Annotated in this window: 115 protein-coding genes and 2 tRNA genes (1 of these 117 cut by a window edge); 59 read left to right on the top strand and 58 right to left on the bottom strand. The window is 68.8% G+C overall.

What is annotated here, in order from left to right; genetic code table 11:
- Window positions 1–113, top strand: the final stretch of a protein-coding gene (locus ED92_RS08315) for a TetR/AcrR family transcriptional regulator (RefSeq protein WP_037334894.1). Its footprint begins 577 nt before the window's first position; only the last 113 of its 690 coding nucleotides appear in the window; its start codon lies beyond the left edge, outside the window; it ends in the stop codon at window positions 111–113.
- Here the strand turns inward: ED92_RS08315 and ED92_RS08310 are convergent.
- Window positions 97–720: a TetR/AcrR family transcriptional regulator gene (locus tag ED92_RS08310; protein WP_016337958.1), complete on the bottom strand. Its 624-nt coding sequence runs from the start codon at window positions 718–720 to the stop codon at window positions 97–99. The two genes, ED92_RS08315 and ED92_RS08310, sit on opposite strands and share 17 nt — an antisense overlap.
- 9 nt (window positions 721–729) lie before the next feature.
- Window positions 730–924 carry a hypothetical protein gene (locus ED92_RS08305; protein ID WP_037334891.1) on the bottom strand — a complete coding sequence of 65 codons (195 nt, stop codon included), beginning with the start codon at window positions 922–924 and terminating at the stop codon, window positions 730–732.
- Window positions 925–1,093: 169 nt separating this feature from the next.
- Between ED92_RS08305 and ED92_RS08300 the strand changes: the two genes are divergently transcribed.
- Window positions 1,094–2,617, top strand: a complete 1,524-nt coding sequence (locus ED92_RS08300) for a 3-hydroxyacyl-CoA dehydrogenase (protein ID WP_037334888.1) — start codon at window positions 1,094–1,096, stop codon at window positions 2,615–2,617.
- Between the two features lie 64 nt (window positions 2,618–2,681).
- On the opposite strand, the gene ED92_RS08295 is transcribed toward ED92_RS08300, so the two are convergent.
- From ED92_RS08295 to ED92_RS08275, 5 genes are all read right to left on the bottom strand, one after another.
- Window positions 2,682–5,504, bottom strand: coding sequence for a PQQ-dependent sugar dehydrogenase (locus tag ED92_RS08295; RefSeq protein WP_037334883.1), 2,823 nt, complete (start codon window positions 5,502–5,504; stop codon window positions 2,682–2,684).
- Window positions 5,505–5,591: 87 nt separating this feature from the next.
- Window positions 5,592–8,402 carry a PQQ-dependent sugar dehydrogenase gene (locus ED92_RS08290; RefSeq protein WP_037334880.1) on the bottom strand — a complete coding sequence of 937 codons (2,811 nt, stop codon included), beginning with the start codon at window positions 8,400–8,402 and terminating at the stop codon, window positions 5,592–5,594.
- Between the two features lie 497 nt (window positions 8,403–8,899).
- Complete coding sequence (locus ED92_RS08285; protein WP_037334877.1) at window positions 8,900–9,550, bottom strand: L,D-transpeptidase; 651 nt, start codon at window positions 9,548–9,550, stop codon at window positions 8,900–8,902.
- A gap of 94 nt (window positions 9,551–9,644) precedes the next feature.
- Complete coding sequence (locus ED92_RS08280; RefSeq protein WP_037334875.1) at window positions 9,645–10,529, bottom strand: serine/threonine-protein kinase; 885 nt, start codon at window positions 10,527–10,529, stop codon at window positions 9,645–9,647.
- A complete protein-coding gene (locus ED92_RS08275; protein WP_037334872.1) occupies window positions 10,529–12,169 on the bottom strand; it encodes an N-6 DNA methylase in 1,641 nt (546 codons plus the stop codon). The genes ED92_RS08280 and ED92_RS08275 overlap by 1 nt, the downstream gene beginning before the upstream one ends.
- Window positions 12,170–12,246: 77 nt before the next feature.
- Here ED92_RS08275 and ED92_RS08270 point away from each other — a divergent pair, with 77 nt between their 5' ends.
- From ED92_RS08270 to ED92_RS08245, 6 genes are all read left to right on the top strand, one after another.
- Window positions 12,247–12,993, top strand: coding sequence for a PP2C family serine/threonine-protein phosphatase (locus tag ED92_RS08270; RefSeq protein ID WP_081975724.1), 747 nt, complete (start codon window positions 12,247–12,249; stop codon window positions 12,991–12,993).
- A gap of 72 nt (window positions 12,994–13,065) precedes the next feature.
- Window positions 13,066–13,150: transfer RNA gene (locus tag ED92_RS08265), tRNA-Ser, on the top strand.
- Between the two features lie 140 nt (window positions 13,151–13,290).
- The gene (locus ED92_RS08260; protein ID WP_005167132.1) at window positions 13,291–13,551 is read left to right on the top strand and encodes a hypothetical protein; all 261 of its coding nucleotides are present in this window, start codon (window positions 13,291–13,293) and stop codon (window positions 13,549–13,551) included.
- Between the two features lies 1 nt (window position 13,552).
- Window positions 13,553–13,798: a hypothetical protein gene (locus ED92_RS08255; protein WP_037334866.1), complete on the top strand. Its 246-nt coding sequence runs from the start codon at window positions 13,553–13,555 to the stop codon at window positions 13,796–13,798.
- Window positions 13,799–13,813: 15 nt separating this feature from the next.
- The gene (locus ED92_RS08250) at window positions 13,814–16,555 is read left to right on the top strand and encodes an FtsK/SpoIIIE domain-containing protein (RefSeq protein ID WP_037334864.1); all 2,742 of its coding nucleotides are present in this window, start codon (window positions 13,814–13,816) and stop codon (window positions 16,553–16,555) included.
- Window positions 16,548–16,919 (top strand): hypothetical protein, encoded by a 372-nt coding sequence (locus ED92_RS08245; protein WP_037334861.1) that lies wholly within the window; start codon window positions 16,548–16,550, stop codon window positions 16,917–16,919. The genes ED92_RS08250 and ED92_RS08245 overlap by 8 nt, the downstream gene beginning before the upstream one ends.
- 73 nt (window positions 16,920–16,992) lie before the next feature.
- Here ED92_RS08245 and ED92_RS08240 read toward each other — a convergent pair whose 3' ends face one another.
- Window positions 16,993–19,458: an endonuclease/exonuclease/phosphatase family protein gene (locus ED92_RS08240; protein WP_037334859.1), complete on the bottom strand. Its 2,466-nt coding sequence runs from the start codon at window positions 19,456–19,458 to the stop codon at window positions 16,993–16,995.
- Between the two features lie 159 nt (window positions 19,459–19,617).
- Here ED92_RS08240 and ED92_RS08235 point away from each other — a divergent pair, with 159 nt between their 5' ends.
- From ED92_RS08235 to ED92_RS08220, 4 genes are all read left to right on the top strand, one after another.
- Window positions 19,618–20,949, top strand: coding sequence for a BNR-4 repeat-containing protein (locus ED92_RS08235; RefSeq protein WP_037334856.1), 1,332 nt, complete (start codon window positions 19,618–19,620; stop codon window positions 20,947–20,949).
- Between the two features lie 124 nt (window positions 20,950–21,073).
- Window positions 21,074–21,256, top strand: coding sequence for a hypothetical protein (locus ED92_RS08230; RefSeq protein ID WP_037334852.1), 183 nt, complete (start codon window positions 21,074–21,076; stop codon window positions 21,254–21,256).
- Window positions 21,257–21,489: 233 nt separating this feature from the next.
- Window positions 21,490–22,035: a DUF305 domain-containing protein gene (locus tag ED92_RS08225; protein WP_037334849.1), complete on the top strand. Its 546-nt coding sequence runs from the start codon at window positions 21,490–21,492 to the stop codon at window positions 22,033–22,035.
- A gap of 42 nt (window positions 22,036–22,077) precedes the next feature.
- Window positions 22,078–22,168: transfer RNA gene (locus tag ED92_RS08220), tRNA-Ser, on the top strand.
- Window positions 22,169–22,786: 618 nt separating this feature from the next.
- Here ED92_RS08220 and ED92_RS08215 read toward each other — a convergent pair.
- The 6 genes from ED92_RS08215 to ED92_RS08190 form a co-directional block, all read right to left on the bottom strand.
- On the bottom strand, window positions 22,787–23,410 hold the full coding sequence (locus tag ED92_RS08215) for an LppA family lipoprotein (RefSeq protein WP_081975723.1): 624 nt from the start codon (window positions 23,408–23,410) through the stop codon (window positions 22,787–22,789).
- 13 nt (window positions 23,411–23,423) lie between these two features.
- The gene (locus ED92_RS08210) at window positions 23,424–25,160 is read right to left on the bottom strand and encodes an alpha/beta hydrolase (RefSeq protein ID WP_063777560.1); all 1,737 of its coding nucleotides are present in this window, start codon (window positions 25,158–25,160) and stop codon (window positions 23,424–23,426) included.
- Window positions 25,160–25,477: a hypothetical protein gene (locus tag ED92_RS08205; RefSeq protein WP_052120316.1), complete on the bottom strand. Its 318-nt coding sequence runs from the start codon at window positions 25,475–25,477 to the stop codon at window positions 25,160–25,162. Before ED92_RS08205 ends, ED92_RS08210 begins: the two co-directional genes overlap by 1 nt.
- A gap of 292 nt (window positions 25,478–25,769) precedes the next feature.
- A complete protein-coding gene (locus tag ED92_RS08200; RefSeq protein ID WP_037334843.1) occupies window positions 25,770–25,976 on the bottom strand; it encodes a CsbD family protein in 207 nt (68 codons plus the stop codon).
- Window positions 25,977–26,061: 85 nt separating this feature from the next.
- The gene (locus tag ED92_RS08195; RefSeq protein ID WP_228688266.1) at window positions 26,062–26,583 is read right to left on the bottom strand and encodes a nucleoside deaminase; all 522 of its coding nucleotides are present in this window, start codon (window positions 26,581–26,583) and stop codon (window positions 26,062–26,064) included.
- Window positions 26,538–27,020, bottom strand: a complete 483-nt coding sequence (locus ED92_RS08190; protein WP_197684721.1) for a tRNA adenosine deaminase-associated protein — start codon at window positions 27,018–27,020, stop codon at window positions 26,538–26,540. The genes ED92_RS08195 and ED92_RS08190 overlap by 46 nt, the downstream gene beginning before the upstream one ends.
- A 76-nt stretch (window positions 27,021–27,096) precedes the next feature.
- On the opposite strand from ED92_RS08190, the gene ED92_RS08185 reads away from it, so the two are divergent.
- Complete coding sequence (locus ED92_RS08185; RefSeq protein WP_037334840.1) at window positions 27,097–28,326, top strand: M20 family metallopeptidase; 1,230 nt, start codon at window positions 27,097–27,099, stop codon at window positions 28,324–28,326.
- Between the two features lie 33 nt (window positions 28,327–28,359).
- Window positions 28,360–28,830, top strand: coding sequence for a heme-degrading domain-containing protein (locus tag ED92_RS08180; RefSeq protein ID WP_037334837.1), 471 nt, complete (start codon window positions 28,360–28,362; stop codon window positions 28,828–28,830).
- Here the strand turns inward: ED92_RS08180 and ED92_RS08175 are convergent.
- Window positions 28,827–29,264, bottom strand: a complete 438-nt coding sequence (locus ED92_RS08175) for a hypothetical protein (protein ID WP_037334834.1) — start codon at window positions 29,262–29,264, stop codon at window positions 28,827–28,829. The genes ED92_RS08180 and ED92_RS08175 overlap by 4 nt on opposite strands.
- 71 nt (window positions 29,265–29,335) lie before the next feature.
- Between ED92_RS08175 and ED92_RS08170 the strand changes: the two genes are divergently transcribed.
- The 3 genes from ED92_RS08170 (at window position 29,336) to ED92_RS08160 (ending at window position 32,375) form a co-directional block, all read left to right on the top strand.
- A complete protein-coding gene (locus ED92_RS08170; RefSeq protein WP_037334832.1) occupies window positions 29,336–30,256 on the top strand; it encodes a dihydrodipicolinate synthase family protein in 921 nt (306 codons plus the stop codon).
- Window positions 30,257–30,368: 112 nt separating this feature from the next.
- Window positions 30,369–31,712, top strand: coding sequence for a diaminopimelate decarboxylase (gene lysA, locus ED92_RS08165; protein ID WP_037334829.1), 1,344 nt, complete (start codon window positions 30,369–30,371; stop codon window positions 31,710–31,712).
- A gap of 168 nt (window positions 31,713–31,880) precedes the next feature.
- Window positions 31,881–32,375, top strand: coding sequence for an Lrp/AsnC family transcriptional regulator (locus ED92_RS08160; protein WP_037334827.1), 495 nt, complete (start codon window positions 31,881–31,883; stop codon window positions 32,373–32,375).
- A 79-nt stretch (window positions 32,376–32,454) separates the two neighbouring features.
- On the opposite strand, the gene helR is transcribed toward ED92_RS08160, so the two are convergent.
- Window positions 32,455–34,659, bottom strand: coding sequence for an RNA polymerase recycling motor ATPase HelR (gene helR / locus ED92_RS08155; RefSeq protein WP_304413641.1), 2,205 nt, complete (start codon window positions 34,657–34,659; stop codon window positions 32,455–32,457).
- A 180-nt stretch (window positions 34,660–34,839) separates the two neighbouring features.
- On the bottom strand, window positions 34,840–36,651 hold the full coding sequence (locus ED92_RS08150; protein ID WP_037334821.1) for a LamG-like jellyroll fold domain-containing protein: 1,812 nt from the start codon (window positions 36,649–36,651) through the stop codon (window positions 34,840–34,842).
- 77 nt (window positions 36,652–36,728) lie between these two features.
- Between ED92_RS08150 and ED92_RS08145 the strand changes: the two genes are divergently transcribed.
- Entirely contained in the window at window positions 36,729–37,256 is a 528-nt protein-coding gene (locus ED92_RS08145; protein WP_037334818.1) for a hypothetical protein, read from the top strand.
- On the opposite strand, the gene ED92_RS08140 is transcribed toward ED92_RS08145, so the two are convergent.
- Window positions 37,257–37,721 (bottom strand): DUF6328 family protein, encoded by a 465-nt coding sequence (locus ED92_RS08140; RefSeq protein ID WP_037334815.1) that lies wholly within the window; start codon window positions 37,719–37,721, stop codon window positions 37,257–37,259. It lies immediately after the preceding gene.
- On the bottom strand, window positions 37,666–38,628 hold the full coding sequence (locus tag ED92_RS08135; protein WP_037334812.1) for a DMT family transporter: 963 nt from the start codon (window positions 38,626–38,628) through the stop codon (window positions 37,666–37,668). Before ED92_RS08135 ends, ED92_RS08140 begins: the two co-directional genes overlap by 56 nt.
- Before the next feature lie 83 nt (window positions 38,629–38,711).
- On the opposite strand from ED92_RS08135, the gene ED92_RS08130 reads away from it, so the two are divergent.
- Complete coding sequence (locus ED92_RS08130; protein WP_037334809.1) at window positions 38,712–39,263, top strand: superoxide dismutase family protein; 552 nt, start codon at window positions 38,712–38,714, stop codon at window positions 39,261–39,263.
- Window positions 39,264–39,272: 9 nt separating this feature from the next.
- On the opposite strand, the gene ED92_RS08125 is transcribed toward ED92_RS08130, so the two are convergent.
- Together ED92_RS08125 and ED92_RS08120 are read right to left on the bottom strand one after the other, a co-directional pair.
- Complete coding sequence (locus ED92_RS08125) at window positions 39,273–39,674, bottom strand: TIGR03667 family PPOX class F420-dependent oxidoreductase (protein WP_037334807.1); 402 nt, start codon at window positions 39,672–39,674, stop codon at window positions 39,273–39,275.
- A gap of 43 nt (window positions 39,675–39,717) precedes the next feature.
- On the bottom strand, window positions 39,718–41,415 hold the full coding sequence (locus tag ED92_RS08120; protein ID WP_235213216.1) for a DUF2339 domain-containing protein: 1,698 nt from the start codon (window positions 41,413–41,415) through the stop codon (window positions 39,718–39,720).
- On the opposite strand from ED92_RS08120, the gene ED92_RS43285 reads away from it, so the two are divergent.
- Complete coding sequence (locus tag ED92_RS43285; RefSeq protein WP_235213215.1) at window positions 41,380–41,745, top strand: hypothetical protein; 366 nt, start codon at window positions 41,380–41,382, stop codon at window positions 41,743–41,745. The two genes, ED92_RS08120 and ED92_RS43285, sit on opposite strands and share 36 nt — an antisense overlap.
- Before the next feature lie 63 nt (window positions 41,746–41,808).
- Here ED92_RS43285 and uppS read toward each other — a convergent pair whose 3' ends face one another.
- A complete protein-coding gene (uppS, locus tag ED92_RS08115; protein WP_037336216.1) occupies window positions 41,809–42,567 on the bottom strand; it encodes a polyprenyl diphosphate synthase in 759 nt (252 codons plus the stop codon).
- 148 nt (window positions 42,568–42,715) lie between these two features.
- Window positions 42,716–43,291 (bottom strand): DUF3800 domain-containing protein, encoded by a 576-nt coding sequence (locus ED92_RS08110; protein WP_037334800.1) that lies wholly within the window; start codon window positions 43,289–43,291, stop codon window positions 42,716–42,718.
- 200 nt (window positions 43,292–43,491) lie between these two features.
- On the opposite strand from ED92_RS08110, the gene ED92_RS08105 reads away from it, so the two are divergent.
- Together ED92_RS08105 and dusB are read left to right on the top strand one after the other, a co-directional pair.
- Window positions 43,492–43,884 (top strand): hypothetical protein, encoded by a 393-nt coding sequence (locus ED92_RS08105; protein WP_052120314.1) that lies wholly within the window; start codon window positions 43,492–43,494, stop codon window positions 43,882–43,884.
- Window positions 43,885–43,902: 18 nt separating this feature from the next.
- Complete coding sequence (dusB, locus tag ED92_RS08100) at window positions 43,903–45,048, top strand: tRNA dihydrouridine synthase DusB (protein ID WP_037334798.1); 1,146 nt, start codon at window positions 43,903–43,905, stop codon at window positions 45,046–45,048.
- A 46-nt stretch (window positions 45,049–45,094) separates the two neighbouring features.
- Here the strand turns inward: dusB and ED92_RS08095 are convergent, their stop codons facing one another.
- Entirely contained in the window at window positions 45,095–45,379 is a 285-nt protein-coding gene (locus tag ED92_RS08095; RefSeq protein WP_037334795.1) for a hypothetical protein, read from the bottom strand.
- Window positions 45,380–45,501: 122 nt separating this feature from the next.
- Between ED92_RS08095 and ED92_RS08090 the strand changes: the two genes are divergently transcribed.
- The 5 genes from ED92_RS08090 (at window position 45,502) to phoU (ending at window position 50,762) form a co-directional block, all read left to right on the top strand.
- Window positions 45,502–46,335 (top strand): alpha/beta fold hydrolase, encoded by an 834-nt coding sequence (locus tag ED92_RS08090; protein WP_037334792.1) that lies wholly within the window; start codon window positions 45,502–45,504, stop codon window positions 46,333–46,335.
- A 58-nt stretch (window positions 46,336–46,393) separates the two neighbouring features.
- The gene (idi, locus tag ED92_RS08085) at window positions 46,394–46,957 is read left to right on the top strand and encodes an isopentenyl-diphosphate Delta-isomerase (RefSeq protein WP_037334789.1); all 564 of its coding nucleotides are present in this window, start codon (window positions 46,394–46,396) and stop codon (window positions 46,955–46,957) included.
- Window positions 46,958–47,070: 113 nt separating this feature from the next.
- Window positions 47,071–47,799, top strand: coding sequence for a GGDEF domain-containing protein (locus ED92_RS08080; protein ID WP_037334786.1), 729 nt, complete (start codon window positions 47,071–47,073; stop codon window positions 47,797–47,799).
- 816 nt (window positions 47,800–48,615) lie between these two features.
- Window positions 48,616–50,019, top strand: a complete 1,404-nt coding sequence (locus ED92_RS08075) for an LCP family protein (protein ID WP_037334782.1) — start codon at window positions 48,616–48,618, stop codon at window positions 50,017–50,019.
- A gap of 80 nt (window positions 50,020–50,099) precedes the next feature.
- A complete protein-coding gene (phoU, locus tag ED92_RS08070) occupies window positions 50,100–50,762 on the top strand; it encodes a phosphate signaling complex protein PhoU (protein ID WP_016337999.1) in 663 nt (220 codons plus the stop codon).
- 241 nt (window positions 50,763–51,003) lie between these two features.
- Here phoU and pstB read toward each other — a convergent pair whose 3' ends face one another.
- The 6 genes from pstB to ED92_RS08040 form a co-directional block, all read right to left on the bottom strand.
- Window positions 51,004–51,780 carry a phosphate ABC transporter ATP-binding protein PstB gene (pstB, locus tag ED92_RS08065; RefSeq protein WP_016338000.1) on the bottom strand — a complete coding sequence of 259 codons (777 nt, stop codon included), beginning with the start codon at window positions 51,778–51,780 and terminating at the stop codon, window positions 51,004–51,006.
- A 10-nt stretch (window positions 51,781–51,790) separates the two neighbouring features.
- Window positions 51,791–52,708: a phosphate ABC transporter permease PstA gene (pstA, locus tag ED92_RS08060; RefSeq protein WP_037334778.1), complete on the bottom strand. Its 918-nt coding sequence runs from the start codon at window positions 52,706–52,708 to the stop codon at window positions 51,791–51,793.
- 2 nt (window positions 52,709–52,710) lie between these two features.
- A complete protein-coding gene (gene pstC, locus ED92_RS08055; RefSeq protein ID WP_016338002.1) occupies window positions 52,711–53,628 on the bottom strand; it encodes a phosphate ABC transporter permease subunit PstC in 918 nt (305 codons plus the stop codon).
- A 208-nt stretch (window positions 53,629–53,836) separates the two neighbouring features.
- Window positions 53,837–54,961, bottom strand: coding sequence for a phosphate ABC transporter substrate-binding protein PstS (gene pstS, locus ED92_RS08050; protein ID WP_037334774.1), 1,125 nt, complete (start codon window positions 54,959–54,961; stop codon window positions 53,837–53,839).
- A gap of 229 nt (window positions 54,962–55,190) precedes the next feature.
- Window positions 55,191–56,066 carry a mycothiol synthase gene (gene mshD, locus ED92_RS08045; protein WP_037334771.1) on the bottom strand — a complete coding sequence of 292 codons (876 nt, stop codon included), beginning with the start codon at window positions 56,064–56,066 and terminating at the stop codon, window positions 55,191–55,193.
- A gap of 63 nt (window positions 56,067–56,129) precedes the next feature.
- A complete protein-coding gene (locus ED92_RS08040) occupies window positions 56,130–56,876 on the bottom strand; it encodes a response regulator transcription factor (protein WP_037334769.1) in 747 nt (248 codons plus the stop codon).
- Between the two features lie 144 nt (window positions 56,877–57,020).
- On the opposite strand from ED92_RS08040, the gene ED92_RS08035 reads away from it, so the two are divergent.
- The 10 genes from ED92_RS08035 (at window position 57,021) to ED92_RS07990 (ending at window position 63,344) form a co-directional block, all read left to right on the top strand.
- A complete protein-coding gene (locus ED92_RS08035) occupies window positions 57,021–57,914 on the top strand; it encodes a DUF2993 domain-containing protein (protein WP_081975722.1) in 894 nt (297 codons plus the stop codon).
- A gap of 7 nt (window positions 57,915–57,921) precedes the next feature.
- On the top strand, window positions 57,922–58,341 hold the full coding sequence (locus tag ED92_RS08030; RefSeq protein WP_037336208.1) for a thioredoxin family protein: 420 nt from the start codon (window positions 57,922–57,924) through the stop codon (window positions 58,339–58,341).
- A gap of 226 nt (window positions 58,342–58,567) precedes the next feature.
- Window positions 58,568–59,002 (top strand): DUF4395 domain-containing protein, encoded by a 435-nt coding sequence (locus tag ED92_RS08025; RefSeq protein WP_037334767.1) that lies wholly within the window; start codon window positions 58,568–58,570, stop codon window positions 59,000–59,002.
- A 21-nt stretch (window positions 59,003–59,023) separates the two neighbouring features.
- Window positions 59,024–59,860 carry a sulfurtransferase gene (locus ED92_RS08020; protein ID WP_037334764.1) on the top strand — a complete coding sequence of 279 codons (837 nt, stop codon included), beginning with the start codon at window positions 59,024–59,026 and terminating at the stop codon, window positions 59,858–59,860.
- Window positions 59,860–60,168: a DUF1416 domain-containing protein gene (locus ED92_RS08015; protein WP_037334762.1), complete on the top strand. Its 309-nt coding sequence runs from the start codon at window positions 59,860–59,862 to the stop codon at window positions 60,166–60,168. The genes ED92_RS08020 and ED92_RS08015 overlap by 1 nt, the downstream gene beginning before the upstream one ends.
- A 228-nt stretch (window positions 60,169–60,396) precedes the next feature.
- Entirely contained in the window at window positions 60,397–61,020 is a 624-nt protein-coding gene (locus tag ED92_RS08010) for an FABP family protein (protein WP_037334760.1), read from the top strand.
- A gap of 11 nt (window positions 61,021–61,031) precedes the next feature.
- On the top strand, window positions 61,032–61,643 hold the full coding sequence (gene pxpB / locus ED92_RS08005; RefSeq protein WP_037334758.1) for a 5-oxoprolinase subunit PxpB: 612 nt from the start codon (window positions 61,032–61,034) through the stop codon (window positions 61,641–61,643).
- Window positions 61,640–62,512 (top strand): biotin-dependent carboxyltransferase family protein, encoded by an 873-nt coding sequence (locus ED92_RS08000; RefSeq protein WP_037334755.1) that lies wholly within the window; start codon window positions 61,640–61,642, stop codon window positions 62,510–62,512. The genes pxpB and ED92_RS08000 overlap by 4 nt, the downstream gene beginning before the upstream one ends.
- Complete coding sequence (locus ED92_RS07995; protein ID WP_037334753.1) at window positions 62,500–62,913, top strand: hypothetical protein; 414 nt, start codon at window positions 62,500–62,502, stop codon at window positions 62,911–62,913. Before ED92_RS08000 ends, ED92_RS07995 begins: the two co-directional genes overlap by 13 nt.
- On the top strand, window positions 62,913–63,344 hold the full coding sequence (locus ED92_RS07990) for a hypothetical protein (RefSeq protein ID WP_037334751.1): 432 nt from the start codon (window positions 62,913–62,915) through the stop codon (window positions 63,342–63,344). The genes ED92_RS07995 and ED92_RS07990 overlap by 1 nt, the downstream gene beginning before the upstream one ends.
- Here the strand turns inward: ED92_RS07990 and ED92_RS07985 are convergent.
- Window positions 63,337–64,191, bottom strand: a complete 855-nt coding sequence (locus ED92_RS07985) for an aminodeoxychorismate lyase (RefSeq protein WP_037334749.1) — start codon at window positions 64,189–64,191, stop codon at window positions 63,337–63,339. The genes ED92_RS07990 and ED92_RS07985 overlap by 8 nt on opposite strands.
- Window positions 64,192–64,221: 30 nt before the next feature.
- On the opposite strand from ED92_RS07985, the gene ED92_RS07980 reads away from it, so the two are divergent.
- From ED92_RS07980 to ED92_RS07970, 3 genes are all read left to right on the top strand, one after another.
- Entirely contained in the window at window positions 64,222–65,349 is a 1,128-nt protein-coding gene (locus ED92_RS07980; protein WP_037336205.1) for a folate-binding protein YgfZ, read from the top strand.
- A gap of 384 nt (window positions 65,350–65,733) precedes the next feature.
- The gene (locus tag ED92_RS07975; protein WP_007032564.1) at window positions 65,734–66,297 is read left to right on the top strand and encodes a hypothetical protein; all 564 of its coding nucleotides are present in this window, start codon (window positions 65,734–65,736) and stop codon (window positions 66,295–66,297) included.
- Window positions 66,294–67,241: an asparaginase gene (locus ED92_RS07970; protein WP_037334747.1), complete on the top strand. Its 948-nt coding sequence runs from the start codon at window positions 66,294–66,296 to the stop codon at window positions 67,239–67,241. Before ED92_RS07975 ends, ED92_RS07970 begins: the two co-directional genes overlap by 4 nt.
- On the opposite strand, the gene ED92_RS07965 is transcribed toward ED92_RS07970, so the two are convergent.
- Window positions 67,238–68,137 carry a hypothetical protein gene (locus ED92_RS07965; protein ID WP_037334744.1) on the bottom strand — a complete coding sequence of 300 codons (900 nt, stop codon included), beginning with the start codon at window positions 68,135–68,137 and terminating at the stop codon, window positions 67,238–67,240. The genes ED92_RS07970 and ED92_RS07965 overlap by 4 nt on opposite strands.
- Window positions 68,138–68,344: 207 nt before the next feature.
- Between ED92_RS07965 and ED92_RS07960 the strand changes: the two genes are divergently transcribed.
- The 5 genes from ED92_RS07960 to ED92_RS07940 all read left to right on the top strand — a co-directional run bounded on the left by ED92_RS07960 (window position 68,345) and on the right by ED92_RS07940 (window position 72,289).
- Window positions 68,345–68,530 (top strand): DUF3073 domain-containing protein, encoded by a 186-nt coding sequence (locus ED92_RS07960; protein ID WP_016338022.1) that lies wholly within the window; start codon window positions 68,345–68,347, stop codon window positions 68,528–68,530.
- Between the two features lie 88 nt (window positions 68,531–68,618).
- Window positions 68,619–69,479 carry a 3-hydroxybutyryl-CoA dehydrogenase gene (locus ED92_RS07955; RefSeq protein ID WP_081975721.1) on the top strand — a complete coding sequence of 287 codons (861 nt, stop codon included), beginning with the start codon at window positions 68,619–68,621 and terminating at the stop codon, window positions 69,477–69,479.
- A gap of 98 nt (window positions 69,480–69,577) precedes the next feature.
- A complete protein-coding gene (locus tag ED92_RS07950) occupies window positions 69,578–70,477 on the top strand; it encodes a Gfo/Idh/MocA family protein (protein ID WP_037334738.1) in 900 nt (299 codons plus the stop codon).
- Between the two features lie 222 nt (window positions 70,478–70,699).
- Complete coding sequence (locus ED92_RS07945) at window positions 70,700–71,353, top strand: VanZ family protein (protein ID WP_037334735.1); 654 nt, start codon at window positions 70,700–70,702, stop codon at window positions 71,351–71,353.
- A 177-nt stretch (window positions 71,354–71,530) separates the two neighbouring features.
- Window positions 71,531–72,289: a GNAT family N-acetyltransferase gene (locus tag ED92_RS07940; protein ID WP_081975720.1), complete on the top strand. Its 759-nt coding sequence runs from the start codon at window positions 71,531–71,533 to the stop codon at window positions 72,287–72,289.
- Here ED92_RS07940 and arfB read toward each other — a convergent pair.
- The 6 genes from arfB to ED92_RS07910 all read right to left on the bottom strand — a co-directional run bounded on the left by arfB (window position 72,278) and on the right by ED92_RS07910 (window position 77,376).
- Entirely contained in the window at window positions 72,278–72,709 is a 432-nt protein-coding gene (arfB, locus tag ED92_RS07935; RefSeq protein WP_016338029.1) for an alternative ribosome rescue aminoacyl-tRNA hydrolase ArfB, read from the bottom strand. The two genes, ED92_RS07940 and arfB, sit on opposite strands and share 12 nt — an antisense overlap.
- Window positions 72,710–72,744: 35 nt before the next feature.
- Window positions 72,745–73,815, bottom strand: a complete 1,071-nt coding sequence (purM, locus tag ED92_RS07930; protein ID WP_007032555.1) for a phosphoribosylformylglycinamidine cyclo-ligase — start codon at window positions 73,813–73,815, stop codon at window positions 72,745–72,747.
- A gap of 30 nt (window positions 73,816–73,845) precedes the next feature.
- On the bottom strand, window positions 73,846–75,384 hold the full coding sequence (gene purF / locus ED92_RS07925; protein ID WP_007032554.1) for an amidophosphoribosyltransferase: 1,539 nt from the start codon (window positions 75,382–75,384) through the stop codon (window positions 73,846–73,848).
- A gap of 204 nt (window positions 75,385–75,588) precedes the next feature.
- The gene (locus tag ED92_RS07920) at window positions 75,589–75,990 is read right to left on the bottom strand and encodes a hypothetical protein (protein ID WP_037334730.1); all 402 of its coding nucleotides are present in this window, start codon (window positions 75,988–75,990) and stop codon (window positions 75,589–75,591) included.
- Window positions 75,974–76,213 carry a DUF397 domain-containing protein gene (locus tag ED92_RS07915; protein ID WP_037334728.1) on the bottom strand — a complete coding sequence of 80 codons (240 nt, stop codon included), beginning with the start codon at window positions 76,211–76,213 and terminating at the stop codon, window positions 75,974–75,976. The genes ED92_RS07920 and ED92_RS07915 overlap by 17 nt, the downstream gene beginning before the upstream one ends.
- Window positions 76,214–76,497: 284 nt before the next feature.
- Complete coding sequence (locus ED92_RS07910; RefSeq protein ID WP_037334725.1) at window positions 76,498–77,376, bottom strand: helix-turn-helix transcriptional regulator; 879 nt, start codon at window positions 77,374–77,376, stop codon at window positions 76,498–76,500.
- 202 nt (window positions 77,377–77,578) lie between these two features.
- Between ED92_RS07910 and ED92_RS07905 the strand changes: the two genes are divergently transcribed.
- Window positions 77,579–78,376: an SAM-dependent methyltransferase gene (locus ED92_RS07905; protein ID WP_037334723.1), complete on the top strand. Its 798-nt coding sequence runs from the start codon at window positions 77,579–77,581 to the stop codon at window positions 78,374–78,376.
- 71 nt (window positions 78,377–78,447) lie between these two features.
- Here the strand turns inward: ED92_RS07905 and ED92_RS07900 are convergent, their stop codons facing one another.
- Window positions 78,448–78,828 carry a sterol carrier family protein gene (locus tag ED92_RS07900; protein WP_037334721.1) on the bottom strand — a complete coding sequence of 127 codons (381 nt, stop codon included), beginning with the start codon at window positions 78,826–78,828 and terminating at the stop codon, window positions 78,448–78,450.
- Window positions 78,829–78,881: 53 nt separating this feature from the next.
- Here ED92_RS07900 and ED92_RS07895 point away from each other — a divergent pair, with 53 nt between their 5' ends.
- The 6 genes from ED92_RS07895 (at window position 78,882) to ED92_RS07870 (ending at window position 84,363) form a co-directional block, all read left to right on the top strand.
- A complete protein-coding gene (locus ED92_RS07895) occupies window positions 78,882–79,499 on the top strand; it encodes a type VII secretion system-associated protein (RefSeq protein ID WP_037334719.1) in 618 nt (205 codons plus the stop codon).
- Between the two features lie 104 nt (window positions 79,500–79,603).
- Window positions 79,604–80,419 (top strand): lysozyme, encoded by an 816-nt coding sequence (locus ED92_RS07890; RefSeq protein ID WP_037334716.1) that lies wholly within the window; start codon window positions 79,604–79,606, stop codon window positions 80,417–80,419.
- A 192-nt stretch (window positions 80,420–80,611) separates the two neighbouring features.
- Window positions 80,612–81,457: a lysozyme gene (locus ED92_RS07885; RefSeq protein WP_037334714.1), complete on the top strand. Its 846-nt coding sequence runs from the start codon at window positions 80,612–80,614 to the stop codon at window positions 81,455–81,457.
- Between the two features lie 163 nt (window positions 81,458–81,620).
- Window positions 81,621–82,418, top strand: a complete 798-nt coding sequence (locus ED92_RS07880) for a hypothetical protein (RefSeq protein WP_037334711.1) — start codon at window positions 81,621–81,623, stop codon at window positions 82,416–82,418.
- A complete protein-coding gene (locus ED92_RS07875; protein ID WP_037334709.1) occupies window positions 82,415–83,524 on the top strand; it encodes a pentapeptide repeat-containing protein in 1,110 nt (369 codons plus the stop codon). The genes ED92_RS07880 and ED92_RS07875 overlap by 4 nt, the downstream gene beginning before the upstream one ends.
- Window positions 83,521–84,363 carry a hypothetical protein gene (locus tag ED92_RS07870; protein WP_037334706.1) on the top strand — a complete coding sequence of 281 codons (843 nt, stop codon included), beginning with the start codon at window positions 83,521–83,523 and terminating at the stop codon, window positions 84,361–84,363. Before ED92_RS07875 ends, ED92_RS07870 begins: the two co-directional genes overlap by 4 nt.
- Window positions 84,364–84,445: 82 nt before the next feature.
- Here ED92_RS07870 and purL read toward each other — a convergent pair whose 3' ends face one another.
- Window positions 84,446–86,728: a phosphoribosylformylglycinamidine synthase subunit PurL gene (purL, locus tag ED92_RS07865; protein WP_152610879.1), complete on the bottom strand. Its 2,283-nt coding sequence runs from the start codon at window positions 86,726–86,728 to the stop codon at window positions 84,446–84,448.
- A 119-nt stretch (window positions 86,729–86,847) separates the two neighbouring features.
- Between purL and ED92_RS07860 the strand changes: the two genes are divergently transcribed.
- Entirely contained in the window at window positions 86,848–88,473 is a 1,626-nt protein-coding gene (locus tag ED92_RS07860; RefSeq protein ID WP_037334701.1) for an ABC transporter ATP-binding protein, read from the top strand.
- Window positions 88,470–90,197, top strand: a complete 1,728-nt coding sequence (locus ED92_RS07855) for an ABC transporter ATP-binding protein (protein WP_037334699.1) — start codon at window positions 88,470–88,472, stop codon at window positions 90,195–90,197. The genes ED92_RS07860 and ED92_RS07855 overlap by 4 nt, the downstream gene beginning before the upstream one ends.
- A 54-nt stretch (window positions 90,198–90,251) precedes the next feature.
- Here the strand turns inward: ED92_RS07855 and purQ are convergent, their stop codons facing one another.
- Together purQ and purS are read right to left on the bottom strand one after the other, a co-directional pair.
- Window positions 90,252–90,929 carry a phosphoribosylformylglycinamidine synthase subunit PurQ gene (gene purQ, locus ED92_RS07850; RefSeq protein WP_037334697.1) on the bottom strand — a complete coding sequence of 226 codons (678 nt, stop codon included), beginning with the start codon at window positions 90,927–90,929 and terminating at the stop codon, window positions 90,252–90,254.
- Entirely contained in the window at window positions 90,926–91,165 is a 240-nt protein-coding gene (purS, locus tag ED92_RS07845; protein ID WP_005152565.1) for a phosphoribosylformylglycinamidine synthase subunit PurS, read from the bottom strand. The genes purQ and purS overlap by 4 nt, the downstream gene beginning before the upstream one ends.
- Window positions 91,166–91,231: 66 nt before the next feature.
- On the opposite strand from purS, the gene ED92_RS07840 reads away from it, so the two are divergent.
- Window positions 91,232–92,008 carry a hypothetical protein gene (locus ED92_RS07840; RefSeq protein WP_037334691.1) on the top strand — a complete coding sequence of 259 codons (777 nt, stop codon included), beginning with the start codon at window positions 91,232–91,234 and terminating at the stop codon, window positions 92,006–92,008.
- Between the two features lie 102 nt (window positions 92,009–92,110).
- Window positions 92,111–93,691 carry a GMC family oxidoreductase gene (locus ED92_RS07835; RefSeq protein WP_037334688.1) on the top strand — a complete coding sequence of 527 codons (1,581 nt, stop codon included), beginning with the start codon at window positions 92,111–92,113 and terminating at the stop codon, window positions 93,689–93,691.
- A 77-nt stretch (window positions 93,692–93,768) separates the two neighbouring features.
- Here the strand turns inward: ED92_RS07835 and ED92_RS07830 are convergent, their stop codons facing one another.
- The gene (locus ED92_RS07830; protein ID WP_037334686.1) at window positions 93,769–95,271 is read right to left on the bottom strand and encodes an aldehyde dehydrogenase family protein; all 1,503 of its coding nucleotides are present in this window, start codon (window positions 95,269–95,271) and stop codon (window positions 93,769–93,771) included.
- A 33-nt stretch (window positions 95,272–95,304) separates the two neighbouring features.
- The gene (locus ED92_RS07825) at window positions 95,305–96,447 is read right to left on the bottom strand and encodes an MFS transporter (protein WP_037334684.1); all 1,143 of its coding nucleotides are present in this window, start codon (window positions 96,445–96,447) and stop codon (window positions 95,305–95,307) included.
- A 62-nt stretch (window positions 96,448–96,509) separates the two neighbouring features.
- Between ED92_RS07825 and ED92_RS07820 the strand changes: the two genes are divergently transcribed.
- The gene (locus tag ED92_RS07820) at window positions 96,510–97,454 is read left to right on the top strand and encodes a DUF5937 family protein (protein WP_037334680.1); all 945 of its coding nucleotides are present in this window, start codon (window positions 96,510–96,512) and stop codon (window positions 97,452–97,454) included.
- A 33-nt stretch (window positions 97,455–97,487) separates the two neighbouring features.
- The gene (locus ED92_RS07815) at window positions 97,488–98,123 is read left to right on the top strand and encodes an MBL fold metallo-hydrolase (protein WP_037334677.1); all 636 of its coding nucleotides are present in this window, start codon (window positions 97,488–97,490) and stop codon (window positions 98,121–98,123) included.
- Here the strand turns inward: ED92_RS07815 and ED92_RS07810 are convergent.
- The 4 genes from ED92_RS07810 to ED92_RS07795 form a co-directional block, all read right to left on the bottom strand.
- Window positions 98,120–99,256 carry a DUF418 domain-containing protein gene (locus ED92_RS07810; protein WP_037334675.1) on the bottom strand — a complete coding sequence of 379 codons (1,137 nt, stop codon included), beginning with the start codon at window positions 99,254–99,256 and terminating at the stop codon, window positions 98,120–98,122. The genes ED92_RS07815 and ED92_RS07810 overlap by 4 nt on opposite strands.
- A 71-nt stretch (window positions 99,257–99,327) precedes the next feature.
- The gene (locus ED92_RS07805) at window positions 99,328–100,059 is read right to left on the bottom strand and encodes a TetR/AcrR family transcriptional regulator (protein ID WP_037334673.1); all 732 of its coding nucleotides are present in this window, start codon (window positions 100,057–100,059) and stop codon (window positions 99,328–99,330) included.
- Window positions 100,056–100,763, bottom strand: coding sequence for a DUF2334 domain-containing protein (locus tag ED92_RS07800; RefSeq protein WP_228694807.1), 708 nt, complete (start codon window positions 100,761–100,763; stop codon window positions 100,056–100,058). The genes ED92_RS07805 and ED92_RS07800 overlap by 4 nt, the downstream gene beginning before the upstream one ends.
- A 58-nt stretch (window positions 100,764–100,821) precedes the next feature.
- Window positions 100,822–101,703 carry a phosphoribosylaminoimidazolesuccinocarboxamide synthase gene (locus ED92_RS07795; RefSeq protein WP_037334671.1) on the bottom strand — a complete coding sequence of 294 codons (882 nt, stop codon included), beginning with the start codon at window positions 101,701–101,703 and terminating at the stop codon, window positions 100,822–100,824.
- Window positions 101,704–101,738: 35 nt separating this feature from the next.
- Here ED92_RS07795 and ED92_RS41805 point away from each other — a divergent pair, with 35 nt between their 5' ends.
- Entirely contained in the window at window positions 101,739–102,545 is an 807-nt protein-coding gene (locus tag ED92_RS41805; protein WP_081975718.1) for an S-adenosyl-l-methionine hydroxide adenosyltransferase family protein, read from the top strand.
- Here the strand turns inward: ED92_RS41805 and ED92_RS07785 are convergent.
- From ED92_RS07785 to ED92_RS41620, 10 genes are all read right to left on the bottom strand, one after another.
- Complete coding sequence (locus ED92_RS07785; protein ID WP_200882674.1) at window positions 102,428–103,315, bottom strand: MOSC domain-containing protein; 888 nt, start codon at window positions 103,313–103,315, stop codon at window positions 102,428–102,430. The genes ED92_RS41805 and ED92_RS07785 overlap by 118 nt on opposite strands.
- Window positions 103,316–103,414: 99 nt before the next feature.
- Complete coding sequence (locus ED92_RS07780) at window positions 103,415–104,155, bottom strand: amino acid ABC transporter ATP-binding protein (RefSeq protein ID WP_037334665.1); 741 nt, start codon at window positions 104,153–104,155, stop codon at window positions 103,415–103,417.
- Window positions 104,152–104,910 (bottom strand): amino acid ABC transporter permease, encoded by a 759-nt coding sequence (locus ED92_RS07775; protein WP_037334661.1) that lies wholly within the window; start codon window positions 104,908–104,910, stop codon window positions 104,152–104,154. The genes ED92_RS07780 and ED92_RS07775 overlap by 4 nt, the downstream gene beginning before the upstream one ends.
- Window positions 104,911–105,693 (bottom strand): ABC transporter substrate-binding protein, encoded by a 783-nt coding sequence (locus tag ED92_RS07770; protein WP_037334659.1) that lies wholly within the window; start codon window positions 105,691–105,693, stop codon window positions 104,911–104,913. It abuts the gene before it with no gap.
- Window positions 105,694–105,701: 8 nt separating this feature from the next.
- Entirely contained in the window at window positions 105,702–106,475 is a 774-nt protein-coding gene (locus tag ED92_RS07765) for an ABC transporter substrate-binding protein (protein ID WP_037334657.1), read from the bottom strand.
- A 5-nt stretch (window positions 106,476–106,480) separates the two neighbouring features.
- Window positions 106,481–107,308 (bottom strand): ABC transporter substrate-binding protein, encoded by an 828-nt coding sequence (locus ED92_RS07760; protein ID WP_081975717.1) that lies wholly within the window; start codon window positions 107,306–107,308, stop codon window positions 106,481–106,483.
- A 162-nt stretch (window positions 107,309–107,470) separates the two neighbouring features.
- Window positions 107,471–108,901, bottom strand: coding sequence for an adenylosuccinate lyase (gene purB / locus ED92_RS07755; protein WP_037334654.1), 1,431 nt, complete (start codon window positions 108,899–108,901; stop codon window positions 107,471–107,473).
- Between the two features lie 90 nt (window positions 108,902–108,991).
- Window positions 108,992–109,585, bottom strand: coding sequence for a TetR/AcrR family transcriptional regulator (locus tag ED92_RS07750; protein WP_037334651.1), 594 nt, complete (start codon window positions 109,583–109,585; stop codon window positions 108,992–108,994).
- A gap of 23 nt (window positions 109,586–109,608) precedes the next feature.
- Window positions 109,609–110,310, bottom strand: a complete 702-nt coding sequence (locus ED92_RS07745; RefSeq protein ID WP_037334649.1) for a hypothetical protein — start codon at window positions 110,308–110,310, stop codon at window positions 109,609–109,611.
- A partial coding sequence (locus ED92_RS41620) for an RNA polymerase sigma factor (protein WP_037334646.1) occupies window positions 110,297–110,568 on the bottom strand: 272 nt, incomplete at its 5' end. The genes ED92_RS07745 and ED92_RS41620, both read right to left, overlap by 14 nt.

Here is a 110,568-nt window from a genome sequence, read left to right as displayed (position 1 = left end):
TCAACTTCGAGCTGTTCGGCCAGTACGTCGGCTCCGTCGACCCGTCGGACGCCTTCTTCGCGCACGGGGTCCGTCAGATGGCCGAGTTCACCGGGATCAAGATGACCGGCTGAGCGCGGTCCACGAGCGCATCAGCAGCTGGACGGCGTCGACGACGTCCTCGTCGCCGGTTCCCTCCGGGCTGAGGAAGCGCTGCAACAGGAGACCGTCCTCGAGCGCGTGCACGATCAGCGCGAGGAAGGCCGGATCGGCGGGCGGTTCCGCGCCCCGCGCGGCGAGCTCGGTCCGGATCGACGTCTCCAGCAGTGCCCTTGTCGACTTCTCGCCTTCGCCGACGAGCGGGCGGGCGTCGGGATTCCGCAGCGCGTACAAGGCCAGCTCGGTGCGCAGCGTCAGCCAGCCGGCGAGGTGTTCGGCGCGCTCGACGTTCCACGCGCGCAGCCGGTCCATCATCTCGGCGAAGGAGCCGACGCCGTCACGCAACGCGGCGACCTCCTCGGCCTCGCGCTGGGTGCGGCGGCGCAGCAGTTCGACGACCAGCTCGTGTTTGCCGTCGAAGTTGCCGTAGAAGGCGCCGCGCGTGAAACCCGCCCGCTCGGCGATCTGCTCGACGGACGTGCCGTTGACCCCGCGTTCGGAGAACAGCTCGGCGGCCGCCGCGAGCAGGCGCTGCCTGGTCTGTTCGCGGCTTTCCTCCCGCGTCAAGCGTTTCGCCGTCACACGGCGATCTTAGAGTTCGGCCGCGGCCTTCCGGCCGGACAGCCACACCCCGCCCGCGAGGACGGCGGCGGCGACCACGACGGCCAGTGCGGTGAGCGACCACAACGCCTGACTCGCCAGGAACGCGGAGACCGCGCCGAAGAGAACGGCGACGAGGAGCAACGGCGTGGTCCGGACGGCTGCGGCGGCGGGGACGGTGGCCATGGGAGGTTTCCCTTCGGGGGTGGTGCGCGGAACACTCGGTTTTCGCGGAGGAGACCTCGCCGGCTCGGTGGCCTTACGCCGAGTGGCGCACGGATCACCCGTCCGGGCGAGATACCGGCGTGGCGGCTAGCGTCAGGACGGGACTACATCGACGGAAAGGCGGCTCGCGGTGGAGAAGTGGGCGGAGCAGGTCGGCAGGATCCGGGTCATCGGAACCGGGGTGATGGGCCGGGGCATCGTCCAGCTCGCCGTGACGGCGGGGCTCGAGGTCGAGCTCGCCGACGCCCGGCCCGAGGCGGTCGGCGAGGCCATCGACCACGTCGGCGCGATGCTGGGCAAGCTCGCCTCGAAGGGCAAGATCACCGATGAGGCCGCCGCGTCCGCGAAGGGCAGGCTGATCGCGGCCGAGGGCCCGCTGGCCCCCGCCGACGGAGTCGACCTCGTCGTCGAAGCGGTCCGCGAGGATCTGGAGATCAAACGCGCGCTGTTCGCCGAGCTGGAACGCGTCTGCGGTCCGGACACCGTGTTCGCCACCAACACCAGTTCGCTCTCGGTCACCGAGATCGGTGCCGCGCTGACCGATCCCGGCCGGTTGCTCGGGCTCCACTTCTTCAATCCGGTCCCGCTGATGCGGCTGGTCGAGGTCGTGCCCGGCGCGCGGACCGCCGCGTGGCTGCCGCCCGCCATGACCGAACTCGTCCGCGGCTGGGGACACGAACCGGTCCTCGCCCGCGACGCACCGGGTTTCCTGGTCAACCACGCCGGCCGCGGGCTCGGTACCGAGGCGCTGCAGATCCTCGCCGAAGGCATCGCGAGCCCGGCCGAAGTGGACCGCGTCGCCCGTGACGTGCTCGGCCTGAAACTCGGCCCGTTCGAACTGCTCGACCTCACCGGTCTCGACGTCTCGCACGCCGTGCTCGAAAGCATCTGGAGCGGCTTCCACAGCGAACCGCGGTTGCGGCCGTCGTGGCTGACGCGCCCCCGCGTCGCGGCCGGGCTCTTCGGCCGCAAGAACGGCGAAGGCTTCTACAGCTATGTCGACGGGCAGCAACAGGTCGAGCCGGAACCGGCCGCGCCGGAAGCCCCGGGCACCCCGGTATGGGTCGACGACGAACGCCTCGGCACGCTGCTCTCGGCGGCGGGTATCCAGGTCGTGCACTCCGCCTACCCCGACACGGTCCTGATCGTCAGCCCGATCGGGTCGTCCACTGTGGACACCGCACTCGCCGCGGGTCTGCCGCCGGAACGCGTCGTCGGCGTCGATCCCCTCGGCGGCTACGGGAAACGCCTGACACTCTCGGTCCACCCCGCGCTCGACCCGGCGGCCGGCCGCACCGCCTGGGGCGCGCTCGCCGCGACCGGTCTGCCGGTGACCGTGGTCCGCGACGGTCCCGCGCCGATCGCGCAGCGGCTCCTCGCGTCGATCGTCAACACCGCCTGTTTCATCGCCGGGCAACGGCTCGCGACGCCGGAGGACATCGACACCGCCGTCCGGCTCGGCCTCGGCTACCCGCGCGGGCCGCTGACCTGGGGTGACGAGGCGGGCGCGGAGCTCGTGCTGCGGGTCTTGCGTGGTCTCGTCGCGAGCACCGGCGACCAGCGCTACCGGCCGAGCGCCTGGCTCACCGAACGGGTCGCGCTCGGCCTGCCGCTGACGTCGGCGGGCACGTCACCGGCGGACCTCCTGCACTGAAGTACATGAAGGCCCCCTTCCTTGCGCCTGGCGCAAGGAAGGGGGCCTTCATGTACGTGACCGTTTACCAGCGGCGGTCGGTCACCGCACCGTTGGAGGCGTTCCAGAACACGTAACCGCCCTGGAAGTTGTTCTGCCGTCCGCCGGTGACGGCCATCTCGTCGGTGGTCGGATACCTCAGGTACCCGGCCTCCCAGCCGAGCGCTTCCCAACGCTGCCGGATGGCCCCGTAGACCCCGTGCGCGTCGGTCTGCATCGTCCAGTAGATCGAGCCGGCCTTGGTGAAGTGGACGTAGCGGCCGATACCGTCCGGCGTCTTCGCCTCTTCCATGGTCGGGTACCCCAGGGGTCCCGCCTCCCAGCCGAGCGCTTCCCACCTGACGCGGATCCGGCCCCAGATCGCGTGCGCGTCGGTCTGCACCGTGTAGTAGATGGACGCGTTCTTGCTGAAGTGGTTGTAGCGGCCGATCCGGTCGGGCGTGATGCTCTCGTCCGTGGTCGGGTAGCCGAGTTCACCGGCCTCCGCGCCCAGCGCCTTCCACTTCACGCGGATCCGGCCGAACACCGGATGCGCGCCCGTGTTCACCGTGTAGTAGATCGACGACTGCATCTTGCCGGGCCACATCGGGAAGTCGTTGTAGCGGCCGATGGTGTCCGGCGTGGTCATCTCGTCGGTCGCGGGCGGGCCGAATTCCTTGTGACCGCCCAGGGCGAGGTACTTCTTGAGGATCTCGCCCTCGATCTGCTTCACACCCGTGTCCTTCGACCAGTACAGCCGCCCGCGCTCGTAGGTGCGGAAGCGGACCGTGCCGTCGACGGCCTCGGGCGCGGTCGGCGCGCCGAGTCGTTGCGCCAGCGCGGGTTCGTCGCGGTAGCGCTTGTCGATCGGGGTGATGTAGTTCGCCGTGAGCGTCAGATCCGTGGTGCCCATGGTGATCTCGGTCAGCCGCCCGGTCGCGCCGTTCGACCAGCCGGTGAAGGTCGACGCGCCGTCCGAAGCGACCTCGGCCGCCTGGATCTCCACCTTCGCGCCTTCGACCACCATCGCCGACGAGGCCCCGCCTTCCGGCGTGATGCCCAGTGCCGCGGCGACGTTGCTGGTCAGCGTGAGCCGGTGCTCGCGAGGCTTCGCGATGTAGGTCTTCGAGACCTTGACGCCCGCGCTGTCGGTCGCCGTCGCGGTGAACTCCAGGTTGGAGTCAGTGTGATCGGTGAACGGCATGGCGAACTCGGGTCCGGTGCCGCTGTGGTCCGGATGCGCGTGGCAGACCGCGTTCTCGGGGCAGTGCCGGACCAGGGTGGTCCAGGTGACCGGGAGTGCGCCGTCCTCGGTGTCGGTCACGGTCGCGCCGACCTTGACCTCCTCGCCGACGGCGAACAGCCGCTCGCCGGGGTCGGTCATGGTCAGCTTCGGCGAGTGGTTCCCGGGCGCCACGGCGATGTCCGTGCTCCCGGACGCCTGCAGGCCGTCCTTCACCGTCAGCTTGGCGGTGAACTTCTCGGTGCCCGCCGGGTAGGCGTGGCTGACCTTCGCGCCGGCGCCGGTGGTGCCGTCACCGAAGTCCCACTCGTAGGTCAGCTGGTCGCCGTCGAAGTCGTAGGAACCGCTGCCGTCGAAGGTGACCGTGCGGGTTTCGGGGATCGTTTCGGAAGTGGCGACCGCGACCGGCGCCTTGTTCCCGGTGGTGTAGCTGAGCCGTCGCAGCAGACCGCTGTAGATGTCGGCGTAGACGATGTCGCCGTTGGCCGCGGCCAGGAACTTGACCGGGCCACCGATGCCGGTGAACTTCGGCGGCGTCTCCTGCGGGCGGACGACGCGGCCCTGCGTGTCGTACTTGGCCGTCCAGAGCTTCTGGGTGGCGTAGTCGCCGAAGAAGTACGCGCCCCGGTATTCCTCGGGGTACGACTCTCCATTGTAGACAATCCCGGCGGTGATGCTGTTGCCGTTGTCGACGCCCTGCCCGTGGCGGATCGCCAGCATCGGCGGCGTGTTCACGGCCGAAGCGCACTGCGGCATCGCGGAGAAACCGTCCGCGGGCTGGTTGCCCTCGAAGCAGGGCCAGCCGAGATTCGCGCCCTTCTGGACGAAGTTGATCTCTTCCCAGGTGCCCCAGCCGACGTCGCCGACCACCGGCAGGCCGGTGCTGGCGTCGAGGCTGAACCGGAACGGGCTGCGGAAGCCGCTCGCGAACACCTTGGAGCGCAAGGAGTTCGGGTTCGCCGCGGTGTAGTACGGGTTGTCGGGAACGCCCGCACCGTCCGCGGTGATGTGGAAGATCTTGCCGAAGATCTTGTCGAGGTCGTACACGTTGAGCGCGAACGGGTCGGCCGCGCCCTGGAACCGGGAGCTGTCGCCGGTCGAGACCCACACCGTGCCGTCGGGGGCGGCCACGACGCCGGTGATGCCGTGGATGTCGGTGTTGGCGGCACCCTCGATGAGCACCTTCTCGGCGGTCAGCCCGGTCGGCTCGGCGGTACCGGTGACCGTCCAGCGCGAGGCGCGCAGGGCGATCCCGCCGCCGGCGACGTCGACCGCGCGGGCCGTGTAGATCGTGCGGGAGGTGGCGAAGTCGGGCGCGATCGCGATTCCGACCAGCCCCAGGTCACCACTGCTGCGCACCGGCAGGGTGGCGATGCTCTTGGTCTGCCCGGTGGTGGACACCCAGGCGACGTTGCCCTGCTTCCCGGTGGTCAGCATCGAGCCGTCGGGCAGGTAGGCGAAGTCGGTCAGGTCGTACGGAGCCTGCCCGCTCTGCTGGTCACGCAGGACGAAGCCGGGCGGGAGCACCGGCGCCGCGGACGCGGATGTGGACGTCAGCGGCACCAGCAAGGTCACTATCAGCAACGTCACGAGGGCGTGACAGAGCGCACGGAATCTCGAAGGCATGCAAGGGCCCCTTTCCCCAGTCGAACGTCTCATCGAAGGGGCCTACGTGGACATTTCACACTTCCGAGTGGCTTTATCGAACTGTGATCACCACCGTCGGTCGATCACCTGCCCCGTGCTCCGGTTCCAGGTGATGTAGCCGCTCTGGAAGCTGCTCTGCCGCCCGATGGCGATGCCGAACTCGTCCGTCGCCGGGTAGCGCAGGTACGACCGCTCCCAGCCGAGCGCGGCCCACCGCTGCCGGATCGCGCCGTAGATCGCGTGCGAATCGGTGGCCATCGTCCAGTAGATCGAGCCCGCCTTGGTGAAGTGGTTGTAGCGGCCGGCGCCGTCCGGGGTGGCGGACTCGTCCGTCGTCGGGTAGCCGAGCGGGCCGGTCTCCCAGCCGAGCGCCTCCCACCGGACCCGGATGCGGCCCCAGATCGCGTGCGCGTCGGTCTGCACCGTGTAGTAGATGGACGCCTTCTTGCTGAAGTGGTTGAACCGGCCCGCCCCGTCGGGGGTCGGGAGCTCGTCGGTCGTGGGGTAGCCGAGCGGGCCCGCCTCCCAGCCCAGCGCCGCCCATTTGACCCGGATCCGCCCGTACACCGGATGCGCCCCGGTCGACGGTGTCCAGTAGATCGACGACTGCATCGTGCCGGGCCGGTTCGGGAAGTGGTTGTAGCGGCCGACGCCGTCGGGGGTGGCGGTCTCGTCGGTCGCGGGCGGCCCGAACTTCCGGTGCCCGCCCAGCGCGAGGTACTTCTTGAGGATCTCGCCCTCGATCTGCTTCACGCCGGTCTCGGCGCTCCAGTAGAGCCTGCCGTTCACGTACGGCCGGTAGCGCACGGTCCCGTCGGCGACCTCGGGCCCGACGGGTGCGCCGAGACGCTGCCGCAGGGCGGGTTCCGCCTGGTAGCGCTTGTCGATCGGGGTGAGGTAGTTCGCGATCAGGGTCACGTCGCTCGCCGGCACGGTGACGGTCACCGTGCGCGAAGTCCGCCCGTCGGACCAGTTCGAGAACGTCGAGACGCCGTCCGCGGCGATCTCCTCCGCCACGACCTCGAACGTGGCGCCTTCGGTCACCATCGCGGTGCTGACCCCGCCTTCGGCCGGGATGCTCAACGCCGCCGCCACGTTGCCGGTCAGCGTCAGCCGGTGCTCACGCGGCATGGCGACGTAGGTCCTGCTCGCCGTCACCCCCGCACTGTCGGTCACCGTCGCGGTGATTTCGACGCGGGAGTCCTGGTGTCCGGTGAAGGGCACGGTGAACGCCGGTCCGCTGCCCGGCGAGCCGGGGTGCGCGTGACACGTCGCCTCCTCCGGGCAGTGCCGGATGAGGGTGGTCCACGAGACCGGCAGCACGCCGTCCTCCGCGTCGGTCGCCGTCACCTCGACGACGACCGGTTCCCCGACCGCGAACGTCCGGGCGCCGGGATCCGTCATCACCGGTTCCGGCGAACGGTTTCCCGGCACCACGACGACGTCCGTACCGGCGGACGCGCCGAGACGGTCCGTGACGGTGAGCCGCGCTGTCGCTCTCGTGAGCCCGGTGCCGTAGGCGTGGGTCACGCGGACGCCGGTCTGGCTCGTGCCGTCACCGAAATCCCAGTGGTAGGTCAGCGGATCGCCGTCGAAATCGTAGGAACCGCCGCCGTCGAAGGTGACCGTGCGGGTTTCGGGGTTCGTTTCGGAAGTGGCGACCGCGACCGGTTCCGCGTTCGTCCCCGGATAGCTGAGGCGCCGCAGATTGCCGGTGTGGATGTCGGCGTACACGATGTCGCCGTTGGCCGCGGCCGCGAACTTCACCGGCCCGCCGATGCCGACGAACTCCGGCGGCCGCTCCGGCGCGCGCACGAGCCTGCCTTGGCTGTCGTACGTCATCGTCCAGATCTTCTGCGTGACGTAATCGCCGAAGAAGAAGGCGCCTTTGTATTCGTCCGGATAGGACGATCCACTGTAGACGATCCCGGCGGTGACGCTGTTGCCTTCGTCGACGCCGGAACCGTGGTGGTACGCGGCGATCGGCGGTGTGTTGACCACCCCGGCGCAGCCCGCCAGCCCGGAATACCCTGGCGTGGGAGCGTTTCCTTCCCAACAGGGCCAGGCGTGGTTCTCCCCCGGCCGCACGACGTCCACCTCTTCCCAGGTGTTCCAGCCGACGTCGCCCACGACCGGCAGACCGAGCCGCGGGTCGAGGGAGAACCGGAAGGGACTGCGGTAGCCACTGGAGAAGACCTTGGAACGATTGGCATCCGGGGCCGCGGCGGAGTAGTACGGATTGCCGGGAACGCCGGCGCCGTCCGAGGTGACGTGCAGGATCTTGCCGTAGAGCTGATCGAGGTCGAGCGAGCGCAACGCGCCCGGATCCATCCTGGTGAAGTCGGCGGCGTCGCCGATGGAGATCCACAACGTGCCGTCGGGCGCCGTGACGAGACCTGTGATGCCGTGGACGTCGTAGAACCCGGGAAGGTCGACGAGCACGCGTTCGTTCGCGAGCCCGGTGGGGATGTCCGTGCCGGTCACCGTCCAGCGCGCCACCCGCATGGTGAACGCGCCGCCGCCCGTGTCGAACGACCACGCGAGGTAGATCCGGTGTGACGTGGCGTAATCCGGTGCGATGGCGAGCCCGACGAGCCCGAGATCGCCGTCGTCATGGACGGGAAGGTTCGCGATCGTCCTGGCCGGACCGGTGACCGGCACCCAGGCGACCTTGCCGCTCTTGCCGATGCTGAGCACGGAACCGTCCGGCAGATAAGCGAAATCGGTCAGGTCGAAGGCGGCCTGACCGCTCGGCTGGTCGCGCAGGACGAAGCCGGACGGCAGAGTGGGCGCCCCGGTCGCTTCCGGAGCGCCCACCCATCCCGGGAGAAGCAGGATGGAAACCGACAGTGCGACGAGTAGGCGGCTCCAGATCATCGGCACTTCCCCATTTCCGGCGTGTCCTGGGCACGTCGCCGGGAGCGGGGAAGTCATTGCCACCGGGAGCTTTCATTTATCTCAAAGCAACCGAACCGCAATGATCGCCACGGATCGCGTTCGGTCACCTACCCAAGGCTGCGGTGAGGCCTGGGTCGCGTGGGTCGTTCCGGGTTTTCCTGCCCAGCGGACAAAGGCGGCCCTGAGTGTCCACAAGGGACATCTCGGGTCGATCAGCTGTCCGTTTGATGCCTATATATCCACTTTTACGCGGAGTCGTGAGTGAGAATGAGCGTTAGAACCACCCAAATCACTCACGACCCCCGCGCAAAGTCGACAAATCGGACGTCAGTCCCTCAAAAATGTCCCTTATGGACAGTCAAGGGCGTGCCAACGCCCTGTGGCGAGCATGCCTTCGCCGCCAACTCCATCGCGCCACAGGTGACTAACTTTCAGTAACCAAACCCGCCACTCACGACCACCGGTACCGAAGCGGCTCAGGCCACGACCTGCACCACATCGCCGTTCTGCAAGGTCGTGAAGTACTTCTGCGAAGCCGCCGCCGACAGGTGGATGCAGCCGTGCGAGTACACCGAGAGGCTGCCGGTGTGGAACGCGATACCCGGCAGGAAGAACACCGAGTTCGGCATCGGCGCGTCGAAGGCCTTCGAGTGGTAGTTCTTGACCTTGGCCGAAACGTGGAACACCCCGGTAGGCGTGGCGTGGCCCTTCTTGCCGGGCAGTTGCTTGACCGGCCCGTAGATGACCTTGCCGTCCTGCAGCAGCCACGTCTTGAGCGCCGAGAGATCCACGCAAGCGCTCACACCCGGTGAGGCCAGCGCTGCCTTGCAGGGCACGTCGGCGGCGTTCGCGGCGGGCTTAGGCGCCGGTTTCGGCGTGGGCTTCGGCTTGGGCTTCGAAGACGTCGGCTTCGGCGCGGAACTGCTGCTGCTGCTGCTGCTCGGCGTCGGCGTCTGGGACGACGTGGCCGGGGTCGAAGACGGCGCCGACGTGGTCGTGGGCCCGCCCGCCGGGTCGCCCTGCGCGACGGCTCCGCCACCGGGCGCGCTGCCGCCGGCGTTGCCCGAACACGCGGTCAGCACCAGCGCGGTGGCCAGTGCGGTCACCCCCACCAGGAACTTCTTCACGACCCTTACCCCCGTTTGTCCGTAGTCCGTCCGACATGGGTAAAGACGGAGCTCACCCGGTCGGGGTTGTTGATCGGGAGGTCACGATCGCGTCTCAGGGCACGCGGCCGACGACCCTCGCGTACATCCGGCCCGGGTTGGCGCCCTCGTCCAGATAGCCGGGCAGCGGCGGCAGGTCCCGCGCGAACACGGCCAGCCGTCCGAACAGTTCGTCCGCGTCGCGGGGCCGCCGTTCCGGGTCCTTCTCCAGCAGCTCCGCGAGCAGCACGTTCAGTCCACCCGGGACACCGTCCACTTCGGCCGGGCTCTCCTTGACCTGCTTCTCGAAGACCGCGTACGCCGTCGGGCCGGTGAACAGCTGCCTGCCGGTCAGCATTTCGTGCAGGACGCAGCCCAGCGCGTACAGATCGCTGCGCGGCCCGGCGATCCCGCGCTGGATCTGCTCGGGCGCCATGTACGCGGGGGTGCCGAGGATCTGTCCCGCGCGGGTGAACTGGGCGACGTCGGTTTCGCGCAGCATCGCGAGCCCGAAGTCGAGCACCTTCACACTGCCGTCGGGGCACAGCATCAGGTTCGTGGGTTTGAGATCGCGGTGGCAGATGGACAGCGCGTGCGCGGCGGACAGCACGGCGCAGGCCTGCGCGGCGATCGCGGCCGCCCACGGCACCGGCAGCGGCCCGTGTTCGGCGGCGAGGTCGGCGACGGTCACCCCCTCGATGAACTGCATGACCTGGTACAACCGCTCGTCGTAGGTGCCGAAGTCGTACAGCGTCGGCGCGCCCGCGTGTTCCAGCGTGGCCAGGATCCGCGCCTCGCGGATGAAACGCTGTTCGAGTTCGGCGTCCGGGCCGCCGGGGAGACCGAGGAACTTCACCGCCACACGGCGGCCGAGATGCCGGTCGTGGCCCGCGTACACCGCGCCCATCCCGCCCCGCCCGAGCGGCAGCTCGTCGAGTTCGTAGCGATCGGCGATAAACACTAGTTCTCCGGCTTGAGCTGTCCTTCGGTGAGCCCCGCCAAGCCTAGCCTCACCAGCTCCAGGCCCGATTCCGCCGCCTCGCGCAGGGCGTCCTCGAAGGCGGCGAGCCGGGTGAACGCCGCCCCGTGCGCGCGTTGCGCCTCGATCGGCAGACGCGGGATCCGGGTGCGTTTGAGGTCGATCCTGGTCGAGGAGGTCGGCGCGATCTGCCCGGCCGCGCGCAGGCAGCCGGCGAGGAACGCGGCGTCCAGCCGTTCGGGATCGGTGCGGTACTTCGACATCGTCGGCTCCGCCGCGAACGTCTCTCCATTGTGGACATACGCGGGCACGGCGGGTGACGCGACGACGTCGCCTTCTTCCACCGATTCCGGCACGGTGAGCACCCCGGACTTCAGCAGCTCCCCGATCGTGACGTAGGAGGGCTTCTCGTCGGACACGACCAGCGACGGCGGTTCCGGCCGAACACCCTCGAAACGCTTGAGGACTTCAAGGAAGGCTTCGCCCGCGTGTTCGCCGCGCGCCTGATGGCGAACCGGGGAAAGGTCGATCTCCTCGTCGAGCAGATCGATGATCCGGATCGTGCCGGGTACGTCGGCACCGCGCAGATAACCCTCCACAGTGGACGGATCAGTCGTCAGAAGAAGCCGGGACGGCGGCCGTTCCCCGGATTCCGGCCGCCGCAGCAACCAGAGATCCGCGCCGCCGACCGTCACCACGGCGCGCAAAGCACCGGCACGCAACAGGTTCCCGCGAATCCTTCGCCCCGTGCGACGGCCGGCCGCGGCGGGCGGCATGCGGATCGCGACGAGCCCGCCGGGTTTCACATGTGCGAGGCAGTGCTGCACCCAAGCCAGTTCCGGCTCTCCGCGCGGCGGCTGGCCGTACACCCAGCGCGGGTCGCCGATGAGTTCGTCGTAACCCCATTCCCGTTCGTTGAACGGCGGATCGCACACCACCGCGTCCGCGAGAACCCCTTCGTAGGAGTCCATCGACAGGGCGTCCGCGCCATACATCTCCATGTCCGCCTCCGCGAGCAGGAGCCGGTGCGCGGCGATGCACGAGGTCGCCGGATCGTCGACCTGGCCGAGCAGCCGGGTCCCGCCGGAGGCCAGCAGCAGCGTCCCGAGCCCGCACGCGGGATCGAGCACGACGCCGGGTTCGGGACCGATGAGCCGGGACATCAACGCCGCCACCGGTTCCGGCGTGACGGACAGCTGGCGCGAGTGCGCCTCGACGTAGCGTTCGCACAGGAACTCGTAGGCCTCGCGCGCTCCTCGCTCCTCGGCGAAGCGGTCCAGCAGAGCGAGCAGTTCCGCGTCGTCGTAGCGCGGCGAGAAGGTCCACACGCCTCGACGCGAGAGATACGACCCCACCCGGCCGACGCGGTCACCGAGCGCCAGATCGTCGCCGAGGTTCCGCAGCCGCTGCCAGACCCGGTCACCGAGCGAGATCTCGACCGGTTTCCCCCGCTCACGCAGCCAGCTTTCGACGGCGAACAGGGAAAAGAGGGGGCTCGACGCCGTCCCGCCGACGGGCGGCGGAAAATCGCCGTAACGTCGGCGCCAGTTGCTGACGGCGGCGCGGCCGACGCCGGCGATGCGCGCGATGTCCGCCGCGGTGACGGTGGCTTGCTCCTCCATCGCCGCATCGTAACCGACAGCTGGCTATTCCAACCCTTTGTTTGTGAACTCAGTACACAGCTGCTTTACTGGGACCCATGAGGTACACCCTTCGGTACGCCGCCGGCTCGGACGTCGGACGGCGCCGCCAGGTCAACCAGGACTCGGTCTACGCCAGCGCCAGGATGCTGGCGGTCGCCGACGGCATCGGCGGGCAGCCACACGGCGAAGTGGCCAGCGCCGCGGCGGTCGGCGTCCTGTCCCGGCTCGACACGGACCTCCGCGGTTTCGACCTCGCGGACGTCGACCTGGTCGAGGTGCTCACCGGCGGGCTTCGCGCCATCGACGACCGGCTCTCCGCGACGGCCGAACAGGACCCCGAGACGCGGGGTATGGGCACCACGCTGACCGCCCTGCTGTTCGACGGCTCGCATTTCACGGCCGCCCACATCGGCGACTCGAAGGGCTACCTCCTCCGCGGTGGGACGCTTCAGCGCTTCACCCGCGACCACACGCTCGCCCAAGCCCTCGCGGACGACGGCCGCATCGACCCGTCAGAGGTCGAGGGACACCCCCGCGGCTCGCTGTTGATGAAGGCGCTCTTGAGCACCGGCAGCGGCGAAGCGGACATCTGGACCTTCGACGCCGCTCCCGGCGACCGTCTCCTGCTGTGCTCGGACGGGTTAACGGCAACGGTTGTCGAAACCGTTATCAAGGACGTCCTCGGCGCCTTCCAAGATCCCGCCGAGACCGTCCCGAGGCTGATCGAACTGGCCAACGAAGGCGGCGGACCGGACAACATCACCTGCGTCGTGGCGGACGTTCTCGCCCCTGCGGCCGCCTGAGCCGGCGAAGCGGCAAACGCAGGTCAGACCCGCCTTCGAGGGGCCGAAACGGCATCCGGTATCGTTCCCCACGGAGGATTGGCCGAGCGGCCTAAGGCGCACGCTTGGAAAGCGTGTTGGGTTCACGCCCTCGCAGGTTCGAATCCTGTATCCTCCGCCGTCAGCAAGGCCCCGGACGTTCCGACGTCCGGGGCCTTGTTGATTACTTAGCAGGACCTTCACTTAACAGAGTCAGTTGATCACGCTAAGTTTAATAGTGGTCGTTCCAGCCCCCGACGTCCCAAGGAGTCCGCCAAAATGGCCGGAGTCGAAGAGATCCGCGCTGGTATCGCGCTCGCGAACGAGAAGGCATCCGCGAGCATCGCCGCACTTCAGCAGGCAGCGCAGTCTCTCGAAGAAGCCCAGCTTTCGCTTTCCCAGGCCACCCAGGGCAGCACCCAGCACGAGGTGAGCCAGGCGCACGGGCTTCTCGCCGAAGCCCTGCAAGGCATCACCGGCATGCAGAGCACCATCCAGGCGGGCATCTCGTCGGCCGAGTCGTACTCGACCCGTCTCTGACATGTACCTCGAGGAACTGCACCAGCTGCTGACGGCCGTCCAAACCGGCCTCGCCGACGGACGCGCCCATGCCGAGCGGGCCAGGAGCCTGCTCGAAGAGTCCAGACGCGCCATCGTGGAACCCCAGGCCCAAGCCGTGCCGTGGGTTCCGGCGCAGCTGGCGCAGGCCGACGAGGGAATGGAAAACCTCCTGACGCGCCTTTCCGCCGCTGACGACCTGGTCAGCGGTTACCAATCCCGCCTCTGAGATCGGCGAGCCGGTATGGGCAGCAAAGCGAGTGAACAGCGCAATCGCGTCGCCACGGCGCTCGAGCGGGTCCGGCACCAGATCGGGCTCGTCCTCGGCGCCGCCGCCGGCGCCCGTCAGGCCGCCGAGGCGGAACTGGCCAAACTGCAACTGGAACAGCACATAGTCCGGGTGGGGATGAACAACTCCACCTCGGAGCAGTACGCCGAATGGTCGCGGCATCCCGCCGCGAACGAGGTGTTCGGCCTGCTGGGCAGCGTGCGCGGCCAGTTCTACGCCGACTGGGAAGCGGGCCCGAACGCGTTGCGCGAACTCGTCGCGAACAACGCGCCGGGGCCCGCGAGCCGGCCGCCGGGCGACTGGCTGGGCCGCGTCGGCGGGAATCCCGGTATCACCTCGCCCGGGCTGTGGCGCGTCGGCTCGGCGACGGTGCCGGGCCAGGACGTCCCGCGCACCTTCGACGTCGCGGTCCCCTTGCTCGACGAGTCGCATCTGTCCATCACGTCGGCGCCGAAGACCAGGGCCGCGGTGGACGGCATCGTGCAGAACCTGCTGATGCGGATCCTGAGCACGTTCGAACCCGGCGCGGTGCGCATCCATCTGTGGGACGTGGGGCAGCTGACCGCGATCCTCCCCGACCTGTACCCGCTGAGCCGCACCAGCGCGCTCACCCTGTACGACCCAGGACGGCTCGAGGATCTCCTCGACGAACTGGCCGGGCACATCCGCCGCATCCACGCGACCGGGATGCAGGCGGGGCACACGTCGCTGCGGGAGATCCGGCGGGCGAGCGGCCAGCGCGTCGAACCGTTCCGTGTCGCGGTGCTCTACGGCAACGGCGAAACCCTCGAACCGGAGCGCGCCCGCGAACTGAAACGGGTCGCCACCGGGGCGCTGGCGGCCGGGATCTGCCTGATCCTGATCGACGTGCCGACCATGCTGTCGACGTCGGTCGAATCGCTGAGCCTGCACGACGAACGGCACGCGACGAGCAGCATGACCGGCCCCGACCTGATGGTCGACCTCGATCCGCCGATGCCGTCCGGGCAGGTCATCCGCGCCGCCGGGCGGATCGCCGAGGCGCTGATCGCCAAACAGGGCGGGCCGCGCGCGTTCGCCGACCTCCTGCCGACCGAACTGGGCAAGGAGAGCTCGGCGCGGGAACTGCGGGCGCCGGTCGGGTTCTTCGAGGGCGAGGCGGTGGAGGTCGTCATCGGCGACGCCAGCCCGCACGTGCTCATCGGCGGGCCGAGCGGTTCGGGGAAGACGAACTTCCTGTATTCGCTGCTCGGCAGCCTCGCGGCACGGTACTCGCCGGACGAACTCGCGCTGTACCTGCTGGACTTCAAGGAAGGCGTGTCGTTCGCCGGGCTCGCGCCCGGGCGGCGGGACGCGAGCTGGCTGCCGCACGCCAAGCTCATCGGGGTCAACGTCAACACCGACCGCGAGTTCGGCCTGGCGCTGCTGCGGTACCTCGCCGACGAGCTGCGCCGCCGGTCGGCCGCCGCGAAACTGCACGAGGTCACCAATCTCGCGGATCTGCGCGAGCAGGACCCCGGCGGGCACTGGCCGCGGATCGTCGCGGTGATCGACGAATTCCAGTACCTGTTCGCCGGTCGCGACGGCGTGACGGCGACCGCGACACAGCTGCTGGAGGACATCGCGCGGCGAGGCCGGTCGCAGGGCATCCATCTGGTGCTGGCGAGCCAGGACGTCGCCGGGATCGAGGCCTTCTGGGGCAAACCGGCGGTGTTCGAGCAGTGCACGCTGCGGATCGCCATGCCGAAGGCGCGGCGGGTGCTGTCCGAGACCAACAACGCGGCCGTCTCCGCGCCGAAGTGGCACGCGGTGATCAACCACGATTCCGGTGTGGCGCACGGGAACCAGCTCGCGCACGTCCCGGACGCGAGCAGCAAGGACGTCTTCAACAAACTGCAGCACCGGCTCTGGGAGCGGTATTCGGAGTCGTTCAAGCGGCCCCGGTTGTTCGACGGCGCGCATTCCCCGGTGCTGGAACAGTTCCCGGCGTTCACCGACCTGAAGCCGACGGACAAACCGCGGGCGTTGCTCGGCCAGTCCATCGACGTCGACGAGGCCGCCTGCGGGGTCGAGCTGCCGAAGGCCCCGGGCCGGAACGTCGCCGTCCTCGGCGCGGCCACGGCGGAGGCACTGTCCATCATGGACTCCGCCGCGCGTTCGCTGGCCCGCCAGTATCACCGCGAGACGGTGGAGTTCGTACTCTCGTGCCCCATCGAGGCTTCCGTCCCCGCCGTGGCCGAACTGGCCGAGCGCCTGCGCGCCGAGGGCCACCAAGCGACCCTGGTCGACGATCTTCCCGCCCGGGTAATCGATATCGCGGAGAATCTGTCCTCTTTGGACAAAGCGCGGGTGCTGCTGCTGTACGGCGTCGACGCGTCGATCCCCGCACTCGAGGCGAAGGCGCCCGGACAGCTCAAGAGCGGTCTGGATCAGTTGCGGGTGCTGCTGAAGCAGGGCCCGACGCACGGTGTCCACACCATCGGCTGGTGGCGCAGCATCGCCCGGCTGAAGGACACGCTCGGTTTCGCGGGCACCGACGACATCGGCTCCTGGGCGGCGTTGGACGTCCAGGGCAACGAACTGTCGCCGTTCGCCGCCGGGCAGGTCGTGCACTGGTCACCGCGGCCGGGCCGCGCGCTGTTCTTCGACCGCACCACGCACGGCGCCCCTGAGGTGATCATCCCGTTCCAGCGTCCGGAAGGGCTTCTCGATGGATGACGGCATCACCGCGGCCATGCGGTACAAGGAGATCGTCGGCCTCGCGCGCGCTTCGGCGGAGAACCTCCGGAACTGGGAGATCGGCCGCGCGGACGAACTGGAGGCCCGGCTCGCCGAGGCACATCAGGCCGTCGCGGACGCCGCCGAACGCGAGCAGCGCGCCGTCGACCGGTGCACGCGCTGGTGGAAGATGGCGCAGCACAACGTCGAAGGCCTCTCGTGGCTGCCGGAGGACGAGGAACCTCGCCCGGTGCCGACCGCGCGAGCCGGGTACCTGGAGAAGTACCTGGAAGAGGTCAAGCCGAGCTACCAGGAACTCGTGCAGGCCGTCCTTTCCCTCGGGTGGCGCGCCAAACGCTCCTGACCCCACCCGCGTTTCGTCCTCTGGATGCGGTACTTGCGCGTGCAAGTACCGCATCCAGAGGACTAATTGCGGGTCAGGGGCGCCCGAAGATCTTCTCCAGGTAGTCGGCCAGGTCCCAGAACGCGTCCTGGACCGGGTTGCCCGCGCTCGGCCGGAACCGCAGCACCTGCGGGTCGTGGTCGCTCGCCTGCTTCGCGAACTCGGCGTTCAGGTGCACGACGTCGTAGTCGAGACCGCGCGGTGCGTTCGACGCCAGGATGTGGTCGAGCACCTGCGACTGGCCCTCGAAAACGTAGCTGTACCGCTCGTTTTCGGGCAGCGACGCGATCAGGTCCTTCAGCGCGCCACCGGCGGTCAGCGTCTTCACGGCGGGCGAGAACGGGTAGTCGTTCAGGTCGCCGGCCACGACGACGTTCGCGTTCTTGTCCGAAGCGAGCAGCTTGTCGACGAAGCCGCGAAGCAGGGTCGCCTGCTTGGCCCGCTGCACCTCGGAACTCCGGACCGGCGGCTGGTTGCGGCCGTGCGTCGGCTGGTCGCCGCCCTTGGAGTTGAAGTGGTTCGCGATGACGAACACGGTGCGGCCCTTGAAGACGAACTCGCCGACCAGCGGCTTGCGGCTGGCTTCCCACGCCTCGTTCCCGGGCTCGACACGGCCGGGCGAGACGGTCAGGTGGGCCTTGCCGTGCTCCTTGACCACGCCGACCGGGGTGGTCGCGTCGCCGCCCGGCCGGTCCACAAAGGACACCCGAGCCGGGTTGAACAGGAAGCCGACACGGATGTTCCCGCCGGGCTGACCGCCGTCCTTGCCGTTCTCCGGGTCGATCTGACGCCACTCGTAACGCGGGCCACCGGCGGCGACGATCGCGTCGGTGAACTTCTTCAGCGTCTGGTCCGCGGCGACGGTGCCGTCGTTGGTCGGCCCGTTGTTGTCCTGGATCTCTTCCAGGTTCAGGATGTCCGGCTTCGCCAGGTTGGTGGCGATGGCCTTCGCCAGCTCGCCGAACTTCTCGTCACTGTCCAAAGCGGACAGGTTCTCGACGTTGTAGGTCGCCACGGAGAGCTCACCACTGCGCTGCGCACGGGTGCTCTCGCGCTGCAAACCGTTGTCCTTGGCGGCGCCGAGCTTCGTCGCGAACAGCGTGTAGCCGCCGAAGTTGCTGTACTCGACCGGGCCGGACGTCTCGCCGGTGAGCACGTCACCGGTGTTGACCTTCGGGAACGGCTGCTCGGCGAACGGGATCAGCGAAGCGACCTTGAGTACGCCGGTGTTGAGCCGGTCGTAGTCCAGGTACACCGCGCCACCGCGGACGCTCGGGTTCTGCTTCGGCTTCGTGGTCACGTAAAGCTCGTTGAACGACGACGTCGGGCCGACGACGCGTGCGTCCGAGACGCTGACGATCTCGCTCTCGTGCGTCTCCCAGAAGTCCAGCGAGTATTTCGCGGGCTCCAGCGGCAACGGCTCGATGCTGCCGCCCGGCGCGGGCGCGACGGTGTCCGGGACCGTGTCCGGCGTGACGACGGTGGGCGCGGGCAGGGCGTTCCCGCTGGAGCCGACCGTCCACTGTGCACTCGTCAGCTCGGTGAGCGACTGGTACGGCGAGCTCGCGGGCGCGTCCGGGTAGAACTCGCGGACGGTGCCGGTGGCGGTCACCGCGTCACCGACGGCCACGGCGGGCGTGGTCGAGCCGGTGAAGACGAACAGCCCTTCGCTGGTGCGCGGGTCGGCGTCGGGCGCGGGGTCGGTGATCCAGAATCCGCGCGCCGAACCGAAGCTCCGGATCGCGGTGACGACGCCGGTGACCCCGGCGACCTTCCGGTCCTTGAGCGGCGAGATCCGTGTGGTGCCCTGGATGTCGTGGATCTTGGCGTCGACCGGCGGCGGACCGGTCTCGCCCGGCGTCTCACCCTTGCCGTTGGTCGGCGTGGGCGCGCCGGAGGTGAAGTCGGCCGCGTTGTCGTCGGTGTCCGCGAGCGTCGTGCCCCTGGCGACGGACGCGGTGTTGGACGGCGCGGGCGCCGCGGCACCCTCACGGATGACGGCGGTGGAGCCGAAGCCCACCAGATCCTTGATGCGGCTGTCGGCCGCGCACTCGGCGGCCGTCTTGCAGGTCAGCGCCGTGGTGCCCTGGACGAGCGCGATGGTGCCGGCGGTCGCGGACAGGGCCAGCGAACCGGTGGCGTCCGGCGTCGGCAGCGCGACCGTGCCGCCCGAGCCCTTCGCCTGCGCGACGAGATACCGCGCTCCCGGCGCGACGCCGCCGGTCAGCGGCGTGACCTGCCAGCTGTTCCCCGACGCGGGCGCGTACTGGACGCTGAAGCCGTCGAGGCTCACGGCGGCCGCGCCGCGGTTCGCGAGTTCGACGAAGTCGTTGGTCAGCGTGGCGCCCGAGTTGCCGCCACCGCCGTAGACCTCGGCGATCACGGCGTCGGCGCTGGGCGCGGCGAGCGCGGCCGGAGCGGTCAGGCCGCTCACGACCAGGCCCGAGGCGACGGCCACGGTCAGGGCCCGTCTCCGGGCAGCACGTCGGGATGTGGTCACGCTGAGTCCCCTTTTTCGCAAGATCGGTCGAGGCATACTCCCCCGAACAAGTGAAATGAGGAAGACGTCAAGACAACGATTCGTCACCACTAGCCCGTTCGGATCCTCGCGTGAGACGATCGAACTCCGCCGCCTGCCACACACCAGGAGGCGTTTTTCATGCGCGGACTGCTTTGCGCGCTCGTCGCGGCCGGTCTCGTGATCCCGGTTCCCGCGGCGACCGCCGCACCACCACCCGGCAAGGTCGCGTTCGACGTGATGACCCCGGCGAGCACGGTCGCGTCCCGCACCGACCGGCGGCCGAACGCGGGCGGGGTCTTCGACCCGGTCGCGCGCAAGACCTTCATCTCGTGGTCCGGCAAGGCCGCGGACACCTACGTCCAGGCCTACGACCACCGGACCGGCGTCTGGACGGCGCCGAAGAAGATCGCCGACGGCGAATCCGATCCGCACAACTACCCGACGATGCTGCTGGCGGGCGACGGGCATCTGCTGATCTTCCGCGGCATGCACAACACACGGACCGTGCTCAGCCGCGCGCCGCTCGCCCATTCCCTCGACGGCACCTGGACCGACACCGAGGTGCCCGAGGGCGATTCGGCGAGCTACCCGATGCCGGTGAAGACCGTCGACGGCACGCTTTTCCTGTTCTACCGCGAGACGACCAACGAACTGGATCCGGCGGCGAACTCCGACTTCCGCCCGATGAAGTACCTCGTCTCCCGCGATCACGGGAAGACGTGGAAGAACTCCGTGCAGCTGACCGGGAAGCGGTGGGCGTTCGGCTCGCTGGGCCGGGCCGACCACATGGACGAGATCTACGTCGGGCAGCTGCGGTACCTGCCGTCGTCCGGGCGGATCCACTTCGCCTACACGCTGGCCGGCGGCGGGCCGTCGCAGCACAAACACGACGTCTACCACCGGAACGTCTACCACCTGTCGTTCGACGTGCGGAGCCTGCACTTCTTCTCCGCGGCCGGCCGCGACCTCGGCACGCAGGTCGACGACGCCGAGCAGGAGCGGTATCTCAAGGTCGTCGAAACGCCGCTCGAACTCCCCGGCGGGCTCAAGTCGCCGGACTACATCCTGCAGGTCGGCACCCAGCGCGACGGCAAACCGTTCGTCACCTGGTTCCAGTTCGACGCCGGGGGCTCGCCGCGCGATTTCGCGGGTGCGTGGAACGGCCGGAACTGGGAAGTGCGCGAAGTCGCGAACGGACTCCGATTGCGTGAGATCGAACAGCTCAATGGCGGCACTTGGCGCGTTTACGGAACGCGCGACGGACGACCGGGCATCGAAACGTTCTTGCTCGAGAACGGCCGCGTCTGGACGCCGGAAACCTTGATCACCACACCGAAACCGGTCCAGCGCGTCGAAGTGATCACCGGTTTCCGGGACCCCGCCCGCATTCTGGCGACCGGCGCGTCCAGTGCCCGTGACGTCTCCGTGGCCGACGGTGACGTTTATGTCGCGGGAGCCCCGCGGAAATAGCCCATTGGTGTTCCGCTGCCTTAAATGAACCTCAAGTCCGGGTACAACCCGGCATTTCCGGAGCTACCTTGGCGACGTGAGCGAGGACACAAATCCTCCCTCACGTCGCCGGAGGAGGTGTCCGATGAACTGGCTCATCGTCGGTACGGCACTGGTCCTGCTGCTGACCACCGCCTTGGCCGTCGACCTGCGCGACCGGAAACGCGGCGGACGCCCGGTGGCCCCGTTCGGCGGGGCGCGGCTCGACGCCGTCCTGCGCGAGGCCGATCTGGGCGAACGACTTCTGGACGCTCACCGGGGAGGGTGAGCAGGGGGAACTGGGGGCGCACCGCCGGTGCACGGGACCCGTCGGGGGAGGACGGAGCCCGTACACCGGCGGTGTGTCATTTCCGCCTCGCGGCACAGCCCGATCGGGGCCGTCGATGTCGAGCTCTTCGGATCCGTCACCTCCACCAAGGCTGATCCGGTTTTGAACCGCCGGAAGGTCACAGCCGTATCACAGGGCGGAGGGGCCGGTTTTCCCTGACTACGGAGGTATCGATGCGACGGCGACTGCCGATGGCCCTGTTCGCGCTGGTCGCCTGGGTGCTCGCGGGCTGCTCGACGGCCACGGGCGCCGCCCCGGCGACACCGGGCGCCAACCAGGCCGACATCACCTTCTCCCAGCAGATGGTGCCGCACCACCAGCAGTCGATCCAGGTCGCGAACCTGGCCTCGGAACGCTCGGCGTCCGAATACGTGAAGGCCACCGCGGCCAAGATCGTCAAGGCGGAGTCGGCCGAAGTCCGGACGATGACCGCGTGGCTCCAGTCGTGGAACGCGGCCGTGCTCCCCGCGGCGGGCCACGCCGGGCACGCGATGCCGGGGATGATCACCGAAGGGCAGGTCGCGTCGCTGCAGAACCTGACCGGCGCCGAATTCGACAAGATGTGGCTCCCGCTGATGGCCGAGCATCTGCGCAACGGCGTCGCGATGGCCAAGACGGTGCTCTCCTCCGGCGAGCACGCCGAGACGAAAGCGCTGGCACAGGAGATCGTCGAGAACCAGACGGCGGCGATCGACGAGATCACCTCGCAGCTTTCTTGACCCCCTGAAGACACCGGAAGGCCCTCCGGTATTGTTCTCGGCGGTGGCGTGTCCGAGCGGCCGAAGGAGCACGACTCGAAATCGTGTGACGGTTAATACCCGTCCGTGGGTTCAAATCCCACCGCCACCGCCATATGCAACGTTCAAGCCCCGGGTCGGGACCACCTGACCCGGGGCTTGTTCGTTCTCACGGGCGTCTGACCGACCAGGAACGCCTGCGAGAAGCCCGTTGTGTGGTCCTTGTCACAGGCCATCGTGGTTGGTCGCTCCCTGACGAGTCGTTTCCTGCGACAGGTACGAGCACGCGCAGGCTTGCAAACGGCTCGGTGACCTCGGGCCCGAGCGATCTCTCCATGCTCGTCGACATACAGCTTGTCGAAGAAGCCCTCGTTAGGCTGCCCGCGAATGTCACGGTTGCCTCGCCGCAGTGCCCGGTGCTTGCCCGAGCCCCTGGGTCATTGAGGGGCAAGTCAAAGATGATGGCGTCGGCGGCGCGAACGGGTTCGCCACCGAGACCCAGCACCGTACCTTCCGACTGTCCAAAAAGGACAATTTTCAAGATCGAGGCGTCCGATTCGGGTGCTTTGCGCAGTATTGCCCGGGGGTCGTGAGTGGCGATGGTCGTTCTAACCCTCTTTACCACTCACGACTCCCCGTTAAAACGGACTTATGGCCATAAAACGTGCGCTTGCTGCCCGGAAAAGTGACCACTGTGGACACCAGTGCCTCGGGCGGCATCTTTGACTTACCGTCATTGCCCGGGTTCACCCGTCGCCCGCGGCGTGCCCCTCGTATGTGCCTCCGCCGACAGGTGACACCCCGTCTTCAGCGTCAGCATCGTGCTGGTGCCGGTCGTCGTGCCGGTCGAGGTCGAAAGCGTCAGATCCGCTCCGAAGTCATCGAGCAGGTGGAACTCCCGGAACGCAGGCTGGTTGACTTCGAAGCCCTTCTTCGTGAAGCCGTGCTTACCCGCGGCTTCGGTAAGCGCCTGCGTGGTCTTCACCCAGCTGGCTTCAGGAATTACGTCCGGCAGGCCCCATGTGGTGTAGGCGGTGTACACGTCGTGGACATCGACCGCACGGAAAGCGTTGCAGCCGGGCGATACTTCGGCCACCGTGCCTTGCTGCCACGAGGAGAAGCCAGTGGCCTCGGTGAGCTTGGCGCGCAGGTCGGTGAGCGCTTCGTCGTACTTCACCTGGGCCTGCTTGGCGTCCGGCCGCTTGAGGAGTTCGGTGAACTGCTGCTGGGTCGACATGCCGTCCTTGCTGTGGTCGTTGTCGAGGTAGTCCGGGCTGCTGTCACACGCCGTGCCGGCGAGCAGGACGGCGACCGCCATCCCGGCGATCCAGCTGGTGGTTCGAGCAGCGTGCTTCATGTTTCACCTGGGCTTACTTCGAGATGGTCAGGTCGGGGCGGCCGGCAACGACCGCCGCCATGTTGTACTTGCTGGTGCTGTCGGTGCCATCCGGCGTGGTCAGGGTGTACTCGCTGTGCCCCGAAGAAGCAGCCAGCGGCCGGCCGTCGAGCAGCGATGTCGCTCCGTGGGTCGACAGCTGCTTCATGCCCTCCATGCTGCCGGGGTCTTCGCCGAACCGCCCATGGGTGATGTTGCCGACGTCCGCAACTGGGTCACCATCTGCTTCGAGCGTGTAGGCGTGGCCCTCCGGAACATGCAGCCGGTCGATGGAACGGCCTCCGATGCCGTCTCCATACGGTTGGTCAGAGATGCCGGGCGAGCCGAAGAACACAGCGTCGTCGACGCCGGTGTCACTTTGCAGCGCGATGCCGGTGGTCAGCGAGCCGTACGAGTGCCCGAGCGCCGTGAGGTGTGGGTCATCCGGCCGGGACATGTTGATCCCTTGGTCGAAGCGGGCCAGCTTCTCGGCCCCATCCTGCGCCGCGCCGCCGCCGATGACGTCGACGTAGTCGCCCGGCTTGTCGGTCGCGGGCGGCTCGTAGCCGAGCCAGGTCACCGTCGCGACCGACTTGCCGCTGAGGTCACCCACCATGCGATTGGCGCTCTCGCGCACGCTCTGCATGTCGTTCACGTAGCCGTCGAGGTTTGTCTCGACCGCGGAGTTCATTCCCGGCGTGAACACGGCGACATGCTTTGCCGTGTCGACATCCCCATTGGCCACCGCGGCCTTCACCTTGTCACCAGTGACATCGAGCGACATGAGCTGCCGGTTCGGCAGCGGCTTGCCGTCCGGCCCCACCATGATGCCTTCGACCTTGCTCAGGGCAGCGAGTCGTTCATCGAGCTTGGCGAGCTGTTCCTGATACTTGTGCACACTCGGCACATCCCGGCTCGGATCCGCCGGGGCGTGGCGCATGAGCTCGGTGCGCTCGTCGAGCAGCTTCTGCTTCTCGTCCGCCAGGAGCGCGATGTTCGCCTTACTCCTGGCCCACGCCGCCACGCCATCCCGGTTGCCCACCAACCCCGGGTGATCCTTGATCAGGCGCTCTTGCTGCTGTTTCGAGAGGGAGTCCCACCAGGCGGCGTTGGCCGCCGGGCCCGCGTCGACGGCAGGTGGAGCGGGGATCGACAAGGAGCCGAGGGCCTCGCCGGCGTTTCCGGCCGCGGCCAGGCTGGTGCCTTCGCCGCTGGCGTCGATCGTGTGCCCGTTGATCGCCGGGTCGAGCACGGCGCAGAAGTCGTTGTCGACGTCTTCGGCGGAGAGCAGCGTCTGCTTCACACGCTCGCCCAGCTCCGAAGCCACGATCTTGCGCTCGCGCTCCACATCTTCACGCTGCTCTTCCGGGATGTCCGGCGGCAGTCCGTGGTCGGTGATCGCACCGTCGTCCCCGATGGAGAAGTTATGCGCCTTGGCCAGGCTCTCGGCTTCCTTGAGTCCGGCCAGCACACCGGTGGCCGCATCAGCTGCATCACCACTGGCTCGGCGGATGGCCGCGATCTCGGCCGCCCACTCCTTGCCCTCTTCGATGAGGCGCTTCGATGCACCGGCTGCCGCGGTGGCCGCGGTGCCTGACCAGCCGCTCGGCATCGCGGCGTCCTCGAAGTCTTCGGAGCAGGCCAGCAGTTGCAGGTACTTGCCGTTGAGTGCGGCCGACATGTCGGAGAGCACGCTCGGATTCCAGCGTCGAAGATCTCCCCAGGAAACCATCAGCTGGCCTTTGGCCCGCCGTGAGAGACCGTGACATGCAGATCTTGCTGGGCGGCCGCTTCGTTGGCGCGGTAGTTCGCCGCGGCCTTGCCGAGGTCGCCGGAGTACGCCTCCCAGGCTCCGGCCCACCGCTGGCCCTTGCCCGACCAAGCGGACTTCAACGCGGCCAGCTTGCCTGCCGAACGAGTACCGGGAAGACCGGCATCACCCGCCGGAACCACGCCGACGGTATCGAGCCCGCGGGCGTCATCGACCAATCGCCCGGCGGCCTTGCTCGCTTCGTCGATCTCTACGAGTACAGCTTCATAGCCAGCCATCTGCCACACCCTCCCAAGGTGACGCGCGTGCTGTCTCCGTGACCATACGACAGCATTCGGTCACCTGTGAACCGCATCCGCCCAGGTCGGGGAGGGCTACTCAAGCTCGGCTGAGTGGATCTACTTATGCGCGGAGCACCAGGCCTTCGTGGTGCTGAGCGACGTTTCATCGCACCGCTACAGCCCGAAGGCGTTGCCGCCAAACGGCGTCTTCAATGCACTGCGGTTTCAGACTCAGCGTGGTCGTGCGAAGAGCCGGTCTCCGCGGAGACCGGCTCTTCTGCGTTCGCGGCTACTTGTTGAACTTGTCCTTGAGGTCCTGCACGCCGCCTTCCGCGCGGTCGCGGAGGTCGTGCCCGGCCTCCTTGACTTCGCCCTTGGTCTGGTCGGCCCGGCCGGAGTTCGCGAGGTCCTGGTTGTCGGTCTTCTCGCCGAGCTTCTCCTTGGCGGCGCCGATGGCCTGCTCGGCCTTGTCCTTCGCCTTGTCGAAAACGCTCATGGCGGATGTTCCTCCTTCGACTGCGGCCACCGTCTGCGGCCGCCTCTCCGGAGGGTTACCCGTGCCCCGGGGTCCGACACATCCTTCACCCGGTGCGGTTACCCCGCTGCCCGTGGAAGAAGTCTTCGAGCAGGGCCGCGCATTCGGCCTCCAGGACCCCGCCGACGACTTCCGCGCGGTGACTGAGCCGCCGGTCGCGGACGACGTCCCACAGCGACCCCACGGCCCCGGTCTTGGGCTCCCAGGCGCCGAAGACGACCTTCGCGACCCTCGCCATCACGAGGGCGCCGGCGCACATCGTGCACGGCTCCAGCGTCACCGCGAGTGTGCAGCCTTCGAGCCGCCAGCCGTCGCCGTAGATCTTCGACGCGGCCCGCAGCGCGAGGATCTCCGCGTGCGCCGTCGGGTCGCCGAGTTCTTCGCGGGCGTTGCGCGCGGAAGCGAGCGGGGTCCCGTCCGGGGACAGGACGACGGCGCCGATCGGCACGTCTTCGCCCGCACCTCGCGCCGCGACGATCGCCGCCCGGACGGCGGCGATGTCGGCGGCGGAGGCGGCGGGGCTCAGATCTCGTCCAGGATCTTGGTGAACTCGGCGGCGAAGCCGCATCGCTGCGCGACCATCTGGAGTTGTTCGTCCGGATAGAGATCGACCTCGCCGACGATCACCTGCAGCTCCGCCCCGGGCAGTCCGAGATCGGACAGGATCTCGAGGTCGCCTTCCGGCCAGACCGCGTCGTCGTCCTCGTCCGGGGGGTCGACTCTCAGCACGTCGAGGACGTCGGCGGCGATGTCGTAGTCGAGCGCCGCGGCGGCGTCGGACAACAGCAGCGACGGGCCTCTGGGGCTCGGCCGGACGATCACGAAGAACTCGTCGTCCACCGCCAGCAGCCCGAACGCGGCCCCTGTCGAACGCAGTTTGCCGAGCTCGGTGATCGCAGCGTCGAGCTCGCCGAGCGCCCCCGGATCAAGGGAACTGCACCGCCACCGACCGTCCTCCCGCACCACGGCCACCGCGAACCCCGTGATCGGCTCTTGCACCGCCATGCGCACACCGTATTCCGCCCGCATTCGGAACGCACGCACGGTGCGCCCGAAGCGCCGCATGCGCCACTATCGAGACATGACCGGACCCACCGACCTGCCCACCCTCCCCGACGCGCGCTTCGCCGGTTTGCTGGACGAAGCCCGCGCTCTCCAGACGAAAACCGTAGAGCTCCGCCGGGAGATCCACCGGAATCCGGAGATCGGCCTCGACCTGCCGAAGACCCAGGCATCGATCAAAGCCGCCCTCGAGGGCCTGCCGCTGGAGATCACCGAGGGCAAATCGACCACCTCGCTGACCGCCGTCCTCCGCGGCGGGAAGCCCGGCCCGGCGATCCTGCTCCGCGGCGACATGGACGCGTTGCCGCTGCACGAGGACACCGGGCTCGACTTCTCCTCCGAAGACGACGGCGCGATGCACGCCTGCGGGCACGACACCCACGTCGCGATGCTGGCGTCGGCCGCTCGGCTGCTCTGCGAGCACGTCGACGAGCTGGCCGGGTCGGTGGTGTTCATGTTCCAGCCCGGCGAGGAAGGCGAGCACGGCGCGCGCCACATGATCCACGAGGGCGTGCTCGACGCCGCGGGCGAGCGCGTCGAGAAGGCGTTCGGCCTGCACATCTTCACCTCGGCCGCGTCCGGCGTCGTGCAGACGCGACCGGGCCCGATCATGGCCTCGGCCAACAGCTTCCACGTCACCGTCACCGGCAGGGGCGGGCACGGCTCGGCGCCGCACCAGGCAATCGACCCGGTGCCCGCGGCGGCCGCGATGGTCAGCGCGCTGCAGACGATGGTGACCCGCAAGGTCAGCGTGTTCGAGCCCGCGGTGGTGTCGGTGACCCGTATCGAGACGGGCACGACGACGAACATCATCCCGGAGACGGCGTTCCTGGAGGGCACGATCCGCACGCTGTCCGAGCGGACGCAGGCGTTCGTGCGCGAGGAACTGCCGCGGGTGTGCGAGGCGGTCGGCGCGGCGCACGGCGTCAAGGTGAGCGCAGAGGTCCTCCCCGGCTACCCGGTCACGGTGAACGATCCACAGGTCGCGGCGAGGGTGCTGGATCTGGCGGGCGAGGTACTCGGCGCCGAGAACTCCGAGGTCATGGAGAACCCGGTGATGGGCGCGGAGGACTTCTCGTACGTCCTGCAGCGGGTGCCGGGCGCGTTCGCGTTCCTGGGGGCCTGCCCGCCCGGCGCCGATCTGGCCACGGTGGAGGCGAACCACTCGAACCGGGTGGTCTTCGACGAGGACGCGATGGCCAACGGCGTGGCGATGTACGCCGCGTTCGCCCTGGACGCCCTTCGCTAGCCATTACACAACAGCGTTGATTTAATGGGTGCCATGAGCGATGACACCCTGGCCGTCCTGGCCGCACAGGAGGAGCGCCTGGTCTTCCGCCGGTTCGACAACGAGACCGCGCTGGAGCTGGGCGCCCACCTGCTCGCGGCGGCACGGGGCCGCGCCCTCCCGGTGACGGTCTCCGTGCGTCGCGGCGGGCAGCGGCTGTTCCACGCGGCGTTGCCGGGCACCTCGGCCGACAACGACGCGTGGATCGACCGCAAGAGCCGCGTCGTCGACCGTTACGGGCACAGCTCGTTCTTCGTCGGCGAACAGTTCCGCGCGAAGGGCACGACGTTCGAGGCCGACTCCCGCCTCGACCCGGATCTGTACGCCGCGCACGGCGGCGTGTTCCCGGTGATCGTCGAGGGAGTCGGTCCGGTCGGCACCGTCGGCGTCTCGGGGCTGCCCCAGGCCGACGATCACGCGTTCGTCGTCGAGCAGCTGGAGATCTTCCTCGGCGCCTTGTGCTAAGTGGACTGCCGGCCGAGGCGCAAGGTGAGAAAGCCGGCACTGGGCGAGAGATCCGCGTAGTCGACCCGGTAGCCGCCGAAAGTGGCCCCCTCGGCCTTGACGGCGTCCAGCGTGAACGACACCGCCGGGCCCGCCGACGGCCGGGCGTAGGACATCGTCACGATCGCACGTCCCGCCGAAGCGCATATCTCCCCGTGCGGGCACCGCTCGTCCAGCACCGTCAAGTAGGCGAGGCGCAGGTCTTCGTCCGGGAGCACCGTCCAGCCGCCGAGGCGGAGCGTGAACGCGTCGCCCACCGCCGGCGGGCCGCACGAGGCGTTCAGGAACACGAGCACGAGACCGAACAGCACCAGTTTCGCCGGGGTCCCCCAGAGCCGCCGTCTTCGCATACCGGAGAGACGCGCGAACCGGCTGTCCCGGTTGCATCGGACCATTCGTCCTGATGTCCGGGACAGTCGTCCCGGCATGCTAATCTGATGCCGTCACATCATATATCAGATCGGACATGCCAGTGACCTCACGGTTCGACGAGCGGCGACGGCGGCTGTCCGGGGTCGTGGCCATCCCGGTGACGCCGTTCGACGCCGACGGCGCCGTGGCTTCCGAGACCTACGGGCACCTGGTCGACCGCGTGCTCAGCGCCGGCGTCGACGTCGTGACACCGAACGGGAACACCGGCGAGTTCTACGCGCTGGACGAGGCCGAGGCACGGCACTGCCTGGAGGTGACGGTCAAAGCCGCGGCGGGGCGGGCGAGTGTGGTCGCCGGGGTCGGGCACGACGTCCGGACGGCGATCGGTGCGGCCCGGCACGCCGTGGACGCGGGCGCCGACCTGGTCATGATCCATCAGCCGGTGCATCCGTACGTCTCGGCGGAGGGCTGGGTCGAGTACCACCGCGCCATCGCGGCGGCGGTCCCGGAGCTGGGTGTTGTGCTCTACGTACGCGACGCGCGTATCACGGGCGAGCAGCTGGCCAGGCTCGCCGACGCCGCGGAGAACGTCATCGGCGTGAAGTACGCGGTGCCGGATCCGGTGCGCTTCGCCTCGGTGGCGCGGGACGCGGGAATCGACCGTTTCGCGTGGATCGCCGGGTTGGCGGAGCTGTCGGCGCCGGGCTACTTCGCCGTCGGCGCGACCGGGTTCACCTCCGGCCTGGTGAACGTCGCGCCGTCGCTTTCGCTGGAGATGTTCCGTGCGTTGCGGAACGGCGACTTCGCCGGGGCGATGGCGGTCTGGGAGCGGATCCGTCCCTTCGAGGAGCTGCGGGCCGCGGACGGCAACGCCCACAACGTGAGCGTGGTCAAGGAAGCGTTGGCACAGCTGGGTTTGTGCCGCGCGGACGTCCGGCCGCCGAGCCGCCCGCTGACCGGCGCGGAACGCGAGCGGGTCACCGCCGCGGTGTGGCCGGGGTTACTCGCGCGTTAACAAGGCGTCAGCGAGGCCGCGCGGAGCGTCAGGGAGACGTTGCCGCGACGGCCGGGCCGGGTCGATCGGAGTTGTGCTGAGGAGGCACTGACCGATCGACGCGGAGGTAACCGTGACGCTCAGCGAGCTCCTGCCCAGCCTCGGCTGCGAGGCCGCCGACCACCTCGAACCCGGGGTCTGGCCACGGAGCACCCGGCTCGGGCCGGGCGGGGAACTGCTGTTCGCCGGCGCGCCGGTGTCCCACCTCGCCGCGAGGTTCGGGACACCGGCGTACCTGCTCGACGAGGACGAGGTCCGGCAGAACGCCCGCGCGTACCGGAAAGCACTGCCCGACGCCGAAGTGGCGTACGCGAGCAAGGCCCTCTGCACGCGGGCGGTCCTGCGCTGGGTCGCCGAAGAAGGCCTTTCCCTCGACACCTGCTCGGCGGGCGAGATCGCGGTGGCGCGGTCGATCGGCTTCCCCGCCGAGCGGATCCTGCTGCACGGCAACGCGAAAACCCCCGAAGACCTCAAAGCCGCCTTGTCCTACGGCGTCCGCCGGATCGTGGTGGACTCGCTCGACGAGATCGAGCAGCTCGGCGCACTGGCCACCGGCGCACAGCAGGTGCTGATTCGCGTGACCCCCGACGTCGCCGCCGGCACGCACGCCGCGATCACCACCGGCACCGAAGGGCAGAAGTTCGGCTTCTCGCTGCGCGAGGAGGTCCGCGACAACCTCGGGCGCGCTGTGTCCGCCGTGCTCGCGCAGCCCGGACTCCGCCTGGCCGGGCTGCATTGCCACATCGGTTCGCAGGTGTCGCGGGTGGACTTCTACGAACTGGCCGCCCGCAAGATGATCGGGGTGCTCGTCGCACTCCGCGAGAGCCACGGTGTCACCCTGCGCGAACTGGATCTCGGCGGCGGGCACGCCGTGCGCTATCTGCCCGGCGACACGGGTTTCGACATCGACGGTTATGTGCGCCGTCTGCGTGTCGCGCTCGCTTACGAATGCACCTCGCACGGTTTCCCCCTGCCGAAGCTGACGATCGAACCCGGCCGCGCGATCGTCGGTCCGGCGGGGATCACCGTGTACCGGGTCTGCGCGGTGAAACGCGGCTCGCGCACTTTCGTCGCCGTCGACGGCGGGATGAGCGACAACGCACGGCCGGCGCTCTACGGGGCGGCGTACACGGCGCGTCTGATCGGCAGGCGCAGCCGTTCCGCCCGTCGGCCGATGACGGTGGTCGGACGGCACTGCGAATCGGGCGACGTCCTCGCCGACGGACTCTCGCTCCCCGACGACGTCCACCCCGGCGATCTGCTCGCCGTCCCGTGCACCGGGGCATACCACCACTCGCTCGCGTCGAATTACAACCTCGTCGGCAGGCCGCCGGTGGTCGGCGTCTCCCGCGGCACCGCGACGCTGCTCGTCCGCCGTGAAACCGAGGAAGACCTGCTGAAACGCGACCTCGGCTGACGCGTCATCCGAAAACCTCGGCACCCGCCCTATCGCACGACAGAATCCTTCGCGCGAAGGCGCCGAGAAAGAGAATCACGACAAACAACTTAACGGCGGTAGCATTCTGGACACTTATCGATACGCTGCGCGACAAGAATCGCATGCCGAAACAAAGGGAGGGACGGCATGGGTGACGAACCACGCGCGCAGATGGAGCAGCGCACACCTAGAGGTTTGGACAATACCGATCGCACCCTGATCGCTCTACTGCAAGTCGACGGGCGGGCCTCGTTCACGGCCTTGGCCAAGGCCGTCGGACTGTCGGAGGGCGCCGTGCGGCAGCGCGTCCAGCGGCTGCTGCGGGACGAGACGATGCAGATCGTCGCGGTCACGGATCCGGCGAACGTCGGGCTCGGCCGTCAGGCGATGGTCGGGATCAAGGTGCAAGGCGATCCGCGGGCGGTCTCCGACCAGCTCTCCGGAATGCCGGACGTCCACTACGTCGTGCTGACCGCGGGAGGCTACGACCTGCTCGCCGAGGTCGCCTGCCGGGACGACGAACACCTCTTGAGTGTGCTGAACGACGACATCCGGCCCATCCCGGGTGTCGTCAGCACGGAGACCTTGGTCTACTTGAAACTCGCAAAACAGACATATGCCTGGGGCAACCTGACCCGATGACAGCACGCCCCGCGCTATGAACGGACCGTTCCTTGCGAAATTTGCAAGGAACGGCCCGTTCATGGCACTCGCGGGAGGGTCAGACGCAGTGCAGGTAAGCGTCGGGAGTCCGCCGCCCGGAATCAAGACCGCGGAGGACTTTCGGCAGCACCCCGCTGTACAGGACCCCGAGCCGCTGCGTCGCCCGCGTCAGCGCGACGTACAGCTCCGCCTCACCGCTCGGGCCTTCCGCGAGGATCCGCTCCGGCTCGACCACCAGCACGGCGTCGTACTCCAGCCCCTTCGTCGCGGACGGCGCGATCGCGCCGGGCACTCCCGGCGGCCCGATGACGACCGACGTCCCTTCGCGCCCCGCCTCTTCACGGACGAACTCGGCGACGGCGTCTTCGATGTCCACTGCGGACAGTCGTCGCGCCCACGGCCGGACCCCGCACGAGCGCACCGATTCCGGCGGTACGACATCGGGCGCGAAACTCGCCAGCAGTGACGCCGCCACCGCCATGATCTCCGACGGCGTCCGGTAGTTGACGGTCAGTTTCCGGTACACCCACCGATCGGCGACGTACCGCGAGAGCATCTCGTCCCACGACCGCGCGCCGGACGGCGACCGGCGTTGCGCGAGATCCCCGACGATGGTGAAGGACCGGCTGGGACAGCGTCGCATCAGCACGCGCCAGTCCATTTCGGACAGTTCCTGCGCCTCGTCGACGACCACGTGGCCATAGGTCCATTCCCGGTCGGCGGCGGCGCGTTCCGCGAGATCCCGCTCGTCGCGTTCGGCGAACCGGTCCGCCAGTTCCTCCGCCATCAGCACGTCCGTGGGCCGCAGCGCGAACTCGTAATCGTCGTGATCGTCTTCGACCTCGACGATTTCCAGCACCCGCTCCGCGTATTCCTTGCGCGCCAGCCGCCGCCGTTCCTCCGCCCGCCGCTCGGCGGTGCGGTCCCGGCCGAGCAGTTCGACGGCTTCGTCCAGCAACGGCACGTCGGACACCGTCCACGCGTCCGCGTCCTCACGGAACAGCGCCGGATCGGCCCCGGCGGCCCGCAACCGCTCCGGCGACGCGTAGAGGTCGGCGAGCAGCCGCTGCGGCGTCAGCGACGGCCAGAGCCGATCGAGCACCGCACCGAGTTCCTCGCTCGCTTCCAGGTCCCGGCGAGCGTTCTCGAGCATCTCCGGACGGGTGTGCCGATCGTCCTCCGGGAGCCAGCCCGCGCCGATCCGGTCGACCGCGCGCACGGCGAGCGCGGCGATCACCGTGCGTTCGAAGACGGCTTTGGCCTCGTTGTGCAGCAGGCCGCTCTCCCTGGCCACCTCGCGCGCGGCGGCCGCGATCTCGGCGTCCAACGCCACGGTGACGTCGTCGAGCTCGATCGGCTCCGGTTCGGCGGGCAGTTCCTGCCGGTCCGCCACCGCGGCCGCGAGCACGTCCAGGATCGCCAGCGAACCCTTGACCCGCTGGACCGGCGGCGGATCCTCGCGTTCGGCGCGCAGACCGGCGACGAGGCCGCCGGGTGTCGCGAAAACGGCGCTGGTCTCGCCGAGTGACGGCAGGACCCGGCCGATGTGATCGAGGAAACCGCTGCTGGGCCCGACCACGAGCACGCCGCGGCGTTCCATGCGCTCCCGTTTCGTGTACAGCAGATACGCCACGCGATGCAGTGCCACCGCCGTCTTCCCGGTGCCCGGCCCGCCCTCCACGACGACGACCCCCGGGTGGGCGAGCCGGATGATCTCGTCCTGCTCGGCTTGGATCGTCGCGACGATGTCCCGCATCCCCTCGCCGCGCGGCGCGTTGACCGCGGCCAGGAGCGCGACATCGCCCCGTTCCCCCGCCGATTCCGGACGGCCGAAGACCTCGTCGGTGAAGTCGAGGACCTCCCGCCCGAGGGTGCGGAATTGACGGCGCCTCGCCATTCCTTCCGGCGACGCCCCGGTCGCGCAGTAAAACGCGCGCGACGCCGGCGCACGCCAATCCAGCAGCAAGGGTTCGTAGTCGTTCTCTTCGTCGAAAAGGCCGATCCGGCCGACGTACGAACGTTCTCCCGAAAGGGCGTCCAAACGACCGAAACAAAGGCCTTCGTCGGCGACCTTCAGCCTGGCCATCTCGCGCGCCTTCGCGCCGACGGACACCTCGCGGTCGGACAGCGCGAAGCCTTCTCCGCGCAGTGCACCGGCATACGCCTCGCTCACGCGCACGCGTTCGGTGTCCAGCCGCCCGTAGAGCGACGCCACGTAACGCCGCTCGGATCGCAATTCCTCGTCGTACCCCTGATTTGACAAGTTCCCCTCACAGCGGTTAGACTGACAACACATTCGGCGTACTGATCAGTGAATCTGAATCAGGCGCCGATTTTTTATTGTCCCCCGCTTGTCAAGAGACCCCCCGTATTCCCCCGGAAACGACCGTGCGCGATAATGGGGACGGTCGCCCACCATTACCGCGCACGATCCGCGCGAAACTCAGCCGAGCATGAACTCGCGGGGGTCCAGCGCCCTGCCCACCACGCGCACGTCGCCGAGCCAGCCGTGGAACGCCTGCTCGACGATCGAGTCATAGGCGTAGGCGCCGATCAGCCACGAACCGCCGGGGTTCGCGATCCCCGCCGCCGGCGTCTTCGGGTTCCGCAGCACCGGGCAGCCGTCGACGTAGAGCGTCGTCCGCCTGCCGTCGTTGACGGCCGCGACATGGATCCATTCCCGCAACGCCAGTTCGTGCCCCCAGCAGGTGGAGATCCCGTTCTGGTTCACCGGGAACACCGCCCACTGGAACGCGGCACCCTCCGAAAGGGACAGTGTGGCCGACGGCTCGCCGGGATCGTCGCCGGTCTTGCCCGCCTCGCCGCCCGAGCCCTGCCTGCCGAAGATCGCCGCCCAGGAATGCTTGCCGTCCTTGAAATCCTCGGGCAGCTTCACGAACGCCTCGACGGTGTAGCCGCGGGCGAACGTCTCCGCGTTCATCGGCGCGGAGTCCGCCGTGCGCAGATACCCGCCGCGAGCCGGTTTCTTGCCACCGTCGAACCGGAGACTCGACCTCGACGGCTGCCGCGTGGAGAACTCGCCGGAGAACCGCAACGCCTCGGGCGCACTCCCGGGCAGGGTCACGCGGACCAGGTCGTTGCCCCGGCCCGAAAGGTCACGGACTCTGTCGACGGGCGCGCCGTCACGGCCCTCGAACCGCCAGTACGCGACGGTGCCGCGGATCAGCTGGCGTTCGGCGGGCCGCGCGGGCGGCACCGGGACCGGCGCGAACCCGGCGAACCTCGACTCGAAGTCGATCTCCATGCTGAAGTAGTCCGCCGGGCCGGTGCGTTCGATCTCCTGCCGCTGCAGCTCGTTCAGCCGCGGCGCCTGGTCCGCCAGCCACGGCGAGACCGTGCGGACGTCGATCACGTTGCGCGCGAGGTCGAACCGGTAGAGCCGGATCATCGCGCTGCCGCCGTAATAACGGTCCTGGTAGTTTGTGATGTGCAGATGGACGTCGTGGCCCGCTTTGTTCTGCTTCACCATGCGTCCGAGCGGCCAGTAGTGCCCGTTGAGCGTCAGGAAGATCTGGTCGTTGCCCGCGACCAGTTCGTCCCACACCTTCTGCCCGAACTCCGAGAACTGCGCCTGCCCGGCCTCGTCGGCCCATACCAATTCGTGGATGGTCAGGATCGCCGGGAGCCGCGGATTCCGCGCCAGCACCGACCGCGCCCACTCCAGCCCGCCCGCCGACGGCCGCCAGTCGAGCGCGAGCAGCAGCCACTCGCGGCCGCCCGCACGGAACACGTGGTGGCTGTTGTAGCCGTCCGGGCTCGCGCCGCGGAAGGTCCGCGAACCGCGCTGCCGCTGCGGCCCGAAGGCGTCGAGGTACGGCGTGCGGCCGCGCTGGTCGTCGGTCGAGGATTTGATGTCGTGGTTGCCCGCCAGGGTGCTGTACGGGAACCGGCGCCGGTCCAGGTGCTGGAAGGACCGGCTGATCTGGTCGAACTCGCCCGGTTGCCCGTTCTCGGTGAGGTCGCCGAGATGCGCCAGGAAGACGATGTTCTCGTCGCCGCCGGTGACGTACCGCAGCGTGGCGTCCAAGGGCGCGGGATCGCCGCGGTCGGCGTCGAACAGGTACTGGGTGTCGGGCAGGACCGCGAGGGTGAAGCGGCCGTCTTCGGTGTCCGGGCCGCGACCGAAGGCCGCCGAGGCGGCGGGGGCACCGAGCGCGGGTAACGCGGAGACCGCCGCACCGGCGCCGAGCAGGCCCGCGCCGCGCAGGAAGGTCCGTCTGGATGAGTCGTTCACGGCCGCAACCTACGGTCGCGGAGGCAACGCGTCCCGAACCGCGGATGAACACTTGCCCCGCTCGGTAGCTTCGTGCCATGGGGAACGTCAAACGCTGGCCCGTGCTCGCCGGGGTCGGTGTGGTGGTGGCCGCGTCGGGCTGGTGGATCGTGGACGAGATGCCGACGGTGGACGACGCGGTCGCCCGCGAGGCGCTGCCGCCGATCGACGAGCATCTGCGCGCGTTCGCCGGTTCGGGCGACACGGGAACCCGCTGGGTGTGCACGCAGAAGGTGATCGAGACCAGGCCGGACGGTGACCAGGTCAAGGTCGGCCTGGTCGCGAGCTGCGACGAGGTCGAGCGGGACGCCGGCGGCCTCGTCACGCGCGCCGGATTCCGTCGTCAGCCGATGGTCTACCGCGTCGAACGCACCTCCGGCGGGTTCCGTGTGCTCGATCGGAAGGTCGCCGAGGACGGCGCGGGCTTCTCGCCTTCGGTCAAGGCGATGTTCTCGTGGACCGGCGCCCGCCGGGTACTCGACGGCGCGAGCCCGGACGACCCGAAGTCCGTGTCGGCCGCCGCTTTCGGCCTGCCCGAAAGCACGCCGGTGCGCACCGGGCGGTGATCAGTCGCCGTTGCGGTCGATCTTCTTCGGCACGACGAGCCACATGACGACGAACAGCACCGCCGACACCACGCCGAGGATCGTCATCGCGATCGGGCCGTAGACGACCTTGGCGATGAGCGCGACGGTCGTGGTGATGGCGGCCGCCAAGCAGGCGAGGCCCGCCAGCACGGAACGATTGCCGACGGTGAGGATGCGCTCACGGTTCCCGGTGCGGAACAGCAGCCGATGCCACGCGGCGGGCGCCGTCAGGAGCACCGTCGAGCAGACCGTGAGCAGGACCGCCGTCAGGTGGACGGCCTTCTCGAACCCGCTCGCCTCATGGAACTCGTCGGTGAACACCACCGTGAGCAGGAAACCGAAGAGGATCTGGACACCGGCCTGCGCGACCCGCAGCTCCTGCAAGAGCTCACTGACGTTGCGGGTCAGGCGTTCGTTCTTCGTCTCGCCGGTGTGCTCGACCATGCATTGGCTCCAGGACCATCGGTTGACGCCTGACCTTTTCATGCCAGCCGAGCGACGTCACTGACACGACCACTACGGCGAGGCCCAGCCACTGAGTACCCGACAAATCGGCGTTCAAGCACAATACGCCGATCACGGCCGCGGTGACGGGGAACGCGAGCTCGGCCAGCGTCGCCCTGGCGGCCGGCGTCGACCGCAGGCCCAGGTAGTACAGGCTCAGCGCCAGCAGGCCGGGGACGAAGGCGAGCAGGCCGAGCCCGAGCGCGTTGTCCCAGCCGACCGCGAACTCGCCGCCCTGATACGCCACGATGCCCGCCGCGACCGGGAGCCCGACGGTGAAGCGCAGGGTGGTGACCTCCTTCGGCGCCAGTTCGGTGGAGAGCAGCCGCCCGAGCACCGTGCCCGCCGCCCACAACGCGGCCGCGCCGACCGCCAGCAGCGCCGCCTTGGCCGCGGCGAGCTGGATGTTCAGCGGATCCTTGAACGCCAGCAGCCAGGCGCCGAGCAGCGCCGGGATCGCGAAGAAGGCGTAACCGGGGCGGACCCGCTCACGAAGGACGAAATACGCCGCCAGCACGGCGAACACCGGCTGGAGCTTCTGCAGCACCAGCGGCGTCACCGGGTCGCCCAGTTTGAAGGCCGCGGTGAACATCGCCGTCGCGAGCGCGGAGGATCCACCGCCGATGGCGAGCACGGCCAGCCATTCCCGCGGCCCGGTCCGGCGCAGCGCGCGGAAAGCGCCGGGAATGAAGGGACTCAGCACGAGCACCACCAGCAGGTGCTCCCAGAAGACCACCGTGGCCGCCGGAAGTGCCTCGGCCAGTGGAAGCCGAAGAAGCCCGTCGGTACCCCAAAGCGCGGCGGCGACCGCGACCAGCCAGGTGCGATCCGGAGGGTTGCTACTCACTTTTCCTGCCCATAGTTTGAGAATGATCGCCCGACGGAGTGACCGCTCTGGCGTGTCCGATTCGTGCCGACTAGGCAGGGGGCATGCGCCCCGTCCCCGCACTCGCCCTCGTCCTGTCCGCGGCCGCCTTGGCCCTGACCGCCGGCGCCGGGCCGGCCACCGCCGTCCCCGGCTCCCGGGTCCACGTGATCACCGCCAAGAGTGGCTTGACCATCTACAAACCCGACCTGGTGCCGCCCGGCGCCCGCGCGCACGTCTTCGGGTTGACGTCCAAGGCCCATGGCACTTCGACCGCGATCCTCGTGACCGGCCTGCTGCCCAACCGCGAATACGGCGCCCACGCGCACACGAAGCCGTGCGGCGCCACCGGTGACCTCGCCGGCCCGCACTACCAGAACGTCGAAGACCCGGTGAAGCCGTCGGTGGACCCGGCCTATGCCAACCCCCGCAACGAGATCTGGCTCGACCTCACCTCCGACGCCACCGGCCGCGGCGTCGCCGTGTCCAAAGTGGACTGGACGTTCACCGACCGGCGCGCGAACTCGATCGTGATCCACGAGACGCATACGCACACCGACCCGGGCCACGCCGGGACCGCGGGGGCCCGGCTGGCCTGCGTGACCGTCGGCTTCTAGCAGTGTTTTCTAGAAACCCCAGGTACGTTCGGGCCGGATCCTGATCCGGACGCTGTACTCCCGGTCGAACTTCGGGACGTCGTAGTCGATCGCCGGGTAGTGCTTCTCGTACTTGGCGAGGAAGCCCGGCTGCTCCGAAGCGAGACCGTCCGGCAGGATCTCGGCCTTGCCGCCGATCACCAGGATCGAGTTCCCGTGCTCGTCGCTGTTGAAGTGGAGGCTGACCTCGGGGTTGGCTTCGATATGGCGGGTCTTCGCCGTGTCCGGCTGGCTGAAGACGATGAAATCCTCACCGTCGAGCACGAACCACACCGGGCGGGGCGAAGGGCGTCCCTTCGGGCTGATCGTGGTCAGCCAGGCGACGTTCTCCTTCGCCCGCTCGGCGAGCCGCGGATCGGGTTGGTAGGTCATGAACCGACCAACCACGATCCCGCGGCTTTTCTTCCACGTCCGCTCAGCGGGACGCGACGAGCTTCGCGTACCGCGTCCCCGCGCCGAGCAGCACCAGCCCGGCGATGAGGAACGCGGCGACCCTGGCCAGACCGTCGAGCGCGGCGAGGTCGAACAGGACCAGCTTCAGCACCGCGGCGCCGACCAGCACGAACCCGATCACCCGCAGGTTGATCGCCGAGATGCCGCGGATGAGCAGCACCAGCGCGGCGACCGTCCACGACACCGTGATCACCACGTGGCCGACGAGGAAACCCGACCGGCCGGGAACCGCCATCAGCGCGCCGCACAGCACCAGCGCGCCCGCGCCGTAGAGCCCGCAGATCCCGGCGAAGAGCCACGGCACCACGTTCTCCGCCGCGGCCTTGAACAGCCCCAGCCGGTGCGAGACCCACGGAAGCGTGATCGCCGCGGCCAAGATCGCCAGCGCCACCAGGAACGCGGCGGCGAGGTCGGCCTCCGACCGGTTGCGGACGAGGAAGAACAGCGTCGGCGGGACGTCGATGACCAGCGCGATCATGCCGCCGATGACGGCGAAGGCGAGGCCGCCGAAGAGCGCGACGTGCTTCTTCGTCCACAGCGCGGCCAGGGCCAGCAGGACCGCTTCGCCGATGAGGATGCCCGAGCGAGCACTACCGTCGAAGAGCGTCATCGTCGTCTGCAGGGCCGCGACGAGCCCGGCGGCGCCCGCGAGCTCGCCCGTCCAACCGTCGAGCCACTGCCCGACGGCCCACACCACGAGCAGCACCAGCGCGACCGACGCGGTGACGAGCACGGCCGGGGTCTTCGGCAGGAACAGCGCGGCGAGCAAGGACGGGGCGGGGGCGACGGCGAGCAGGGCGAGCCCGGCGGTGTCTCCCGGCCGCTTGAGGGTGACGATCAGGGCCAGCGCGAGAGCGGTGCCGCCCGCGGCCAGCGCGGCGGCGGTGTTGCCCGTGCTGCCGCCGAAGCCGACGAACGCCGTGCTGCAGACCGAGGCGAGCAGCGGCGGGATCCCGGCCGCGACCGCGACCGACGGCCACGACTGGCGCAGCTGCACCGGCGTCGAAGCGATCTGGACGACCAGGAGGAACGCGACCAGCTGCGGGGTGAACCCCTGCGTGATGATGGGCGCGCAGATCACGCAGCCGAGCACGACGGCCGTCGCGAGCAGCGAAGACTCCCACCGCACGGCCAGCAGCAACCCGCCGACCGCGATCACGAGCCCGATCGCGAGACCGGCGTAGGCCGGGAGGTACTCGTACATCGTCGTCGCGGCGATGGCGTCGAGGTACAGCGCGCCGATCCCGGTCGCGGCGAGCGCGAACGCCCCCGTGCGGCCCGCCGGCGTGCGGTGCAGGCGGAGGCCGATCCCGACCAGCGCCGCGCCGAGCACGGCACCGCCGATCACCCGCGGCACCGGGCCGAACCAGCCACGCTGGATCGCGAGCACGAGGAACAGCACGATGCCGAGCAACGTGACCGCGCCGCCGATCCAGGCCAGCAACCTGCTGCCGGCGCCCTCCTTGCCCAGCTTCTCGGCGAGCGACACCTTCGGCGCGGGCTGGTACGGGCGGTAGGGCTGCTGCGGCTGCTGGTACTGCTGGCGGTACTGCTGCTGCCATTGCTGCCACTGCGCGTACTGGGCCTGCTGGTGGTACTGGCCCTGGTACTGGGGGTGCTGCGGGTGGGTGAAGTAGCGCGGGTAGGGCTGCTGGGGCACGTGGGGCTGCTGCGGCTGGCCCTGGTGCGGCACCTGGGGCTGTTGCGGCTGTTCGGCCTGCGGCTGCTCCGGCTGGTCAGCCTGCTGCGGCTGGTCTGCCTGCGGCTGGTCAGCCTGCTCGGCCTGCGGTGCCGTGGCCTGCTCTTCCTGCTGCTCGGCGGGCTTCTCCGCCTGCTCAGGTGCCTCTTCGGGCTTCGGCTCAGCCTCGGACCGGACGGTCCGCAGCTCGGTGCCGACCCGCGCGAGGCGGGCCCCAAGGTCGTCGATCTCCCCGGCGAGCCTGAGGAGCACATCCCCATCGGTGGTCATGGCGATCAGCATGCGGCCTGAGGCCCGCCGAGGGATCCGTAGCACTACTCAATCGTGATGACGATGTGGTCGCGACCTGCAAGATCATCGCGATCTGGCCCACACCCGGAGCGCCCGCAAGAGGTCGATGTACCGGAAGCCCGGCCAGTTCACGTCGCAGAAGTACAGCCGGGAATCCTTGGCCTGCCAAAGCAGGAATCCGGACAGCCGGACCTCCCCGCTGGTGCGGATGATCAGGTCCGGATCGGGACTGCCGACCGTGTACAGATGCGCGGAAAGAGCGTCCACGGAGACGGACTCCGCGATCTCCACCAGGGTCTTGCCGTCCGCCGCCCCTTCGAGCACGAGATCGCGGACGGCGTCGACGATCTCCTCGCGGCTTCCGTACCCGATCGCGAGAGTCAGCTCAGGCCCCGTCGCGCCCCGAGTGTCCTCTTCGGCCTGTTTCAGCACTTCGGCCGTGGACGACGGCAGCATGTCGAGCCGTCCCACAGGCGCGACGCGCCAGTTCGCGCCCGGCGCGGTGAGCCGCTCACGGACGACGTCCTCGATCACCTGCATCAAGAAGGCCATCTCCGGCGATGCGCGCTTCGTCAGGTTGTCGACCGAAGCGAGGTACACCGTCACGTGCCCGATGCCGAGGCCTTCGCACCACGACATCAGCCGGGCGATGTGCTGCGCTCCGTGACGATGCCCCTCGCGGACGTCCTCGAAGCCCATCGCGCGGGCCCAGCGGCGGTTGCCGTCGATGATCACGCCGACGTGGCGGGGCATCGGACCTCGCAGGAGGCGAGCGCGGAGCCGTCGCGCGTAGAGGTCGTCGAGTCCGGTCCGTACGCCCATGAAGGCGAAGCTACCGAAATCGGGGTCGGCGTGCGGATCGCTCATGAGCTACGCTGAACACGGAGTGTGGCGCCGCGGGCGCCGCACGAGTCGCAAGGCCAGGTGCACCCGGGGAATACCGGGACCCTGGCCTTACGCATGTCCGTGGTCAACAACGGGTGTCGACCTGAAACTCGATGGCGCACTCGGCCAGTTGGTCGGCGTAGTCGGGATTTCCTTGCCTTCGAGCCCGAACGGCCCCGGCGACGATGTCGGAGATCCACAACAGCGGCTCATCGGCACCACGCACGTGCCGAATGCGGAATACGGCGCCTCGCGGCAAGGAAAAGCGGCATTGCTGGACTGTGCGCACGTCGCGGGCATCGAGCTGGGCCGTACGGCCCTCTGCGACCAGGAGCCCGACGCCGAGCGCGTGCAACTCCATCACCAGGCGTTGCATGCACAGAGAGCGGCCACGTTCCTGCCGCCGCGCCGGTACCGGAGTGCCCACCGCCACCAGGTGAAGCTCCTCGAAGTCGGCGACCTGCTTGACGACCGCTCGCTTCTGCCCGTCGGTCAGCACGGTCCAATGCAGTTTTCCCGTGCGTTCGGCCCGTATGCCCAGCATGGCTTCGCGTAGTTCGGCATGCCGTTCGACGGGCAGGACCGCGGCCGCGAGTACGTAGAAACCACCGTCGTCGTCTTCTTTGAAGGATTCGTCGGCGAAGGCTTGAAGCGCGGCCATCGGACGAGCCTAGGGATTCCCGCCCGGCTCAATCGGTACGGTCCGACGCCCGGATTCGCGGTGCCGCAACACCGCGCGGATCGAGTGAATACTCGACCACTGTGTGGATTTCGGGACATCTGACGTCCCAAAATCCACACAGTCACCGCAGGGAGCCAAAGGTCAGGCCCGCGCGCCGGAAGTTTCTCCATACTGGGTGGATGAACCCCGGCGAAACGCTCCTCAGCACGTCGCGAACCTTCCAGCTGTGGCGATACGGCGCCGGGCACTCACAGTTGATCCTCCGGTCCGGGTTCCGGCCGCAGGCCGATCCTGTCGAACTTCTCTTCGAAGGCGTCCGGTCAGTGCACTTCGAAAACCTTCACTTCCCCGAGCTGACCGTATGGAGAGACGAAGACGAAGTCATCGAGACCGAGAAGTACCGCTTCTACAACCTGCGGATCGAATTGAGATCCCCGAAGCACACAGGCGTGGTCACCGCCGGTCGCATGACCTACATCGACGGGACCTACGCCAACGGCGCGATCAAATGGTGGGTGACCGCCCCTCGCGGCGAGGAAATCGGCGCTGGAGCCCGGCCCACCTGCGAGTGACAGACACCACAGGCGACAATGGAGGGCGTGACAGCCACCCTGAGCAAGCCCAGCCTGAAGATCGGCCCCTACGAGGTCGATCCGCCGGTCGTGCTCGCTCCGATGGCCGGCATCACCAACGTCGCGTTCCGGCAGTTGTGCCAGGAGTACGGCGCCGGCATCTACGTCTGCGAGATGATCACCGCCCGCGCGGTGGTCGAGCGCCACCCCGGCACCATGCACATGATGACCTTCGGCGAGAACGAAAAGCCCAGGTCCATGCAGCTTTACGGGGTCGACCCGAAGACGATGGCCGAGGCCGTCCGCATCATCACCGGCGAGGGGCTCGCCGACCATATCGACAGCAACTTCGGCTGCCCGGTGGCGAAGGTGACGCGCAAGGGCGGCGGCGCGGCGTTGCCGTTCAAGCGCAAGCTGTTCGCCGACATCGTGCGCGAGTCGGCGAAGGCCGCGGCCGAGGCGGGGGTGCCGTTCACGGTCAAGTTCCGGGTGGGCATCGACGACGACCACCTGACATACCTCGACGCCGGGCGCATCGCCGAGGCGGAGGGCGCGGCGGCGGTCAGCCTGCACGCGCGCACCGCCGCGCAGCGCTACTCCGGCCAGGCCGACTGGACGAAGATCGCGGCGCTCAAGGAGGCCGTCACCAGCATCCCGGTGCTCGGCAACGGCGACATCTTCTCCGCCGAGGACGCGCTGCGCATGGTCGACGAGACGGGTTGCGACGGCGTCGTCGTCGGCCGCGGCTGCTTGGGCAGGCCGTGGCTGTTCGGCGAACTGGAGGCCGCCTTCGCCGGGCGCCCGCAGCCGACGCCGCCGAATCTCGGCGAGGTCGCGAAGGTGCTGCGCCGCCACACGGAACTGCTCGTCGAGCACGACGGCCACGACAAGGCCATGCGCGACATCCGCAAGCACATGGCTTGGTACTTCATGGGTTTCCCGGTCGGCTCGGAGCTGCGACGCGGTTTCGCGATGCTGTCCAGCATGGACCAGCTCGACGACCTGATCGCCAAACTCGACCACGACGCGCCGTTCCCCACCGCGGCCACCGGTCCGCGCGGGCGGCAGGGTTCGCCGGGCAAGGTCACGCTGCCGCACGGCTGGCTCGACGACCCGGACGACGACTGCGTCCCCGAAGCCGAGGACATGCACTCGGGCGGGTGAAACGAAAAACGCTCCCGCCGGGCGGCGGGAGCGTTTCGTTCACGACTCAGGTTCCCCTGGTCTTGTAGGCGAACTTCCACTGGTCGTGGTCGACCTCGAAGCACCGCATGGTGATCGTGTAATACCGGGCCATGTTGCTCTGCTCGATGAGACACGCCTCGTAGGTCGGGTACGGCCCGAGATGACAACCCGGGTTGCCGTCACAGACCCCGAGCACCGAAACCGGTGCTTCCTGCGCGACCGCGACATTCGCCGCGGTGACACCGATTCCGCCCGCGAGCGCGACGGAAGCGGCGCCGACGGCGAGCCGGCGCCTCCAACTGTTCGACATGTGATACCCCAGTTTCCCCAGTGCGGCCGAAGATCGGCAGCGCGTTCATTAGACGATCAACGAACACTCGTCGTCAATCCCTTGCCGCTCGCCGGAAACCGGAGACCCGTAAAGTCGGCGTCGTGATCGAGCAGCTGAGCATCCCCACCGCGGCCGGTTCCTTCGACGCCATCGCGGCGGGCCCCGAGGACGGCCGCCCCGTCCTGCTGCTGCACGGGTTTCCCGAGGCCGCGGTGGAATGGGAGCACCAGGTCGCGACGCTCGGCGTGCTCGGCTATCGCGCGGTCGCCCCGGATCAGCGCGGCTACTCCCCGGACGTCCGGCCGGAACAGGCGTCCGAATACGGGATCGACGACCTCGTCGGTGACGTCATCGCGATCGCGGATCGCTTGGGGTGGAACGAATTCGACCTCGTCGGACACGACTGGGGCGGCGCGGTCGCGTGGTGGACGGCCGACGCGCATCCCGCCAGGCTCCGCAGTCTCGCCGTGATTTCGACACCGCATCCGGCCGCGCTGGCGGAGGCCATGAAGACCGACGAGGACCAGCATCTCCGCTCGGCGTACATGACCGAATGGCGGCAGACCCGCGTCACCGAACGACGGATGCTCGAGAACAACGCCGACGCGCTGCGCCGCATGTTCGACTGGAAAGTGCCGCCGAGCAAGATCGACGAATACGTTCAGCGTCTCTCCGAGCCGGGCGCGCTGACCGCCGCGCTCAACTGGTACCGCGCCGGCCGTCCCGGCGGGAAGATCGGGCCGATCGAGGTTCCGACGCTCTACATCTGGAGCACCGAGGACGCCGCCTTCGGTTCGACGGCCGCGCTCGACACCGCGAACCGGGTCACCGGCCCGTACCGCTTCGAGATGATCGAGGACGTCTCCCACTGGGTCGTGGAGGAAGCTCCCGAAGCCGTCACATCTTTGCTCGTCGAGCACCTTTCATCCCACTAACAGGGGTAACTCTGGTCGCGGTACCGGTTACAGCGAGCCTGCTGGTTCAGTGGGTCCGATGAACAACATGACCGAAGTGGACACCGAACGCATCGTCTACGTCACCGAGGACGGCGAGCCGACCGGCGAAACCGCGCCCAAACTGGCCGCGCACCACGAGCACACCCGGCTGCACCTGGCGTTCTCCTGCTACCTGCTGCGCGGCAGCGACCAGGCCCTGCTGATCACCAGCCGCGCCGCCACCAAGAAGGTCTGGCCCCGCGTGTGGACCAACAGTGTCTGCGGGCACCCCGCACCGGGTGAACCCATCGAGGAGGCCGTCCGGCGCCGTGCCGCCTTCGAGCTCGGGCTGCCGCGGCTGAACGGGCTCCAGTGCGTCCTTCCCTCCTACCGTTACTCCACTCCGCCGTTCGAAGGCGTGGTCGAGAACGAGTTCTGCCCGGTCTTCGTCGCCTGGGTGGACGACGATCCGGAACCGCATCCCGACGAGGTCGGCGACTGGCGCTGGCTGAGCTGGAACGATTACGCACTGTTGCTGAATGACGATGTGACTGACGTGAGTTACTGGGCGAAAGATCAGTTTTCGCAGCTCAAGGACGCCGAGCCGTTTTCGTCCTTATGAAAAGACACTTCGGTGCGTGACAATGGCGCCGAACTGTCGTCCTCTTGAGGGATATTCACTTTGGCCCGTACTCATACCTCAAGAGATCCCTCCTATACGACGAAAACCAATTCGTGGCGGAGGTGAGCGTGGCAGCCGACGACGAGGCCGCGCTCCCACCGGGCGCGCCGGCCACCGATCTGCTCAGTCTCCACGAGTCGATCGCCGGGGTATTGGCCACACAGGGTGATTGGCGGCGCGCGTATCACCACCTCAAGTCCGCCTTCGACCTCGCCAGGGCGGGCAGCCTGCGGGACACGCTGACCTCCAGCTACAACCGCCGCTACCTCGACCAGTGGCTGCACGGCCCGGCCGTCGACCACCGCGGTCCGCCCGGTGTCGCGATCGCGCTGGTCGACCTCGACCTGTTCAAGGACGTCAACGACACTTTCGGGCATCTGGTGGGCGATCGGGTGCTCCGCGAGGTGGCCGACCTGCTGCAACAGGGACTTCCGCCGGAGGCGTTCTGCGCCCGCTACGGCGGCGAGGAGTTCGCGCTCGTCATCCCGGACGTCGACGCCGCCCGCGCCGTGCGCATCGCCGACACCGCCCGTATCCGGGTGGCCCGCCATCCGTGGCGCCGCATCCGCCCGGGTCTGTCGGTGACGATCAGCGTCGGGCTCGCGCACGAAAGCCGTATGGAGCCGGATCTCGCGGCCGAACCGGAACGGCAGTTGCGCAGTGCCGACGCTTTGTTGTATATGGCGAAACGGGCGGGCCGAAACAAAGTGGCCTATCGGGATAGGGAATCGTCGCGCACGATTCCGCATCCGATGAACACGGCGGAGTCCGCGGGCGCTTAGCCACTCGCCGTCCACTCACACAGTCAACGGTCGCACTCTGCGTAGCGGTTTCGAACCTTTTAACGCAGCTTTAACCACGACCGCTCACCCGATCGCATGGACCGTTCGGCGCTTCTCGGTACCTTGGGTGAAGAAAATTCCGGGATGGTTGTCGTCACGAACCTGAGGTGTCCGTACGATAACGAAAGAGCTTCGACGCCAGGCCTGAAAGGAGACCGAGTGCCCGACGAGCACCACACCCCGGGGACCGGTCGCCACAGCAACACCGACAGGACTGCCGGTGAGCGCGGCCGCCGGGCCCGACGCCGCTCGATGGACACCCACGGCGGGATCAGCGTTTCCGACGTCGTCGCACGTCATACCGGTGAACGCCCGATCTTCGACCCCTCCGCCGAGGCGCCCGCTCCGCGCCGTCTCCGGCAGAGCGAGCCGTCGCCGGAGCCTCCGAGACCCGGTGCGCGAGCCGCCCGGACGGAGCCGCCCGCACCTCGCCGTCCTCGTCCCGCCGCCCCCGCCGAGAGTCCGGCGCCCGCTCCTCGCGCGGCCAAACCCGCCGCGCCGCGTGCCCAGATGCCGCCGCGGGGCCCGCAGCCCGACGAGGCCCCGCGTCCGCCTCGCGCGCGCCAGCCGCGCCGCACTTCGCAGGCCGCGCCCAGCCCCGAAGCGCCGACGCAGCGCCGCCCGCCCGTGGTCAACCCGGGCGCGCAGCAGCAGCCCGCGGTACCGCCGCCCCCACGTCGTCCCCGCCGTCCGGCGCAACGGCCGGTGCAGCAGGCACCCGTCCCACCGTCGCCGGGTGTCCCGCCGCGGTCCGAGATGGACCGGCTCACGATGACCGACGAGCTCGAGGCGATCGACGACGCGACGATCACCAAGCGCAAGATCGACCACACGCTCGCCCGGTTCTCCGCCGCGCACGACGAACTCGAGGCCGAAGAGGCCAAGAAACGCGAGCGCCGCGAACGGCTCGCCCTGCGCCCCGCCGCGCTGCTGGAGCAGACCCGCACGGCATTGCAGCGAGTGGTCACGACCACCGATCCCGAGCCCGCCGCGGCCTCCGAGGAGTCCGCGCCGCAGACCCGGCTGCAGGAGAAGAAGGAACGCAAGACCAGGCAGACGGCCAAGGCGGGCCGGATCACCGCCGCCGTCGTCGCCGCGCTCGTGTTCCTCGCCATCGGTTCGGCTTGGGGCGCCCAGACCTGGTTCGACGCGAAGTTCAACACCGTCGCCTCGCTCGACGAGGATTCGGCCGACATCCAGGACGCCGCGGGCCAGACCGGCGACGAGAACTTCCTGATGGTCGGCTCCGACACCCGTGACGGCGCGGCCGCCGAAGACGGTGTCGGCGACGCCGAGGGCACGCCGGGCGCCCGCTCGGACACGGTGATGATCGCGCACGTCCCCGCGGACCGGCAGCGCGTCGTCATGGTGTCCTTCCCGCGCGACCTCGAGATCAGCCGCCCCGAATGCAAGCGCTGGGACCCGGCGACGTCGTCGTACTCGGACCAGACCTCGCCGGCGCAGAAGATCGCGAAGCTGAACACCGCCTACGCGGTCGGCGGCCCGCAGTGCGTCACGAAGGTCATCCAGCAGATCACCGGCATGAAGATGAACCACTTCGTCGGGATCGACTTCAACGGCTTCAAATCCATGGTCGACGCCGTGCAAGGCGTCACCGTGTACAACGAGAAGCCGATCGACGACACCACGCTCGGCATGATCATCCCGCAGGCGGGCGAGGTGCGGATCTCGGGCGACCAGGCGCTGAACTACGTCCGGGCGCGGCACGTCAAGGGCGACCCGACGTCGGACTACGGCCGGATCAAACGGCAGCAGGCCTTCCTCGGCGCGCTGCTGAAGACGGTGATGTCGAAGGACGTCATCCTGGACACCGGCAAGCTCAGCGGTTTCATCGACGCGTTCGCCAAGGCCACCTTCGGCGAGAACCTCGGCATCAACCAGATGATGACGCTGGCGAAGTCGATGCGCGGGATGGGCTCGGACAAGGTCAAGTTCCTCACCGTGCCCACCACCGAAGAGGCGAACAAACGCGGCAACGAGGTGTTGCTGCAGAGCAAGGCGAAGGCCGTCTTCGACGCGTTGATCAACAACACGCCGCTGGAAGAGAAGGCCCCGGCGCCTCCCGCGAGCGACACGGCGTCGCCTCCGACCAGCTCCGCCAAGTCGGGCGGCGCCAAGAAGAGCAGCAGCTCAGGCTGAGGATCATTCGTTAGTCCGGGTTCACGTCAGGTTCACTCTGGGATGCGGCTTTTGGTCCCTGTTCCCCGTAGGGTTGGGCCATGCGTGAGGCTTACCATGTCGAACTCGAACAGCTCGCCGAGAACCTAGCGAGCATGTCCCTCCAGGTCGCCGACGCGATGGAGCGGGCGACCCGGGCGTTGCTCGAGGTCGATCTCGGGCTCGCCGAGCAGGTCATCAGCGACGACGCGAAGGTCGACGACGCGCGCGCCGAATGCGAGGAGCAGGCGTACGCGCTGCTGGCCCTGCAGGCACCCGTCGCGACCGACCTCCGGACCGTGCTCGCCGCGATCCACGCGGCGGAAAGCCTGGAGCGGATGGGCGATCTGGCGCTGCACGTGGCCAAGGCCGCGCGCCGCCGCCACCCGGACCCCGTACTGCCCGAAGAGGTGAAGGCGGACTTCGCCAAGATGGGCGAGGTCGGCGTGAGCCTGGCCCGTCAGGTCGAGCAGGTCATCAAGTCCAAGGACGTCGAGGCCGCCCGCACGATCGAATCGGACGACGACGAGGTCGACGAGATCCACAAGCACCTGTTCACGGTCATCATGGACCGGAACTGGGACCACGGCGTCGCCGCGGCCGTGGACGTCACCCTGCTGGGCCGCTTCTACGAGCGCTTCGCCGACCACGCCGTCTCGGTCGCACGCCGGATGATCTTCGTGGTGACCGGCAAGATGCCCGGTTACGGGCCCGACGAGCTGTAAGGGGACTTTCCCCGCGAAGGGGTCCTTCACCGCATCTCGTGCGGTGAAGGACCCCTTCGTCATGTCAGCGCCGGTTCGGCCTCGGTCGGGTGGGTCGTGAGTGGCGATTCGGGTTCTAACCCGAATCGCCACTCACGACCACCTGGACCGACGCCGACCTCGCCGCGATCGCCCCCAAGCGCGTGAAGGCCCCCTTTCCTCGGCTGAGCCGAGGGAAGGGGGCCTTCACGCGCGACAAAGATCAGCCGAAGCGGCCCGAGATGTAGTCCTCGGTCGCCTTCTCGTCCGGGTTCGAGAAGATCTTCTCCGTGTCGTTCAACTCCACCAGGCGCCCCGGCTGGCCGACGCCCGCCAGGTTGAAGAACGCGGTCTGGTCCGAGACCCGCGCCGCCTGCTGCATGTTGTGCGTCACGATGACGATCGTGTACTCCTTCTTGAGCTCACCGATCAGGTCCTCGATGGCCAGCGTCGAGATCGGGTCGAGCGCGGAGCACGGCTCGTCCATCAGCAGCACGTCGGGCCGCACGGCGATCGCCCGCGCGATGCAGAGCCGCTGCTGCTGACCACCGGAGAGGCCGCCGCCCGGTTTGTTCAGCCGGTCCTTGACCTCGTTCCACAGGTTCGCGCCGCGCAGGGCGCGCTCGGCGACGTCGTCGAGCTCTTTCTTGCCCTTGGTGCCGCCCAGGCGCAGGCCGGCCACGACGTTGTCGCGGATGGACATCGTCGGGAACGGGTTGGGGCGCTGGAACACCATGCCGATGGTGCGGCGGACCTGCACCGGGTCGACACCGGCGCCGTAGATGTCCTCGCCGTCCAGCAGCACCTCACCCTCGACGCGGGCGCCGGGGATGACCTCGTGCATACGGTTCAGCGTGCGCAGCACCGTCGACTTGCCGCAGCCCGACGGGCCGATGAACGCGGTGACGTTCCGCGGCGGCACCGAGAGGGTGACGCCGTCCACGGCGTGGAATTTGCCGTAGTAGATGTCCACGTCTTTGACGTCGATTCGTTTGGCCATCTCAAACAGCTCACTTCTTCTTCGGGGCGACAAGACGGGCAAAGAGCATGGCGAGGAGGTTCACGATCGCGATGATCAGTACCAGGGTGAGCGCCGCTCCCCAGATCCTGTCGAACGCGACGGTACCTTCGTCGAACGGGTTGCTGACCCGTTCGTTGTTCATCAGAAGCGGCAGTGCGGCCTGTTCGCCACCGAAGATGTCCCAGTTCACGTAGGCGGAGTACCCCACGAGGACCAGCAGCGGCGCGGTCTCGCCCATCACGCGGGCGAGCGCCATCATGATGCCGCCGATGATGCCGGACAGCGCGGTCGGCAGGACGATCTTCATGATCGTCTTCCACTTCGGCACGCCCAGCGCGTACGAGGCTTCGCGCAGGTCGTCCGGGACGATCCGCAGCATCTCCTCCGAGGAACGCACGACCACCGGGATCATCAGCAGCACCAGCGCGAGCGACACGGCGAAACCGCTGCGCGGCAGGCCGAACGTCGTGATCCACAGCGCGTAGATGAACAGCGCCGCGACGATCGAGGGGACACCGGAGAGGATGTCCACCATGAAGGTCGTGACCTTCGCGAGTTTGCCGCGACCGTATTCGACCAGGTAGATCGCGACCAGCATGCCGATCGGGACCGCGATGATCGCGCAGACCAGGCCCTGCAGCACCGAGCCGATGACCGCGTGCAGCACGCCGCCGCCGACCTCGTCCGACAGCACGGAGCCGAAGTCCTCGGTCCACCAGTTGCTGTACGGGATCCGCTTGACGCCGTTGATGACCACGGTGGCGAGCAGCCACACCAGCGGCACGACGGCGATCAGGAACGACAGCCAGATCAACGTCGTGGCGAAGCCGTTCTTGACCTTCCTCGCCAGGCTGACCTGCTGGAAGGCGGGGGTGGTGGCGGGGGTTTTCTCGAGCGTGGTGGACATGCTCAGTCCCCCTTCTTGGCGATGACGGATCGCGCGATGAAGTTGACGACGAGCGTCAGCAGGAACAGCACGAGACCCGCCGCGATGTACGCGCCCGCCGAGATCTCGTTGTTGAGTTCCGCGTAGTCCGCCGCGATCTTCGAGGCGAACGTGGCGCCGCCGTCGAAGAGGCTCCAGGTGAACTCGCGGCCGACCGCGCCGGTCAGGATGATCGCGAGCGCGATCGTCTCGCCGAGCGCGCGGCCGAGGCCGAGCATCGAAGCGCCGATGTAGCCCGCCTTGCCGAACGGGAGCACCGTGGTGCGGATGACCTCCCAGCGGGTGGCGCCCAGCGCCAGCGCGCCCTCGATATGCGGGGTCGGGGTCCGCTCGAACACCTCGCGGGACAGCGAGGTGATGATCGGCAGGATCATCACGGCCAGCACGATGCCCGCGGTGAAGATGGTGCCCCGCAGGTCCGGCGAGACGTTGCCGGCCGCGAAGAGCGGGATCCACGAGAAGGTGTCGTTGACCCACTGCGAGAAGGGCTCGATCGCCGGCGCGAAGACCATCAGGCCCCACAGGCCGTAGATGATCGAGGGAACCGCGGCGAGCAGGTCGATCACGTAGGCGAAGGGCCGCGCCAGCCGCTTCGGCGCGTACTGGGTGAGGAAGAGGGCGATCCCGAGCGAGATCGGCATCGCGATGATCAGCGCCAGCAGCGACGAGTACACCGTCACCAGCAGCAGGCCCATGATCCCGAAGCGCATGTCGTCCGGGGTGGTCTGCCAGACCTGGCTGGTCAGGAAGTTCACGTTGTCGGCCTGCAGCGCCGGGATGGCCTGCACCAGCAGGAACAGCCCGATCAGGCCGATCAGCGAGACGACGAAGACGCCGGCTCCGGTGGTCAGGATCTGGAAGATGCGGTCACCGGGTCGCACCGTCCTGGAATTGGGGCTCGCGAGGCGCACCGAGGACTGCTCGGGCGGTGACGCGGCAGATTGCTCCGAAATCGGGTCCTCCGTGAAGGTCTCGCGGACGCCAGAACGCCCACCGGGGTCGCCGGTGGGCGTTCTGGGCGAAGACGAATCGCTCATCGACTACTTCTGTCCAGCCTGTTTACTGATCAACCTAGAGGTCGTCGACAGGTCAGGCGATGGCCTTGACGGCGGTCAGGACCTTGTCCTGCAGGCTCTGCGGGATCGGCACGTAGCCCTTGTCCGAAAGCGGCTTCTGACCGTCGGTGGCGGCGACGTTCAGGAACGCCTTGACGGCCTTGCCGACCTCGGCGTCCGCGTACTTCGAGCAGACGATCTCGTAGGTGGCGAGCAGCAGCGGGTAGGCGCCCGCGACGTTGCTGGAGTAGATCGAGTTCAGGTCCAGCGCGAGGTCGTTGCTGCCTTCCTTCTTGAACTTCGCCGAGTCGAGGGACTTGGCGACGTTCGCGGCGGTGAGCTCGACACCGCCGGAGCCGCTGTCGATCAGGGCGGCGTTCAGGCCGTCCTTCGCGAAGGAGGACTCGACGTAGGTGATGGCGCCGTCGGTGGCCTTGACCGCGCTGGCCACACCGTTGGACTTCTCGGCACCGTTACCGACGCCACCGTTGAACTTCTTGCCGTCGCCCTGGGTCCAAGCGCCCTTCGAGGCCGCCTTCAGGTACTTCTGGAAGTTGTCGGTGGTGCCCGACTCGTCGGTGCGGGAGATGACCTGGATGGCCTTGTCCGGCAGGTTGACGCTCTCGTTGCCCTTGACCGCCTTGATGGCCGGGTCGTTCCACTTGGTGATGCCGCCGTTGAAGATCTTGGCGGTGACCTCGGGGGTCAGGGTCAGCTTGTCGACCCCGGAAACCTTGTACGCGACGGCGACCGGGCCGATGACGAGCGGGAGGTTCCACGCGTCCGAGGCGCACCGGGCCTTGGCCTTCTCGGCCTCTTCGTCCTTGAGGGGCGAGTCCGAACCGGCGAAGTCGACCTGGTTCGCGTTGAACTGCTTGATGCCGGCGCCCGAACCGCTGGGGTTGTAGTTCACCTTCTGGCCGGAGCACTTGGCGGCGTAAGCCTGCACGAAGATGTCGACCGCGGTCTTCTGGGCGGACGAACCCTCGGCCGAAAGCGGGTTCTTGCCGCCGCATTCGACGTTGGCCGCGCCACTCGGAGCGGCGGCGGCACCCGTGCTGCCGGGCTTGGTCGCCGCCGGGTCGGATCCACAAGCGCCGAGCACGAGGGCGGCGGTGGCCACGATGCCGATCGCGCCCGCGGGCCGCATGATCTTCACTGCATTTCCTCCACTGGGAGACTTTCGCCGGATCGGTGGAACGGGAGCGTTCCTTCCGGACCCGGACATTAAGCACCGACAGTGGACAGGCGACCGTCTAAGGGTGAACGGCAAGTGAACAAGGCGGCCGATGTGAGCAGCGCGACTACTCCGAAAGTGACCCGTGTCCCGCCCGTGACCTGCGCGTCTGCTCTCCGTGACCGGTCAAGTGCCGCCCGTGTGAACGCCGTTACCGTGCGTATTGAACGTCTACCTCGTATCGGGTGAAGCCGAGCTTCGAATACACGGCGAGTGCGGGCGCGTTGTCCCCTTCGACGTAAAGGATCACTTGCCCCAGTCCGCGATCACGGAGATACCGCAGCCCGGCGAGCGTGAGGGCCTTTCCGAGGCCGCCGCCCTGCGCGTCCGGGTCGATGCCGACGACGTAGACCTCGCCGGCGGGCTCGCCGCCGAACCGGCCGGGGACCGCCTCGTGGACCTTCGTCCAGTGGAAGCCGATGACCTCGCCGTTCTCCTCCGCGAGGAAGAAGCCTTCGGGGTCGAACCAGGCGTCCTTCTCGGTCGCGCGGACCTCGTCGGCGGTCAGCGCGCCCTGTTCGGGGTGCCAGTCGAAGGCGCGGGCGTTGACCCGCACCATCGCTTCCTCGTCCTGCCCGGGGACGAACGTGCGCAGCGTGACCCCTTCGCGTGTCACGGGCTCCGGCCAGTCGGCCGTTTCGACGTCGGCGTGCAGGATCAGCAGTTCGCGGGCGCGTTCGAAACCTTCGGTCCCGGCGAGATGGACCGCGGCGGGGTGGTCGCCGTGCGCCCAGACACGCAGCGGTTTCCCCGCGGTCTCTTCGACGAGTGCCCTGGTGAGCGCCCTGCCGTGGCCGGAGCGGCGATGCGCGGGGTGGACGAACAGTTCGGCGACCTGGTTGCCGTGCGAGTCGCCCTCGGTGTCCAGATGCGCGTACGCGACCAACGCGCCGTCGACGCGGCCGAGGAGGTGCCGCCCACCGTCGAACCCGGAGTCCTCCGGGCGGCCGTCGGCCTCGCGCACGGCGAGGAGGAAGTCGTGGATCTCTTCCGTGTCCGGTTCACCGGTCCAAGCCAGATCGAGCATGAAATCGACCCTACCCGGGAACCCGGCACCCGCCTGGACGTCTTGTCAGACAGGAAGGGGGACTCAGTGCGCGGAGAACTCGCTCGGCTCGTAGACGCTCGAGTCCGGGGCGACGGCCTGCTTGGCCGCCCCCTTCGAGGGACGCTCGAACTTGTAGCCGACGTTGCGCACGGTGCCGATCATCTGCTCGTGCTCCGGCCCCAGCTTCGCGCGCAGACGCCGGACGTGGACGTCGACCGTGCGCGTACCGCCGAAGAAGTCGTAACCCCAGACCTCCTGCAGCAGCTGGGCACGGGTGAACACCCGGCCGGCGTGCTGTGCCAGGTACTTGAGGAGTTCGAACTCCTTGTACGTGAGCTCGAGAGTGCGCTTGCGCAGCTTCGCGGTGTAGGTCGCTTCGTCGATGACGAGGTCGCCGACGCGGAGTTCGGCGTCGACCTGCGCGGCACTGCCGTCGCGGGTGGTGACCAGCCGCAACCGGGCGTCGACCTCGGCGGGACCGGCCGTCGGGAGGAGGATGTCGTCGGTGCGCCATTCCGCGCTGACCGCGACCAGTCCGCCTTCGCCGACGACGGCGATGACCGGCGTGGAGGTCTCGTCCTCACCGGCGCCCTTGAGCAGACGGCAGAGGCTTTTCGCGGAGGCGAGATCGGCGCGCGCGTCGAGGACGATGACGTCGCGGTGGCCGGCGTCGAGCAGCGCGGTCACTTCCGGAGCACGGACGCGTACGGTGTGGGGCAGCAGATCCAGGGCGGGCAACACCGTGGTGGCATCTGCTTCCGCGGTCAGTACCAGAAGGTCCAGGCTCATCGCCGCACCGCCTTCGGATCGTGGCCGCCTCGAACGTGGCGACTGCCGGTGCTTAGTGAGAATAGCGGGTGAACAGCCGGGGACCTACCCCGTGCTGGATCGATCACACCTGGCCAAAGAGGTTGACGAAGGAGAATCGACGCAATGGTGAGCAGGCCCGTGGCGCAGGACGACCGACCCTCTCCGGGGCGGTCCGCCAAGCGAGGAAAGCGCCGTGGCCGGGGCTGGCTCATCGCCCTCGCGGTGCTCGTGGTGCTGCTGGTCGGCGCCGATTTCGGGGCGGCGGCGTTCGCCGAGCACACGATCTCCCAGAAGGCCCGCGAACAGCTGGACCTGGCCAACGATCCGGCGGTCACGGTGCACGGTTTCCCGTTCCTGACCCAGGCCCTTTCCGGTGACTACAGTCACATCACCATCAACGCCCAGGGCGTCGCCGTTCCGCCGCGACTGAGGGACGTGGACTTCAACGCGGACATGAGCGACGTCACGGCGCCGCTGTCGGACCTGACGTCCGGCAACACGAAGTCGATCGTCATCGGCACGCTCAAGGGTGAGGTGACGATCAAGGCCGCCGACATCGCGCGGCAGGCGCCGCTGGACAAGATCGAGAACCTCAAGATCGAACCGGTCACCGAGGACTACGTCCGCAACGGCGACAGCGGCCAGGGCGAGACGAAGCCGACGGCGACCAACGAGAACGGCGAGCCGGTGGACACCGCCAGCGCCGGGATCCGGGTTTCGGGCAACGTCCAGATCGCCGGGCAGAAGGTGGAGATCTTCTGCTTCGCGATGATCGAACTCGACGGGCAGAAGATCCGTCTCGAGCCGAAGCGGCTGCAGTTCGGGAATGACAAGGAGACCACCGTCGTTCCCCAGGCGGTACAGGACGCGCTGCTGCCGAACTTCAACGCGACCATCGACACCGGCGCGATGCCGTTCTCGGTGACGCCGACCTCGGTGCGCGTGAACAGCGGCTCGGTGACCATCAAGGGTGAAGGCAAGAACGTGGCCTTCAGCGGAGCGAAGCCTCAGGGGTGACTTGCGGATGACCGGAGTGTGGGTGCTGCTGGGTGTCTTGGTGCTCGGCGGGGTCGCGGGCGTGCTGATGCGAGCGCGTAACGGCCGGATCCGCGCGGCCAAACCCGGCGCGCCCACCCTGCCCGGCCGCGTCTCGGGCGCCCTCGCGCCCGAAGGTGTCACCCTGGTCCAGATCTCGACGACCTTCTGCGCGCCGTGCCGCCACACCCGCGCGATCCTCTCGGCGCTCGCGGACAAGACCGACGGCCTCACGCACGTCGATCTGGACGTCACCGAAACCCCCGAAGTCGCCCAGGCGCTTTCGATATTGCGGACTCCCACGACGCTGGCCTTGACCCCGGACGGCAGGGAGGTCTTCCGGGTCGGCGGCGTTCCCCGAGGTCAGGAGCTTCTCGAAGCCCTGAAGCCCCATCTGGCGAACGCCTGATCCCGAATTTTGGGAAGCGTCCCAAGGTGTGAACACGGTTCCCAACCTGAGGGAGCTCTGCGTACCCTCGTGCCCGTGAACAGGCTGCCCCGAACCTTGCTGACCCAGCGCCGCGCAGTGGATCTGTGCCGCGTTCGCAGCAGCCTGTGTCCCGGCGTTCGCTGAACCTCGCCTGCGCGTGCCCGTCCGGCACGCGGCTCCTTCCCTCTCGTTCGCAGGAGGAACCATGTCCGCAGGACCGGCCGTCGACCCCCGTGGTCCGCGTTTCGCCGCCATCCTGACGACGATCGTGCTCGCGGTCGTGCTCATCACCCAGTGGTGGCCACTGCTCGCGGCGCAGGCGGTGGTGTTCGCGATCGGTGCCTTCGTCGGGCTGAAGCCGGCGCCGTACTCCCTGATCTATCGCTACCTGATCGCGCCGCGGCTCGGCCCGACGACCGAACGCGAAGACGCCGCCCCGCTGCGGTTCGCGCAGGCCGTCGGGTTCGTGTTCGCGGTCGTCGGCACCGTCGGTTTCGCCACCGGCCTGACCGCGCTCGGCTTCGTCGCCACGGCGTTCGCGCTGTTCGCGGCGTTCCTCAACGCGGCGTTCAACTTCTGTCTCGGTTGCGAGATGTACCTGCTCATCAAGCGTTTCAGCCCCAGCCCTCGCGCGTCCTAACCCAGAAAGAGAGTCAGCTCCATGAGCCGTGAAGACGTCCTGGTCACCACCCAGTGGGCCGAGGAGAACCTGGACACCCCGGGTGTCGTGTTCATCGAGGTCGACGAGGACACGACCGCGTACGACAACGGACACATCCGCGGTGCGGTGAAGTTCGACTGGCGCAAGGACCTGCAGGACGGGGTCCGCCGCGACTTCGTCAACAAGGAGGGCTTCGAGAAGCTGTTGTCCGAGAAGGGCATCTCGAACGACGACCGCGTGATCCTCTACGGCGGCAACAACAACTGGTTCGCCGCGTACGCGTACTGGTACTTCAAGCTCTACGGCCACGAGAAGGTGCAGCTGCTCGACGGCGGCCGCAAGAAGTGGGAGCTCGACGGCCGCGAGCTGAACTCGGACGAGGTCAAGCGCGAGCCGACCACGTACCAGGCCAAGGAGCAGGACCTGTCGATCCGCGCGTTCCGCGACGAGGTCGTCGCCGAGATCGGCAAGAGCAACTTCGTCGACGTGCGTTCCCCCGACGAGTTCTCCGGCAAGCTGCTCGCCCCGGCGCATCTGCCGCAGGAGCAGTCACAGGTCCCGGGCCACATCCCCGGCGCGCTGAACGTCCCGTGGGCGAAGGTCGCCAACGAGGACGGCACCTTCAAGACCGAGGAAGAGATCAAGGAGCTGTACTCCGACGAGGGCCTCGACGAGTCGAAGTCCACGATCGCGTACTGCCGGATCGGTGAGCGTTCGTCCATCGCGTGGTTCGCGCTGCACGAGCTCCTCGGCTACGACCAGGTGAAGAACTACGACGGTTCGTGGACGGAATACGGCTCGCTCGTCGGCGTGCCGGTCGAGTTGGGAGCTAAGTGATGGCAGACGACAGCTGCGGCGCGCCGGTCCAGGAGGCCACCCCCGCCGATTACGACACCCGCGGCCAGGTCGTGCTGGCCGGCAAGGTGACCGGCTCGGACGGCCCCGTCGGCGGCGCCTTCGTGCGGTTGCTGGACGGCGGCGGTGACTTCACCGGCGAGGTGGTCTCGTCGGCCGACGGCGACTTCCGTTTCTACGCGGCCCCCGGTGACTGGACGGTGCGCGCGCTGCACCGCTCCGGCAACGGCGAGGCCTCGGTGACCGCCCAGGGACCGGGCGTGCACCAGCTGGCGATCTCGGTCGCCTGACGTTTTCGCGCGTGAAGGCCCCCTTCCCTCGGCTCAGCCGCGGGAAGGGGGCCTTCACGCGCGTGTGGGCACTGCCACGCGACCTCGGCAGGCCTGTCAGGGCAGGTAGCGACTAAGGTGCGTGTCGTGGAGATCCTGTTTACGACCCTGCTGGTGCTCGCCGGCGTCGCGATCACCTGGTTCGCCGTGTACGTCGTCTACCGGCTTTACGCGGACCAGCGCTGACCCATGACGGCTAGTGGCGACGAGGCCATCCAGGCCGCGGAAAAGCGCGCGGAGAGCACGCGCGACCGGAACCTTCCGCAGTTCGACGACATGCCCATCCCGGGCGACACCGCGAACCTGCGCGAGGGCCCGAACCTCAACGACGCCTGCCTGGCGCTCCTGCCGCTCGTCGGCGTGTGGCGCGGCGAGGGCGAGGTCGACTACCCGACCATCGAGGGCCCGTACCGATTCGGCATGCAGCTGACCATCGCGCACGACGGCCGCCCGTTCCTCACGCACGAGGCGCGTGCCTGGCTGCTCGACGAGGACGGCAAGGTCATCCGTCCCGCCGCGCGCGAATCCGGGTTCTGGCGCCCGCAGGCCGACGACACGATCGAGCTGCTGCTGACGCACAACACCGGCATCGTGGAGCTCTTCTACGGCAAGCCGCGTGGCAAGGCCTCGGTCCCGGCCTGGGAACTGGGCACCGACGCGGTCGTCCGCACCTCGACGGCCAAGGACGTCACGGCGTCTCAGCGGCTCTACGGCATCGTCAACGGCGAACTCGGCTACGTCGAGGAGCGCGCCATGATGGGCCAGGAGCTGCAGCCGCACACGTCGGCGCTGCTGCGTCGCGTGGTGGGCTGACGTACTTTCCGATGCGGTGGCGTGCCTACGGCGAGCACGCCGCCCTGCTCGACTGCGCTTCCCTGGCCGAGTCGATGGCGGCGCACGCGATGATCTCCTCCGCGCGTCCGGACGGTGTCACCGAACTCGTTCCCGGCGCGCGCAGCCTGCTCGTGGTGGAAACCCCCGGGTCGGGCGCGCTCGCGGCCGTCCGTGAACTGCTGGCGGACGCCGACCTCGACCACCCGCCGGAAGGCGAATCCCGCGAGATCACCCTCGACGTGACCTACGACGGCGAGGATCTCGAACTCGTCGCGCGGGACGCCGGAGTGTCCACAGAGGACGTCGTCCGGCTGCACACCGGCGCCGTCTACACCGTGGCGTTCACCGGGTTCGCGCCCGGATTCGGTTACCTGACCGGACTTCCCGAGCCACTCCGGCAGCCGCGGCTGCCCGCTCCGCGCACTCGCGTGCCACCGGGTTCGGTCGGTATCGCGGGCGAGTTCACCGGCGTGTACCCGCGCGTCTCGCCCGGCGGCTGGCGGCTGATCGGGCACACCCGGACCGTGCTGTTCGATCCCCGCTCCGACCGGCCCGCGCTGCTGGCGCCCGGCGACCGCGTGCGGTTCCGGAGCGCCGGATGAGGTCTCTCGAAGTGGTCGAGACCGGCCCGCTCGCGCTGATCCAAGATCTCGGCAGGCCCGGCTACGCGCATCTCGGCGTACCTCCGTCGGGCGCGCTGGACGTCCCGGCGCTGAAACTGGCCAACCGGCTCGTCGGCAACACCGAGGACGCGGCCGGCGTGGAATGCCTGCTCGGCGGGCTGCGGCTGCGCGCGACGACGTCCTGCACGGTCGCGGTGACCGGTCCTTCCGTCGCCGTCGAGGTGGACGGGCGACCCGTCGGCTCGCACGCTCCGGTGTGGCTGGCGGCGGGACAGGTCGTGGCGGTCGGCGCGCCTGCCACCGGATTACGGTGCTACCTGGCGGTTTCCGGCGGCATCACGGTCGACGCGGAACTCGGCAGCCGGTCGCGGGACGTCCTTTCGGAGATCGGCCCCGCGCCGCTCAAGAAGGGCGACGTCCTGCCGCTCGGCCCGTCGTCCGTGTCCGGTGGTGCCGACGTCGTGCTGCCCACGACGGCACCGGCGGAACTGGTCGTGCGGGTGAATCCTGGCCCGCGCGCGCACTGGTTCGAGGATCCGGCGGCGGGGCTCGCGAAGACCTGGACGGTGACGGCGGAATCCAACCGCGTCGGGCTCCGGCTCGACGGCCCCGCGTTGACCCGCGGACGCGAATACGCGGAGCGGGAACTGCCGAGCGAGGGCCTGTTGACCGGTGCCGTGCAGGTTCCGCCGAACGGGTTGCCGGTGGTGTTCTTGGCGGATCATCCGACTACCGGTGGTTATCCGGTGGCGGCCGTGGTGAGACAGGCGTCACTCCCGGCCCTCGCGCAGGCCAGACCCGGAACCCTTCTCCGCTTTCACTCGTCCACGAGGATGTGGAACAGGTAAAGGTCGACGGTGGCACGGGTGTCATCGACACGAATTCGGTACCAACCCAACCGGAACTGCCGCAGTCGCTGCGGATCGCGCTGGCCACCGGCCAGATGCGGCGTCCGCTCGGCGACACGCTCCGCCCGCTTCTCGACCTCTTCGCCGACGGCGAGTACCAGGTCACCGGACCCGAACGGCTGGCCGAGGACCGCTACCTGACCCCGAGCGCCGACTGGCCGCCCGCCGACGTGTCCCGGGTCGGTTACTACCGGACCGCGATCAAGAGCGGGCACCGGCCGGTCGCGGTCGTACTGGAGACGACCGACGCGGCGGTGATCCTCGACGGGCACCACAAGATCGCGGCTTACCGCGAAGAGGAGATCCTGCCGCACCTGCTGATCATCAGCCCGCTCGGCTGATGGACGGCCCGCGGTTCCGCGATCCGCAGATTCGGCTCAGGCACCTTGCCGCCGAGCCGATCCTGGTCGTCTGTCCACGCTGCTCGGGCCGTGCCTCGGTCACTCACGAACGGCTGACCTGCGTCGGCTGCGCTCTGGTGCGCTTTCGCCCCGAGCCCGACTACCTCGGGTGGAACCGCCCGGTCGACCCGTTCTTCCGCGAACCCCTCTGGCTGCGCGCCGACTGCTGTGGCGGGAACACCCTTTGGGCGTTCCACGAACGTCACCTCGACCTGCTCGAACGATTCGTCGCGGCGAAGCTGCGCGAACGCGGGCTCGGGAACCGTCCCGGCATGACCTTGGTCGCCCGGCTGCCCGCCTGGCTCACGACGGCCAAGCACCGGGACGAGATCCTTCGCACCATCGCCAAGCTGCGCGCGACGCTCAGCTGATCGCGTACTCGCTCTCGTACGCGGCGGCCAGCTCGGCGTGGATCGCGCTGGAGTCGGTGAGCGCGACGCCGTCGAGCGTGTGCACCCGGGTCAGTTTGCGGACCGACGAGGCCAGGAACAGTCCTTCGCCCGCGGTGAGGTCCGAGACCTTGAGCGGCTCGACCTTGACCGACCAGCCCGCGCGCTCGGCGCCGCGGAACAGTGCCGCCTGCGTCGTCCCCGGCAGGATGCCGATGGTCGCCGGCGGCGTGTAGAGCGTCTTGTCCTTCGCGAGGACGACCGTGGACGTCGGTCCTTCGAAGACCGAACCGTCGGCGGCGGTGAAAATCACATCGCTCGCGCCACGGCGGCCCGCCTCCCGCAACGCCGCCATGTTGACGCCGTACGAAATCGACTTCGCGCCCAGCAGCAGCCACGGCGCGCGCTCGGCGAGGTCGGCCTCGATACCGCGCTCGAGGGTGATCGCCGCGACGCCTTCGACGCGGGCCCGCTGGACCTTCTCGTCGATCTCCACACCGAGCGCGAACCCGAACGGCTTCGCCTCCGGATCGCCGTCGATTCCCCTGGTGTACACCAGTTTCAGCGCGATCTCGGCGGGGCCGGACCAGTTGTCGATGACCGTCTGCGCGGCGCGCTCCCAGACCGCGAGGTCCGGCTCCGGCAGGTCGAGCATGGCCGCGGAACGGGCCAGTCGCTCGAGGTGCGGGCGGAGCTCACGGGGCCGTCCGTCGACGACGAGGATCGTCTCGAACACGCCGTCGCCGCGAAGCAGTCCCAGATCGTCCACCCGCAGGTGGGCGGCTTCGGGGTCGGCCAGGGTCCCGTCGAGGAAGGCAAGCACGCGCATGGGGACACGGTACTCACTAGCATGGGTTTCATGCCCTACCGCTCCCCCTTGCTCGACCTTCCCGGACCGATCGCGGCACCCGACGGGCATCCGGAGGAAGGTGTCCCGTGGCACTGGGGTGACCCCTTCGCCGAGCAACGGACCGCGGCGCGCGGCGCGGTCGTGATCGACCGTTCGCACCGCGAGATCCTGGCCGTGACCGGCGAAGAACGGTTGTCCTGGCTGCATTTGGTGATCTCGCAGCATGTCACCGGGCTCGCCGAGGGCACCGGCACCGAGGCGCTCGTGCTGGACAGCCAAGGCCGCGTCGACACGCACATGGTCGTCGCGCACGCGGACGGCACGGTGTGGCTGGACAGCGACCGGGGCGCGGTGGCCACCAGCGCGTTGCCGTCCGGCGGCAAGCAGACACTGCGCGACTACCTCGAAGCGATGAAGTTCTGGTCCAAAGTGGACATCCGCGATGTCTCGGACGAGCTGGCACTGCTGACCGTCCTCGGCCCCGACGCGGACCGCGTGCTGGACGCCGTGGGTGTTTCCGTGGGCTCGGACCCGTACTCGGTCGTGGCGATCCCCGGCGGTTTCGCGCGGCGGATGCCGTGGCCGGGGCGGCACAGCGTCGACCTCGCCGTGCCCCGCGCCGAACTGGCCGATTGGTGGCGACGCCTGACCGACGCGGGCGCGCGACCGGCGGGCAGCTGGACCTTCGACGCGCTGCGGGTCGAATCGCTACGGCCACGACTGGGCGTCGACACCGACGAGCGCACGATCCCGCACGAGGTGAACTGGGTCGACTCCGCCGCGCACGTGGCGAAGGGCTGCTACCGCGGGCAGGAGACCGTCGCGAAGGTCCACAACGTCGGGCGGCCGCCGCGCTACATGGCGCTGCTGCACCTGGACGGTTCGCCGGAGATCACGCCGGAGACCGGCGATCCGGTGGTGCTGGGCGAGCGGACGGTGGGGCGCGTCGGCAGCGTGGTGCAGCACCACGAACTGGGCCCGATCGCGCTGGCGCTGGTCAAACGCTCGACGCAGCCGGGCGCGGAACTGCTGGTGGGCGCCGAGGATCGCGTCGTGCAGGCGACCATCGACCCGGACTCGGTTCCGGGGGAGGCTCCGGCTCCCGGACGGGAAGCGGCTCAGCGGCTGCGGGGCTGAACCGGTTTCGGCTGTCCGTGAAGGCCTCCTTGAGGGACCCAGGGTCCCTCAAGGAGGCCTTCACGGCCCGGGCTCGGCCTTCACTCACGACCGAAGTACATGAAGGGGTCCTTCACTGCGCTAGACGCAATGAAGGGGGCCTTCGCGTACTCATCCACAGGTTGTCCACAACTCTGCCCACCTGTGGACAACTCCGCCGACCAGCACTTTTCCCCGCCCACCCCCGGTAGACTGGACCAGGGGCCGCCCCCGGGACGGGTGGGGGGCGGGCTCTGGAAGGGACCGAAAGAGCAGCCGTCCGGCGGAGGGGCTCGGAAGGGGCGGAGATCCTTGTGGTATCGCTCCCTGCGGAACATTTCCGCTGGAGCGCGATAAGCTACGCGCGTGATCGAAGTCCGGCCCGGTGGTCGCCGTCGTATCGACCGCGTGCTCGGCCCTGGGTATCTCAGCGACCTCGGCGAGCTGACGCTTTCCGTGCTGCGCGAGCGCCGTGACGAGGCCGCGCAGGAGGAGACCGACCTGTCGTACCTGCGGCGCCTTCTCCACGCGCGCATCGACATCGTGCGGGCCGAGCAAGAGCGCCGGAGTTCCGGCGGCGAGAGCAGCGTCGTCGAGCGGCTGGCCGCGATCCTGGCGGACAACGCGATCGGCCCGGCCACGGGTTCGGGGAGACATCAGCGGCTGGAGCCGTCTCGCGCGGGCGAGCACCGGCGGTTCGCCGAGGCCCTCATCGGCGACACGGACCTTTCCGACGTCAGCACGCTCTCGGACGAGAAGCTGGTCAACGCCCTCAACCGGTACGCCGACGAAGAGGTCTCCGTCTCTTCGTACCGCCGTGAGGTGCAAAGCGTGATGGACACGATCAACGCCGAGATCGCGACCCGCTACCGCAAGGGCACGGCATCGGTCGACGACCTGCTCGACACCGAACGCGGCGGGTCCGAGTGACGAATCCGGTCCTGGTCGAGGTCGTCCGATCCGGTTTCGTGGAGAGCGTGCACCGCGGCGCGCTCGTGATCACCGCCCCGGACGGTTCGGTGCGGTTCTCCGCGGGCGACATCGAGCGGCCGGTCTACCCGCGCTCGTCCAACAAACCTCTGCAGGCCGTCGGCATGCTCCGCGCCGGCCTCACCATCGGCGACGAAGAACTCGCGCTGGGCTGCGGCTCGCACAACGGCGAACCCGGCCACGTCGAGGGCGCCCTGAAGATGCTGTCCCGCGCGGGGCTCACCGAGGACGCGCTGGCCTGCCCGCCCGCCTTCCCACTGCACGAGCCGAGCATGCTGGCCGTCGCCTCCGCCGGGAAACGCCGGGCCGCGATGAACTGCTCCGGCAAGCACGCCGCGATGCTCACGACCTGCGCGCAAGTCGGCTGGCCGACCGACGACTACGCGGCCGAGATTCACCCGCTGCAGAAGATCATCCAGGCCACGGTCGCCGATCTCACCAGCGAAACGATCGAAACGGTCGGCGTCGACGGCTGCGGCGCTCCGCTGTTCGCGTTCTCCCTCACCGGCCTCGCCCGCTCCTTCGGCAGGCTCGTCACCGCCATGGGCGGGCCGGAACGCCGGGTCGCGGACGCGGTCCGCGCGCATCCGTGGCAGGTCGCGGGCACCGGCCGCGAGGACACCGTGCTGATGCGGACCATCGACGGCCTGCTTTCGAAGGGCGGCGCCGAGGGAGTGCACGCGTTCGCGCTCCCGGACGGCACGGCGCTGGCACTGAAGATCGACGACGGCGCGCCCCGCGCCCGGCTCCCGCTGCTGCTCGCGACCCTGCGTCACCTCGGCATCGACCCGGGTGACGAAGCAGTGGACCTCGCGCGCGACGCGGTGCTCGGCGGCGGGAAACCGGTCGGCGAGCTGAAGGTCGCCGCCGGTCTCTTCGGCTAGTTCGCGCGTTCCCGCGCGGCCAGGTCGCCCCAGAAGTCGCGCAGGTCGGCGAACAGTTCCGCCAGCTCGTCGACGTTGCCGGTGCGGAGCGCGTCGAGGATGTCGTGCACCTCTTCGGCGGTCGTGTCGGCCTGCAGGATCGAGTCGGCGAAGAGCTGCACGAGACCGCCGTAGTCGAGTTCGACCGCGGAGCCGGGGTGGAAGCTGTCGAGCCAGCGTCGCGTCTCCAGCAGCACCCGGCCGGGCCCCGAGTCGCCGAAGGTCGCTTCGAGCAGGTCCCCGACCTCGCGGGCGCGGTACCGCGCGTCGGCGATGGAGACCCGCCACGACACCTCGCGCTCCGGATCGTCGCGCCCCTTGCCGAGTTTGACCCGGCGCATCCCCGGGTCGAACAGGACGAACCACGGGAGCGGAACGGTCCACGTCGTCGAGAGCGTGTGCGAGGCCGAAGCGGACAAGTCGCCGATCGCGGACTTCGCCCGTGAGCGGATCATGTCCAGCGACGCGCCGCCCGCGTCGAGCACCGCGTTCTTCAACGCCGGATGCGCGTCGCCGAGGAAGGTCACCAACGCCGCGGCCGAGCGCGCGCGGATCTCCATCGGGCAGATCAGCGGTCCAGGACCGGCGTCGCCGTGCTCACCCTCCGGCACGTCTTCGGGGTCGAGCACGAGGACGTCGGTGACGAGACTGGGGGCGGCCCTGCCGTCCGCGAGTTCGGCGGGCAGCAACCGCCCGACATGCTGTGACTTGAGCCACAGTGCCTGCTCGCGCTCGCCCGCGGCCGAACGATCGAGCCGGGCCGCTTCGACGGCCTCGAGCAGGCGTTCGTCCGGTGGATCCCCCAGCGCGAGCAGGGGCTCATAGACGCGGAGATAAGCCGCGAACGGACGGGGCACACGAGCATCGTGGCACGCCGACCTGCGACTATCGCCACCGACCGGCCGGTAACCGGCGTTCCGTGAACACTGTCGCCACCGGCACACCGTGCCACGTCGCATCCAACCCCCCGGACACGGTACGGTGTCAGCAGGAAAGAATTGTCGAGACGATGCGGGGCCGCCGATTCCCCCGGCCGCCCCGCCCCTGTGCGAGGGGGTCGAGCCATGGGGCGCGGCCGGGCTAAGGCCAAGCAGACGAAGGTGGCGCGCGAGCTCAAGTACAGCTCGCACGAAACCGACTTCGATGCTTTGCAGCGCGAGCTGTCCAGTAGTTCCTCGGAAGACAGGCACGAGGACGACAAGCGGTACGACGAAGACCCGTACGACGGGTACGACGAATACCGCCGCTGAGCAACGCGTGACACGCGAGGGTGGATCCGGGCTTGTCCCGGTGACCGCCCTCGCGTGTCGCGTGCTGCCCAAAATATGAGGAGGTGCCATGTCTGACGTAGCGCGAGTAGGTGTCGTCGGGGCCGGGCTCATGGGCTCGGGCATCGCCGAGGTGCACGCACGGGCCGGGCTGGACGTGATCGTCACCGAGGTGAACCAGTCGGCGCTGGACTCCGGGCGGGCGCGGATCGAGAAGTCGCTGCAACGCGGCGTCAAGAACGGGAAGCTCTCGCAGGAAGACGCCGACGCCGCGCTCGGACGACTCCGCTTCACCACCGAGATCGGCGAGTTCGCCGACCGCGACCTCGTCATCGAGGCCATCCTGGAACAGGAGCAGGCCAAGGTCGAGGTGTTCCGGTCGCTGGACAAGATCGTCGAGCGCGAGGACGCCGTGTTCGCGTCCAACACCTCCTCGATCCCGATCATGAAGCTCGGGATGGCCACCGGCCGCCCGCAGCAGGTGGTCGGCATCCACTTCTTCAACCCGGTCCCGGTGCTGCCGCTCGTCGAGCTGGTGCCCTCGCTGCTGACCAGCGACGACACCGCCCGCCGTGCCGAGGAGCACGCGACGACGGCGTTGAGCAAGACCGTGATCCGGTCGCAGGACCGCGCCGGGTTCATCGTGAACTCGCTGCTCGTGCCGTACCTGCTTTCCGCGATCCGGATGATCGAGTCGGGCTTCGCGTCCGCGGAGGACATCGACCGCGGCATGGAGCTCGGCACCGCGCACCCGATGGGCCCGCTGCGGCTGTCGGACCTGATCGGCCTGGACACCATCAAGGCCATCGCGGACTCGATGTACGCCGAGTTCAAGGAGCCGCTGTACTCCTCGCCGCCGCTGCTGCTGCGCATGGTCGACGCCGGCCTGCTCGGCAAGAAGACCGGCCGCGGCTTCTACAGCTACTCCTGACCCACGCTTTCCCCACGCGTTTAGTCCTCTGAATGCGGTTCTTGCACGCGCAACTACCGCATTCAGAGGACTGAACGCGGGGTCCTAGACTCGGGGGTGTGGGACAGGGACAGCTGCGCGCGGGTCTGGTCGGTGCCGGTCCGTGGGCGAAGACGGTGCACGCGCCAGGTCTCGCCGATCACCCCGGGATGACGTTGCGCGCGGTCTGGGCCAGGCGTCCCGAAGCCGCGAAGGAGCTGGCCGAGGCGCATGGCGCCCAGGCCGTCGGCAGCTTCGACGAACTGCTCGACCAGGTGGACGCGGTCGCGTTCGCCGTGCCGCCCGCCGTTCAGGCGGAACTGGCGGTCCGGGCGGCCGAAGCGGGCAAACATCTGATCCTGGAGAAGCCGATCGCCGCGGATCTCGACGGCGCCCGGCGCCTCGCGGACGCGGTCGAGGCCGCCGGTGTCGCGGCTCTCGTGGTCCTGATCCTGCGGTTCTCACCGATGACCCGCGAGTGGCTCGACGGCATCAAGGAGGCCGGCGGCTGGCGGGGCGGCGGGGCTCGATGGCTTTCGGGCGCGCTGCTCGGCGGTCAGTACCAGTCCTCGGCGTGGCGGCACGACTCCGGCGCGCTCGCCGACATCGGCCCGCACGCCTTCGATCTGCTCGACGCGGCACTCGGCGAGATCACCGACGTGCTCGCGGCGAACCGGACCGATGACGATCTGTGGCAGGTGCTGTTAGCCCACGAGGGTGGTGCGACGAGTACGGCAACCCTGTCGCTGCGGCTGCCGATCCAGCCGACGGTCGTCGAAGTCGCCGTCTACGGCGAGCACGGTTACCGCACGCTCGGCCGCAAGCCGGGCTCGGCGGGCGAGTCGTACACCGCGCTCCTGGACGATTTCGCGGCGATGGCCGCGAGCGGGACGACCTCGCACCCATGTGACGTACGTCGCGGGCTGCACCTCCAAAAGCTGCTCGAACGCGCGCGGGAGCTCGCCGGACACGGCAAGTAGTACACAGGTCACCCACAAGGCTTTTCCTTGCGGGATAACACCTTCTTCCGGATGGTTCGCGGCCGTCCACAGGTTTGTCCACAGGTTCCTTTGTGGACGGTTCCGAGCATGGGAAAACCTTTTCCGCCACCGGAAAAGATCACCTCTTAGTGCGTCCGCTCCGCCATGCCGAGTCGATCTTGTGATGCGAAGGTGATCTTGGGCGCTCCGGAAAGGAAGGCCATGGGTGAGCTGCTCCGCGCTTTCGGTGTGATGATCCCGTTGACGATCACCGCGATTCCGTACGCACTGCTCGGGTGGCCGCTGCTCGCGGCGCATCGGCGGCGGCGAAGACGGGCCGACCTCTTCTCCGCGTCGGCGACGGCCGCCGTCGACATGACGCTCGTGCTGACCTGCTTCCTGGTGTTGTGCCTGGTCACGATGCCGGTGACCGGTGCGCAGGGCAGCAGACTGAACCTCGAACCCGGCACCGACCTCCGCCTCGCCCTGAACGACAGCGCCAATCTCTGGCAGGCGCTGGGCAACGTCGTCATGCTGAGCCCGCTCGGCGCCCTGCTCCCCCTCCGGTTCCGCCGCCTGCGCTCACTGGGCCGGATCGCACTGGGCGCGCTGGCCGTCTCGGTGCTGGTGGAGGGCACTCAATACCTGATCCAGGCGGGCCGGGTGACCTCGGCCGACGACATCCTGCTGAACACCTTGGGCGCCGTCGCGGGCGCCGCGGTGAGCAAACGACTGTGGCATCGCCTGGACGTCCGGCCGCCCGTGGCGATCCCGGCGCAGGTCCGGCGGGTGTGCGAGGCGCCGGTCCGGCTCCGGGTCCCGAGATCGGTGTGGGACGAGCGGTATTCGGGCATCGCGCATCCGCAGCGGAGGTAAAGGAGTTGACCGTCGTGCGAGAGTGATCGCGAAAGCCCTACGCAGCAAGAAAGAGGGATGCCTCATGCCTGACGCCTTCGGTGGCGTCGGCACGAGCTAGCCGGCGCACCCGCCAGCCCACCACGCACGCGGATCCTCCCGTGCGTCTCCTTCTTCTGCCCGAAAGGCTTTCCACCAGTGCTTTCCGAGACGATTCGTGCTCTGCAGTCCTACATCCGCCTCACCGCGGCGAAATTCCGCGAAACCGAGCGGATCGGGCCGTTCCTGGCCACCTACTACCTCGAATCCAGCAGCCCCTTCCTCAACTACGCGATCCCCGACGACGGCGCCGTCCCCGCCGAGGACGACGTCGCCGCGCTCACCGAGGCGTTCCGCAAGCGCGGGCTCGCGCCGCGTCTGGAGTTCCTCACCGAGGCCGTTCCGGCCGCCGAAGCCGTGCTCGTCCGGTGCGGTTACACGCTGGAGCGGCGGGTTCCGCTGATGATCTGCACCCCGGGGCAGGTCGTCGAACAGCCGAAACCGGCGGGGATCAGCCTGGTCACCCCGAAGACCGAGGGCGAACTCCGGCAGATGATCCGCGCGCAGAACCTGGCGTTCGGCGAGACCGATCCCGACGAACACCTCGACCCGTCGCCGGATCAGCTGAGCGGCGAGACCATCTCGGTGATGGCGGTCGACGAGAACGGCGAGGTCGTCGGCGGCGGGGTCGCGACCGCGATCCTCGACGGCGCGACGGAGATCGCCGGGATCGGGGTGCTCGAGGAGTACCGGAGCCGCGGGATCGCCGCGGCGATGACGGAGTACCTGACGCGTGAAGCACACGCGCGCGGCGGCCGGTCGGTGTTCCTGACGCCGGGCGCCGGGCAGGCGGAACGCGTCTACGGCCGGGTCGGGTTCAAGACCGCCGCCGAGTGCGTGCACCTGTCAGTCGTCTGAGTAGCCGCCGCGGCGTGACTTCTTGACCTCGCCGCGGCGCTTCTTCGACGCCAGGCGGCGTTCCTTCGAACCCCGTGAGGGTTTGGTGGGACGCCGCTTGGCGGCCGGGGGCGCCGACGCGTCCGTCAGGAGCATCACCAGCCGTGCCCGCGCGGCTTCCCGGTTCATCAGCTGGGAGCGGTGTTCGGACGCGGCGATCGTGACGACGCCGTCGACCAGGCGCGACGAAAGCCGGTCCAGCATCCGGGCCCGGAGATGCTCCGGGACGGACGCCGAACCGGCTACGTCGAAGGACAGTTCGACCCGCGAGTCCGTGGTGTTCACGCCCTGCCCACCCGGGCCCGAGGACCGGGAGAACCGTTCGCTCAATTCGGCACCCGGGATCACGAACCGGGTACCGATCACCACGTCATCAGCCACGGACCCAGTGTGTCACCCGGGCCCAAGCCGTTAAATCAGAAGCGCGGGTGGTCACCCGACAGCACGGCGCGCGGGCCGTCCGGGTCTTCCGCGGGCTGGACGTCGCCGAGGATCCACGCCGGCACGTGCCGCGCGGTCAGCATCGCGAGCGCGCGGTCGACGTCGTCGGGGCCGACGATCGCGACCATGCCGACGCCCATGTTGAACGTCTTCTCCAGTTCGGCGCGCTCGACCTTGCCGCGGTGGCCGATCAGCGCGAACACCGGCGCCGGGGTCCAGGTGCCGCGTTCGAGCCGCGCGACCAGGCCGCGCGGCATGACGCGGGCGAGGTTCTGCTCCAGGCCACCGCCGGTGACGTGCGCGAACGTGCGGACGTCGGCCTCGGCGGCCAGCGCGAGGCAGTCCTTCGCGTAGATCCTGGTCGGCTCCAGCATCTCCTCGCCCAGCGAGCGGCCGAACTCCTCGACGTGCCCGTCGAGCGGCATGCGCGCGATGTCCAGCAGCACGTGCCTGGCCAGCGAGTAGCCGTTGGAGTGCAGGCCGGACGAGCCGAGCGCGAGGACGACGTCGCCGGGGCGGACCCGCTCCGGGCCGAGCACGTTCGACGCCTCGACGACACCGATGCCGGTGCCCGAGAGGTCGTAGTCGTGCTCGCCCATCAGGCCGGGGTGCTCCGCGGTCTCGCCGCCGAGCAGCGCGCAACCCGCCTGGACACAGCCCTCGGCGATGCCGCCGACCAGCGCCGCGATCTTCTCCGGCACGACCTTGCCGACGGCGATGTAATCCTGCATGAACAGTGGCTCGGCGCCGGTGACGACCAGGTCGTCGACGACCATCGCGACCAGGTCGATGCCGACCGTGTCGTGCTTGTCGAGCGCCTGGGCGACGGCGATCTTGGTGCCGACCCCGTCGGTCGACGAGGCCAGCACCGGCTCTTTCCACTTGTCCAGCTTCAGGGAGAACAGCCCGGCGAAACCGCCGACGCCGCCCATCACCTCGGGCCTCGTGGCCCTCTCGGCGTGCGGTTTGAGCAGCTCGACGGCTTTGTCACCGGCGTCGATGCTGACGCCGGCGGCGGCGTACGTGGCGCTCGTGGACTCGCTCACGGAAGCGGACTCCAACTCTGGAAGAGAGGTCTAGGGACGCCGGATGGCGTCCTCAGCACCGTACCCGGCAGGGCTGACGGGCTTCGCCGCGCCATTCACCGAGTCCAGGCTCTCCAGCAGGTGCTTCCCGATCAGCGCGTCTTCGGGCAGCGCGATCGGGTACTCGCCGGAGAAGCACGCGGTGCACAACCGCGACTTCGGCTGCTCCGACGCCGCGACCAGCCCGTCCAGGGAGATGTAGCCCAAGGTGTCGGCGCCGATGGAGCGGCGGATGCCGTCGAGGTCGACGCCGTTGGCCACCAGTTCGGCCCGCGACGCGAAGTCGATGCCGTAGAAACACGGCCAGCGCACGGGCGGCGAGGCGATCCGGACGTGCACCTCGAGCGCACCCGCCTCCCGCAGCATGCGGACCAGGGCGCGCTGGGTGTTGCCGCGGACGATGGAGTCGTCGACCACCACGAGCCGTTTGCCGCGGATGACGTCGCGCAGCGGGTTCAGCTTCAGCCGGATGCCCAGCTGCCGGATGGTCTGCGACGGCTGGATGAAGGTGCGGCCGACGTAGGCGTTCTTCACCAGGCCGGTGCCGTAGGGGATGCCGGAACCCTGCGCGTAGCCGATGGCGGCCGGGGTGCCGGATTCGGGCACCGGCATCACCAGGTCGGCGTCGGCCGGATGCTCGGCGGCGAGTTTGCGGCCGATCTCGACGCGGGTGGCGTGCACGCTGCGGCCGGCGATCGAGGTGTCGGGGCGAGCGAGGTACACGTACTCGAAGACGCAGCCCTTGGGCTCGGGGTTCGCGAACCGCGAGGAGCGCAGGCCCTCGGCGTCGATCGCGATGAGCTCACCGGGCTCGACCTCGCGGACGAACGACGCGCCGCAGATGTCGAGCGCGGCCGTCTCGCTCGCGACCACCCAGCCGCGTTCGAGCCTGCCGAGCACCAGCGGGTGTACGCCGTGCGGGTCGCGCGCGGCGTACAGGGTGGACTCGTCGGCGAAGACCAGGCAGAACGCGCCCTTGAGGGTGGGCAGCAGTTCCAGCGCGGCGGCTTCGATGCCCTTGTCGGCGGCATTGGCCGCGAGGAGCCCGCACACCAGGTCGGAGTCGCTGGACGAACCGGTCAGCCCCGCGTGCGGCTTGAGCCCGGCCTCGACCGTGCGATCCCGCAGTTCCGCGGTGTTGACCAGGTTCCCGTTGTGCGCGAAGGACAATCCGCTGCCGGTCGCGGTGGTGCGGAAGATCGGCTGCGCGTTCTCCCAGATGGTCGCGCCGGTGGTCGAGTAGCGGCAGTGGCCGACGGCGATATGTCCCTGCAGCGACTGCAGGACCTGCTCGTCGAACACCTGGCTGACCAGGCCGAGATCCTTGAAGACGACGATCTGCGAACCGTCGGAGACCGAGATTCCGGCCGCTTCCTGGCCGCGGTGCTGAAGTGCGTAGAGCCCGTAGTAGGTCAGCTTCGCGACCTCTTCTCCGGGCGCCCAGACACCGAAGACACCGCATTCCTCGCGGGGTTCCGGATCGGGCTGGTCGGTCACGGGCTGTCCGGCGAGGGACGGGTCGGAAACCACCGAGGTGCTCCCAGGGAGAAAGAGGGCAGGCCGCCACCAGTGTAAACGGTGAGCAGGAGATCAACGCGCCGCACGAGGTGGCGCTGGACACGCTTCGACTGATGACCGTGAGTGACGAGCGGGTGTCAAGACCCGTCACTCACGACCCCCGACCAGCCGACCGCTCCCCCTCGACAGAGGCGGTCGACTGTGCTTAGGAGCTGACTAGCCCGCGGCGAGCCATTTGGACGTGCCGCCGCGGCCGGGGACCCAGCAGCCCTTGGCCGCGGTCTCCGGAACGTAGAGCGAGCCGGGTGTGCGCTCGTCCGGGAGCGCGAGCAGTGCCGTCAGCACCGTCGCGGCGTCTCCGGTGTACCGCCACAGCCAGACCTCGGGTTCGAGGATGTCCTCCTCGGTGCCCGGCATGCGGGTCGCGACGACGTCGTCCTCGGCGTTGAGCCGGACCACGTCGACCACGTTGTCGTGGACTCGCACGCCGACCACGGCCATGACCTCGCCGTTCGCGTCGCACGGGTGCACGAACTGGTACCCGCGGTGGATCAGTTCCTGCAGGCCGCTTTCGATGTCGGTGATTTCCGCGGTGATGGTGTCACCCGAGGACGTCATCGAATTCGCCGTCCTTGGCACCCGCGAGGAACGCGGCCATCTCGGCCTGGGTGTAGACCAGTGCGGGACCGGTCGGGAAGCGCGAGTTGCGCATCGCGATCTCGCCGGACGCGAGCGGTGCCACCTCCACGCAGTTGCCGATCGCGTTGCTGTAGCTCGCTTTGCGCCATTGCGCGCCGATAAGACGATCGGCCGGGATGCCGTTGTCGAACTGTTCAGCCATGGTCCCCACCTTCCCCGACAGAAGACTTCGGGCGATGCATCTGCATGTGCATTTGCCTGTGATCCCAAAGTTAGCACGTGTGACTGCAGCGGTAAATGCACGTGCAGAAGTTTTTGCAGAATTCGCGTGCAGTGATGACTTAAGTCCTCAGCCGTCCCACCAAAGGGTGACGCGCACTGTCCCCAACGGGTGAACAGCTACGACTGGTTGCCGGAATTTCGGGTGACCGCAAGAAAACCCCGGCCGTCCCCGGAACGGCGGTCAGCCCCACAACGGTGATCGACTCAGATTTCGGCGCGGCGCTTCATCAGCATCTGGCGGCTGCGGTCCGGCGTCTCCGCGTCGACGGCGAGCATGTCCAGCGCGCGGCTGTACCGCTCGATCTCGTCGCGCTTGTCGATGTAGTGCGCGCCGGTCAGGTACTCGGTGTACGCGATGTTCGGCAATTCCTCTTCGGCGAACCTGAGCAGCGAGAACGCGCTGTCCGCGGAGTAACCGCTCCGGTCGAACGGGAGGATCTGCACCGAGATGTTCGGCTGCTGGATCATCTCCAGCAGGTGGTCGATCTGCGCCTTCAGCACCTCGCGGTCGCCGCTCGGCCGGTGCAGCACCGACTCGTCGAGCACCAGCCACAACCGCGGCGCGTCCGGCCTCGACAGCATCTTCTGGCGCCGCATCCGCAGCGCGACGCGGCGGTCGATCTGCTCGTTGACCATGTCCTTGCGGCCGTGGCTCATGATCGCCCGCGCGTAGTCCTCGGTCTGCAGCAGACCCGTGACGTACAGCGGCTCCCACACCTGGATCCGCGCCGCGGCCTCTTCGAGCCCGACGAGGTCGTTGAACCAGCTCGGCATCAGGTCGCCGTAGCGGCGCCACCAACCCGGCTCGTTCGACTCCTTGACCATGTCGAGGAACTGCTGCCGCTCACCGGGATCGGTCATCCCGTACATGGTCAGCAGGTCGGCGACGTCGCGTTCCTTGAAGCCGACGCGGCCGAGCTCGAGACGGCTGATCTTCGACTCCGAGCCGCGGATGCTGTAGCCGGCCTCTTGGCGCGTGATGCCCGCGTCCTCGCGCATCCGGCGGAGCTGAGAGCCGAGGATCATCCGTCGCGCGGTGGGACCCAGGGACTGCTCACCGCCAGGCGGGGTGACCGCGTTCATCGACCGGGGACCTTTCGCGCGACGACACTCACAGGAGAACAAGCCGATTACTGAAAGTACACGTTTGGGCCTCGACACGACAGGGATGGCTCGGTTTACCGGTCGCGTACGTGGTTCTACTCTACGTAGAGCCCGAGACTTCCGACACAGTTTTGTGAGGTTCAAGATGCCCGACGCCCCGACCCGGACGGAACGAGTGCCCGTGGGTGTCGACCCGACCCGGGCCAGCATCGCCCGGGTGTACGACGCCTTCCTGCTCGGCAAGGACAACTACGAGATCGACCGGGAGGTGCTGCGCAAGGTCCAGCAGGCCGCCCCGGAGGCGCAGGACCTGGCGACCGAGAACCGCGGCTTCCTGATCCGCGCCTGCCGGTTCCTCGCCAGCCAGACGGGCATCACGCAGTTCCTGGACCTCGGATCCGGCCTGCCGACGGCGGAGAACACGCACCAGGTCGTGCAGCGGATCAACCCCGAGATCAAGGTCGTCTACGTCGACAACGACCCGGTCGTGCTCGCCCACGGGCGGGCGCTGCTCGAGGAGAACGAGAACACGCACTTCGTCTCGGACGACATCTTCGAGCCGGAGCGGATCATCGAGAACCCGGACATCCGGCGGCACATCGACTTCACGCAGCCGATCGCGTTGCTGCAGCTCGGGACCCTGCACCACTACAACGGGCCGCACGACCAGCCCGCCAAGATCATGAAGAAGTACATCGACGCGCTGCCGTCGGGCTCCTACGTGGCGATCTCGCACTTCTCCGACCCGGAGGACGAGCTGTCCGAGACCGCCCGCAAGATGGAGGACTTCTTCATCCACAGCCCGATGGGCTCGGGCACCTTCCGCACGAAGGCCGAGATCGAGGAGCTGTTCCACGACCTCGAGATGGTCGAGCCCGGCGTCAAGCTGTGCGTGGACTGGTGGCCGGACGGCCCGCGGATCAAGGAGCTGAACGCGGCCCAGCGGACCATCTCGGGCGGTATCGGCCGTAAGGCTTAGCCCTCGCGCATGTCAGGAAAGGGTCGTTCAGGACGAAAAACGTCAGGAACGACCCTTTCCTGACATCCGGTCTAGAGGCGGACCAAGGGCAGCCAGCGGGCCAGATCGGCCCTGCTCCCGGAGGCGGTGACCCGCCCCGATTCGACGGCTTCGGCCCAGCCGAGCAGCCCGGTCGCCAGTTCCAGCCAGGTACGCGGATCCGTTTCGACGACGTTCGGCGGGGTCCCGCGGGTATGGCGCAATCCTTCGACACACTGCACAGCCGCGAACGGCGGCACCCGCACTTCGACACTCTTCCCCGGGGCGTCCCCGGCCAGCGTCCGCAGGCTCAGCCGCACCGCGGCGGCCAGCTCGGGACGGGCCGGTTCCGGACCGGATCCGCTCAACCAGGGGGAAATCGCCGCGATCGCGGCTCGTAACTCAGCGGGGTCGACCGTACGCGAAGAGGCCATGGGAGAACAGTAGAGTGAGCGCGAACAAACCTTCAGGCACCCGGAACGTGGGGATGGCGATGGCGCAGCGGGACGAGGCGGATCGGTTGGCGTCGAGCCCGGCGGGCAAGAAGAAGCCGAAGATCACCGAAGAGATGCGCGCCAACGCCAAGGCCAACCCGAACAGCTGGCTGTACGTCATCGACGAGGCCTTCGATCCCGACGGCCCGGTGCCGTCCTGGGCGGTCGTCGGCGCGTACCCGGTGAACGGCGGCGGCGAGATCGTCGAGGACTTCCACCCCAACGATCGCTACCGTCCCTCGCCCAAGGCGCTCGGCTTCCCGGAGCCGCGCAACGAGCTCGAGCAGCTCCTCCAGCTGGTGCGCACGAACCACCGCCCGGCCGCCGACCTGCCGCGCGTCATCCTCGATTCGACGCTGTTCGTCTACGCCCTTTCCCCGGTGCAGCGCACGGTGATCGGCTTCCACAACACCGACGGCAAGGTGCTCGTGCCCGCGTACACGGCCAAATCGCTGGTCCCGCGCGAATGGCCGCACGCCCGCGCGGTGCTGGGCCGGGACATGGTCCCGCTGCTCGCCGGGCACCCGGTGACGATCAACCCCCACGACCGGCTCACCGCGATCGTCCCCTCGGAGCACCTCGACAAAGCCCTTTCAGACGAGCGTCGTTAGGGCCCGATTAACCCACTCGGCCCAATTTTTTCGGCCCGAAAGCAACACTTTCGGGTGATGTTCGAGTCGCTGATTCCCTTTTCCCGAGGGATCGTGGCGACGTGATGAGTCGCAGAGTGTGTTCGAAAGGCTGGGGGGCCGTCCTCGCGGCGGGGGTTCTGCTGCTCGCGCAGACCCCCGCCGTCGCACGGGAAAGCGGGCCCAGGTACGACGGGGCCGAGGAGCATTACGCCGGTTCCCAGATCGCGCTGCACGAAGGCGTCAACGTGTCGGTGGGGCCGCTGTACGGCGGCGAGGCGCAGACGCTCGGCCACGACGTCAGCGGCCATCAGGGCGACGTCGACTGGCCCGGCGCCGCGAGGACCGGCGCGAAGTTCGTCTATGTGAAGGCCACCGAGGGCACCGGCTTCGTCAATCCCCGGTTTCCCCAGCAGTACAACGGTTCCTACGGCGTCGGCCTGATCCGCGGCGCCTACCACTTCGCGCGCCCCGACATCTCGGACGGCGCGGCACAGGCGCACTACTTCGTCGACCACGGCGGCGGCTGGTCCGGCGACGGCAAGACCCTGCCGGGCGCGCTCGACGTCGAATACAACCCGTACGGCGAAACCTGTTACGGCAAGACGCCGGCGCAGATGGTCGCGTGGATGGCGTCGTTCGCCGAGACCTATCTGTGGCGGACCGGGCGGCATCCGGCGATCTACACGTCGACGAGCTGGTGGAAACGCTGCACCGGCAACAGCAACGTGTTCTGGCAGAACCCGCTGTGGATCGCGCGCTACAACACGGAGATCGGCGAGCTGCCCGCGAGCTGGAAACACCAGACCATCTGGCAGTTCTCGAACAAGGGCAGTCTCCCCGGCGATCAGAACTGGTTCAACGGCACGATCGACCGAGTGCGCGCGTTGTCGCTCGGCTGAACATCCACCCGAGTGGGCGTTACAAGATCACATAACTCGCCCTACTTGGAAATGAAAATCACCCACGCGTAGTACCAATTTCACGGAAGTTAGTGACAAACCCGGCACCCGTCGTCAACAATCGTGCCCGGACGGCTACCACCTGCAAGGTCGCCGTCCTCAGCGAGGGTTATCCGTGAAGGGATTGTCGTGATGCGCACTTCCCGAAGAATCGCCATCGCCGTCGGCTCCGCGCTGCTCCTGCTCGGCAGCACGGTCCAGGCGTCGGCCGCCCCGTCCCCCGAGATCATGTCGATCGAACAGGATCTCCAGCGGAACGACCACACGATCGGATCGCAGATCCGGCGCGTGGAAGGCGACACCTCCACCCCCGAGTCGAAGGCCAAGGCCGCCCAGCCGCAGCCCGAGGTCGGCGTGCTCGCGACGGTCGCGGGAATGGACGTGGCCAGCTACCAGGGCAACGTCGACTGGAACTACTGGTGGAACCAGGGCAAGCGCTTCGTGTGGACCAAGGCCACCGAAGGCACCAGCTACAAGAACCCGTACTTCGCCCAGCAGTACAACGGTTCCTACAACAAGGGCTTCATCCGCGGCGCGTACCACTTCGCCCTGCCGAACGTCTCGAGCGGCGCGGCGCAGGCCGACTTCTTCATCAACAACGGCGGTGGCTGGTCGAAGGACGGCAAGACGCTGCCGGGCGCGCTGGACATGGAGTACAACCCGTACGGCGCGACCTGCTACGGCCTGAGCCAGTCCGCCATGGGCTCGTGGATCCGGGCGTTCCACGACCGGTACAAGGCGCGCACCGGCCGCTGGCCCGTCATCTACACCTCGACGAGCTGGTGGAGCACCTGCGTCGGCACGTCGCAGAACTTCGGTGGCACGGTCCCGCTGTGGATCGCGCGCTACGCGTCCACCGTGGGCACGCTGCCCTACGGCTGGGGCTTCTACACCGTGTGGCAGTACACCTCCAGCCCGCTCGACCAGAACACCTTCAACGGCGCTTACGACCGCTTGCAGGCACTGGCCAACGGCTGAGCTGCGCATTCCGTGAAGAACGGCTCCCGGCCTCGGCCGGGAGCCGTTTTCGCGCGCGGGGTATTTTCCCTGGGAAATCCCTGGCACGGGCGGATCCGGAACCAGCGCTGACCGCCGGTCGTCTGATCTGAAGCCTCAGGCCCCAGTACGGAAGGCGAGACCGATGACCTACCCACCCCAGCCAGGCCAGCCCTATGGCCAGGACCCGCAGGGACAGCAGCCGCAGCAGGGTGGCTGGGACCCGAACCAGCAGTACGGTCAGCCTCAGCAGTACGGCCAGCAGCAGGGCTGGGAGCAGACCCAGCAGTACCAGCAGCAGCCGCAGCAGGGCTGGGACCAGACGCAGCAATATCAGCAGCAGCCGCAGCAGGGCTGGGACCCGAATCAGCAGGGTTACCAGCAGGGCTTCGGTGGCCCGCCCGCGCCGCCGCAGAAGAGCAAGACCGGACTGATCATCGGGATCGTGATCGGCGTGGTCGTGCTGGTGGCGTTCGGTGTCACCGGGTTCGTCGCGCCGGGCTTCCTGCTGAGCAAGGACGAGCCGGTGGCCGCGCCGCCCTCGTCGTCCGAGCCCGCGCCGACCTCCGCGCCGCAGAGCAGCAGCCCGAAGTCGAGCACGACCAGGACCCCGCGGAGCACCGAAAGCGGCGGCACCAGCTCCGGCGATCCTGCGGGCGTCAAGGTCATCCAGGACTTCCTCGCCAAGATCTCGTCGGGCGACCGGCAAGGGGCGATCGCCCTGGCCTGCGAGAACCGTCGTTCGAGCATGGGCTCCGTGCTCGACGTCTTCCTTCCGCCGGGCTCCACGGCGGAGGTCAAGCGGACGCAGGGGACGACCAACCTCGTCATGGCCGAGATCACCGGCACGGTCGAAGGTGAAGACGCCAAGGGAACGATGTTCGCGCAGAGCCAGTCCGGCTCCTGGTGCGTCTCTTCGCTTCTGGTCTCCAAGGCCCGATGAAGCGGTTCCTCCGCTCCCCGTTGCTGTGGACGTTCGTCCTCTCGTTCGTCCTGTTGCTCGCGGTCGGCGGCTGGTTGCTGACGGATCCGGCGACCAGCCGCAGTGAGGCGTTGAAGACCGGCGGTGTCGCCGGCGCCGCCATCGTCGCGCTGTACGCGTTGTGGCTCAACGACCGGCGACGCCGGGTGGAGGAACGACGGCAGGAGGTCGAACGGCAGCGGCAGGAGCTGGAGCTGCGGCGGGCCGACCAGGACCGGGACCGGATCTCGGACGAACGGTTCGCGAAGGCCGTCGAGCTCCTCGGGCACGATGCCGACCAGGTGCGGGTGGGGGCCCTGCACGCGCTGGCGGGGCTCGCCCGCGGTCGCGAGCTCTACCGGCAGACCGTGCTGGACATCCTGTGCTCGTACCTGCGGCGGCCGTTCGAGCATCCGCGTTATGAAGGAGAAGCGAAACGCCAAGGGAACAAGCTTCCCGCACCCGGTAAACCCGAGCAGGAACAGGAACTCCAGGTGCGGCAGACCGCCCAGCGGCTCATCGGGGACCTGCTCCCGGCCGCGGATGCCGAGGACGCCCCCGGTTACGACCTCGACCTGACCGGGGCGGTGCTGGAGTACTTCGACCTGTCCGAACGGAAGGTCGGCAAGCTGCTGCTCCGCTATGCCGGTCTGTACAGCAGCACCAACCTGTCCGGCTGCGTGTTCCTCGGGCCGGTCTACCTGACCGGCGCCGGGACGGAGACCGGCAAGCGGATCGGCTACTTCCGGTGCAACGAAGCCAAGTTCGAGCAGCGGGCGTGGTTCAGCGGGGTGCGGTTCAGCGAGGACGCCGAGTTCCGCGGCACGAGGTTCTCGGGTGAAACGTCCTTTAAGGACAGTGTCTTCGCGAAGAACGCCGTCTTCACCGACGCCGAATTCGAGGGGACGCTGGATCTGCGCCGTGCGCGGTTCGAAGGGTTCGGGGACCTGAAGTTCCGCAAGGCACCGGGCTCCGTGTCGCTGTACAACACGTCGGTGGACCCGGCGAGGGATCACGAACTCCCGGCGGACTGGTCCGTCGAAACGCTGCCGGACGGCCGTGCCCGGCTCACGATGAAGGACGTATGAGACGCCTGCTCAAGTCCCCGTTGCTGTGGACGTTGCTGTCGTCGGTCGTGGTGCTCGTGGGGGTCACCGCCTGGCTGCTCACGGATCGCGCGACCAGCCGCGGCGACGCGCTCAAGACCGGCGCGCTGGCGGGCGGGGCGATCGCCGCGCTCTACGGGCTGTGGCTCAACGACCGGCGACGGCGGACCGAAGAGGACCGGCACGAGATCGAGCGCAGCCGGATCTCCGACGAGCGGTTCGCCAAATCGATCGAACTGCTGGGGAACGAGGCCGATCAGGTCCGGGTCGGCGCGATGCATTCACTCGCGGGGCTGGCCAGGACCCGGCCGGAGTACCGGCAGACGGTGCTCGACGTGTTGTGCGCCTACCTGCGGCGGCCGTTCGAACATCCCAAGTTCCCGAGCAAGACGAAGTGGAACAAGGAAACCGAGGCGGCCGCGGAACGCGAACGGCTGGTCCGGCGCGCGGCCGAGCGGCTGATCCGCGACATCCTTCCCCACGCCGGCACCACCGGGCCGACGCTGGGGCTCAACCTCAGCGACGCCCGGCTCGACAAACTCGAACTGCTCGGCAGGCGGGTCGGCTGGTTCGGGGCGGATCGGTGCGAGGTGGCGAGCTACGTGGATCTCACCGACGCCCAGATCTCCGGGAAGTTCTCGCTCAAGGACGTGACCATCCACGGGACGTTCGACCTCACGAGGACGCGGTTCGAACGCAAGGTGTCGCTGGACCATCTCGTCGTGGAGAAACCCGTCGACTTCGGCGTGGCCACCTTCGTGGAGCCGCCGTCGCTTGAGGGCGCGAAGTTCGCGGCCGGTTCGACGCTTCCCGGCTCGTGAGTCTTGCCCTTCCCAAGTGCGTGAAGGCCCCCTTCCCTCGGCTGAGCCGAGGGAAGGGGGCCTTCACGCACGAGGCGACGTATCAGTCGAAGAGGGCCGGGAGCGTGCGCTCCCAAGGCTCCCGAAGCTCCTCCAGCGTGAACTCCGTGATGCCCTGGAGTTCGAGCGAACCCGATTCCGGGTCCACCACGCCGGTCTTGCGCCACGGCAGGCCGCGCGCGGTCAGCATCTCGGTGAAGCGCAGTTCCTCGGTCCGCGGCACGGCGACCAGCACCCGGCCCGCGGACTCGGAGAACAGCTGCACGAACGGGTCCTGCTCCGAGTCGAGGAAGACGCGGGCACCGCACTGTCCGATGAGGACGGTCTCGACGAGCGTCTGGATCAGGCCACCGTCCGAAATGTCGTGCGCGGCGGAGATCATGCCGTCACGGGAACCGGCGATGAGGACGTCGGCGAGCAGCTTCTCGCGCGCCAGGTCCACGCGCGGCGGGCGGCCGCCGAGGTGGCCGTGCAGTTCGCGCGCCCAGGCGGAGCCGTCCAGCTCGTCGTGGGTCTCGCCCAGCAGCAGCAGGGTTTCCCCGGCCTCGGCGCCGATCCCGGTGGGGATGCGGCGGGTGACGTCGTCGATCACGCCGAGCACGCCGACCACCGGCGTCGGCAGGATGGCGACGTCACCGGTCTGGTTGAAGAAGCTGACGTTGCCGCCGATGACCGGGATGCCGAGTTCGACGCAGCCGTCGGCCAGACCGTGCACGGCCTGCTCGAACTGCCACATCACACCCGGGTCGGTCGGCGCGCCGAAGTTCAGGCAGTCCGAGACCGCGACCGGCTTCGCGCCACTGGTGGCGACGTTGCGGTACGCCTCGGCCAGCGCGAGCTTCGCGCCCTCGTACGGGTCGAGGTAGACGAACTTGCTGTTGCAGTCCGTCGAAACGGCCACACCGCGACCGGTCGACTCGTCGATGCGGATGACACCCGAGTCCGACGGCTGCGCGGACACGGTGTTGCCACGCACGTAGCGGTCGTACTGGGAGGTCACCCATTCCTTCGACGCCTGGTTCGGCGACGAGATGAGCTTGAGGATGTCGGCGCGCAGTTCGTCCGAAGTGGACGGACGCGGCAGCTTGGCCGAGGTGTCGGCCTGCAGGGCGTCCTGCGTGGACGGTCGCTGGATCGGGCGGTCGTACACCGGGCCCTGGTGCGCCACGGTGTGCGCCGGGACGTCGACGACGATCTCGTCGTTCCAGGTGATGACCAGGTGCTCGCCGTCGGTGACCTCGCCGATGTCGGTGGCGATGACGTCCCACTTCTCGCAGACCTTCATGAACGCCTCGACGTTCTCCGGCGAGACGACCGCGCACATCCGCTCCTGCGATTCGCTGGAGAGCACCTCCGCCGGGGTCATCCCGGTGGCGCGCAACGGAACCCGGTCGAGGTAGATGTGCATACCGCCGTCACCGGCGGCCGCGAGCTCCGACGTCGCGCAGGAGAGCCCGGCGCCGCCGAGGTCCTGGATGCCGACGACGAGCTTCTGGGCGAACAGTTCGAGACAGCACTCGATGAGCACCTTCTCAGTGAAGGGGTCGCCGACCTGGACGCTGGGCAGCTTCTTGCGGCCGCCCGAGCTTTCGTCACCCGAGAAGGTGTCGCTGGCGAGGACGGACACGCCGCCGATGCCGTCGAGGCCGGTGCGCGCGCCGAACAGGATGATCTTGTTGCCCTTGCCCGAGGCGAAGGCCAGGTGCAGGTCCTCGACGCGCATCGCGCCGACGCACAGGGCGTTGACCAGCGGGTTCCCCGAGTAGCTCTGGTCGAACACCAGCTCGCCGCCGATGTTCGGCAGGCCGAGGCAGTTGCCGTAGCCGCCGACGCCGGCGACCACTCCGGGCAGCACGCGGCGGGTGTCGGGGGCGTCCGCCGGGCCGAAGCGCAGCGCGTCCGCCACCGCGAGCGGGCGCGCGCCCATCGCCATGATGTCGCGCACGATGCCGCCGACGCCGGTCGCGGCGCCCTGGTACGGCTCGACGTAGGACGGGTGGTTGTGGCTCTCGACCTTGAAGGTGACCGCCCAGCCCTCGCCGATGTCGACGACGCCCGCGTTCTCGCCGATACCGGCGAGCATCTTTTCCTTCATCTCGGGAGTGGCCGTCTCACCGAAGTAGCGCAGGTGCTTCTTCGAGGACTTGTACGAGCAGTGCTCGCTCCACATCACCGAGTACATCGCCAGTTCGGCGTCGGTCGGACGGCGGCCGAGGATCTCCCGGATCCGGGCGTACTCGTCGTCGGCGAGGCCGAGTTCGACGTACGGCTGGGTCTGCTCGGGGGTCGCCTCGGCGTGTTGAGTGGTGTCAACGGTGCTGGTCACGGTGTCCGCATCAGGGTTCGCCACGGCCGCCAGAATAAGGGAGAGGGTTGTTCACCTCTCGGTCGCCCACGGATAAATCGGTCGCGCCCGCGGCGGTGATCCGCTTACCGTCGATAATCGTGCTTTCCGCCACATATCCCCTTCCGCGACTGCGACTGCCCGCCAAGCCGACCGCCTGGCGGTACCTGCTCAGGATGATGCTCGCGCGCCCGGGACTGCTCGCCGTCTCGGCGATCAGCGGTGCGCTGTGGTCGTTGCCGATCGCCCTGCTGCCGGTCGCGATCGGCCGGGGTATCGACGCGATCGGCCGCGGCGACGGCGATTCCGTCTGGCTGTGGGGCCTCGCGGCCGCCGGGCTCGGGATCGCGCAGACGCTCGCGGGCACTGTGCAGCACTTCGCGTCTTACGGCTGCTGGATCCACGGCGCCGGGGTGACGCAGCGGCTCGCCACCGAACACGCGGCGAAGCTGGGCGCGAACCTGCGGGACACGACCACCACGGGTGACGTGGTCGCGATCACCACCAGCGACATCAACCCGATCGGTGACTCCTTCGAGGTGCTCGGGCGGGCGTTCGGTTCGCTGATCGCGTTCGTCGTGTGCGCGACGGCGCTGCTGACGACGTCTCCGCTGCTCGGCATGGTCGCGCTGATCGGTGTCCCGCTGGCGGTGGTGGGCATCGGGCCGCTGTTGAAGCCGCTCGAGAAGCGCCAGACGAAGCAGCGCGAGGAGAAGACCGCGGTCAACGCGCTGGCCGCGGATATCGTCTCCGGCCTGCGGATCCTTCGCGGGGTCGGCGGCGAGAAGCAGTTCCTCGACCGCTTCCGCCGATCCAGCCAGAAGGTCCGCGCGGCCGGCGTCCAGGTCGGGCGCAGCGAGGCGTGGCTCGCGGCGGCGGAGGTCGCGCTGCCGGGTCTGGTCACGGTGGTCATCACCTGGCTGGGCGCGCAGCTGGCGATCAACGGCACCATCGGCGTCGGCGAGCTGATCACGTTCTACGGCGTCTCGGTGTTCCTGGTGATCCCGGTGACGACGGCGACCGAGTTCGCCGGCGTGCTGAGCGCCGCACTGGTTTCGGCGCGGAAGGTGTGCAAACTGCTGTCCACCGAACGCACGCTCGCCGAGCCGGAGCGTCCGGTGCCGCTGCCGGAAGGCCCGCTGGACCTGTACGACGAGACGTCCGGGATCAAGGTCGAGGCCGGGAAGCTGACCGTCATCGACGTCGGGGCCGATGCCGAAGCGGTGGCGTCGCGGATGGCGCGGTTCACCGATCCGGGTGAACCTGCTCTCGTCGGCGGGGTTCCGGTGGACCGGGTCGCGCTCGACGAGCTGCGGCGGCGGGTCGTGTTCGCGCACAACCAGGACATCTGGTTCTCCGGTGTGCTGCGCGAGCAGGTCAGCCCCGCCGACCCTGGCGACGTCGAGATCACCGAAGCGCTGTACGCGGCGGACGCCGAGGACATCGTGGACGCGCTGCCCAACGGCGTCGACGAGGTGATCGGCGAACGCGGACGTGAGGTTTCCGGCGGTCAGCGGCAGCGGCTGAATCTGGCCCGCGCGCTGGCGACCGACGCCGACGTCCTGCTGCTCGACGAGCCGACCTCGGCCGTCGACGCGCATACCGAAGCCCGCATAACCGAACGCGTCGCGAAGCTGCGGCGCGGCAAGACCACCGTCGTGTTCAGTCAAAGTCCATTGTGGACACATGTGGCCGACGAGGTCGTGAGTACGAAAGTACCGGCATGAAGAAGCTGCCGCTGGCAGACAAGAAAGACGTTCGACGATGGATCAGGGAGACCGCGCGCGCCAACAAGCGCGAGTTCTCCGTGATGCTCGGCCTGTTCTGCGTCGCGACCGCGATCGGGCTGGCCGGGCCACAACTGCTGGGCGCGCTGGTGGACGAGGTCGTCGGCGGCACGACGACCGCCACGATCACCTGGCTGGCGATCGCGTTCGTGGTCGTGCTGGGCGCGCAAGCGTGGTTCAAGGGTTTGGCGCGGCTTCGCGCGCGGGTGTTCGGCGAGCGGATCCTGGCGAAGAACCGCGAGGAGTTCGTCGGGAACGCGCTGGACCTGCCGCTCGGGACGGTCGAGGCCGCGGGCACCGGTGACCTGCTCAGCCGGGCGACCACCGACGTCAGCCGCATCGACCACGCGGTGCGCTTCGGCGCGCCGGAGATCCTGATCGCCGCGGTCACGGTGGTGTTCACCGTGGTGGCGATGGTGATCACGTCCCCGTTCCTGGCGCTGGGCCTGCTGGTCGCGCTGCCGCTGCTGGTACCGGTGAACATCTGGTACCAGCGGCGGATCCCGGACGTGATGCGGCGGATGCTGGACAAGTGGTCCGAGCTGCAGTCCACCACGCACGAGACCGCGGAGGGCGCGCGGACGGCCGAGGCGCTGAACCTGACCGGCCGCCGGATCCGGACCGGGCACGACGGTCTCGACGCGGCGATGCTGGGCGAGCGCAAGGTCCGGGCACTGCAGATGCGGTGGATCCCGTCGCTGGAGATCAGTTACGTGCTGCCGGTGCCGGTGATGCTCGGGCTGGGTCTGTTGGCCTACTCGAACGGCTGGGAAGGGCTCGGCACGATCACCGCGATGCTGCTGTATTCGCAGGTCATGACGGGTCCGCTGAACGAGGCGCTGTTCTGGCTGGCGGATATGCAGGTCGCGGGGGTCTCGCTGCGGCGGCTGCTGGGCGTCCGGCCTGCTGAGCCTTCAGATGAGGCTTCGGAGGCTCCGCGCGGCCAGGACATCGAGGTGCGCGACGTGCGCTTCGGCTACAACGCGGACCGCGAGGTGCTGCACGGGATCGACCTGCGGGTGCCCGCCGGCGAGCGGCTGGCGATCGTCGGGCCGTCGGGTGCCGGAAAGTCGACGCTGGGACGGCTGCTGGCCGGGATGTCGGCGCCGACCTCGGGCTCGGTGCGGATCGGCGGCGCCGAGGTGTCGACGCTGCCGGACGACGTCCTGCGCGGCGAGGTGCTGCTGCTGACGCAGGAGCAGCACGTGTTCGCGGGGACGCTGCGGGACAACCTCACGCTCCCGGCCGGGGACTGGACCGACGAACGGCTGCTGGCCGCGCTGGCCTCGGCCGGGGCTTCGGAATGGGTGGCGAGCCTGCCGGACGGGCTGGACACGAAGGTCGGGGCCGGGGCGGTCGCCGTTCCGGCGGCGATCGCGCAGCAGCTGGCGCTGGCGCGGGTCGTGCTGGCCGACCCGCACACGCTGGTGCTGGACGAGGCGACGTCGCTGCTGGACACGGGTTCGGCGCGGGAGCTGGAGCGGTCGCTGAGCGCGGTGCTCGAAGGGCGCACGGTGATCGCGATCGCGCACCGGCTGCACACGGCGGCCGCGGCCGACCGGGTCGCGGTGATCGAGGGCGGCCGGGTGACCGAGCTGGGCTCGCACGCGGAGCTGCTGGCGGCCGGTGGGCCCTACGCGGCTCTGGTCGCCGCCGCCTCCTGACGCATTTCGTCCTCTAAATGCGAACGCATTTAGAGGACGAAATGCGAAGGGGTGTCAGGCGGAGACGAGGGCGTCGACCGCGCTGTAGAACATGCCGAGCCCGTCGTCGGAAGGGCCGGTGAGGGCGTCGATGGCGTGCTCCGGGTGCGGCATGAGCCCCACGACGCGGCCGTTCTCGCTGCGGATCCCGGCGATGTCGTTACGCGAGCCGTTCGGGTTGCCGCCGACGTAGCGGAACACCACGCGGCCCTCCCCCTCCAGCTCGTCGAGGGTGGCCTGCTCGGCGACGTAGCAGCCGTCGATGTTCTTCATCGGGATGAGGATCTCGGCACCCTTGTCGTACCGGGTGGTCCACGCGGTCTCGTTGTGCTCGACGCGCAGCCACTGGTCACGGCAGATGAAGTGCAGGCCCGCGTTGCGGATCATCGCGCCCGGCAGCAGCCCGGCCTCGCACAGGATCTGGAAGCCGTTGCAGATGCCCAGCACCGGCATGCCCTTGTGGGCCGCCTCGATCACCGACGACATCACCGGCGCGAACCGGGCGATGACGCCGGCGCGCAGGTAGTCGCCGTAGGAGAAGCCGCCGGGGACGACGACGGCGTCGACGCCCTTGAGGTCTTCGTCCGCGTGCCACAGCGGCACGGCCTCGGCGTCGGCGTAGCGGACCGCGCGGGCCGCGTCACCGTCGTCGAGCGTGCCGGGGAAGGTGATGACCCCGATGCGGGCGCTCACGCGTCCACCCGCTTGATGGTCCACTGCTCGATGACGGGGTTCGCGAGGAAACCTTCGGCGATCTTTTCGAGCGTCGCGTCGTCGACGGAGTCGTCGACCTCGATCTCGAAGTGCTTGCCCTGACGGATCCCGGTGATCCCGGTGAAGCCGAGACGACCGGCCGCGCCGAGCGCGGCTTGGCCCTGCGGGTCGAGGATTTCGGGCTTGGGCATGACGTCGACGACGACTCGGGCCACGGCAGGCTGCTCCTTATTCACGCAGGTCGTGGGTACCGCCCGAGCCTACTTCACTACGGTTGCCGCATGACCTACGGGCAACCGCAGTACGCGCCGAAGAAGTCGAAGACCGGGCTCTGGATCACGCTGGCGCTGGTCTTCGTCCTGATCGCGGGTGGTGTCGCGTTCACCGGCTTCGTGACGCCGGGGTTCTTCAAGACCAAGCCCGACATCACCTCGCGTGCGACGCCGGAGCAGCTGGGCCAGTCGTTCGTGAACGGTGTCGGCGAGGGTCGCGTCAGCCAGCTCTGGTGCCCGATCCGCTCGAAGCGGTCGTACACCTTCGAGCAGATGATGGCGGTCTCCGAAGGCGCACAGCTGAGCACGCCCGCGCACCAGCGTGCGCCACAGGAGTACTCGGCCGCGTTCACCCTCGGGGGTCAGACCATCGGGATCGCGATGATCCCCGGCGAGGGCGGCTGGTGCGTGCGCGACGCCAAGACCGGCGGCGAGCCCGAGCCGCTGCCGAGCCTCGACACGAAGCCCTCGCCCCGACCGGACGTCAAGACCGGGGAAGAGGCGGGGAACAAGTTCGTCGACGCGATCAACGCGCGCGACATCCCGGCGGCGTTGTCCGTGCTGTGCGAGAAGGTGGCGGACACGACGCGCGAAGGCGTGCAGCAGATCATCCACGGCGAAGCGAGGTACACCGTCGACAACGCCGACGTGCTGACCACCGCGAAGCAGACGATCCTGCACCTCACGGGCGAGGTCGACGGCGTCCGGAACCCGGGCCGCATCGAGACCGAGGACGACGCCGAGGGCGGCCCCTGCGTGACCTCTTTTTCACCCGACTCCGACTGAGCTCGCACCGATCCTTCGTCTGGGGGATGCTCGGAGCGCGGCGCTGGGCCAAGATGAGCCCATTGGCGGGGCGTCAACACCGGGCGAGCAGCAGGAGGCACCGTGGCCGATCAGGACTCCTTCGACTACGTGATCGTCGGCGCGGGCAGCGCGGGATGCGTACTGGCGAACCGGCTGAGCGAGGATCCGTCGGCACGGGTGCTCCTGCTCGAAGCGGGCGGCGAGGACGACGCCGACGAGATCCACATCCCCGCCGCGTTCCCCGGTCTGTTCAAGACCAAATGGGACTGGAACTACGAGACGGTCGAGCAGAAGCACACCGGCCAGTCGCTGTACTGGCCGCGCGGGAAGACGCTCGGCGGCTGCTCGTCGATCAACGCGATGATCTACATCCGCGGCAACCGCGCGGACTACGACGGCTGGCGTGACGGGCACGGCGCCGAGGGCTGGGGCTTCGACGACGTCCTGCCGTACTTCAAACGGGCGGAGGGGAACCAGCGGCTCGGCGGGCCGCTGCACGGCACCGACGGGCCGCTGCACGTCGAGGACCGCCGCTTCACCCACGAACTGTCCCTCGCCTGGGTCGATTCCGCCGTCGCCTGGGGCCTCAAGCGCACCGACGACTTCAACGGCGAATCGCAGGAAGGCGCCGGCGTCTACCAGGTGACCTGCAAGAAGGGCCGCCGCTGGTCGACGGCCGACGCGTACCTGCGGCCGGCGTTGTCGCGCCCGAACCTCACCGTGCGGACCAACGCGCAAGCCACCCGCGTCGTCTTCGAAGGCACCCGCGCCGTCGGAGTGTCCTATTTGGACCAAGGCGCCGAGACGACCGTGCGCGCGTCGACCGAGGTCCTGCTGAGCGGTGGCGCGGTGAACTCGCCGCAACTGCTGATGCTCTCCGGCGTCGGCCCGGCGGAACACCTGCGGGAGCACGGGATCGACGTCGTGGCCGCGCTTCCGGGCGTCGGCGACAACCTGCACGATCACCCGGCCTGCGGGATCATCTGGTCGACGCGCGGCACCACCGACCTGGTGGACGCGGCGACGCCCGCCGGCCTGGTGCGCTACCAGCTCACCAAACGCGGCCCGCTGGCTTCGAACATCGGCGAGGCGGGCGCGTTCTTCCCCGCGGCGGACGGGGTTTCGCCGCCGGACATGCAGATCCACGTCGCGCCGACGTTGTTCTACGACAACGGGATGCGCGAGCCGACGGTGCCGGGCTTCACGTCGGCGGCGACCCTCGTGGACGTCGCGAGCCGGGGACGTCTGCGGTTGAAGTCGGGGAATCCCTTGTGGAAACCCGAAATCGACCCGGCGTACTACGCCGAGTCCGTCGACATGGAGAAGATGCTCGCCGGGATGCGCGCGCTGGTGGAGATCGGGAAGTCCGGTCCGCTGGCGCGGTATCTGGACAAGCCGTTCCTGCCTGAGCGGCACGACCTGACCGACGACGAACTGGCCGACTACGTGCGCGAGAAGACGCAGACGCTGTACCACCCGGTGGGGACCTGCTCGATGGGGACGGGCGAGAACGCCGTCGTCGATCCGTCGCTGAAGGTGCGCGGGGTGGAGGGGCTGCGGGTGGTGGACGCTTCGGTGATGCCCGTGGTGCCGCGCGGGAACACGAACGCGCCGACGATCATGGTGGCGGAGAAGGCCGCGGATCTCATCCGGGGCAAGTAGCGCCAAATGTCATGAAAGGGCCGTTCCTGACGTTTTTCGTCAGGAACGGCCCTTTCATGACATCCGAGGGAGAAGCGTCAGCGTTTCCCGTGCAGCACCGTGATCAGCTTCGCGACCAGAGCGTCGGTCTTTTCCTTGCGGGAGAACGAGGTCAGCACGATCGGCGCGGTGAACCGCTGCCGTGCCACGGCCTTCGGGCGGGCGAACTCGCGCAGGCCTTCCGGGCCGTGGATCCGGCCGAAGCCCGAATCACCGACGCCACCGAAGGGCAGCGAAGCGATACCGGCGAACGAAAGCGGCGCGTTGATCGACGTCATGCCGGTGCGCAGCCGTCCGGCCAGTTCGAGGCCACGCGACTTCGAGAACACCGTCGAGCCGAGGCCGTACTTCGTGTCGTTGGCCTTCTCGACGGCCTCGTCCATGTCGCGGACCTTGGCGATGGTGACGGTCGGGCCGAACGTCTCCTCCTGCACGGCCGCGGAGTCCTCGGGCACGTCGACGAGCACCGTCGGCTGCACGTAGCGGTCGCCGACCGCGTCGACACCGCCGACCAGCGCCTTGCCGCCGCGTTCGATGGCGTCCGCGATGTGGCGCTTGATCACCGAGAGCTGCGAAGGCATCGTCACCGGGCCGTACTGCGCGGCCGCGTCCGAGCCGGCCCGCACGTCCTTCGACTTCTCGACGACCTTCGCGACGAACTCGTCGTGCACACGCTCGTGGACGTACACACGCTCGACGCCGATGCAGGTCTGGCCCGAGTTGGAGAACGCGCCCCAGACGGTCGCGTCCGCGGCGGCCTCGAGGTCGGCGTCCGCGTCGACCAGGACCGCGTCCTTGCCGCCTGCCTCGATGATCACCGGGGTCAGTGTCTCGGCGGCCGCGGCCATGATCTTCTTGCCCGTGCCGGTCGAACCGGTGAAGGCGATCTTGTCGACGCCGCCTGTGACGAGCGAAGCGCCCGTCTCGCCGAAGCCGGTGATCAGCTGCAGCACCGGCCCCTCCGGGACGACCTCGTTGAACGCGTCGACCAGCCATTTCCCGACGCCCGGCGTGTACTCGCTCGGCTTGAAGACGACGGTGTTGCCGGCGGCGAGCGCGTAGGCGATGGAGCCGAGCGGGGTGAACACGGGGTAGTTCCACGGGCCGATCACGCCCACGACGCCGAGCGGTTGGTACTCCACCGTCGCAGCCTGGTTCGACATCATCAGCCCGGCCGCGCGGCGCTGCTTGCCGAGGATCTTGCGCGCGTGCTTGCCCGCCCACGCGATGTGCTCGATGGCGAGGACACTCTCCAGCTGCGCGTCGGCGATCGGCTTCCCGGTCTCGTCGCGCACGACCTGGCACAGCTGCGGCAGCCTCCGGGTGATGACGCCCTTCCAGCGGCGCAGGCGTTCGGCGCGGCCGTCGTAGCCGAGCCCGGCCCACCATTCGGCGGCGTCCCTCGCGCGGGCGATCGCGGCGCGGACGTCCTCCTTGCCGTGTACCGGGTAGGTGCCGACGACCTCGTCGGTCGCCGGGCTGAGGGAATCGAAGGTCTCCCCCACGCTGTGCGCGGTCGGCTTCGGCTGGACTGCGGTCATCGACTTCTCCCGTGTCTCGGCTCAAAGCCCAGGCTACGACGTTACTGACGGCGTGCCAATAGCTCGCCTGGGGCGTGCCACCAGCATCGCACAGGAGACGAGCGCCGCAAGGACACCGAGAAGAGGGCACAGCCAGACCGGCAGCACGCCGATCGCCAGCGAGCCCAGCCCGAAGCCGGACGCCTGCACCGTGAAGGCCAGCGAGAACCCCTCCGACCGGCGGCGTTCCGGCAGCAGCTTCTGCAGGTTGACCGACGAGACGGCCATCAGCGGACCGGTGCAGAGCCCGATCAGCGCGACCCCGCCGAGCAGCCCGGCCCAGCCGAAGCCCGCCGAAACGACGATTCCGCCGAGCACGAAACCGGCGAGGAACAGCCGCGGATCACCGACCTTCCCGCGCGCCGCGTACAGCGCGCTCCCGGTGATGCTCGCGGCGCACAGCACGACGATGACGATCGCCGTCGCCGAGTCAGGGGCGCCGAGACGCTGGACGAGCGGCAGCAACCCGACCTCGATGGTCGACAGCAGGAGCCCGACGGTGAACAACCCAGCCAGCCAGGGCACACAGGCGGCGACCGGGATCGACTGCCGTTCGACCGTCCTTTGTGGATCTCGCTGGACCGTCCGTCGTGGCACGAGCAGCGCCGCGAGCAGGGCGACCACGGCCATCGCGAGGACCGGGACGGCCGGTCCGGACGTCGCCAGGAGCGCCACGAGCAGCGGCCCGCCGACGATGACGCCTTCGAGGATCATCGCGTCCACCGAAACCGCCCTCGGCAGTTCCTCTTCGGTCACCGTCCCGGCGAGCAGGGTCCGGAAACCGCCGTTCAGCCCGCCCGCGACCAGGCCCGGCGGGATCGCCAGCGCGAGCAGCGCCCAGTCCGGGGCTCCGGCGGAAGCGACCGCGGCCAGCAGGAACAGCCCGGCGGCGACCAGGGGCAGCAGGACGACGAGACCGCGGGCGGGGCCGACGCGGTCGAGCAGCCGCCCGGTCGGCACGGCGCCGACCATCTCGGCGGCGACGAAAACGGCCATCATGACCCCGCCGAGCCGGTACGAACCGGTCGTCGCGGTGGTCAGCACGGTGAAGGCCAGCGGCGCCATCGTGGCGGGCAGCCGGTTCAGCTGCACCCCCGCCGACCAGCGCCAATAACCGGGATTACGCAACAACGTCATGCCGGGGAACCTTGCCGAACACGGTCTGGCGAGAACCATTGATTAGGACATAGCCTAATCCGATGATCGAGCTGGTCCTGACCGCCGAGAGCGCCAACCGCGTCCGCTTCGGCATCTCCCCGCTCGACGAGACCATGGGCGCGATGCAGACCCTGCTCGGACGGCGAGGGCATCCGAGCCACCTGCCGTGGCTGCGCGAGGCGGCCGCGAAACTGCCGGACCTGCCCATCGACGGCTTCACCAAGGTGATGAGCGCGCGGCACTACATCACCGACTTCCTCAGCCCGCCGCCGAGCGGGCCGGAGACCACCGCGTCCGCCCAGCTCGCCGAGATCCGCCGCACGCCACCGGACCAGGTCGCCCATGAACTGTCCAAAGTAGACGCCGACCTGAGCGGTCTCCCCGAAGACCCGGCCGTGGCAAGGGATCTGCTGGCGAGCCAGATGAAGATCGCCTGGACCGAACTGGTCGAACCACACTGGCCCCGGATGCGCCGGTTCCTCGTCGCCGACATCGAGGAACGCTCGCGGCGGCTGGCCGCGGGCGGAATCGCGCTGGTGCTGGAGGACATCCACCCGCGGGTGCGGCTGGTCGACGACGTCCTGGTGATCGAGATGAAGGAACGCGGCCGCGTCCGCCTCGACCGCCGCGGGCTCCTGCTGATCCCCGGCGTCTTCGCGTGGCCTTCGGTCGGGGTGATCACGATGGAGCCGTGGCAGCCTTCGCTGCTGTATCCGGCCCGCGGCGTGGCCGAACTCTGGTCGGACCCCGAACGGCCGCCCGGCGCGCTCGCGGGAGTCCTCGGCCGGACGAAGGCCGCCCTGCTCACGACGCTCAACGAACCCGCGAGCACCACCGAACTGGCCCGGCGGCTGGGCTTCTCGGCGCCGACGGTCTCGCAGCATCTGACCGCGATGCACGCCGCGGGCCTGCTCGACACCCGGCGACGCGGCCGCGAAGTCCGTTACCGGCGCACCGAACTTGGCGACGCCCTGATCCGGGCATAGGCTGGAATCGACCTACCACGAAGGAGAACACCGATGCGTATTGTCCACTTTGGACACGCTTGCACGCTTCTGGAGACCGAGGGCGCGCGGATCCTGATCGACCCCGGCACCTTCTCGACGGGTTTCGAAGGCGAGCGCGAACTGGACGCCATCCTGATCACCCACCAGCATTTCGATCACCTCGACCTGGACAGGCTGCCCGCGCTGCTGGAGGCCAACCCCGGCGTGAAGCTGGTCGTCGACCCGGGTTCCGCCGAAGCGGTGGGGAAGATCGGCACCGAGTTCCAGATCGCGAACCCCGGCGACGCCTTCGAGATCGGTTCCAGCGGCATCAGCGTCGTCGGTGGTGAACACGCGGTGATCCACGAGGAGATCCCGGTGATCCCGAACGTCGGCTACCTCGTCGACCACGGCGCCTTCTATCACCCGGGCGACTCGTTCTTCGTGCCGGAACAGAAGATCGACGTCCTCGGCCTGCCCACCGGCGCCCCGTGGCTGAAGGCCGGCGAGGCGGTCGACTACCTGCGTGCGGTGTCGCCGCGCCTCGCCGTCCCGATCCACGAAGCGGTCCTCGCACGGCCGCAGATGCACTACGGCCTGTTCGCGAATCTCGCTCCTGAAGGCACCGAGGTGAAGGTGCTCGACGTCGGGGAGCCGGTGAAGCTCTAGCGGTAAGCCAGTTTCCGCACCAAGATCTCCGCCGGTCCTCGATACGCCCGCCGGTGCATCACGTACGCGACGACGACCGTCAGCAGCCACACGCCGAGCCCGCACGCGGCCGCGACGAACGTGCTGCCGCTCAGCCCCAGCATGAACGGCGGCGCCAGGATCAGCCACGCCACCGACTGGAACAGGTAGGCGCTCAGCGTGCGCTGGCCGAGCGCCGAGATCGCGGTGACCACGACGCCGCGGCGTTTCCCGCCGACCGCCATGCCGATCAGCCCGAACAGGCTGATGTAACCGATCGCGCCGAACAGGCCCGCGCCCTCGTACATCAGCTTGACGAGCCCGGCGGTCTCCTCGTCGAAGCCGACGTAGTCACCGGCGAAGAGCCCCATCGGCAGCGCGCCCGCGATCGCGACCCCGAAACCCCCGAACAGACCGAAAAGGAGCAGTTTCCGATTCGGCTCCTCCAGCACACGCTTCTTCGCGGCCCAGGCGCCCACCCAGACGAACAGGATCGACGACAGCAGGACCGCGGTGGTCATCGGCCATTCGACGAGCCGTTCCCGCACGGCGTCGCCGTACGTCGGCGCCAGTGACGACGCGTCCTCGATGGACGGAACCGGCGCGTTCCCGGAGTTCCCGGTGAGCACCAGGTACATCAGCACGGCGAGATAACAGACGCCGAAACCCAGGTACAGCACCGGAATCCGATAGAAACCCTTGCCGCGCCGCAAAAGCAGCAGGGCGAACACCATGCCGACCACGCCGTACGCGCCGAGCACGTCGCCGGAGAAGAACAGCACCCCGTCGACGGCGCCGAAGACGAGCAGCCACGCGTGACGGCGGAGCAGGATGCCACGTGTGCGCGGCCACGGCTGCCCCAGCGTCTCCTGGCGATCGGCGAACTGCACCATCCCGTAGCCGAGCATCATGCCGAACAGCGGCAGCGCGCACGCGTGGACGAGCACGAACAGCACCACGAAGTACGGCCGTTCCAGCCCTTCCGGCGTCTGATCCACGCCCGGCGTGTTGCCGAGGAAGATGCTCGCGGTATGCGCCAGCGCGACCAGCAGGAGCGCGAAACCCCTGGCCAGATCCGGTGCGAGCACACGCTCGCCCGTCGGTGTCGATGTCATGGTTCCCCCTTTAGTATCCAACGTACACTAATTAATGTCCGGCGGATACTAAAGGTGGAGGAGGGGTTTTGTCAGCTCGTTTCGACGAGAGCGGCGATGCCGTCGAGGACGACGCCGAGGCCGAAGTCGAAGTCGGAGTTCTGTTCGGAGCCGCCGAGGCCCGAGCTCAGGAAGCCCACGGCGTCGGGGAAACGCTCAGGGTCGATCAGCTCGGCAAGGCCTTTGCCGTAGGCCTGCTCAGCCTGCGCCTGGGTCAGCCCGCTGTCCTTCCGGCCCTCGGCGAGCTGGAGGGCCTGCGCGCAGGCGAGGCGGACATAGCCGCCGATCAGGACCAGGATCCCGCCCTTGGTCCGCCAGTCGAGACCGGTTTCGCGCAGCGTGCGCAGGAACGCGTCCATCCAGGCGACCGCGTGCGGACCGGCGGGCGGGCCGGAAAGCGGCAGCTCGACCAGCCACGGGTGGCTCATCAGCACGTCGCGGTTGGCCTCGGCCAACGTGGTCAGCTCGGCCCGCCAGTCCCCGGTGGGCTCGACCTTCGGCGGATCGCCGATGGCGACGTCGGCCATCAGCTCCAGCAGCTCCGCCTTCGAACCGATGTGGCGGTACAACGACATCTTCGTGACGCCCAGCTCTTTCGCCACGTTCGCCAGCGTCACGTTCGCGACGCCTTCGCGGTCGGCGAGGTCCACCGCCGCCGCCACGACACCGTCGATGTCGAGCACGGACGGCCTGCCGCGCGTCGGGCGTTCCGACCGGCGCCAGAGCCGCATCAGCGTCGCCGGTGCGCCTGCCTCGTCGGTCATCCCGACAATTTAACCCGCGTTCGCGAGAGCGAGCCGTACGTGGTTCCGAAAGCGCGGTTCTCCAGCGAGACGTCGACGGCGTCGAGGAACGCCTGCCGCAGTCCCGGCCGGGCGAGGTCCGCGGCGTCGATGCCGAGCCGCACCAGCCCGCCGCGGCGCGCGGCCCTGGCGGCGGCCAGCACCAGCGCGAAACACCGGACGGTCTCCGTGCGGTGCGACGGTCCGCCGAACTCCTGCACCCTGGCGCGCTGGACGTCGCCGGACACCAGATCCCGCACCGAAGCCAGATCCGCGCACAACGTGAACCCGTGCTCGCGCAGGGCCTGCAGGGTGCCTTCCGACGCGATCCAGCGCGGCGGCGCGAAGCCGTCGACGGCCATGCCGTTGGCGTCGAGCGCCGCCTTCGCCGCGATCAGGCGCAGCCTCGCCTCGTGCGCGGGCAGAGCCGCGAACTCGGCTCGTTTGCCCAGGTAGACGGCACGATGAGTGGGCGGGATCTGGTGGTCGTACCCGTGCAGGAGGACCGAGTCGCCGCGGGTGCGGCGCGTCCGGACCCACTCGGTCACGGGGCCCTCGCCGGTGCGAGCGGCGTAGAGCACGGACAACGGGACCCTGCGCCGGTCGAGTTCGGCCGCGAGATCGGCGCAGCGGTGCAACGTCCGGGTGGTCACGCCGGACAGGGAAACCAGCAAACGTGCGTCCACCCCACCAGTGAGCCAGCCTCGGCTTGCGCCGGACTGACGACGGAGTGAACGCCGCAGGTCAGGCGGGCCAATCCTGCAGCGACCGGCCGGTGATGCGTTCGTACGACTCGATGTACCTCGCGCGCGTTGCGGCGACGATGTCCTCGGGCAAGGGTGGCGACCCGGGTCTGTCCCGGCGGTGCCAGCCGGACGCCGGACTGGTGAGCCAGTCCCGCAGCGGCTGCTTGTCGAACGACGGCTGCGGGCTGTCCGGCGCGTAGCCGCCCGCCGGCCAGTAGCGCGAGGAATCCGGGGTCAGGACCTCGTCGGCGAGCACGAGGTTCCCTTCCCTGTCGACGCCGAATTCGAGTTTCGTGTCCGCGAGGAGGATGCCGCGTTCGGCGGCGTACTCCGCGCCGCGGCGGTACACCGCCAGCGTCGCCTCGCGGACCTCCTCGGCCCGCTCGCGGCCGAGCTGCCCGACGACGTCGGAGAAGGCGATGTTCTCGTCGTGCGAGCCGCGGTCGGCCTTGGTCGCGGGGGTGAAGATCGGCTCGGGCAGGCGGGACGATTCGGTCAGACCGGGCGGAAGTTCGACACCGCAAACCGTGCCGTGCGCGCGATAATCGGCGAGACCGGTACCGGTGAGATACCCGCGGGCGACGGCTTCGAGCGGCAGCATCGCCAGCCGCCGCACCAGCAGCGCGCGGCCGCGGACCTCGGCGGGGATGCGTTCGTCTTCGTAGGAGACCAGGTGGTTGGGGAGGACATCGGAGAGCAGGGAGAACCAGAACACGCTCATCGCGGTGAGCACCCGACCCTTGTCCGGGATGGGCGTGTCGAAGACGACGTCGTAGGCGGAGATCCGGTCGGAAGTGACGAGCAGCAGATGCTCGTCATCGACGGCGTAGAGCTCACGGACCTTGCCGGCGGCGATCTTCGGGTATTCGAGCGTCGTCACGGCTGCACCCTAGCGATCAAGGATGATGGCTGATCATGCCGATCCACTGCGTTTCGTTCACGACCGACTACGGACTGAGCGACGGTTTCGTGGCCGCGTGCCACGGCGTGATCGCGCGGATCGCGCCGTCCGTACGGGTGATCGACGTGAGCCACGAGATCCCTCCGCAGCAGGTCAGGACCGGCGCCGAGGTGCTCGCCCAGACCGCGCCGTATCTGCCGGAGTCCGTCCATCTCGCCGTCGTGGACCCCGGCGTCGGCACCGCCCGGCGCGGTGTCGTGGTGGTCACCGAGCGCGGAATGCTCGTCGGCCCGGACAACGGACTTCTCATTCCCGCCGCCGAAACACTCACCGGGGTGATAGCGGCGTACGAACTCGCGGCGCCGGGATACCGCCTTCCGGTGACGTCGTCGACGTTCCACGGGCGTGACGTGTTCGCCTCCGCCGCGGCGCATCTCGCGCTCGGCGTCCCGCCAGAGGAGTTCGGGCCGCGCGTCGACGACCTCGTGCGGCTGCCCGACCCGTTCGTCGCGGTGTTCCCCGGCAAGCTGGTGGCCGAGGTGCTCACGGTCGACCACTTCGGCAACGTCCAGCTGGCCGCGAGCCCCGCCGACCTCGAACTGGCCGGGCTGGCGGGCACGGTCTCGGTCAGCAGCGAACACGTGCTGGTGAAAGCGCTGGTCGGCGACACCTTCGGCACGGTGCCGCCGGGCCGGAACGTGCTCTACACCGATTCCGCGGGACGGCTCGCGGTCGCCGTGAACGGCGGCTCCGCCTCGGCGGTGCTCGGGCTCGGACCTGCCCAGGAGTGCACGATCACCTCGTCGCCGACGGACACCTGACCGGGCCCGGTCACCGCCATCTTGATCCCGAACGAGACGCCGCCCTCGGGTTCGCGGCGGTAGTCGGCGAGCGACCGGATCGGCTCGGGACCGGCCTTCTTCCCGGTCTCCTGGTCGACCATCGGCACCGTGCAGCGGATGCAGACCTTGGCGTAGCCCAGTTCGAGGCCACCGGCGGTGAGCGAACGGACGTCGTCCTCGCGATGCGGCTCGGGCCAGCCCGCGACGACGATGTTGGGCCGGAAGCGGTCCATCGGCACGGCTTCGGCGCCGCGCGACGCGATGCGCTCGTTCAGACCGTCCAAAGAGGACTCGGAGGTCAGCAGGATCGCGTGCGCGTCGGCGAAGGCCGCGGTGCCGGGGATCTCGCCGTTGGTGACGCGTTCGTGCTCCGGCGCGAGCCCGACGAGCACCGACGGCAGGCCGAGGACGTCGGAGAACCACTCAGCGGCCTCCGCGCCCTGGTGGACGCCCTTGCCCTGCCAGGTGAACGTCGCGGCGGGCTGCCTCGGCCCGTCCGCGACCGTCTCGACCAGCAGCTCCTCGACGCCGGGAGCGGCGAGACGCAGGCGGGCGCCGTCGTCGAGCACCTCGGCCCGGATCGAGGCCATCACCGGATGCTTGCGCTGACTGCGGAACTCGCCCTCCGGGGAGACCACCATCCAGGCACGGTCGAACCTCAGCCCCGCGGGGGTGACGTCGGCCGTCGCGACCGACGTGCCCGCGCAGCCTTTGACCGGGTAATAGACCAGCTTCGCCACTCTCGCCATAGCCGCAGGTTAACGACTAAGGCGTCGTGAGTGGCGATTCGGGTTAGAACCCGAATCGCCACTCACGACCAACCGGACCCACGCCTCACCGCCGGCGCGCTACAGCACTTGCGACAGGAACCTCTGCAGCCGCTCGCTCCGCGGAGCGTCGAAGATCGCCTCCGGAGCGCCCTGTTCGACGATCTTCCCGTCGTCCATGAACGCGACCTCGTCGGCGACGCCGCGCGCGAAACCCATCTCGTGGGTGACCACGAGCAGCGTCAGCCCGCGCTCGGCCAGGCCCGCCATCAGCGTGAGGACGCCCTTGACCAGCTCCGGGTCCAGCGCGCTGGTCGCCTCGTCGAACAGCATGACCTCGGGCTCCATGGCGAGCGCCCGCGCGATCGCGACCCGCTGCTGCTGCCCGCCCGAGAGCGCGCTCGGCCGGTACGGCGCCTTGTCGGCGAGCCCGACCTCGGCGAGGCGGGCGTGCGCGATCTCCGCCGCCTCCTCCTTGCCGAGTTTGCGCACACTGCGCAGCGGCAGGGTGATGTTGTCCAGCACGCTGCGGTGCCCGAACAGGTTGAAGTGCTGGAACACCATCCCGACGCGCTGCCGCAGCGCGTCCGGATCGGACGAGATGACGCTCTCGCCACCCAGCAGCAGGTCACCCGAGTCGGGCTCCTGGAGCCGGTTCACACAGCGCAGCAGCGTCGACTTGCCGGACCCCGACGGCCCGATGATGCAGGTCGTGCGGCCCTTCTCGACCTTGAGGTTCACGCCCTTCAGCACTTCGAGGGTGCCGAAGGAGACGTGGATGTCGCGGAGTTCCACGCTGGAAGAACGGACGGCGGCGGTCATGACATCGGCACCTTTCCGGCGTTCAGGAGTTCCGTTTCGCCGCCCTCGTCGTCGACCCGGATCTTCTTGCCGGTGCGCAGCTTCTTGTCGATGTAGTTGACCAGATGCGTCAACGGCACGGTGATCACCAGGTAGACGGCACCGGCGGCGACCAGCGGCGACAGGTTCCCGGTGTTCGCCGCGAGGTCCTGCCCGATGCGGAACAGGTCGCGCTGCTCGGCGAGGAAGCCGAGGAAGTACACCAGGCTGGAGTCCTTGACCAGCGCGATGAACTGGTTCACCAGCGCGGGCAGCACGCGCCGCACACCCTGCGGGATGACGACGAGCGTCATCGCCTTGGTGTAGCTCATGCCCAGCGCGCGACTGGCCTCCATCTGTCCTTTTTCGACACTCTGGATACCGGCGCGGAAGATCTCGCCGATGTAGGCGGCCGCGATCAGGCTCAGCGCCAGAATGCCCAGCGGGTAAGGGTTCCGCGACAGCGACGGGATGAGGATCCCGCCGCCCTGCCCGATCACCAGGATGGTCAGGATCGCGGGCAGGCCGCGGAAGATGTCGGTGTACACCCGGGCGGGCCAGCGCAGCCACGCCTTGCTGGACAGGCCCATCGTGGCCAGCAGCATGCCGAGCACGGTGCCGATCAGTGCCGAGAACACCGACAGGATCAGCGTGTTCAGCAGGCCGGTCCCGAGGAGGTCGGGGAAGACCTCCCAGATGTACTCCCAGTTCAGGAAGGTGTTGAGGAAATCGTCCACTTACTTCTGCCCGGCCTTGAACTCCGCGGGCACCGGCGCGTTCGGTTCGAACCGCTGGTGCACCCTTTCCCAGGTCCCGTCGGCGATGACCGCCTTGAGCCCGGCGTTGATCTTGCCCGCCAATTCGGTGTTGCCCTTCTTGACCGCGAAACCGTGCGGGATCGTCGTGGTGATCGCCTTGACCACCTTGAGTTTCGCGTCCGGGTTCTTCGCCGCGTAGTCCTCGGCGGTCGCCTGGTCGAAGATCGCGCCGTCGATCGCACCCGATTTCAGCGCGGCGAGCGCGGCGGCGTCCTGCGGGAACTTCACCGCCTGCGCGGTGGGCGCGTTGGCCGTCAGCCAGCTGTCCGAAACCGTGCCCTGGACGACGCCGATCCGCTTGCCCGCCAAAGAGTTCTCGTCGGTGATCGCGACGCCCTCGCGGGTCTCGATACCGAGCGACTGGTAGTTGTACGGCGCCGAGAAGTCGACGGTCTTGCGGCGTTCGTCGGTCTGCGAGATCCCCGAGCTGCCGATGTCGAACTTGCCGGTGGCGACCTGGCCGAGCAGCGCCGAGAACTCCGTGGAGACGAACTCGAGTTTCAGGTTCTGGTGCGCGGCGATGGCCTTCAGCAGCTCGTTGTCGAACCCGGTGAACACGCCGTTTTCCTGATAGGCGTTGGGTTTCGAGTCGCTGAGGGTGCCGACGCGGAGGGTTTTCCCGCCGGCGTCCTCACCGCCGCCGCACGCCGCCAGCACCGCCAGAAGGGCAGCGCTGACGACGGCGGCGAGTGACTTCTTCATCGTGATCCTCACGCCTTGAACTGGGCCGGGACCGGGGCCGTCGGCAGGAACTTCTCGTGCAGCTTGACCCAGGTGCCGTCGGCGATGACCTGCTTGAGGCCCTCGTTGATCTTGGTGAGCAGCTCGCTGTTGCCCTTCTTCACCGCGAAGCCGTGGGGCACGTCGGTGGTGAAGGACTTGACGACCTTGAGCTTCGCGTCGGTGCTCTCCTTGACGTTCGTCTCGGCGATCGCCTGGTCGAGGATGTAGGCGTCGACGGCGCCGCTCTTGAGCGCGGCCAGCGCCGGGGCGTACCCCGGGAAGCGCACGGCCTGCGCGTCGGGCACCGTCGAGGTGAGCCACTTGTCGCCGACGGTCGCCTGGATGACCGCGACCCGCTTGCCGGACAGGCCCTTCTCATCGGTGATCGGCGAGCCGTCCTTGGTCTGGATGCTCATGACCTCGAAGTTGTACGGACTGGAGAAGTCGACGTTCTTCTTGCGCTCGTCGGTCTGCGCGATGGCCGAGCTGCCGATGTCGAACTGGTTGTTCGCGACCTGGCCGAGCAGCGAGGAGAAGTCGGTCGATGCGAACTCGAGCTTCAGGTTCTGCTTGGCGGCGATGGCCTTCAGCAGTTCGTTGTCGAAGCCGGTGTAGTTGCCGTTCTCGACGTAGATGTTCGGCGGCGCGTCGCTCAGCGTCCCGACGCGCAGGGTCTTCTCGGTGGCGGATTCGCCACCACCGCAGGCGGCGAGCACGGCGACGAGGCCCGCGGCCAGCGTGGCGAGGAACGTTTTCTTCATGATTTTCAGACCCCCGGGTTCTGCACGGGCAGGCCGGGGCCGCCCTGTTCGAGTTCCTTGGGCAGCGGCTCGGTTTTGAAGAACTGAGCGTGCAGGCGGGCGACGGTGCCGTCCGCCACGGCCTTCGCGAGGCCGTCGTTGATCTTCTTCAGCAGTTCCTTGTTGTCCTTGCGGACGGCGAACGCGGACGGCGTGTCCTTGGTCTCGACGGTGTAGCCGAACTCCAGCTGCAGGTCCGGGTTCTGGTCGATGTACTTCTGCCCGATGTCCTTCGGCACGACCCAGCCGTCGAGGCTGCCGCCCTTCAGCTGCGCGAAACCGGCGTTGTAGTCGGGGAAGCGGACGACGTTGGCGCCGGGCACCTTGCCGCTGGCGAAATCGTCCTGCACCGACGCCTGCACGACGCCGAGCCGCTTGCCGTTGAAGGCGCCGACGTCCTTGAGACCCGCGCCCTTCTTGGTGATGATCGAGGTGAACCCGGTGCTGTAGCCGTTGCTGAACGCGACGGTCTTCTTGCGGGCCTCGGTGGTGGAGATCGTGGAGCTGCCGATGTCGAACTTGTTGGTGGCGACGGCGGCGAGCAGTCCGGCGAACTCGGTGCCGACGAACTCGACCTCGAAGCCCTCGCGCTTCGCGATGTCGCGCAGCAGTTCGTTGTCGTAGCCGGTGAAGGTGCCGTTCTCCAGGTAGATGGACGGCGGCGCGTCGGTCAGGGTGCCGACCCGCAGCTTCTGGGCGCTCGCACCCGCGTCACCGGAGCCGCAGGCGGCGAGGGCGAGGGTGGCCGCTCCGGCCGTGACGACGGCGACGATTTTCGACAGCGTGGATCTCATCGCTTCTTCCGTGGGTTCGGCGCGCAAGGCGCGATACAAGCACGCCAGGCCGCCTCATGGGCGGCCTGGCGCTCCGGGTTCAGCGATCGAGATTAGGCATTTCGCCCGATCGAGTAACTTCGTCTCACTCTGTGAACGCCCCGTGGTGGGGCTGCTCACAGGTCAGAGGATCGGGGCCGGCGAGTAGTTCGCCGCCTCCGGGAAACGCTCCAGGATGGCCTCGACGCGGGACGCGATCGCGGCCACCTGACGGGGCGCGACACCGGTGAACGAGATGCGGTCGGCGAGGAGTTTGTCCAGCTCACCGCGGTCGAGCGGGATGCGCTCGTCGGCGGCGAGCCGGTCGAGGAGGTCGTTCTCGGCCAGCCCCTGCTCCCGCATCGCGAGCGCGACGCCGACGGCGTTCTCCTTGATCGCCTCGTGAGCGGTTTCACGCCCGACCCCCGCGCGGACCGAGGCCATGAGCACCTTGGTGGTCGCGAGGAACGGCAGATAGCGATCGAGCTCACGTCCGATGACCGCCGGGAAGGCGCCGAACTCGGCCAGCACCGTGAGGAAGGTCTCCAGCAGACCGTCGAGCGCGAAGAACGCGTCGGGCAGCGCGACCCGGCGGACGACGGAGTCGGACACGTCGCCTTCGTTCCACTGGTCGCCGGCGAGCTCGCCGATCATCGACAGGTAACCGCGCAGCACCACGGCGAGCCCGTTGACCCGCTCGCAGGAACGCGTGTTCATCTTGTGCGGCATGGCCGACGAGCCGACCTGGCCGGGTTTGAAGCCCTCGGTGACCAGCTCGTGGCCCGCCATAAGCCGGATCGTCTTCGCCAGGCTCGACGGCGCGGCCGCCAGCTGGACGACGGTGGACAGCACGTCGAAGTCGAGCGAACGCGGGTACACCTGGCCGACGCTGGTGAACACGTTCTCGAAGCCGAGGTGGGCCGCGACCCGCGACTCCAGCTCGTCCAAAGTGGACTCGTCGCCGAGCAGGTCGAGCATGTCCTGCGCGGTGCCGACCGGGCCCTTGATCCCGCGCAGCGGGTAGCGGCCGATGAGGTTTTCGAGCCGGTCGAAGGCGACCAGCAGTTCGTCGGCGGCGGTGGCGAACCGCTTGCCCAGGGTCGTCGCCTGCGCGGCGACGTTGTGCGAACGACCGGCCATCACCGTGTCGGCGTGCTCGACCGCGATCGCGGTGAGCCGGGCCAGCACGGCGCCGACGCGGCTGCGCACCAGCTCCAGCGACCGCAGCACCTGCAGCTGCTCGACGTTCTCGGTGAGGTCCCGCGACGTCATGCCCTTGTGGACGTGCTCGTGCCCGGCGAGCGCGTTGAACTCCTCGATGCGGGCCTTCACGTCGTGCCGGGTGACGCGCTCACGTGCGGCGATCGAGTCGAGGTCGACCTGCTCCAGGACGCGTTCGTAGTCGGCGACGACACCGTCCGGCACCTCGACGCCGAGGTCGGCCTGCGCGCGGAGCACGGCGAGCCAGAGCTCGCGCTCCAGCACGACCTTGCGTTCCGGGGACCAGAGTTCGACCAGCTCAGGCGAGGCGTAGCGGCCGGCGAGCACGTTGGGGATGCGGGGCTTGTCCGTCACGCGGCCAGACTAACCCGCCCCGCGTTTCGTCCTCTGAATGCCGTGGTTCGCGACGCCAACTACCGCATTCAGAGGACGAAATGCGGGAGGTCAGGCGAGGGCCGCCTGGAGCATGCGCGCGGCGGCGGCCCGGGGCTCCGGGTCGACCTCGATGAGCGCGTTGACCACGGCACCGTCGACCAGGGCGACGAGCCGCTCCAGCTCGGTGGCGTCCACAGGAGTGCCGGAGCGCGCGAAGATCTCGTGGAGCAGCTCGTACAGCTGCGCGGACAGCGTCCGCATCAGGGGCCGAAGGTACGGACGGCGCCCCGTCCCGACGAGGCGTTCGTAGCGCAGAAGGACCGCTTCGGCATCGGCCTCGCGATCCGGGCGGAGCGGGCCGAGGAGCATGTCCAGCACCAGGTCGACGGTGGCCTCGACGCCGCGGTTGCGGGTCGCCAGCTCGTCGAGACGCTGCCGCCCGTCCTCCAGTTCCACCTTCGCGTGATGCTCCACCGCGGCGGTGACCAGCTCTTCCAGCGAGTCGAAGTAGTACGTCGTCGAAGCGAGCGGAAGACCGGCCCGCTCGGCGACCGCACGATGCCGCACGGCGTCGAAACCGCCCTCGGCCAGGAGCGACGAGGCGGCCTCGATCAGCTCGGCACGGCGTCGCTCACCCTTCGGTGTGGTCGCTGCGGCGGTCATGGCGGGCTATTTTGCCAGCTCGGTCAGTAGCGGGCGGCGAGTACGCCGACCAGCCTGTCGACGTCGGACTCGGGAAGAGCGGGCCTGCCCGAACCGTCGCCGAGGCTCACCACGACCACGAGGGACCCCTTGGGGGTGGTCCGCCGCGCCTCGGCGGCGCCGGTGGGCATCACCGGGACGGACGAGCCCGCCGGGTAGACCGCCGCGGAGACCGTGCCGCCCGGCACCTGGAACCCCGCGGACCTGGCTCCCGTCGTACAGATGTCGCCGGGCGTCGACTTGGCGACATCCACGGGGACCGGGAGCTCGCCAGCGAGGGCGGTGGCGAGCTCCCGGTCCACCTGGTCGCACCCGTAGGTGCCTTCGGCCACCAATGGGCCGGTCTTCTCTACTCCGCCGCCCCCCTGCTGAGGCGGCGGGTTCGAGAAGTTCGAGGACTCCCCGTTCTGAGGACGTGCGGACGCCGCCCCGGGTTGCCCCGCGGACGCCGCTTCCTGATCGGATTTGGCCGCGGTCCCCAGTTCGAAGTCGGTTCCGCCGAGCACGCCGAACATGCCCACTCCGGCCAGCACCAAAACCACCGCACTACAGGCCACCGCGATACCGTTTCGGCGTCGAGCGGTGGCGCGTTTCGAGGCACGGACCACGTCGGCGGTGTCGAAGGTCGGCGACGGTGCGTCGCCGGGGGCGTCACGGAACAACGCCTTCAGGTCATTCTCGTCCATCCCGTGCCACCTCCTCCTTCTCCATGACCTGCCTGAGGTTCGCCAGCCCGCGCGCGGTCTGGCTCTTGACGTTCCCTTCGCTGCAGCCCAGCGCCTTCGCCGCCGCACCGACGTCCAGCCCCTCGAAGAACCTGAGCACCAGCACGGCACGCTGCTTCGGGGGCACTTCGCGCAACGCGGCCAGCAGGTCTTCCCTGGTGACGACCTGTTCGCCGAGGTCGAAGCCGTCCTGCGGCGGTTCGGGCAGCTCTTCGGTCT

The organism is Amycolatopsis sp. MJM2582 (assembly GCF_000754115.1).
GTDB classification, from domain to species: domain Bacteria; phylum Actinomycetota; class Actinomycetes; order Mycobacteriales; family Pseudonocardiaceae; genus Amycolatopsis; species Amycolatopsis japonica.
This window is presented reverse-complemented; position numbering and strand designations above follow the sequence as displayed.

Excerpts from the sequence above, each read along its gene's own strand:
- ED92_RS07875 (WP_037334709.1), top strand. The coding sequence starts at position 82,415 with ATGAAGCGGTTCCTCCGCTCCCCGTTGCTGTGGACGTTCGTCCTCTCG.
- ED92_RS08245 (WP_037334861.1), top strand. The coding sequence starts at position 16,548 with ATGGATGACGGCATCACCGCGGCCATGCGGTACAAGGAGATCGTCGGC.
- pstB (WP_016338000.1), bottom strand. The coding sequence starts at position 51,780 with ATGGCCAAACGAATCGACGTCAAAGACGTGGACATCTACTACGGCAAA.
- ED92_RS07770 (WP_037334659.1), bottom strand. The coding sequence starts at position 105,693 with ATGAAGAAGTCACTCGCCGCCGTCGTCAGCGCTGCCCTTCTGGCGGTG.
- ED92_RS07825 (WP_037334684.1), bottom strand. The coding sequence starts at position 96,447 with ATGACGTTGTTGCGTAATCCCGGTTATTGGCGCTGGTCGGCGGGGGTG.
- ED92_RS07915 (WP_037334728.1), bottom strand. The coding sequence starts at position 76,213 with ATGGCTGAACAGTTCGACAACGGCATCCCGGCCGATCGTCTTATCGGC.
- ED92_RS08235 (WP_037334856.1), top strand. The coding sequence starts at position 19,618 with ATGCGCGGACTGCTTTGCGCGCTCGTCGCGGCCGGTCTCGTGATCCCG.
- ED92_RS08260 (WP_005167132.1), top strand. The coding sequence starts at position 13,291 with ATGGCCGGAGTCGAAGAGATCCGCGCTGGTATCGCGCTCGCGAACGAG.
- ED92_RS07885 (WP_037334714.1), top strand. The coding sequence starts at position 80,612 with ATGCGCACTTCCCGAAGAATCGCCATCGCCGTCGGCTCCGCGCTGCTC.
- ED92_RS07840 (WP_037334691.1), top strand. The coding sequence starts at position 91,232 with ATGACCTACGGGCAACCGCAGTACGCGCCGAAGAAGTCGAAGACCGGG.
- phoU (WP_016337999.1), top strand. The coding sequence starts at position 50,100 with ATGCGTGAGGCTTACCATGTCGAACTCGAACAGCTCGCCGAGAACCTA.
- ED92_RS08075 (WP_037334782.1), top strand. The coding sequence starts at position 48,616 with ATGGACCGGCTCACGATGACCGACGAGCTCGAGGCGATCGACGACGCG.
- ED92_RS08140 (WP_037334815.1), bottom strand. The coding sequence starts at position 37,721 with ATGGTCGAGCACACCGGCGAGACGAAGAACGAACGCCTGACCCGCAAC.
- ED92_RS08095 (WP_037334795.1), bottom strand. The coding sequence starts at position 45,379 with ATGTCGAACAGTTGGAGGCGCCGGCTCGCCGTCGGCGCCGCTTCCGTC.
- ED92_RS08215 (WP_081975723.1), bottom strand. The coding sequence starts at position 23,410 with ATGAAGCACGCTGCTCGAACCACCAGCTGGATCGCCGGGATGGCGGTC.
- ED92_RS07900 (WP_037334721.1), bottom strand. The coding sequence starts at position 78,828 with ATGGCCTCTTCGCGTACGGTCGACCCCGCTGAGTTACGAGCCGCGATC.
- ED92_RS07760 (WP_081975717.1), bottom strand. The coding sequence starts at position 107,308 with ATGAGATCCACGCTGTCGAAAATCGTCGCCGTCGTCACGGCCGGAGCG.
- ED92_RS08230 (WP_037334852.1), top strand. The coding sequence starts at position 21,074 with ATGAACTGGCTCATCGTCGGTACGGCACTGGTCCTGCTGCTGACCACC.
- pstA (WP_037334778.1), bottom strand. The coding sequence starts at position 52,708 with ATGTCCACCACGCTCGAGAAAACCCCCGCCACCACCCCCGCCTTCCAG.
- ED92_RS08035 (WP_081975722.1), top strand. The coding sequence starts at position 57,021 with ATGGTGAGCAGGCCCGTGGCGCAGGACGACCGACCCTCTCCGGGGCGG.
- ED92_RS07955 (WP_081975721.1), top strand. The coding sequence starts at position 68,619 with ATGTCTGACGTAGCGCGAGTAGGTGTCGTCGGGGCCGGGCTCATGGGC.
- ED92_RS08000 (WP_037334755.1), top strand. The coding sequence starts at position 61,640 with ATGAGGTCTCTCGAAGTGGTCGAGACCGGCCCGCTCGCGCTGATCCAA.
- ED92_RS08290 (WP_037334880.1), bottom strand. The coding sequence starts at position 8,402 with ATGATCTGGAGCCGCCTACTCGTCGCACTGTCGGTTTCCATCCTGCTT.
- ED92_RS07870 (WP_037334706.1), top strand. The coding sequence starts at position 83,521 with ATGAGACGCCTGCTCAAGTCCCCGTTGCTGTGGACGTTGCTGTCGTCG.
- ED92_RS08015 (WP_037334762.1), top strand. The coding sequence starts at position 59,860 with ATGGCAGACGACAGCTGCGGCGCGCCGGTCCAGGAGGCCACCCCCGCC.
- ED92_RS07990 (WP_037334751.1), top strand. The coding sequence starts at position 62,913 with ATGGACGGCCCGCGGTTCCGCGATCCGCAGATTCGGCTCAGGCACCTT.
- ED92_RS07880 (WP_037334711.1), top strand. The coding sequence starts at position 81,621 with ATGACCTACCCACCCCAGCCAGGCCAGCCCTATGGCCAGGACCCGCAG.
- pxpB (WP_037334758.1), top strand. The coding sequence starts at position 61,032 with ATGCGGTGGCGTGCCTACGGCGAGCACGCCGCCCTGCTCGACTGCGCT.
- ED92_RS07750 (WP_037334651.1), bottom strand. The coding sequence starts at position 109,585 with ATGACCGCCGCAGCGACCACACCGAAGGGTGAGCGACGCCGTGCCGAG.
- ED92_RS08020 (WP_037334764.1), top strand. The coding sequence starts at position 59,024 with ATGAGCCGTGAAGACGTCCTGGTCACCACCCAGTGGGCCGAGGAGAAC.
- ED92_RS08125 (WP_037334807.1), bottom strand. The coding sequence starts at position 39,674 with ATGACCTACCAACCCGATCCGCGGCTCGCCGAGCGGGCGAAGGAGAAC.
- ED92_RS08180 (WP_037334837.1), top strand. The coding sequence starts at position 28,360 with ATGAGCGATGACACCCTGGCCGTCCTGGCCGCACAGGAGGAGCGCCTG.
- ED92_RS07745 (WP_037334649.1), bottom strand. The coding sequence starts at position 110,310 with ATGGACGAGAATGACCTGAAGGCGTTGTTCCGTGACGCCCCCGGCGAC.
- ED92_RS07985 (WP_037334749.1), bottom strand. The coding sequence starts at position 64,191 with ATGCGCGTGCTTGCCTTCCTCGACGGGACCCTGGCCGACCCCGAAGCC.
- ED92_RS08255 (WP_037334866.1), top strand. The coding sequence starts at position 13,553 with ATGTACCTCGAGGAACTGCACCAGCTGCTGACGGCCGTCCAAACCGGC.
- ED92_RS08105 (WP_052120314.1), top strand. The coding sequence starts at position 43,492 with ATGAACCCCGGCGAAACGCTCCTCAGCACGTCGCGAACCTTCCAGCTG.
- ED92_RS07830 (WP_037334686.1), bottom strand. The coding sequence starts at position 95,271 with ATGACCGCAGTCCAGCCGAAGCCGACCGCGCACAGCGTGGGGGAGACC.
- ED92_RS07765 (WP_037334657.1), bottom strand. The coding sequence starts at position 106,475 with ATGAAGAAAACGTTCCTCGCCACGCTGGCCGCGGGCCTCGTCGCCGTG.
- ED92_RS08250 (WP_037334864.1), top strand. The coding sequence starts at position 13,814 with ATGGGCAGCAAAGCGAGTGAACAGCGCAATCGCGTCGCCACGGCGCTC.
- ED92_RS07820 (WP_037334680.1), top strand. The coding sequence starts at position 96,510 with ATGATCGAGCTGGTCCTGACCGCCGAGAGCGCCAACCGCGTCCGCTTC.
- ED92_RS08270 (WP_081975724.1), top strand. The coding sequence starts at position 12,247 with ATGAGGTACACCCTTCGGTACGCCGCCGGCTCGGACGTCGGACGGCGC.
- ED92_RS07780 (WP_037334665.1), bottom strand. The coding sequence starts at position 104,155 with ATGACCGCCGCCGTCCGTTCTTCCAGCGTGGAACTCCGCGACATCCAC.
- ED92_RS07805 (WP_037334673.1), bottom strand. The coding sequence starts at position 100,059 with ATGACCGACGAGGCAGGCGCACCGGCGACGCTGATGCGGCTCTGGCGC.
- idi (WP_037334789.1), top strand. The coding sequence starts at position 46,394 with ATGAACAACATGACCGAAGTGGACACCGAACGCATCGTCTACGTCACC.
- ED92_RS08040 (WP_037334769.1), bottom strand. The coding sequence starts at position 56,876 with ATGAGCCTGGACCTTCTGGTACTGACCGCGGAAGCAGATGCCACCACG.
- ED92_RS08185 (WP_037334840.1), top strand. The coding sequence starts at position 27,097 with ATGACCGGACCCACCGACCTGCCCACCCTCCCCGACGCGCGCTTCGCC.
- ED92_RS08025 (WP_037334767.1), top strand. The coding sequence starts at position 58,568 with ATGTCCGCAGGACCGGCCGTCGACCCCCGTGGTCCGCGTTTCGCCGCC.
- ED92_RS07810 (WP_037334675.1), bottom strand. The coding sequence starts at position 99,256 with ATGACATCGACACCGACGGGCGAGCGTGTGCTCGCACCGGATCTGGCC.
- ED92_RS08210 (WP_063777560.1), bottom strand. The coding sequence starts at position 25,160 with ATGGTTTCCTGGGGAGATCTTCGACGCTGGAATCCGAGCGTGCTCTCC.
- uppS (WP_037336216.1), bottom strand. The coding sequence starts at position 42,567 with ATGGGCGTACGGACCGGACTCGACGACCTCTACGCGCGACGGCTCCGC.
- ED92_RS08305 (WP_037334891.1), bottom strand. The coding sequence starts at position 924 with ATGGCCACCGTCCCCGCCGCCGCAGCCGTCCGGACCACGCCGTTGCTC.
- ED92_RS08295 (WP_037334883.1), bottom strand. The coding sequence starts at position 5,504 with ATGCCTTCGAGATTCCGTGCGCTCTGTCACGCCCTCGTGACGTTGCTG.
- ED92_RS08170 (WP_037334832.1), top strand. The coding sequence starts at position 29,336 with ATGCCAGTGACCTCACGGTTCGACGAGCGGCGACGGCGGCTGTCCGGG.
- ED92_RS08010 (WP_037334760.1), top strand. The coding sequence starts at position 60,397 with ATGACGGCTAGTGGCGACGAGGCCATCCAGGCCGCGGAAAAGCGCGCG.
- ED92_RS08175 (WP_037334834.1), bottom strand. The coding sequence starts at position 29,264 with ATGGTCCGATGCAACCGGGACAGCCGGTTCGCGCGTCTCTCCGGTATG.
- ED92_RS07910 (WP_037334725.1), bottom strand. The coding sequence starts at position 77,376 with ATGAACGCGGTCACCCCGCCTGGCGGTGAGCAGTCCCTGGGTCCCACC.
- ED92_RS08275 (WP_037334872.1), bottom strand. The coding sequence starts at position 12,169 with ATGGAGGAGCAAGCCACCGTCACCGCGGCGGACATCGCGCGCATCGCC.
- ED92_RS07980 (WP_037336205.1), top strand. The coding sequence starts at position 64,222 with ATGCCCTACCGCTCCCCCTTGCTCGACCTTCCCGGACCGATCGCGGCA.
- ED92_RS08190 (WP_197684721.1), bottom strand. The coding sequence starts at position 27,020 with ATGGCGGTGCAAGAGCCGATCACGGGGTTCGCGGTGGCCGTGGTGCGG.
- ED92_RS08145 (WP_037334818.1), top strand. The coding sequence starts at position 36,729 with ATGGGGAACGTCAAACGCTGGCCCGTGCTCGCCGGGGTCGGTGTGGTG.
- ED92_RS08030 (WP_037336208.1), top strand. The coding sequence starts at position 57,922 with ATGACCGGAGTGTGGGTGCTGCTGGGTGTCTTGGTGCTCGGCGGGGTC.
- ED92_RS08130 (WP_037334809.1), top strand. The coding sequence starts at position 38,712 with ATGCGCCCCGTCCCCGCACTCGCCCTCGTCCTGTCCGCGGCCGCCTTG.
- ED92_RS07895 (WP_037334719.1), top strand. The coding sequence starts at position 78,882 with ATGGCGATGGCGCAGCGGGACGAGGCGGATCGGTTGGCGTCGAGCCCG.
- ED92_RS08225 (WP_037334849.1), top strand. The coding sequence starts at position 21,490 with ATGCGACGGCGACTGCCGATGGCCCTGTTCGCGCTGGTCGCCTGGGTG.
- ED92_RS08110 (WP_037334800.1), bottom strand. The coding sequence starts at position 43,291 with ATGGCCGCGCTTCAAGCCTTCGCCGACGAATCCTTCAAAGAAGACGAC.
- ED92_RS07920 (WP_037334730.1), bottom strand. The coding sequence starts at position 75,990 with ATGACGTCCTCGGGTGACACCATCACCGCGGAAATCACCGACATCGAA.
- dusB (WP_037334798.1), top strand. The coding sequence starts at position 43,903 with ATGGAGGGCGTGACAGCCACCCTGAGCAAGCCCAGCCTGAAGATCGGC.
- ED92_RS41805 (WP_081975718.1), top strand. The coding sequence starts at position 101,739 with ATGCCGATCCACTGCGTTTCGTTCACGACCGACTACGGACTGAGCGAC.
- ED92_RS07945 (WP_037334735.1), top strand. The coding sequence starts at position 70,700 with ATGGGTGAGCTGCTCCGCGCTTTCGGTGTGATGATCCCGTTGACGATC.
- ED92_RS07960 (WP_016338022.1), top strand. The coding sequence starts at position 68,345 with ATGGGGCGCGGCCGGGCTAAGGCCAAGCAGACGAAGGTGGCGCGCGAG.
- mshD (WP_037334771.1), bottom strand. The coding sequence starts at position 56,066 with ATGCTCGATCTGGCTTGGACCGGTGAACCGGACACGGAAGAGATCCAC.
- ED92_RS08205 (WP_052120316.1), bottom strand. The coding sequence starts at position 25,477 with ATGGCTGGCTATGAAGCTGTACTCGTAGAGATCGACGAAGCGAGCAAG.
- ED92_RS08160 (WP_037334827.1), top strand. The coding sequence starts at position 31,881 with ATGGGTGACGAACCACGCGCGCAGATGGAGCAGCGCACACCTAGAGGT.
- ED92_RS08195 (WP_228688266.1), bottom strand. The coding sequence starts at position 26,583 with ATGCGGCTTCGCCGCCGAGTTCACCAAGATCCTGGACGAGATCTGAGC.
- ED92_RS08200 (WP_037334843.1), bottom strand. The coding sequence starts at position 25,976 with ATGAGCGTTTTCGACAAGGCGAAGGACAAGGCCGAGCAGGCCATCGGC.
- ED92_RS07890 (WP_037334716.1), top strand. The coding sequence starts at position 79,604 with ATGAGTCGCAGAGTGTGTTCGAAAGGCTGGGGGGCCGTCCTCGCGGCG.
- ED92_RS07815 (WP_037334677.1), top strand. The coding sequence starts at position 97,488 with ATGCGTATTGTCCACTTTGGACACGCTTGCACGCTTCTGGAGACCGAG.
- ED92_RS07785 (WP_200882674.1), bottom strand. The coding sequence starts at position 103,315 with ATGGCGAGAGTGGCGAAGCTGGTCTATTACCCGGTCAAAGGCTGCGCG.
- ED92_RS07855 (WP_037334699.1), top strand. The coding sequence starts at position 88,470 with ATGAAGAAGCTGCCGCTGGCAGACAAGAAAGACGTTCGACGATGGATC.